The 89,774-nt window shown below is 60.4% G+C and carries 71 protein-coding genes, 1 tRNA gene and 3 pseudogenes; 28 read left to right on the top strand and 47 right to left on the bottom strand.

The features are described from left to right. Nucleotides 1-326 precede the first annotated feature (326 nt). The 3 genes and pseudogenes from ACLD1Y_RS28035 to ACLD1Y_RS28025 all read left to right on the top strand — a co-directional run. Nucleotides 327-1,385 (top strand): annotated as a pseudogene (locus ACLD1Y_RS28035) (methyl-accepting chemotaxis protein); the annotation flags it as partial. After that, the gene (locus ACLD1Y_RS28030; protein ID WP_429480935.1) at nucleotides 1,371-2,243 is read left to right on the top strand and encodes a methyl-accepting chemotaxis protein; all 873 of its coding nucleotides are present in this window, start codon (nucleotides 1,371-1,373) and stop codon (nucleotides 2,241-2,243) included. The pseudogene ACLD1Y_RS28035 and the gene ACLD1Y_RS28030, both read left to right, overlap by 15 nt. Nucleotides 2,244-2,349: 106 nt before the next feature. After that, a pseudogene (locus ACLD1Y_RS28025) lies at nucleotides 2,350-4,132 on the top strand (methyl-accepting chemotaxis protein); the annotation flags it as partial. 470 nt (nucleotides 4,133-4,602) lie between these two features. On the opposite strand, the gene ACLD1Y_RS28020 reads toward ACLD1Y_RS28025, so the two are convergent. The 21 genes and pseudogenes from ACLD1Y_RS28020 to hutC all read right to left on the bottom strand — a co-directional run bounded on the left by ACLD1Y_RS28020 (nucleotide 4,603) and on the right by hutC (nucleotide 29,790). Then, nucleotides 4,603-5,337 (bottom strand): amino acid ABC transporter ATP-binding protein, encoded by a 735-nt coding sequence (locus ACLD1Y_RS28020; protein ID WP_429480929.1) that lies wholly within the window; start codon nucleotides 5,335-5,337, stop codon nucleotides 4,603-4,605. Continuing rightward, complete coding sequence (locus ACLD1Y_RS28015) at nucleotides 5,330-6,289, bottom strand: amino acid ABC transporter permease (protein ID WP_429480928.1); 960 nt, start codon at nucleotides 6,287-6,289, stop codon at nucleotides 5,330-5,332. The genes ACLD1Y_RS28020 and ACLD1Y_RS28015 overlap by 8 nt, the downstream gene beginning before the upstream one ends. A gap of 142 nt (nucleotides 6,290-6,431) precedes the next feature. Further along, entirely contained in the window at nucleotides 6,432-7,229 is a 798-nt protein-coding gene (locus ACLD1Y_RS28010) for a transporter substrate-binding domain-containing protein (protein ID WP_122485613.1), read from the bottom strand. Nucleotides 7,230-7,448: 219 nt separating this feature from the next. Further along, nucleotides 7,449-8,249 (bottom strand): transporter substrate-binding domain-containing protein, encoded by an 801-nt coding sequence (locus ACLD1Y_RS28005; protein WP_429480927.1) that lies wholly within the window; start codon nucleotides 8,247-8,249, stop codon nucleotides 7,449-7,451. Between the two features lie 184 nt (nucleotides 8,250-8,433). Next, nucleotides 8,434-11,006: pseudogene (gene mdoH, locus ACLD1Y_RS28000) on the bottom strand (glucans biosynthesis glucosyltransferase MdoH); the annotation flags it as partial. After that, the gene (locus ACLD1Y_RS27995; RefSeq protein ID WP_429480934.1) at nucleotides 10,999-12,678 is read right to left on the bottom strand and encodes a glucan biosynthesis protein G; all 1,680 of its coding nucleotides are present in this window, start codon (nucleotides 12,676-12,678) and stop codon (nucleotides 10,999-11,001) included. The gene ACLD1Y_RS27995 and the pseudogene mdoH, both read right to left, overlap by 8 nt. A gap of 324 nt (nucleotides 12,679-13,002) precedes the next feature. Then, nucleotides 13,003-13,440 carry a D-aminoacyl-tRNA deacylase gene (dtd, locus tag ACLD1Y_RS27990; RefSeq protein WP_429480926.1) on the bottom strand — a complete coding sequence of 146 codons (438 nt, stop codon included), beginning with the start codon at nucleotides 13,438-13,440 and terminating at the stop codon, nucleotides 13,003-13,005. After that, nucleotides 13,437-14,408: a prolyl aminopeptidase gene (gene pip, locus ACLD1Y_RS27985; RefSeq protein WP_429480925.1), complete on the bottom strand. Its 972-nt coding sequence runs from the start codon at nucleotides 14,406-14,408 to the stop codon at nucleotides 13,437-13,439. The genes dtd and pip overlap by 4 nt, the downstream gene beginning before the upstream one ends. A gap of 103 nt (nucleotides 14,409-14,511) precedes the next feature. Further along, nucleotides 14,512-15,441, bottom strand: coding sequence for an alpha/beta hydrolase (locus tag ACLD1Y_RS27980; RefSeq protein ID WP_429480924.1), 930 nt, complete (start codon nucleotides 15,439-15,441; stop codon nucleotides 14,512-14,514). Between the two features lie 157 nt (nucleotides 15,442-15,598). Continuing rightward, on the bottom strand, nucleotides 15,599-16,534 hold the full coding sequence (locus ACLD1Y_RS27975) for a choline ABC transporter substrate-binding protein (RefSeq protein WP_429480923.1): 936 nt from the start codon (nucleotides 16,532-16,534) through the stop codon (nucleotides 15,599-15,601). Nucleotides 16,535-16,731: 197 nt separating this feature from the next. Then, complete coding sequence (gene hutG / locus ACLD1Y_RS27970) at nucleotides 16,732-17,532, bottom strand: N-formylglutamate deformylase (RefSeq protein WP_429480922.1); 801 nt, start codon at nucleotides 17,530-17,532, stop codon at nucleotides 16,732-16,734. Between the two features lie 11 nt (nucleotides 17,533-17,543). Next, nucleotides 17,544-18,749: an imidazolonepropionase gene (gene hutI / locus ACLD1Y_RS27965; RefSeq protein ID WP_429480921.1), complete on the bottom strand. Its 1,206-nt coding sequence runs from the start codon at nucleotides 18,747-18,749 to the stop codon at nucleotides 17,544-17,546. 132 nt (nucleotides 18,750-18,881) lie between these two features. Then, nucleotides 18,882-20,414, bottom strand: coding sequence for a histidine ammonia-lyase (hutH, locus tag ACLD1Y_RS27960; RefSeq protein WP_429480920.1), 1,533 nt, complete (start codon nucleotides 20,412-20,414; stop codon nucleotides 18,882-18,884). A gap of 24 nt (nucleotides 20,415-20,438) precedes the next feature. Then, nucleotides 20,439-21,947 (bottom strand): HAL/PAL/TAL family ammonia-lyase, encoded by a 1,509-nt coding sequence (locus ACLD1Y_RS27955; protein ID WP_429480919.1) that lies wholly within the window; start codon nucleotides 21,945-21,947, stop codon nucleotides 20,439-20,441. 136 nt (nucleotides 21,948-22,083) lie between these two features. Next, a complete protein-coding gene (locus ACLD1Y_RS27950) occupies nucleotides 22,084-22,908 on the bottom strand; it encodes a quaternary amine ABC transporter ATP-binding protein (protein ID WP_429480918.1) in 825 nt (274 codons plus the stop codon). Continuing rightward, entirely contained in the window at nucleotides 22,905-23,756 is an 852-nt protein-coding gene (locus ACLD1Y_RS27945) for an ABC transporter permease (protein ID WP_017738813.1), read from the bottom strand. The genes ACLD1Y_RS27950 and ACLD1Y_RS27945 overlap by 4 nt, the downstream gene beginning before the upstream one ends. A gap of 72 nt (nucleotides 23,757-23,828) precedes the next feature. After that, nucleotides 23,829-24,794 (bottom strand): ABC transporter substrate-binding protein, encoded by a 966-nt coding sequence (locus ACLD1Y_RS27940; RefSeq protein WP_429480917.1) that lies wholly within the window; start codon nucleotides 24,792-24,794, stop codon nucleotides 23,829-23,831. A gap of 69 nt (nucleotides 24,795-24,863) precedes the next feature. After that, a complete protein-coding gene (locus ACLD1Y_RS27935; protein ID WP_429480916.1) occupies nucleotides 24,864-26,309 on the bottom strand; it encodes a purine-cytosine permease family protein in 1,446 nt (481 codons plus the stop codon). A 135-nt stretch (nucleotides 26,310-26,444) separates the two neighbouring features. Continuing rightward, nucleotides 26,445-28,118, bottom strand: coding sequence for a urocanate hydratase (gene hutU, locus ACLD1Y_RS27930; RefSeq protein ID WP_429480915.1), 1,674 nt, complete (start codon nucleotides 28,116-28,118; stop codon nucleotides 26,445-26,447). 404 nt (nucleotides 28,119-28,522) lie between these two features. Further along, nucleotides 28,523-29,083, bottom strand: a complete 561-nt coding sequence (locus ACLD1Y_RS27925) for a HutD/Ves family protein (RefSeq protein WP_429480914.1) — start codon at nucleotides 29,081-29,083, stop codon at nucleotides 28,523-28,525. After that, nucleotides 29,080-29,790 carry a histidine utilization repressor gene (gene hutC, locus ACLD1Y_RS27920; protein WP_185705371.1) on the bottom strand — a complete coding sequence of 237 codons (711 nt, stop codon included), beginning with the start codon at nucleotides 29,788-29,790 and terminating at the stop codon, nucleotides 29,080-29,082. The genes ACLD1Y_RS27925 and hutC overlap by 4 nt, the downstream gene beginning before the upstream one ends. 147 nt (nucleotides 29,791-29,937) lie before the next feature. On the opposite strand from hutC, the gene ACLD1Y_RS27915 reads away from it, so the two are divergent. After that, nucleotides 29,938-31,302, top strand: a complete 1,365-nt coding sequence (locus tag ACLD1Y_RS27915; protein WP_429480913.1) for a formimidoylglutamate deiminase — start codon at nucleotides 29,938-29,940, stop codon at nucleotides 31,300-31,302. 116 nt (nucleotides 31,303-31,418) lie between these two features. Here the strand turns inward: ACLD1Y_RS27915 and ACLD1Y_RS27910 are convergent, their stop codons facing one another. The 6 genes from ACLD1Y_RS27910 to ACLD1Y_RS27885 form a co-directional block, all read right to left on the bottom strand. Beyond that, nucleotides 31,419-31,988 carry a lipocalin family protein gene (locus ACLD1Y_RS27910; RefSeq protein WP_429480912.1) on the bottom strand — a complete coding sequence of 190 codons (570 nt, stop codon included), beginning with the start codon at nucleotides 31,986-31,988 and terminating at the stop codon, nucleotides 31,419-31,421. A 30-nt stretch (nucleotides 31,989-32,018) separates the two neighbouring features. Continuing rightward, complete coding sequence (locus tag ACLD1Y_RS27905; RefSeq protein ID WP_122305425.1) at nucleotides 32,019-32,273, bottom strand: hypothetical protein; 255 nt, start codon at nucleotides 32,271-32,273, stop codon at nucleotides 32,019-32,021. A 259-nt stretch (nucleotides 32,274-32,532) separates the two neighbouring features. Beyond that, complete coding sequence (locus ACLD1Y_RS27900) at nucleotides 32,533-33,543, bottom strand: class 1 fructose-bisphosphatase (protein ID WP_429480911.1); 1,011 nt, start codon at nucleotides 33,541-33,543, stop codon at nucleotides 32,533-32,535. Between the two features lie 109 nt (nucleotides 33,544-33,652). Continuing rightward, a complete protein-coding gene (locus tag ACLD1Y_RS27895; RefSeq protein WP_429480910.1) occupies nucleotides 33,653-34,996 on the bottom strand; it encodes a DUF3999 domain-containing protein in 1,344 nt (447 codons plus the stop codon). Continuing rightward, nucleotides 34,996-38,034, bottom strand: coding sequence for a DUF2339 domain-containing protein (locus ACLD1Y_RS27890; protein ID WP_429480909.1), 3,039 nt, complete (start codon nucleotides 38,032-38,034; stop codon nucleotides 34,996-34,998). Before ACLD1Y_RS27890 ends, ACLD1Y_RS27895 begins: the two co-directional genes overlap by 1 nt. A gap of 195 nt (nucleotides 38,035-38,229) precedes the next feature. Further along, nucleotides 38,230-40,680, bottom strand: a complete 2,451-nt coding sequence (locus tag ACLD1Y_RS27885; RefSeq protein WP_429480908.1) for a glycogen/starch/alpha-glucan phosphorylase — start codon at nucleotides 40,678-40,680, stop codon at nucleotides 38,230-38,232. Between the two features lie 198 nt (nucleotides 40,681-40,878). Here ACLD1Y_RS27885 and ACLD1Y_RS27880 point away from each other — a divergent pair, with 198 nt between their 5' ends. Next, a complete protein-coding gene (locus tag ACLD1Y_RS27880) occupies nucleotides 40,879-41,355 on the top strand; it encodes a YkgJ family cysteine cluster protein (protein WP_429480933.1) in 477 nt (158 codons plus the stop codon). 203 nt (nucleotides 41,356-41,558) lie between these two features. Here the strand turns inward: ACLD1Y_RS27880 and typA are convergent, their stop codons facing one another. Both typA and thiI read right to left on the bottom strand, forming a co-directional pair. Further along, nucleotides 41,559-43,379 carry a translational GTPase TypA gene (typA, locus tag ACLD1Y_RS27875; protein WP_429480907.1) on the bottom strand — a complete coding sequence of 607 codons (1,821 nt, stop codon included), beginning with the start codon at nucleotides 43,377-43,379 and terminating at the stop codon, nucleotides 41,559-41,561. A gap of 139 nt (nucleotides 43,380-43,518) precedes the next feature. After that, the gene (gene thiI / locus ACLD1Y_RS27870; protein WP_429480906.1) at nucleotides 43,519-44,973 is read right to left on the bottom strand and encodes a tRNA uracil 4-sulfurtransferase ThiI; all 1,455 of its coding nucleotides are present in this window, start codon (nucleotides 44,971-44,973) and stop codon (nucleotides 43,519-43,521) included. A gap of 334 nt (nucleotides 44,974-45,307) precedes the next feature. Between thiI and glnA the strand changes: the two genes are divergently transcribed. From glnA to ntrC, 4 genes are all read left to right on the top strand, one after another. After that, nucleotides 45,308-46,714, top strand: a complete 1,407-nt coding sequence (gene glnA, locus ACLD1Y_RS27865) for a type I glutamate--ammonia ligase (RefSeq protein WP_064054085.1) — start codon at nucleotides 45,308-45,310, stop codon at nucleotides 46,712-46,714. 168 nt (nucleotides 46,715-46,882) lie between these two features. Beyond that, on the top strand, nucleotides 46,883-47,308 hold the full coding sequence (locus tag ACLD1Y_RS27860) for a cupin domain-containing protein (RefSeq protein ID WP_429480905.1): 426 nt from the start codon (nucleotides 46,883-46,885) through the stop codon (nucleotides 47,306-47,308). A 304-nt stretch (nucleotides 47,309-47,612) separates the two neighbouring features. Continuing rightward, nucleotides 47,613-48,698, top strand: a complete 1,086-nt coding sequence (gene glnL, locus ACLD1Y_RS27855; protein WP_016979130.1) for a nitrogen regulation protein NR(II) — start codon at nucleotides 47,613-47,615, stop codon at nucleotides 48,696-48,698. After that, nucleotides 48,695-50,131 carry a nitrogen regulation protein NR(I) gene (ntrC, locus tag ACLD1Y_RS27850; RefSeq protein WP_017734849.1) on the top strand — a complete coding sequence of 479 codons (1,437 nt, stop codon included), beginning with the start codon at nucleotides 48,695-48,697 and terminating at the stop codon, nucleotides 50,129-50,131. Before glnL ends, ntrC begins: the two co-directional genes overlap by 4 nt. Nucleotides 50,132-50,755: 624 nt before the next feature. On the opposite strand, the gene ACLD1Y_RS27845 is transcribed toward ntrC, so the two are convergent. Beyond that, nucleotides 50,756-51,196 carry a hypothetical protein gene (locus ACLD1Y_RS27845; RefSeq protein ID WP_429480904.1) on the bottom strand — a complete coding sequence of 147 codons (441 nt, stop codon included), beginning with the start codon at nucleotides 51,194-51,196 and terminating at the stop codon, nucleotides 50,756-50,758. On the opposite strand from ACLD1Y_RS27845, the gene ACLD1Y_RS27840 reads away from it, so the two are divergent. Next, complete coding sequence (locus ACLD1Y_RS27840) at nucleotides 51,195-51,650, top strand: tRNA (cytidine(34)-2'-O)-methyltransferase (protein WP_003171120.1); 456 nt, start codon at nucleotides 51,195-51,197, stop codon at nucleotides 51,648-51,650. The genes ACLD1Y_RS27845 and ACLD1Y_RS27840 overlap by 2 nt on opposite strands. A gap of 132 nt (nucleotides 51,651-51,782) precedes the next feature. Here ACLD1Y_RS27840 and secB read toward each other — a convergent pair whose 3' ends face one another. From secB to ACLD1Y_RS27825, 3 genes are read right to left on the bottom strand one after another with little or no spacing between them, the layout of a single operon-like run. Further along, on the bottom strand, nucleotides 51,783-52,262 hold the full coding sequence (gene secB / locus ACLD1Y_RS27835; RefSeq protein ID WP_003171119.1) for a protein-export chaperone SecB: 480 nt from the start codon (nucleotides 52,260-52,262) through the stop codon (nucleotides 51,783-51,785). 34 nt (nucleotides 52,263-52,296) lie between these two features. After that, nucleotides 52,297-52,548, bottom strand: a complete 252-nt coding sequence (gene grxC / locus ACLD1Y_RS27830) for a glutaredoxin 3 (protein ID WP_017734847.1) — start codon at nucleotides 52,546-52,548, stop codon at nucleotides 52,297-52,299. A 1-nt stretch (nucleotide 52,549) separates the two neighbouring features. Then, nucleotides 52,550-52,963, bottom strand: coding sequence for a rhodanese-like domain-containing protein (locus ACLD1Y_RS27825; protein ID WP_429480903.1), 414 nt, complete (start codon nucleotides 52,961-52,963; stop codon nucleotides 52,550-52,552). Between the two features lie 152 nt (nucleotides 52,964-53,115). On the opposite strand from ACLD1Y_RS27825, the gene gpmI reads away from it, so the two are divergent. From gpmI to ACLD1Y_RS27805, 4 genes are all read left to right on the top strand, one after another. Next, a complete protein-coding gene (gpmI, locus tag ACLD1Y_RS27820) occupies nucleotides 53,116-54,642 on the top strand; it encodes a 2,3-bisphosphoglycerate-independent phosphoglycerate mutase (protein WP_429480902.1) in 1,527 nt (508 codons plus the stop codon). A gap of 259 nt (nucleotides 54,643-54,901) precedes the next feature. Then, entirely contained in the window at nucleotides 54,902-56,197 is a 1,296-nt protein-coding gene (locus ACLD1Y_RS27815) for a murein hydrolase activator EnvC family protein (protein WP_429480901.1), read from the top strand. 30 nt (nucleotides 56,198-56,227) lie between these two features. Continuing rightward, entirely contained in the window at nucleotides 56,228-57,544 is a 1,317-nt protein-coding gene (locus tag ACLD1Y_RS27810; protein WP_429480900.1) for a S41 family peptidase, read from the top strand. A gap of 1 nt (nucleotide 57,545) precedes the next feature. Next, the gene (locus ACLD1Y_RS27805; protein WP_429480899.1) at nucleotides 57,546-58,325 is read left to right on the top strand and encodes a divergent polysaccharide deacetylase family protein; all 780 of its coding nucleotides are present in this window, start codon (nucleotides 57,546-57,548) and stop codon (nucleotides 58,323-58,325) included. On the opposite strand, the gene ACLD1Y_RS27800 is transcribed toward ACLD1Y_RS27805, so the two are convergent. From ACLD1Y_RS27800 to ACLD1Y_RS27770, 7 genes are all read right to left on the bottom strand, one after another. Further along, a complete protein-coding gene (locus tag ACLD1Y_RS27800; protein WP_429480898.1) occupies nucleotides 58,316-59,071 on the bottom strand; it encodes a substrate-binding periplasmic protein in 756 nt (251 codons plus the stop codon). The genes ACLD1Y_RS27805 and ACLD1Y_RS27800 overlap by 10 nt on opposite strands. A gap of 67 nt (nucleotides 59,072-59,138) precedes the next feature. Further along, nucleotides 59,139-59,909, bottom strand: a complete 771-nt coding sequence (gene hisF, locus ACLD1Y_RS27795; protein WP_429480897.1) for an imidazole glycerol phosphate synthase subunit HisF — start codon at nucleotides 59,907-59,909, stop codon at nucleotides 59,139-59,141. 9 nt (nucleotides 59,910-59,918) lie between these two features. Continuing rightward, the gene (hisA, locus tag ACLD1Y_RS27790) at nucleotides 59,919-60,656 is read right to left on the bottom strand and encodes a 1-(5-phosphoribosyl)-5-[(5-phosphoribosylamino)methylideneamino]imidazole-4-carboxamide isomerase (RefSeq protein ID WP_003187784.1); all 738 of its coding nucleotides are present in this window, start codon (nucleotides 60,654-60,656) and stop codon (nucleotides 59,919-59,921) included. A 39-nt stretch (nucleotides 60,657-60,695) separates the two neighbouring features. Next, nucleotides 60,696-60,953, bottom strand: a complete 258-nt coding sequence (locus tag ACLD1Y_RS27785) for a DUF2164 domain-containing protein (RefSeq protein ID WP_429480896.1) — start codon at nucleotides 60,951-60,953, stop codon at nucleotides 60,696-60,698. Further along, nucleotides 60,954-61,592, bottom strand: a complete 639-nt coding sequence (gene hisH, locus ACLD1Y_RS27780) for an imidazole glycerol phosphate synthase subunit HisH (RefSeq protein ID WP_159960341.1) — start codon at nucleotides 61,590-61,592, stop codon at nucleotides 60,954-60,956. Beyond that, entirely contained in the window at nucleotides 61,592-62,185 is a 594-nt protein-coding gene (gene hisB, locus ACLD1Y_RS27775; protein WP_003218037.1) for an imidazoleglycerol-phosphate dehydratase HisB, read from the bottom strand. The genes hisH and hisB overlap by 1 nt, the downstream gene beginning before the upstream one ends. Before the next feature lie 157 nt (nucleotides 62,186-62,342). Next, on the bottom strand, nucleotides 62,343-64,004 hold the full coding sequence (locus tag ACLD1Y_RS27770) for an OFA family MFS transporter (protein ID WP_429480895.1): 1,662 nt from the start codon (nucleotides 64,002-64,004) through the stop codon (nucleotides 62,343-62,345). 325 nt (nucleotides 64,005-64,329) lie between these two features. On the opposite strand from ACLD1Y_RS27770, the gene ACLD1Y_RS27765 reads away from it, so the two are divergent. The 5 genes from ACLD1Y_RS27765 to ACLD1Y_RS27745 all read left to right on the top strand — a co-directional run bounded on the left by ACLD1Y_RS27765 (nucleotide 64,330) and on the right by ACLD1Y_RS27745 (nucleotide 69,495). Continuing rightward, nucleotides 64,330-66,537 (top strand): AsmA family protein, encoded by a 2,208-nt coding sequence (locus ACLD1Y_RS27765; protein ID WP_429480894.1) that lies wholly within the window; start codon nucleotides 64,330-64,332, stop codon nucleotides 66,535-66,537. Next, nucleotides 66,534-67,601 carry an A/G-specific adenine glycosylase gene (mutY, locus tag ACLD1Y_RS27760; protein ID WP_429480893.1) on the top strand — a complete coding sequence of 356 codons (1,068 nt, stop codon included), beginning with the start codon at nucleotides 66,534-66,536 and terminating at the stop codon, nucleotides 67,599-67,601. The genes ACLD1Y_RS27765 and mutY overlap by 4 nt, the downstream gene beginning before the upstream one ends. Continuing rightward, nucleotides 67,598-67,870, top strand: a complete 273-nt coding sequence (locus ACLD1Y_RS27755) for an oxidative damage protection protein (RefSeq protein WP_429480892.1) — start codon at nucleotides 67,598-67,600, stop codon at nucleotides 67,868-67,870. Before mutY ends, ACLD1Y_RS27755 begins: the two co-directional genes overlap by 4 nt. A 103-nt stretch (nucleotides 67,871-67,973) precedes the next feature. Beyond that, nucleotides 67,974-68,049: transfer RNA gene (locus ACLD1Y_RS27750), tRNA-Phe, on the top strand. Between the two features lie 291 nt (nucleotides 68,050-68,340). Further along, nucleotides 68,341-69,495, top strand: coding sequence for a Fic family protein (locus ACLD1Y_RS27745; RefSeq protein WP_429480891.1), 1,155 nt, complete (start codon nucleotides 68,341-68,343; stop codon nucleotides 69,493-69,495). A gap of 11 nt (nucleotides 69,496-69,506) precedes the next feature. Here ACLD1Y_RS27745 and ACLD1Y_RS27740 read toward each other — a convergent pair whose 3' ends face one another. The 3 genes from ACLD1Y_RS27740 to relB all read right to left on the bottom strand — a co-directional run bounded on the left by ACLD1Y_RS27740 (nucleotide 69,507) and on the right by relB (nucleotide 72,409). Continuing rightward, nucleotides 69,507-71,099 (bottom strand): ArnT family glycosyltransferase, encoded by a 1,593-nt coding sequence (locus tag ACLD1Y_RS27740; RefSeq protein WP_429480890.1) that lies wholly within the window; start codon nucleotides 71,097-71,099, stop codon nucleotides 69,507-69,509. A gap of 77 nt (nucleotides 71,100-71,176) precedes the next feature. Next, nucleotides 71,177-72,142 (bottom strand): arsenic resistance protein, encoded by a 966-nt coding sequence (locus tag ACLD1Y_RS27735; RefSeq protein WP_429480889.1) that lies wholly within the window; start codon nucleotides 72,140-72,142, stop codon nucleotides 71,177-71,179. Between the two features lie 33 nt (nucleotides 72,143-72,175). Then, a complete protein-coding gene (relB, locus tag ACLD1Y_RS27730; protein WP_429480888.1) occupies nucleotides 72,176-72,409 on the bottom strand; it encodes a type II toxin-antitoxin system RelB family antitoxin in 234 nt (77 codons plus the stop codon). Between the two features lie 177 nt (nucleotides 72,410-72,586). On the opposite strand from relB, the gene ACLD1Y_RS27725 reads away from it, so the two are divergent. Both ACLD1Y_RS27725 and ACLD1Y_RS27720 read left to right on the top strand, forming a co-directional pair. Next, nucleotides 72,587-73,552 (top strand): alpha/beta hydrolase family protein, encoded by a 966-nt coding sequence (locus ACLD1Y_RS27725; RefSeq protein WP_429480887.1) that lies wholly within the window; start codon nucleotides 72,587-72,589, stop codon nucleotides 73,550-73,552. A 19-nt stretch (nucleotides 73,553-73,571) separates the two neighbouring features. Continuing rightward, on the top strand, nucleotides 73,572-73,985 hold the full coding sequence (locus ACLD1Y_RS27720; protein ID WP_429480886.1) for a hypothetical protein: 414 nt from the start codon (nucleotides 73,572-73,574) through the stop codon (nucleotides 73,983-73,985). A gap of 120 nt (nucleotides 73,986-74,105) precedes the next feature. Here the strand turns inward: ACLD1Y_RS27720 and gabP are convergent, their stop codons facing one another. Further along, entirely contained in the window at nucleotides 74,106-75,497 is a 1,392-nt protein-coding gene (gene gabP / locus ACLD1Y_RS27715) for a GABA permease (protein ID WP_429480885.1), read from the bottom strand. A gap of 554 nt (nucleotides 75,498-76,051) precedes the next feature. Here gabP and ACLD1Y_RS27710 point away from each other — a divergent pair. The 5 genes from ACLD1Y_RS27710 (at nucleotide 76,052) to ACLD1Y_RS27690 (ending at nucleotide 80,254) form a co-directional block, all read left to right on the top strand. Then, on the top strand, nucleotides 76,052-76,825 hold the full coding sequence (locus ACLD1Y_RS27710; protein ID WP_084380961.1) for an ABC transporter ATP-binding protein: 774 nt from the start codon (nucleotides 76,052-76,054) through the stop codon (nucleotides 76,823-76,825). A gap of 13 nt (nucleotides 76,826-76,838) precedes the next feature. Further along, the gene (locus ACLD1Y_RS27705; protein WP_429480884.1) at nucleotides 76,839-77,588 is read left to right on the top strand and encodes an ABC transporter substrate-binding protein; all 750 of its coding nucleotides are present in this window, start codon (nucleotides 76,839-76,841) and stop codon (nucleotides 77,586-77,588) included. A 74-nt stretch (nucleotides 77,589-77,662) separates the two neighbouring features. Then, nucleotides 77,663-78,358, top strand: a complete 696-nt coding sequence (locus tag ACLD1Y_RS27700) for an ABC transporter permease (protein ID WP_053253867.1) — start codon at nucleotides 77,663-77,665, stop codon at nucleotides 78,356-78,358. Nucleotides 78,359-78,396: 38 nt separating this feature from the next. Further along, a complete protein-coding gene (locus ACLD1Y_RS27695; RefSeq protein WP_429480932.1) occupies nucleotides 78,397-79,086 on the top strand; it encodes an ABC transporter permease in 690 nt (229 codons plus the stop codon). Then, nucleotides 79,067-80,254 (top strand): methyltransferase, encoded by a 1,188-nt coding sequence (locus ACLD1Y_RS27690; protein WP_429480931.1) that lies wholly within the window; start codon nucleotides 79,067-79,069, stop codon nucleotides 80,252-80,254. Before ACLD1Y_RS27695 ends, ACLD1Y_RS27690 begins: the two co-directional genes overlap by 20 nt. Before the next feature lie 228 nt (nucleotides 80,255-80,482). Here the strand turns inward: ACLD1Y_RS27690 and bcsQ are convergent, their stop codons facing one another. Next, nucleotides 80,483-81,457, bottom strand: a complete 975-nt coding sequence (gene bcsQ, locus ACLD1Y_RS27685; protein WP_429480883.1) for a cellulose biosynthesis protein BcsQ — start codon at nucleotides 81,455-81,457, stop codon at nucleotides 80,483-80,485. Nucleotides 81,458-81,724: 267 nt separating this feature from the next. On the opposite strand from bcsQ, the gene lapG reads away from it, so the two are divergent. Both lapG and lapD read left to right on the top strand, forming a co-directional pair. After that, nucleotides 81,725-82,441: a cysteine protease LapG gene (gene lapG / locus ACLD1Y_RS27680; RefSeq protein WP_429480930.1), complete on the top strand. Its 717-nt coding sequence runs from the start codon at nucleotides 81,725-81,727 to the stop codon at nucleotides 82,439-82,441. Nucleotides 82,442-82,452: 11 nt separating this feature from the next. Continuing rightward, on the top strand, nucleotides 82,453-84,399 hold the full coding sequence (lapD, locus tag ACLD1Y_RS27675) for a cyclic di-GMP receptor LapD (RefSeq protein WP_429480882.1): 1,947 nt from the start codon (nucleotides 82,453-82,455) through the stop codon (nucleotides 84,397-84,399). A gap of 45 nt (nucleotides 84,400-84,444) precedes the next feature. Here the strand turns inward: lapD and ACLD1Y_RS27670 are convergent, their stop codons facing one another. After that, nucleotides 84,445-84,783, bottom strand: coding sequence for a tryptophan synthase subunit beta (locus ACLD1Y_RS27670; RefSeq protein WP_429480881.1), 339 nt, complete (start codon nucleotides 84,781-84,783; stop codon nucleotides 84,445-84,447). 122 nt (nucleotides 84,784-84,905) lie between these two features. Then, on the bottom strand, nucleotides 84,906-89,774 hold a 4,869-nt coding region (locus ACLD1Y_RS27665), incomplete at its 5' end, for a beta strand repeat-containing protein (protein WP_429480880.1).

Below are 89,774 nucleotides of genomic sequence, written 5' to 3'. Positions count from 1 at the left end.
CGTCCTGCCGGGTTACCCACGGATTCAAGCCTGCGTTCGGCCAGCGTGGTTTAACGGGGCGCTTAGATCAAGATCAAAAGCCAAATCAAAAGCCAGAGCCAGAGCCAGAGCCAGAGCCAGAGCCAGAGCTTCGGGGTCGGTCAGGTTCAATCGTTGTGTAGATACCTATGGTCATCGCAGGCAAGCCAGCTCCAACATTTTGATCTGTGTCAGGTCGGGAAACTGAACACATCACACCCACATTTCACCCTCATTCCTACAGAAGACACCTACGCTGCCGATAAGCTCTGAATAAGTCCAAGCCTTGTTCCAGGGGAGTTCGCAGCATGTATCGTTGGTTAGCCGAAAAGCTGGGGAATGTCAGCGTCAAATCGAAGCTGGGCGTAGGTTTTGGCCTGGTACTGCTGCTCACACTGATGATCACCTTCACCGGCTGGACCGGCCTTAGCGGTGTGATCAGCCGGGGCGACAAGCTGGGTTTCATCTCCAGCGTCAACGAGCTGACCAAAGACTTGCGCCTGGCCCGCCTGGACTACGAAATGCGCCGTGGCGAACAAGGCCCGACGGCAGTCAATACCCTGCTGGTGCAATTGGAAAACGGCCTGAAAACCGCCGACGCCATGATCGACCAGCCCGACGATAACCGGCTGGTGGATGATCAACTGGTGGCCATCGACCAATACCGACGTGCATTCGAGGCCATGGTCCAGGCCGGTGCCAACCGTGAAAACGCGCGCAGCAAGCTGGGCGACACCGCTGACAACGCCGTAGTGAAGGTGGGTGAAGTCGAAAAATCCCTGCTGCAAGGTGACAGCGTTTCCCAGTTCAACAGCGTGGTCGACCTGAGCAAGCTGATCCAGCAAGCGCGCTTCCAGGTGCGCGGCTACACCTACAGCGGCAAGGTCGAGGCTGAACAGCCGGCCTTGGACGCCATCGATAACGCCCTGAAAAAAATCGCCGACCTCAACGGCCAATTGCCCGAGCAGTACGCCGCCAACCTGCAGCAGGCCAGCGTTTCGCTGCAAGCCTACCGCGCAGCCGTCAGCCAATACCGTGACTCCCAGTTGGCCAGCGCCGCCGCCATGAAGATCATGGCCGAGCAAGGCGACATTTTGCTCGACCGCAGTAAAAAATTGACCGCGTCTCAGACCGTGGTGCGTGACAATGACGCCGCCCAGGCCAAGCAACTGTTGCTGCTGGCCACCGTGCTAGCGCTGGTCTTCGGCCTGGTGGCCGCCTGGGCCATCACCCGCCAAATCATTATTCCGCTGAACCAGACGCTCCAGGTGGCCGAACGCGTCGCCTCCGGCGACCTGAGCCACAACCTCAACTCCACGCGCCAGGACGAGCTGGGCCAACTGCAACGCGCCATGCAAAGCATGAGCGTGGGCCTGCGCGAACTGATCGGCGGCATCAGCGACGGTGTCACCCAGATCGCCAGCGCTGCCGAGCAGTTGTCGGCGGTGACCGAGCAGACCAGCGCCGGTGTAAACAGCCAGAAAGTCGAGACCGACCAAGTGGCCACGGCCATGAACGAAATGGCCGCGACGGTACAGGAAGTGGCGCGCAATGCCGAGGAAGCTTCCGAAGCGGCCGTAGCCGCTGACCAGCAGGCCCGTGAAGGCGACAAGGTAGTAGGTGAAGCCATCGCGCAGATCGAGCGGCTGGCTACCGAAGTCGGCAACTCCACGGTGGCCATGGGCGACCTGAAGCGTGAAAGCGACAAAATCGGCAGCGTGCTCGACGTGATCAAATCCGTGGCCCAGCAAACCAACCTGCTGGCCCTCAACGCCGCCATCGAGGCGGCACGGGCGGGTGAAGCCGGGCGTGGCTTCGCGGTGGTGGCCGATGAAGTGCGCAGCCTGGCCCAGCGCACCCAGAAGTCCACCGAAGAGATCGAAGAACTGATCGTTGGCTTGCAAAACGGCACCCAGCAAGTGGCGACTATCATGGACAACAGCCGTGGCCTCACCGACAGCAGCGTCGAACTGACCCGCCGCGCCGGTGCCGCGCTGGGCAACATCACCCGCACGGTCTCGACGATCCAGGCCATGAACTCGCAGATCGCCACCGCCGCCGAGCAACAAAGCGCCGTGGCTGAGGAGATCAACCGCAGCGTGCTGAACGTGCGCGATGTGTCGGAACAGACCTCGTCGGCCAGTGAAGAGACCGCCGCGTCCAGTGCCGAGTTGGCGCGCCTGGGTATCTACCTGCAAACCTTGGTCGGACGTTTCCGCACCTGATCTGCAACTTGTGAAATTTCCTACGTAGTTATCAGCCCGGCATCACTCCAAATCGAATTAACGTTTCTTTTGTCACGAAACGCTTATTCAGATTTGGAGGTCAATCATGTCGCTTCGGCTGCCTCGCCTATTGGACAACGTCAGCGTGCGCCTCAAGCTCGCCCTGGGCTTTGGGCAAGTCCTGTTACTCAGCCTGGCCATCGCGGCCACAGGCTGGCAGGCCTTGAATGCCGCATTGTTTCGATCAAGCAACCTGACGGTGCTGGGGCAACTGGCGGTGACCGCCGAGGCCATGCGCGCCGACCGCATCGTGTATCGCACCCTGACAGACACTGTCAGCTTGGGCAAAGTCAGTCATCGGATCGAAAAAATCGAAGAAAACCTGACGTATCTTTCGACCCACCTCAGAGACCCGGCCGACCTGCAGCGTGTCGAGGACGGGAGGCGCCTGATCGAGGCGTTCAAGACGGCTATTGTGCAACTGCCGCCACTGATCGAGCAGCGGGAAAACAGCCGCAGGCCGATCAAAAAAGCCGTGCTCCAGAACAGCGACACCCTCGCCCAACTCGCCAGCGAACTGCCTGACCAGGACGATCAAAAAGCCCTGGATGCCATCGAGAACCTGCGCCATGCCATGGAACAAGCCAACGACCACACCCAGAGCCCTGCCTGGGCTGCGCAATCATTGGACGCCTACGGTGAGACGGTTAACAAGGCACTGGACGCCATGGCGCTGGCACAGGCGACCGTGAGCCAACTGCCGGTCGACTCCACCCTGCTCAAAACCGACCTTGCCAATTTCCGCGAACACCTGCTCAAACTCAAAGAAGCCCAACTGAACACGGAAACAGTACAAAACCGCTTTGAACAACAGCTCGACGAGTTACTGGAACACAGCGATATGCTTAGCCAAAGCCAGGCCGTCAAGCGCAGCAACGAGGCCAATCACACCCGCACGCTGCTGATTGGCGTCACCCTCGCGGCGCTGCTGCTGGGTACACTGGCGGCCTTTTGGATCGCCCGGCAGATCGCCGTCCCCCTGCGCGAAGCCCTGTCGGCCGCCAACCGTATCGCCAAGGGCGACTTGAGCCACGATATGCACGTAGAACGCCACGACGAACTGGGAAAATTACAGCAGAGCATCGGGCAAATGACCGGCAACCTGCGCAACCTGATCAGTGGTATCGGCGACAGCGCTCGGCAGATTGCCAGTGCGGCGACGCAGCTATCCAGCGTCACTGAACAGACCCGCGACGGGATCAATAGGCAAAAAGACGAAACCGATCAGGTGGCCACGGCCATGAACGAAATGCTCGCCACAGCCCAGGAAGTAGCGCGGCATGCCGAACAGGCTTCCGTGGCGGCCACCGAGGCGGACCGCCAGGCCGATGCCGGTGACAAGGTGGTCGGCCGGGCGATTGAGCAAATCGGCCAGTTGGCCAACGAGATGGCGCTTTCCAGCCAGGCCATGACGGCGCTGCAGCAAGAAAGCGAGCAGATCGGCAGCGTATTGGACGTGATCAAGTCGGTGTCCCAGCAAACCAACCTGCTGGCCTTGAACGCCGCCATCGAAGCGGCACGGGCCGGTAGCGCCGGCGAAGGCTTTGCCGTGGTGGCCGACGAGGTTCGCAGCCTGGCCCAACGTACCCAGGAGTCTGCCGAGGAAATCGAAGGCCTGATCCAGCGCCTGCACAACGGCACCCGGCAGGTGGCCGGCAGCTTGGACAGCAGTCGCAACCTGACCGACAACAGCGTCAGCCTAACCCGCGATGCCGGTGACGCACTGGCCGAGATCGCACGCACGGTGTCGATCATCCAGGAAATGAACCCACAGATCGCCGCCGCCGCCGAGGAGCAAAGCGCGGTGGCTGAGGAGATCAATCGCAGTGTGTTGAAGGTGCGCGATGTGTCCGAACAGACCGCCGCCGCCAGTGAGGAGACGGCGGCGGCGAGTGTTCAGTTGAACCGCCTGAGCCANCCACAGATCGCCGCCGCCGCCGAGGAGCAAAGCGCGGTGGCTGAGGAGATCAATCGCAGTGTGTTGAAGGTGCGCGATGTGTCCGAACAGACCGCCGCCGCCAGTGAGGAGACGGCGGCGGCGAGTGTTCAGTTGAACCGCCTGAGCCAGGACCTGCAAACCCTGGTGGGCAAATTCCGTCTGTGACGCTCACAAAGACTTTTTGGTGAGCCGGGCCGGCCCGTCAAGCGATCGGATAGCCTGTGGCGAGGGAGCTTGCTCCCGTTGGACTGCACAGCAGTCCCATTCTTTTATACAAAGAGCGGGGCCGCTTCGCGACCCAACGGGAGCAAGCTCCCTCGCCACAGGTACAGCCCCTGTCCTTAACTGACTCGCATGGCGTTACAGGACCTGCCGTAGGAAGGCCTGGGCACGGGGGTCTTTGGGCGAATCGAAGAACTCGGCCGGGGCCGCGTCTTCGAGTAGCTTGCCGTGATCGAAGAACAGCACCCGGTCGGCCACTTCGCGGGCAAAGCCCATTTCGTGGGTGACGCAAACCATGGTCATGCCTTCCAGGGCCAGGGTCTTCATCACGTCCAGCACTTCGCCGACCATTTCCGGGTCCAGCGCCGAGGTGGGCTCGTCGAACAGCATCACCTTGGGCTCCATCGCCAGGGCGCGGGCAATCGCCACCCGTTGCTGCTGGCCGCCGGAGAGGCGCGATGGAAACTCGTTGGCCTTTTGCGCAATGCCGACCTTTTCCAGCAGTGCCAGGGCCTTGGCTTCACGCTCCTTCTTACCGCGCTTGCGCACGACTTTTTGCGCCAGGCAGAGGTTTTCCAGCACGGTCATATGGGGAAACAGGTTGAAGTGCTGGAACACCATGCCGACTTCACGGCGGTAGGCGTTTACATCGGTTTTCGGGTCGGCCAGTTGCAGGCCGTCGATGCTCACAGAGCCCGAGTCAAACTCCTCCAGGCCGTTGAGGCAGCGCAGGAACGTGGACTTGCCCGAACCCGACGGGCCGATCACCACCAGGACCTCGCCCTTGGCCACCTGGGTGGTCACGTGGTCAACCGCGCGCACCACCTGGCCACGGGTATCGAAGACTTTTACCAGATCGCGGACTTCAATCACTTTGCGCGAGCCTCCGCTCAAGCCGGCTGGCCATTTTCGACAGCGGCAGGTTGATCAGCAGGTACAAGCCTGCCACACAGAACAGGATCTCGAACGGCGAGAACGAGGTGGTGATCACTTCGCGGCCGCTCTTGAGCAGCTCGGTGATTGCGATTACCGAGACCAGCGAAGTGTCTTTGACCAGGCTGATAAATTGCCCGGCCAACGGCGGCAGTACGCGTTTGAACGCCTGCGGCAGCACCACATGGCGCATCGATTGGCTGGCGCTCAGGCCCAGGGAGCGGGCGGCTTCGTTCTGGCCACGGGTGATCGACTGCACGCCAGCGCGCACGATCTCTGCCACGTAAGCGCCAGTGAACAGCGACAGCGCAGCGATCCCGGCAAACTCCCGGGACAGGTTGAGCACCGTGCCGATAAAGAAATAGAAAATGAAGATCTGTACCAACAGCGGCGTACCGCGCACCAGCTCGACGTAGATCGTCGACAGATCCCGCAGCGTCGGGTTGCTGGACAAGCGGCACAAGCCGGTCGCCAGCCCGATCACCAGGCCCAGGATGCCAGATACCACCGACAACCACAGCGTGGTCCACAAGCCCCACATCAACGGCCCCAGTGCCCATTGCCGAGTCACGCCTACCACATCGCCTTCAGCCACATCGTCGCCACGGGCCACTTGCAGGCTGTTGTCGGCCACGGTGAGCTTTTGCTCGACACCCGCATCGTTGCGCAGGGTCACTTCGGCCACATCGCCTTTGCGCACCAGCTCGACCACGGTGGAGATATCCGCCGCACGCTGGGACGTTTCAGCCTGATAGGCGAAGTACTGCGGCACACGGTTCCAGCGCCACTCGTAGGACATCAGCGAGGTGGCGTAGTACAAGGCGCCGGCCAGGCCAACCAGCACGACTACGGTCAGCAGGTGCCAGGGCCATTGGGCTTTTTTCTGTTTCATTTCAAATTCCGCGATTTGTGTTGCTTGTCAGGCCGTCTTCGCGAGCAAGCCCGCTCCCACACTTGAACGAGTTCCAACATGAAAATGCGGTCAAAATGTGGGAGCGGGCTTGCTCGCGAAGGGCGCGACTCGGTCTAAACCTTTATTCCATGTCCTTGAGCCACTCAGAGCTCTTGAACCACTTGTCATGGATGCGATCGTAGGTGCCGTCGTTACGAATCTGGTGCAGGAAGTTGTTGATGAAGTTGATGCTGTCGTAATCGCCTTTTTTCAGGCCAAACGCCAGGGGCTCGAAGGTGAAGGGTTCGTCGAGGAACACCAACTTGCCGTTGCCGACTTTCTTCTCGGCGACCACGTTGTACGGTGCGTCATACACGAAGGCATCGGCCTTGCCGTTGACCACGTCCAGCACGCCTTCCTGTTCGTTGTCGTAGCCGTGGTACTTGGCTTTGGAAATGAGTTTCTTGGCGACCATCTCACCGGTGGTGCCCAGCTTGGAGGTCAGGCGGTACTTCTCGTCGTTCAGGTCTTTGTAGGACTTGATGGTGCCTTCCAGGTCCTTGCGGATCAGCAAGGTCTGGCCGACCACAATGAAGGGTTCGCTGAAGTTCAGACGCAGGTTGCGTTCCTGGGTCAGGGTCATGCCGCTGCCGATCATGTCGAACTTGCCAGTGAGGAAGGCCGGGATGATGCCGTCGTAACCGGTGGACACCAGCTCCAGCTTGACGCCCATGGACTTGGCCATGGCCTTGAGGATGTCGACTTCAAAGCCGATGATTTCGCCGCGTTTGTCTGTCATTTCGAACGGCATGTAGGTCGGGTCCATGCCGACTTTGAGTGTGCCGCGCTTGACCGCATCATCGATGGCACCGGCCTGGGCCGCATTGGCCGCGACCAGCGCGGTGACGCCTAGCAGCAGCATCGAAAGATACTTTTTCATCATCAAGTCCCCTGAACGATTCTTATGAGGTCGGCGCGCAAAAGGGCTGCACCATTTCGGGGTGCGATCCTAACCCACTCGTCTCTTGTCACAAAGGTTTCACGGGTATTTGTTGTCGGCGTATGTCGGAAAAGCCCCACAGCGGTGCAGCAAAGCGCAGCAGTAGACACGTGCGCGGGCCAGGACGGCGATTGACGGATGTGTAAGCAGTTATGAATTTCAGTCCACCTCCGCCATCCAGGCGGTGTCCTTGAACCACTTGTCGTACAGCCGATCATAGGTGCCGTCCTGGGCGACCTGGTTGAGGAAGTGGTTGATCCAGTTAAGGCTGTCGTAATCACCTTTTTTCAGGCCGAACGCCAGGGGCTCAAAGGTGAAGGGCTGTTCGAGCGCCAGCAGCGCGCTATTTTCTGGGCGGCTTGCGGCAATCAGGTTGAAGGGCGCGTCATGGATAAACGCATCGACCTTGCCCGCAGCCACCTGGCGCAACCCCTCCTCCGGCGTGGCGAAACTGCTCAGCCGGGCGGCCCCTAGAAATCGCTTGGCTGCGGCCTGCCCAGTCGTGCCTTCGATGGTGGCAACCTTGTAACCTGCGTTGTCCAGATCTTCGATACTGGCGACCGTGCCGGCCAGGCGAGGGTGCAGCAGTGCAGTCTGGCCGACCACGATAAAGGAGTCGCTGAAATTCAGCTTGAGATTGCGCTCCTGTGTGACCGTCATGCCACTGCCGATCAAGTCGAACTTATCCGCCTTCAATCCCGACAGCAATTCGGTATAAGGCACGGCAACCAATTCCAGTTCGACACCCAGCGCGCGGCTCATGGCCCGTAGCAAATCGACCTCAAAACCGACGATGCGGCCCTGTTTATCCGTCATTTCAAACGGCACGTAAGTCGGCGTGGTACCCACTTTGAGCACCCCGCGCCGTACGGCATCGTCAACGGCGCCCGCGTAGGCCGACGCGCCCCACAGCCATGCCGCAGCGCCAAACAACAATGCCGACCAATACTTTTTGATCATGAGTGCCCCCGTGGCGAGTCAGATGTGGGGGGCGATGCTAACCCAGCCGCAGGCACGGAAAAACGTCTCGAACAAAGGTCTTTTGTTTCGAAATAACAATAAGTTAAGTCTGATGGGAAGGGGCAGAAAACGCTGTAGGACCAGCGTTCGAAACGCCCCCGAGGAGAACCCTCGGGGGCATCTGAATCAGGCCGGTTGGGCCTGGGACGACAACGGTTGCAGCGGCAGCAAAGGCGCGTGTGGATCGGACTTGATCGAGTCACGCCAAGCCGCGAGCCACTCGGCATGCCCTTCGCTCCAGACCTGCTCGTGCAGGCGGGCCAGGGCCACCGGGTCACTGAGCAAAGCCACGCGTTCGTTGTTGTTGAGACCGGCAGGGCCGACCTTCAAGGCATGGCGAACGCGTTCCACACGCAGGTACTCGATCGGCTCGGCCTCACGGTGACGCGAGGTCGCCAGTGCACAGGCCAGGGCGTTCTGCTGCGGGTCGACCACCGCCCGCACAAAGCCGTCGTTCAGTGCATGCCAACGGTTTTCGTGGGTGTACTTCTCGGTGGACAGCAATGCTTGCGGCGGATTGTATTCCTCAGGGATCAGGAACAGTTTCTCGTCACGGGACTTGAGGCCCAGCTTGACCCGGCTTGAGATCACCGAAACGGGGATCGACAACATCAGCGAACCGACGATCGGCACCAGCCACCACAGGAAGCTTGGGTTCAACCACACCACCAGCAGCGCCCACAGGAAGCCCAGCAGGGTTTGCGGGCCGTGGCGCTTGACCGCTTCGCTCCATGGGGTGGAGTCGTCGTCGCGCTGCGGCGAGTTCCAGGTCGCGGCCCAGCCGAGGAACGCGGCCAGTACGAAACGGGTGTGGAAGATCATCCGCACCGGCGCCAGCAGCATGGAGAACAGCATCTCCAGCAGCATCGACAAGGTCACCTTGAACTTGCCACCGAACTCTTTCGCGCCCTTGGCCCAGATCAGGATGATGCTCAGCAGCTTAGGCAGGAACAGCAACACGATGGTGGTGGAGAACAGCGCCACCGCCTTGTCCGGGTGCCATTGCGGCCACAGCGGGTACAACTGGCGCGGGGCCATGAAGTACTGCGGTTCCATCAGGGTATTCACCGCCAGCAAGGCCGTGGACAACACCAGGAACAGGAACCACAACGGCGCCGACAAGTAGGACATCACGCCGGTCAGGAACACCGCACGGTGCACCGGGTGCATGCCTTTTACCAGGAACAGGCGGAAGTTCATCAGGTTACCGTGGCACCAGCGACGGTCACGCTTGAGTTCGTCCAAAAGGTTCGGCGGCAGTTCTTCGTAGCTGCCCGGCAGGTCGTAGGCAATCCACACGCCCCAGCCGGCACGGCGCATCAGCGCGGCTTCAACGAAGTCGTGGGAGAGAATCGCACCGGCGAACGCGCCTTTGCCTGGCAATGGCGCCAGGGCGCAGTGCTCGATAAACGGCTTCATGCGGATGATTGCGTTGTGACCCCAGTAGTGGGATTCACCCAGCTGCCAGAAGTGCAGACCGGCAGTAAACAGCGGGCCGTACACACGAGTGGCGAACTGCTGCATGCGCGCATACAGGGTGTCCATGCCCGACGCACGCGGCGCGGTCTGGATAATCCCGGCATCCGGCGTGGCTTCCATCAGACGCACCAAGCTGGTTAGGCATTCGCCGCTCATCACGCTGTCGGCGTCGAGCACCACCATGTACTTGTAGTCACCGCCCCAGCGACGGCAGAAGTCGTCGAGGTTGCCGCTCTTACGCTTTACGCGACGGCGACGGCGGCGGTAGAAGATCTTGCCGAAACCGCCAGCTTCGCGGCACACGTCGAGCCAGGCTTGCTGTTCGGCGATGCAGATGTCGGCGTCATTACTGTCGCTGAGTACGAAGAAGTCGAAGCGGTCCAGGTCACCGGTGGCGGCCACCGATTCGAAGGTCGCGCGCAGGCCGGCGAATACCCGGGGCACGTCTTCGTTGCAGATCGGCATCACCAGCGCGGTGCGGGCGTCTTTGGGAATCGGCTCGTCACCGGCACTTTTACCGGAGATACGGTATTTATCGTGACCGGTCAGCAGTTCCAGGAAGCCCATCAACGCGGTCCAGAACCCCGCCGAAACCCAGCAGAACAAGATCCCGAACATGATCAGGATGCTGGTTTGCAGGGCGTAAGGCAGTACCTGGGTGGCGGTTTGCAGCAGGGTCTGGTTGCGGATCTCGTCGAAGTCCACCAGCGACCAGCCTTGGTACGGCATGATGCCTTTCATGTACCAGCCAGCGACGATGGTCTGGCCGAGCATCAGCACCAACAGGATGTAGCGGCGGATCGAACCCACGGTACGCCAGCGCGCAGCCGGCAGTACGCGTTCGTCTTTCGGCGGTTTTGGCGGATTGGTGCGACCGGTCATCCGGCGCCAGCCGCGCACCAGGATGTTGGTGCGCCAAGGCTCAGGCACCACCTTGGTACGGCGAATCGGTGGCGTGGCCTTGAGGCACACGCGACCGCTGGCGTCGAGCGCCAGCATTTCGGCGTCTTGCAGCTCTTCGGCGGTGCTCAGGCTCAAGCGGCGGCCAACCGACGCTTGGGCAGCGTCGGTGGGTGCGTCAAAGGTCTTGGACGACAGACGTTCGTGCAATTCGGTGAAAGATGTGCAGCCCGCCAGTTCGGCGCGCTGCTCAGCACTCATCGGTAGATGCGCCAGGTACTCGGACAGAGTTTCTGGCTGGACTTGAGAATTACTCATCGGCAGGCAACTGATAGCTCCAGGTTTCGGTCAGGACTTTTTCGGTCTTTTCCGGCTCCGGCGTGGCTGGGGCAGCTTCTGGCTGCTTGGCTTCCTTGTCTTTCGCGTCTTTCTTGGCCTGCTTCTCGTGTTGCTTGGCCAGTACTTTGTCGGCCTTGAGCACTTGGGTCGAAACCTTCTCAGGCTCTGCCTTCACGATGTCCTGGACCAGGGCCGCACGCATTTCGGTCGGCTTGCCTGCGTCCTTGATCTTCATGCGCAGGGTCAAGCGCCAGCCTTTGGTGTGCTCGTTGTAACGCACGCTGTTTTCAACCAGTTCGGCGTTTTCGCCGACACTGACTTGGCTGCGCACCGGGGCATCCGAAGGCAAGGCCTTGAGGGACGGGCCCTCGAAATCCACCAAGTAAGCCACGCTGCCGTCTGGCTGGCGGATCAGGTTGGACTGCTTCACGTCACCGGTAGAACGCAGGGTCTGCTTGACCCAGGCACTATCAGCCGGGTGCAGGGATTTTTCGTCCATGGTCCAGTGCAGACGATAGGCGACATCCAGTGGCTTGCCGACTTCCGGCAGCTCTGCGGGGCTCCAGAAGGCAACGATGTTGTCGTTGGTTTCGTCGGCGGTCGGGATCTCTACCAGGTTGACGGTGCCTTTGCCCCAGTCGCCCTCAGGCTCGATCCAGGCGCTTGGGCGCTTGTCGTAGTTGTCGTCCAGATCTTCGTAGTGGCTAAAGTCGCGGCCACGTTGCAGCAGGCCGAAACCACGCGGGTTTTCTACCGAGAAGTTGCTGACCGACAGGTGTTTAGGGTTGTTCAGCGGGCGCCAGATCCACTCGCCATTGCCGGCATGGATCGACAGGCCGCTGGAGTCGTGCAGCTCACGGCGATAGTTCAGCACTTTGGAAGGCTGGTTGGCGCCAAACAGGTACATGCTGGTCAGCGGGGCAACGCCCAGCTTGCTGACTTTGTCACGCAGGTACATCTGGGATTTGACGTCGACAATGGTGTCGGTGCCAGGGCGCAGGGTCAGGCGGTAGGCGCCGGTGGCGCGCGGCGAATCCAGCAGGGCAAAGATCACCAGTTGTTTCTCACCCGGCTTTGGACGCTCGATCCAGAACTCGGTGAAACGTGGGAACTCCTCGCCGGACGGCAATGCCGTGTCGATCGCCATGCCACGGGCGGACAGGCCATAGGACTGGCCTTTGCCGACGACGCGGAAATAGCTGGCGCCAAGCATGGTCATGATTTCGTCTTGCTTGTCGGCCTTGTTGATCGGGTACAGCACACGGAAACCGGCATAACCCAGCTGTTCGGTGGCTTTAGGATCAAATTTCACGTCGCCAAAATCAAAACGAGTCGGGTCGTACTTGATCTCGTTGACGCTGTTGGCGGTGACTTCGTTGATTTTCACCGGTGTATCGAAGTGCATACCCTGGTGATAGAAGGACAGCTTGAACGGCGTGTCCTGGTCAGCCCACTCGGCTTTTTCGGTGCGGAAACGAATCTTCTGGTAGTCACCAAACTTCATTTCGCGGAATTCGTTCGGCAGATTGCTGCGCGGAGCTTCGTATTTCTGCCCGGCCAGCTCTTTTGCCTTGGCCGACACATCATCCAGACTGAATGCCCACAGTTGACCCGCGCCGAACAGGCAAAACAGGGCGGAGCCCGTCACCAGTACGTTTCGTAACCGTTTGGCAGACAATTTTGGTGCATTACAGGGACTAACAATCACGAGCAACCCTCGCCGAAAACAGATCAAAAAACCAACGGCCAGCTATCTATATGCCAGGTTGGCGAGCATTGTTCCGACTCCTCCGGGTCAAAATGATTCCCCTGAGGCTATCGGACAAGTCTCTACCTAAGTCAAAAATGGACCAAACAACGCTGATCCCCGTAGCGCGCGATTATCTAGTAGCCCGCGAGACAACGCATCAGGGGCAGCGAAGTATTTGTAGCGAAATCCTGCGTTTTTAGGCATTAAAAGTCGTTTTTAATACATTCACGTCTGCAAGAGGAAGGTCACAGGGCCATCATTGACCAAATGCACCTGCATGTCAGCGCCAAAACGTCCGGACGCCACCTTGCCATGCAATTGTTGCGCTTGTAACAACAGATGGTCGAAAAGCGCCGCTCCCAAGGCCGGCGGGGCTGCAGTGGTAAAGCTTGGCCGCAGCCCGCTCTTGGTGTCCGCCGCCAAGGTGAACTGCGACACCAGCAACAAACCGCCCTCCACGTCTTTGAGGGACAGGTTCATCTTGCCCTCGTCGTCGCTGAACACCCGGTAGTTAAGCAGCTTGTGCAGCAGTTTGTCGGCGCTTTGTGGGGTGTCCGAAGGTTCGACGGCCACCAGCACCAGCAAACCCTGGTCAATCGCCCCGACAATTTCACCCTCTACCTCGACCCGGGCGCCTCGCACCCGTTGCAACAGGCCCTTCATGCTTCTTCGGGTGGCAAGTCGAGCAAGCGACGGGCCATTTGGCTGGTCGCACGCACCAAGGCATCGGTGATGCCGGGCTCGGACGCCGCATGGCCGGCTTCGCGAATCACCTGCAGTTCACTGTTGGGCCAGGCCTGGTGCAACTCCCAGGCGTTATCCAACGGGCAGATCATATCGTAGCGCCCGTGGATGATTACGCCAGGCAGGTGGGCGATCTTGTGCATGTCGCGAATCAGTTGGTTGGGTTCCAGGAACGAGTTGTTGGTGAAGTAGTGGCACTCGATCCGCGCAATCGACAGCGCGCGCTGTGGCTCGGAAAACCGCTCCACATGCTGCGGGCTCGGGCACAGGCCCAGCATGCGCCCTTCCCAGCCGGACCAGGCCTTGGCCGCGTGCATTTGGGCGATCTGGTCGTTACCGGTGAGGCGCTTGTGGTAGGCCGCGATCATGTCGTGGCGCTCATCAACGGGGATCGGCGCGAGGTAGTCCTGCCAGTAATCCGGGAACAGGCGGCTGGCGCCAGCTTGGTAGAACCATTCGATGTCCTGGGGACGCGCCAGGAAGATGCCGCGCACGATCAGGCCATGCACGCGCTCAGGGTGGGTTTGTGCGTAGGCCAAAGCCAGGGTGGACCCCCAGGAACCGCCGAACAGCACCCATTTGTCGATGCCCAGGTGCTCACGGATACGCTCAAGGTCGGCGACCAGATCCCAGGTGGTGTTGTTCTCAAGGCTGGCGCGGGGTGTGGAGCGGCCGCAACCACGCTGGTCGAAAGTAACAATGCGGTACAAGTTGGGGTCGAAATAGCAGCGGCTCTGGGCGTCGCAACCGGCGCCAGGGCCACCATGGATGAATACGACGGGCAAGCCTTCGGGGGAGCCACTTTCATCGACGTACAGGGTATGGGTGTCATCGACGGCCAGATCGTGCCGGGCGTAGGGTTTGATCTGCGGGTACCAAGTCTGCATTGCGCGCTCCGTAGGGGGTCGAGTTCATCCCTGGGGGGACGTCTATTATTTTGCCGTCTGGCACTATAAACCCGAATTGTGCAATGAGCATGTCCTTGAGCGCTTAGACCTGTGTCAGCCCTTCGCTCCTCAGGTAATTGAGCAGGTCGTCGTAGAGCCGGTCTACCTCCAGCACCTGGTGCCGCGCCCGCAGGCAGCCGTGGACCAGGCCCTTGCCTGAGCAGAGCTGCGTGGCCACACCTGCTGCTTGAAGGCGTTCGGCGTAGAGCCTGCCGTCATCGCGCAGCGGGTCGAACTGGGCCACGGCGATAAAGGCCTTGGGCAAGCCGCTGAAATCGCTGGCCAGCAGCGGCATGGCATAGGGCGATGGTTGTTCGGTGCCGTTCACATACAGCGCCAAGTAGTCGTCGATGTCGGCGCGGCTGAGCAGTGGCGCGTCACTGCAATCATGTCGTGACGGCAGGTCAGCAGGGCCACCCAGGCCTGGGTAAATTAGCACCTGGGCGTTGGGCAGCGGTTGCCCGCCATCACGCAAGCCCAGGCACAACGCCGCCGCCAGGTTGCCACCTGCGCTGTCGCCCATTACCACCAGACGATGCAGGTTGATGGGATGCGGCCCCTGCCCCGCCTGGATCGCCTGCCATACGCTGCGGCAATCGTCGTACGCCGCCGGGAACGGGTGTTCAGGCGCCAGGCGATAATCGATGGCGATCACCAGCACCTGTAACGCACTGGCTAATTCAAAGCAGATGAAGTCGTGGGAATCCAGCCCGCCAACGACCCAACCGCCGCCGTGCATATATAGAAGGCAGGGCCAGCCGTTGGAAGGGATTGGTGATTCTGGCAGGTAACTGCGTACGCCGATGCCGCCCAGGCAAAGGTCTTCGACGTGCAGCCCTGGTGGCGGTGGTGGGCCGAATGCCTGGCACATGCGGTCGTAGTTCTGGCGTAGGCCGGCCAGGGAGGTGTCGGTGCTGGTGAAGGATTCGGTTTTGGCGACGAAGACGGCTAGCTGTGCAGAAATCGGATACATACGCGAATATCCTGAACGCTGAAAATCCAAAAATGTGGGAGCGGGCTTGCTCGCGAATACGGTGTGTCAGTAAGCGCATCTTTGACTGACCCACCGCATTCGCGAGCAAGCCCGCTCCCACATTTGTCCGGTGTTGTTTGGGCTGGCGAGCAAGGGCTCAAGGTTTGAGGCTGGCCTGCACAGCCGCTACACCATCCTCGCCATCAAACGCCGTGACCCCGGCCAGCCAGCGCTGCAAATCCTCGGGATGATCGCGCAACCATTGCCTGGCCACTTCCTGGGGCGATTGGCGTTCCATGATCGGCACCATCAGTTGGCTTTCCTGGGCGGCGGTGAAGGTGAGGTTTGCCAGCAGACGATTGGCATTCGGACAACGCTCGGCGAAATCCGGCGCGGTGACGGTGGACACGGTGGCGCGGCCTTCGTTGGGGCCGAACACATCTTCGCTGCCAGTGAGGTAGGTCATTTTCATATTGATGTTCATCGGGTGCGGGGTCCAACCGACAAACACCACGAACTCCTTGCGGTTCACCGCACGCTGCACCGCCGCCAGCATGCCCGCCTCGCCGGAGGCCACGAGTTTGAAACCGCCGAGGCCGAAGTGGTTGGTGTCGATCATCTTTTGGATATCGGTATTGGCACCGCTACCGGGCTCGATGCCATAGAGCTTGCCGCCCAGCTTGTCTTTGAAGCGAGCAATATCAGCAAAGCGCTTCAAGCCTGCATCGGCCACGTATTGCGGCACGGCCAGCGTCGCCTGGGCATCGGCGAGGCTGGGCTTATCCAAGACCTTGACCTGCCCGGCCGCCAAGAACGGTGCGATGTTGGTGTCCATCGCCGGCTTCCAGTAGCCGAGGAAGATATCCAGGCGCTTGTCGCGGATGCCGGCAAAGATGATCTGCTGGACGGCGCTGGTCTGTTTGCTGTCGTAGCCCAAGCCGTTGAACAGCACATCGGCCATGCCGGAGGTGGCGATGACGTCAGTCCAACTGACCACGCCCATGCGGATGCTTTTGCAGGAGGCCGGTTCGGCGGCCATGGCTTGTGCACTGAGCAGTGCGACGCCGATGAGGGGCAACAACAGTTTTTTCATGGGTGTGGGCTCACTCGGCTGTTTTTATTTCACAACCTTACGCAGTGAGGTGGGGGGTGACACGAACTGTGGCGACGGGCAGTTGCACTGGGGCGACTGTGAGGGCCTCATCGCAGGCAAGCCAGCTCCCACAGTGACCGAGTTCCAGCATGAGAATGCGGTCGAACGTGGGAGCTGGCTTGCCTGCGATAGCGGTTTCAGCCGTAACGCTTTTGCCCCCAGGCTAAAAACGCTTCCAGCAGTTGCTTGAGCACCAACTGTGTCGGCCCTGCCAAATCCGGCCGATAGCGGAACGGCTCGACCTCTTCCATATAAGTGCTCTGGCACAACTCCAGCTGCACCGCATGAATGTCTTGGGCCGGGTTGCCGTAGTGCCGGGTGATATGCCCGCCTTTGAAGCGCCCGTTTAGCACATGGGTGTACTGCGGATGCTCGGCGCAGATGGCTTCCAGCTGGCGGGCCAGCTCAGGATCACACGCGGCGCCGTTGAAGGTGCCTAGGTTGAAGTCCGGCAGCTTGCCGTCAAACAGATGCGGGATGACCGAACGAATCGAATGCGCATCGAATAACAGCGCATAGCCAAACTCAGCCTTGAGCCGCGCCAGCTCTTCTTGCAGGGTCCGATGGTACGGGCCCCAGATTTTCTGCAGGTAACCGGCGCGTTCTGTCTCGCTCGGCGCCTGCCCCTCGATAAACAGCGGTACGCCGTCGAACAACGTTGCCGGGTACAGGCCGGTGGTAGCACCGGCGTACAACGGTTTGTCATCGGACGGGCGGTTCAGGTCGATCACAAAACGCGAATACTCCGCCGCCAGGGTGCTGGCCCCCAGCTCTTCGGCGAAGTCATACAGCGTGGGGATGTGCCAGTCGGTGTCCGGCAGGCTTTGGGCCTCGGGGATCAGCCCCGCCTGCACGGTGGGCGTCAGGCGCAGGCCGGCGTGGGGCATGCTGATCAGCAGCGGTACACGGCCTTGTTTGAACGTCAGAACCTTATCCACAGCAGTGCTCCTTATACACAGACGTCGACGCCATGGCGTACGACGCGTTTATCCAACTCACCCCCCAGCCAGTAGGCCAGGTCGGCGGGACGATCAATCTGCCAGGCGACAAAATCGGCGACCTTGCCCACTTCCAGCGAGCCATGGGTGTGGCCCATGCCCAGCGCGGTCGCCGCATGTTGGGTAGCGCCGGCCAGAGCTTCTTCCGGGGTCATGCGGAACAAGGTGCAGGCCATGTTCAACATCAGGCGCACCGACAACGCTGGCGAGGTACCGGGGTTTAGGTCGCTGGCGATGGCGATCTTCACGCTGTGCTTGCGCAGGGCGTCCATCGGCGGCAATTGGGTTTCACGCAAAAAGTAGAACGCCCCCGGCAGCAACACGGCGACCGTGCCCGAGGCGGCCATGGCGATGGCGTCTTCTTCGGTCATGAACTCCAGATGGTCCGCCGACAACGCCTGATACCGCGCCGCCAGGCTGGAGCCGTGCAGCGACGAGAGTTGTTCGGCGTGCAGCTTCACCGGCAACCCCAATTGCTGGGCGACCTTGAACACGCGCTCCACCTGCTCGGTAGAGAACGCCAGGTATTCGCAGAATGCATCCACCGCGTCCACCAGCCCTTCGGCCGCCAGGGCAGGCAGCATCTCGGTGCAGATATGCTCGATGTAGTCGTCAGCGCGGTCCTTGTACTCCGGCGGCAAGGCATGGGCCGCGAGGCAAGTGGCGCGCACGCTCACCGGCAGCGCTTCGCCGAGGCGACGGGCCACGCGCAGCATCTTGCGTTCGTTGGCCAGGTCCAGGCCGTAGCCGGACTTGATCTCTACGGTAGTCACGCCGTCGCGCAGCAAACTGCGCAGGCGTTTATGGGCGCTTGCGAACAGTTCATCTTCACTGGCGGCGCGGGTGGCGCGCACGGTGCTGGCAATACCGCCGCCCTGGGCGGCGATCTCGGCGTAGCTCACGCCTTGCAGGCGCTGCTCGAATTCGCCACTGCGATTGCCACCAAACACGGTGTGGGTGTGGCAGTCGATCAGGCCAGGGGTGACCCACGCGCCTTGCAGGTCATGCACCTGGGTGTAGTCCGCCGTAGGGGCTTGGCTGCGCGGGCCGATCCACTCGATGAGCGAACCTGCGGTAACCAAAGCGGCATCCTCGATGATCGAGTAGGTGCCACCCGCCATGGTTGCAACGTGGCAGTTTTGCCAAAGGGTCTTCATCAACGCCTCCGTTAGTGATGATTAGCCCCTGTAGGAGCGAGCTTGCTCGCGAAGAACGTCAACGATGACGCGGGGAGTCTGACGCCCCGTGGCGGTCTTGATATTTTCGCGAGCAAGCTCGCTCCTACAAGGTTATAGGCTAGGCAGCAGGTTGGCTGGCACCAGCTCATTCAGGCAGCGGCTGGCGAGCAGTTCGCTGGCGGCGATGATGTCCGGTGCGAAGAAACGGTCTTTGTCATAAAAGGCGACTTTGCTGCGCAGGATGCCGCGGGCTTGTTCCAGCTTGGGCGAGGTTTTCAGGCCTTCACGCAGGTCCAGGCCCTGGCACGCGGCCAGCCATTCCACGGCGAGGATGCCACGGGTGTTTTCGGCCATTTCCCACAAGCGTTTGCCGGCAGCCGGGGCCATGGACACGTGGTCTTCCTGGTTGGCGGAAGTCGGGATGCTGTCGACGCTATGGGGATGGGCCAGTGCCTTGTTTTCGCTGGCGAGGGCGGCGGCGGTCACCTGGGCGATCATGAAGCCGGAGTTGACCCCGCCATTGCCCACCAGAAACGGCGGCAGTTGGGACATGTGCTTGTCCATCATCAGCGAGATACGCCGCTCGCTCAGGGAGCCGATTTCGGCAATGGCCAGCGCCATGTTGTCGGCAGCCATGGCCACAGGTTCCGCGTGGAAGTTACCGCCGGAGATCACATCGCCTTCGGCAGCAAACACCAGCGGGTTATCCGACACGGCGTTGGCTTCTACCACGAGCACCTCGGCCGCCTGGCGCAACTGGGTCAGGCAGGCGCCCATGACCTGTGGCTGGCAGCGCAGGGAGTACGGGTCTTGCACCTTGTCGCAGTTCTGGTGTGACTGGGACACCTGGCTGCTCTCACCCAGCAAGTCGCGATAAGCGGCTGCCGAATCGATCTGCCCGCGCTGGCCGCGAGCGGCATGAATACGTGCGTCGAATGGCGAGCGCGAACCCAGCACCGCTTCCACGGTAAGGCCGCCGCAAGCCAGGGCGCCTGCAAACAGATCTTCGCCTTCGAACAGGCCACGCAGGGCGTAGGCGGTGGACACCTGGGTGCCGTTGAGCAGCGCCAGGCCTTCTTTGGCGGCGAGGGTCAGCGGCGCAAGGCCCGCGACTTTCAGCGCTTGGGTCGCTTCCAGCCATTCACCTTTGTAGCGCGCCTTGCCTTCGCCCAGCAGCACCAGGGACATGTGCGCCAACGGCGCCAAGTCACCGGAAGCGCCCACCGAACCTTTCAACGGAATATGCGGGTACACCTCTGCGTTGATCAGCGCGATCAACGCGTCGATCACCTGGCGACGAATACCCGAGAACCCACGGCTGAGGCTGTTGACCTTGAGCACCATGACCAGCCGCACCAACGCATCGCTGATGGGCTCACCGACACCGGCGGCATGGGACAGCACCAGGGAACGCTGGAGGTTTTCCAGGTCTTCGCTGGCAATGCGCGTGGAGGCCAGCAGGCCGAAGCCGGTATTGATGCCGTAGGCGGTGCGGTTCTCGGCGAGAATCTGCTCTACGCAGGCCACGCTGGCGTCAATCTGCGCCGTGGCGCTGTCATCCAGGCTGAGGGTCACGGGCTGCTGGTAGATGGCCCGCAGTTGGGCAAGGCTCAGTTGGCCTGGGGTCAGAGTTAGCGCAGTCACGTTCGTGCTCCTTGTGATTATTTTTTAGTGCAAATTCGGTAATGCGGTGTCTTTGAGTAGCTGAGCGGCGGCCGCAATATCCGGCGCCAGCCAACGGTCCTGCTCATAGGCCGAGACCACTTCACGCAGCAAACGCCAGGCGTGGCCGGTGCCAGCGCCAAAACGTTGGTCTTTCAAGAACTCGAATGCCTGGGCCGCCAGCAAGTACTCGATGGCGAGGATCTGCGTGACGTTAGCCAACACCTGGTGCAGCTTGAGCGCGGCGTTGGTGCCCATGCTCAGGTGGTCTTCCTGCAGGCCCGAGGTGACAAAGTTGTCGAGTACCGCCGGTTGCGCCAACTGGCGGTTTTGCCCACACAGGGACGCGGCGACGTATTGCACGATCATCATCCCGGAGTTGACCCCGGGGTTGCTGACCAGGAACGCCGGCAAGCCGCTGACGTGGGGGTTGATCAGGCGGTCCAGGCGGCGCTCGGCCACCGAGCCGATTTCGGCCATGGCAATGGCAAGCATGTCTGCCGCCAGTGCCACCGATTGCCCGTGAGGGTTGGCCTGGGACACCACGCGGTAATGGTCCGGGGTGCCCAGCAGCAGCGGGTTGTCGGTGGCGCTGTTGAGTTCGGTCTCGATCTGGCGGGTGGCATGTTCCACCTGGTCACGGGCGGCGCCGTGGATCTGCGGGATCGAGCGGATGCTCAAGGCGTCTTGGGTGCGAATGCCCTTGCTGCTGGCGATCACTTCGCTGCCATCGAGCAAGGCGCGCAGGTTGATGCCCACGTGTTGCATGCCGGGGTGCGGTTTGAGGGCGATGATTTCTTCGTCAAACGCGTCGATTTGCCCGCGCTGGGCTTCGAAGCTCATGGCGCCGATCACGTCGGCCCATTGCAGTAAATGATGGGCATCGGCCAGGGCCAGGCAGCTCAGGCCGGTCATACACGGCGTGCCGTTGACCAGGCACAGGCCGTCCTTGGCGCCCAGCACCACCGGCTGAAAACCTTCGGCGTTTAACGCCTGTTGCGCCGCAACGATCTGGCCCCGGTAACTCACATTGCCTACACCCAGCAGCGCCACGCCGACGTGGGCCATGTGGGTCAAATAACCCACCGAACCCTGGGACGGCACCTGCGGCGTGATGCCGTGGTTGAGCAGCGCCAGCAATGCATGCACCACCTGGGGATGCAGGCCGGATTTGCCCTGGCTGTAATTGATGATGGCGGCGCAGATGATTGCGCGAGTCTGCTCGTCGCTCAGTACCGGGCCGACGCCGCAGGCGTGGCTCAGCAGCGTGTTGCGCGACAGCTGGCTGAGTTGTTCGCCCTCAAGCGAGACATTGCACAACGCGCCCAGGCCGGTGTTGACGCCATAGGCGCGTTCGCCGCTGGTGACGATGCGCTGCACGATGGCCTGGGCATTGTCGATGCGGGCCCAGGCTTGGCCTGAGAGTTCCAGGGTGGCGCCATGGCGGGCGACGGCGACTACGTCCTGCCAACGTAATGGGGTGTTGGCGATGGTGATTGTTGTTGGCTGGGACATCTTCATACCTTCTTGAATTTTTGTGTGGCTTTGCCGGCCTCTTCGCGAGCAAGCCCGCTCCCACATTTGGAATGCATTCTCCTGTGGGAGCGGGCTTGCTCGCGAAAGGGCCAGCAGCCGCACCACACCTTTTGGCTCAAACCACCGCCGCCCGCCGCTGAACAAACCGGTCCACATACTCATCTGCCGGCGAATGCAGAATCTCGCGCGGCGTGCCGACCTGGATCAACTTGCCGTCTTTGAGAATCGCAATGCGGTTACCGATGCGCACGGCCTCGTCGAGGTCGTGGGTGATGAACACGATGGTCTTGTGCAGGGTCTTTTGCAGCTCCAGCAACTGGTCCTGCATTTCGGCGCGGATCAGCGGGTCGAGGGCGCTGAACGCTTCGTCCATCAGGATGATGTCGGTGTCGGCCGCCAACGCACGGGCCAGGCCGACGCGCTGGCGCATGCCGCCGGAGAGTTGGTGCGGGTATTTGTTTTCGTAGCCCTTGAGGCCCACGGTTTCGATCCAGTGCAGGGCGCGTTCGGCGCAGACCTGTTTGCTTTCGCCACGCACTTTCAGGCCGTAGGCAACGTTGTCGAGCACGCTCTTGTGGGGCAGCAGGCCGAAGCTCTGGAACACCATGCTGATCTTGTGCCGACGAAATTGACGCAGGGCTTCCATGTCCAGTTGCAAGATGTCTTCGCCGTCCACCAGGATCGCGCCACTGGTAGGATCGATCAGGCGGTTGAAGTGGCGCACCAGGGTGGACTTGCCGGAACCCGACAGGCCCATGATCACAAAGATCTCACCCGTGCCGATGCTCAACGACAGGTCGTTCACGCCGACCACGCAGCCGGTCTCGGCCAGCACCTGGTCCTTGGTCTTGCCCTGGCCAATCAGCGTCAGCGCGTCCTTGGAGCGGGCGCCGAAGATCTTGAAGACGTTTTTAACTTCGATTTTGCTGACGGTAGTCATTTGCTCGCCTCATGCCGTGGACGACCATAGGCCTGGGTTATGCGGTCGATGACCACTGCGAGAATCACGATCGCCAAGCCGGCTTCAAGGCCGCGCCCGACGTTGAGGGTCTGGATGCCGACAAGCACGTCCTCACCCAGGCCACGGGCGCCGATCATCGAGGCGATGACCACCATCGACAGGGCCATCATGGTCGTCTGGTTGATACCGGCCATGATGCTTGGCAGCGCCAGCGGCAATTGCACGCCGAACAGTTGCTGCCAGCGGTTGGCACCGAAGGCGTTGATGGCTTCCATGACTTCGCCGTCAACCTGGCGAATACCCAGGTCGGTGAGGCGAATCAGCGGCGGCGCGGCGTAGATCACCGTGGCGAAAATCGCCGGGACTTTGCCCAGGCCGAACAGCATCAAAACCGGGATCAGGTACACGAAGCTGGGCATGGTTTGCATGATGTCCAGCAGCGGCATCAGCACCGAACGTAGGCGGTTGCTGCGCGCCGAGAGGATGCCCAGCGGGATGCCGATCAGCACCGAGATCACCGTGGCGACCATCATCAGGGCCAGCGTTTGCATCAGCTTGTCCCACAGGCCAACCGCGCCCACCAGGAACAGCAAGCCGACGATCACCGCCGTGGTCAGCACCTTGCGTGTGGCGTGCCAGGCAACACCACCGACGATGGCCAGCATCAACCACCAGGGCGCCGCGCGCAGCAGCCCTTCCAGGTTGACGATGGCCCACAGCAGGGTGTCGGAGATGTGCCGGAACACATCGCCGTAGTTGGTGACCAGTGAGTCCACCCAACCGTTGACCCAGTCGGCGATGGAAAACGTAAAACTCTCAGGAAACATATCGTGCTCTCGATCCAATGGGTTGTGGCCAGGCGCCCGGCCGCCCCCTCAGGGTAGCCGGGCACGCTTGACCTACAAGGCCGCGTCGATTTTCTTGGCCGCGTCTTCACTCACCCAGGCGTGCCAGACCTCAGGATGTTCCTTGAGGAAAATTTTCGCCAGTTTCGGCGACTCAATGCGTTCCTTGGCCATGCGGCCCAGATTTTGGTTCAGCAGGTCGATCGGCAGGTTGACCTTTTCCAGCACGGCCACCAGTTCCGGGGCTTGCTCGTGGAAGGTCTTGGACAGGCCGACCTTGATACTCACGCTCTTATCCACGCCGGGTTTTTCTTCAAGTTTCACCAGGTCGACCTGGCCCATCAGCGGCGTTGGCGACCAGTAGTAGAACAGGATCGGCTCGCCGCGCTTGTAGCTCGACAGCACCGCCGCATCCAGCGCCGGGCCAGTGCCTGGGCGGAAGTTGGTGTAGGAATTTTCCAGGCCGTAACTTTTGAGCATTTCGCTGTTGTCCAGCTCGCAGGTCCAGCCGGCCGGGCAGTTGTAGAAGCGGCCCTTGGACGGTTCTTCCTGGTCCTTGAAGACCGAAGCGTACTTGGCCAGGTCGGCGATGTTTTTCAGGTCTGGCGCCTTGGCTTCCAGCTTGCGCTTGGCGTCACCTTCGATCACGTAGCGCGGCACGTACCAGCCTTCGATGGCACCGACAACCGGCGCGCCGACGCCAACGACTTTGCCGGCCTTCTCGGCCTTGTTCCAGACTTCGCTGCGGCCGACCCATTCTTCGGCAAACACCTGGATGTCGTTACTGCTCAGGGCGTTTTCCATGGTGATGGAGTTGCCCGGCAGGCTGTCGGTTTTGCAGTCGTAGCCTTTTTCCAGCACGGTTTGCAGGATGTCGGTGAGCAACATGCCGCTCTCCCAGTTCAGGCCCGCGAATTTCACCGGTTTGCCGGACTCGCACCAGCCGGCCGCCTGGGCGCCAGCCGAGGCCAGCACGCTCGCAGAGAACAAGGTGGCCAACAGGGTTTTATGCATTTTCATTGTTGTGACGCTCCCAATCTTGAAATGGATTACGGCAGTCAGTAGGCATCCAGCCCTGTCCACGTCCCATCAGGCTTGTGCCACCAGCCCGGTTGTTGTGGGTGCGGCGCCCTGCTCTGTTGGCAGGATCAATTGATCGGGCACGCTGGCGTGCCATTTTTTCGCACACAGGTAATACACGGCGGCGGGCAGCACCAAACCGATGATCCAGGAGATGTCCACATCACCCAGCGCAGCCACCAACGGGCCGGTGTAGAACTTGGTGGAGATGAACGGCAACTGCACCAGCACGCCAAAGACATACACGCTGATACCCAGCAGGTTCCAACGGCCATAGCGACCGTTCGGGTCGGCCAGCGCCGGCACGTCATAGCGCTCGCGGGTGATGCAGTAGTAGTCCACCAGGTTGATCGCGCTCCAGGGCGTGAAGAACGCCAGCAAGAACAAGATGAACGACTTGAATGCACTGAGGAACGAGTGCTGGCCGAGCAGCGCGATCAGCGTCGCCGTGCCGACAATCACCAGTACAAACACCAGGCGTTGCAAACGCGTGACCTCCAGCCGACCACGAAAGCCGCTGATGATGGTGGCGATGCACATGAAGCTGCCGTAGGAATTGAGCGTGGAAATGGTGACTTTTCCGAACGCGATGCTGAAATACAGCAGCGCCGCGGTGGCCCCCGTGCCGCTCAAGCCGACGATGTAGGCCACTTCATGACCGGCGAATTGCCCGTTGGACATGGCGGCGGCAAACACACCGAGGATCATCGCCACCTGGGCGCCAATCACCGAGCCCAAGCCTGCGGCGAAAAAGGTTTTCACCGACGATGTGCTGCTCGGCAGGTAACGTGAGTAGTCCGCCACATAAGGGCCGAAGGCGATCTGCCAGGAGGCCGCGAGCGACACCGCCAGCAGGAAACTGCTCCAGCTGAAGTGGCGGATTTGCAAGAGTGCGCCCACATCGGTCTGGCTCATCAAGCGGCTGAACAGGTAGACAAAGGCAACCACCCCAATGACGCTGGCAACACGCCCGATGAAGTGGATCACCCGGTAGCCCAGCACCGTGACCAGCACGATGACACTGGCGAAAATCAGGATGCCGACACTGTCACTGACCCCAAACAACTGCCCCAACGCCTGCCCGGACAGTACGGTGCCGGTGGCGGTGAACCCCAGGTACATCAAGCACACCAGCACGATCGGAATTGCCGCGCCATAGACACCAAACTGCACCCGGCTGGAGATCATCTGCGGCAGGCCCAACTTGGGGCCTTGCGCCGCATGCAACGCCATCACGCCGCCGCCGATCAGTTGGCCGACCAACAGGCCAATCAACGACCAGAACACATCACCGCCCAACACCACGGCCAGCGCCCCGGTGACAATCGCGGTGATCTGCAGGTTGGCACCCATCCACAGGGTGAACTGGCTGAACAGACGACCGTGTCTTTCCGCTTCCGGGATGTAGTCGATCGAACGTTTCTCGATCAACGGGTTGGTGTCATTTGCAGCCATGGCGGTTCAACCTCTGATGGATTGTTCGGGTTTATCTTTTCTGTAGGAGCGAGCTTGCTCGCGAAGGTATTTCAGGCGCACAGCTGCGTCGGATGTACCTTTTTCGCGAGCAAGCTCGCTCCTACAGTGGAGGTATCAGCCTGTGATCATCGGGAGATTGAGGCCCTGCTCTTTGGCGCAGTCGATGGCGATCTGGTAACCGGCATCGGCATGACGCATCACCCCAGTCGCCGGGTCGTTATGCAGTACACGCGCAATACGCTCGGCGGCTTCGTCGGTACCGTCGCAGACGATCACCATGCCCGAATGCTGGGAGAAGCCCATGCCCACGCCGCCACCGTGGTGCAGCGACACCCAGGTCGCGCCGCTGGCGGTGTTGAGCAAGGCGTTGAGCAGCGGCCAGTCGGACACGGCGTCGGAGCCATCCTGCATGGCTTCGGTTTCGCGGTTGGGGCTGGCTACCGAGCCGGAGTCGAGGTGGTCACGGCCGATGACGACCGGCGCCGACAGCTCGCCACTGCGCACCATTTCGTTGAACGCCAGGCCGAGCTTGGCGCGCTGGCCCAGACCCACCCAGCAGATACGTGCCGGCAGGCCCTGGAAGCTGATGCGCTCGCGGGCCATGTCCAGCCAGTTGTGCAGGTGGGCGTCGTCGGGGATAAGCGCTTTGACTTTGGCGTCGGTCTTGTAGATGTCCTGCGGGTCGCCGGACAGCGCCGCCCAGCGAAACGGGCCGATGCCACGGCAGAACAGCGGGCGGATGTAGGCCGGTACGAAACCCGGGAAATCGAAGGCGTTTTCCACGCCTTCTTCCTGGGCCATCTGGCGGATGTTGTTGCCGTAGTCGAAGGTGGGGATGCCTTGCTTCTGGAAGTCCAGCATGGCTTTGACGTGCAGGGCCATCGACTGCTTGGCGGCCTTGATCACCGCAGCCGGTTCGGTCTTGGCGCGGGCGCGGTATTCGTCCCAGGTCCAGCCGGCGGGCAGGTAGCCGTTGAGGGGGTCGTGGGCGCTGGTCTGGTCGGTGACCATGTCCGGGCGCACGCCGCGCTTGACCAGTTCCGGCAGGATCTCGGCAGCGTTGCCCAGCAGGGCGATGGAGATGGCCTTGCCTTCCTGGGTGTATTTGGCGATGCGCGCCAGGGCGTCGTCGAGGTCGGTGGCTTGCTCGTCGACATAGCGGCTGTTGAGGCGGAAATCGATGCTGACCTGCTGGCACTCGATGTTCAACGAGCAGGCGCCGGCCAGGGTGGCAGCCAACGGTTGCGCACCGCCCATGCCGCCGAGGCCTGCGGTGAGAACCCAGCGGCCGGTCAGGTCGCTGTTGTAGTGCTGGCGACCGGCTTCGACGAAGGTTTCGTAGGTGCCCTGCACGATGCCCTGGCTGCCGATGTAGATCCAGCTGCCGGCGGTCATCTGGCCGTACATGGCCAGGCCCTTGGCATCCAGTTCGTTGAAGTGCTCCCAACTGGCCCAGTGCGGTACCAGGTTGGAGTTGGCGATCAGTACGCGAGGGGCGTTGCTGTGGGTCTTGAACACGCCGACCGGCTTGCCGGATTGAACCAGCAGGGTTTCGTCGTCATTCAGGTGGGTGAGGCTCTCGACGATCTGGTCGTAGCACTCCCAGTTGCGCGCCGCACGGCCAATGCCGCCGTACACCACCAGTTCTTTCGGGTTCTCGGCCACTTGCGGGTCGAGGTTGTTCATCAGCATGCGCAGCGGCGCTTCCGTCAGCCAGCTTTTGGCAGTGAGCTTGTTACCGTGGGCGGCGCGAATTTCGACATCACGGTATTTAGTAGGCTTGGTCACAGCAAGAACTCCTCAGCGATCGATGCGCATGCTTGATTGGTGCGAAGGGACTCTTACGCACACATCTTTACTTGTACATACAAGCATATGCAATCTAGCGGCCAACTTTCTGAGGGCTATGTTGAGATTTTTTGGAAATAGGTGTGGGAGCCTTGGAAATTAAGCCTTCGAGGGTTGAGGAAATTTCTTACGGGAGAGGTTTGTCGCGGGGGATGTTTGTATCGCCAGCAGGGTTTTGCGCCACGCTGGGGCATTCGGTAACAAAGTGGTGCGGAGGTTAGAAACAGATCTTGTGAACACCACAAAACAAATGTGGGAGCGGGCTTGCTCGCGAATGCGGAGGGTCAGCCAGCTCATTTGGTACTGATACACCGCATTCGCGAGCAAGCCCGCTCCCACATTTTTTAACCGCGTTGGGTCAGTTCGATTACACAGCTGCGGCCAGCTACGGAGATATCCAGCAGGCCAGTGTTACCGTCAACTTGAAGGCAATCATGATGCCCAAGCTTCTCACCCAACACCTTCACTTCATCCGCCACGCTAAACACCAACACTGTCTGCGCCGTACTGAAAAAACGCTGCTCACCGTCGATCCACTGCAACCGCGCGTGATAGCGCGCTGGCGAATAGATCAGGTTGAAATCGCGAATCGGTCCGGTGATCAGGCGGCACTCGACTTGGCTATCACCCTTGAACGCAAACGCTTGCAGCGGTAACAGCCCGCGCTGCTCTTCGCCATCTACCGTCAACACCATGCCCGCACCCTGGATCACGGTGATCACGCGCTGGTAGCCGGGAAAGGTGGAGAAGCCGCCGGATTCGGCGATATCGGCAATCGACAGGCGCCAGCCAAAACCCTCCAGCCCAGTGCCCGCGTCACGGGTGATTTCTTCGGTGCTGCCGCCGCCGTTTTTCCACGGCATGCGTACGTAGTCAGCGGCGCGCCAGACGTTCACTGCACTCATTTACTGAAACGTCCTTCCAGGCTGTGACGGGAACCGGGGTGGATCAACCGCGCGGCGGTCACCGGTTGGCGACCTGACCAGGTGCGACGGCGAATCAACAGGCACGGCTCGGTGGGTTCGATCTGCAACAGTGCGCACTCGGAAGCATCGGCAAGGATCGCCTCGACTACGTGTTCGCCTTCGGTCAGCGGTGCCACCTGGTTCAAATAGGCGTAAGGGGTCTGTTGGGTGAAATCCTGTTGCAGGTATTCCGGCGCGACCAGGGCGTTGACGAAGCGGTCTTCGATTTGCACGGGGATGTCGTTTTCGAAATGCACGATCAACGAGTGGAACACCCGCCCGCCTTCGCGCATTTCCAGGGCGACGGCGCGCTCGGAACCGGCAGCCTCTTCGCCCAGGGTGATGACCTGGCACGTATGCCGATGACCGCGGGAGGCGATCTCATCGGCAATGTTGTGCACTTCGAACAGCGCCGACTGGCTTTTGGGCTCGGCAACGAACGTACCGACACCTTGCATGCGTACCAGCAACCCTTCGGCGGTGAGTTCACGCAGGGCGCGGTTGATGGTCATGCGGCTGAAACCCAGCTCGCTGACCAACTCGCTCTCGGAGGGCACACGGTAATGGGGTGGCCAGTTGCCGTTGAGGATCTGCTGGCTGATCATCTGTTTGACGCGGGCATACAAGGGCGCCGGACTTTCGTCCATGTGGGCAGCCAGCGAAGAGTTGGCGGGCGGAGTCGGCACGGGGAATCCTTGCAGAGGGAAAAGATGCATAGATTGCCGGAGTTTACCGAGCAGGCAAACGTCTGTATATGTATATACAAATAAACACACGACCGGGGTGCCTTGATCATGTCCGCCTTCTTTGCCGAACGCGCACTGCTGCCTAATGGATGGGCCAATAATGTACGTCTTGAAGTCAGCGCCCATGGCTTGCTGACACAGGTTGCGGCCAACGCCAGTGCAGAGGGTGCCGAACGGCTCAGAGGCCCGGTTTTAGCGGGCATGCCGAATCTGCACTCCCACGCATTCCAGCGCGCCATGGCCGGTTTGGCCGAAGTGGCCGGCAACCCCAATGACAGTTTCTGGACCTGGCGCGACCTGATGTACCGCATGGTCGGCAAGATCAACCCGGAGCAACTCCAGGTCATCGCCCGTCAGCTGTATATCGAGATGCTCAAGGCGGGCTATACCTCGGTGGCGGAATTTCACTACGTGCATCACGACGTCAGCGGTCAGCCCTATGGGGATCGCACCGAGTTGTCGCGGCAGATCAGCCAGGCAGCCGCCAGCAGCGGGATCGGCCTGACGTTGCTGCCAGTGCTCTATACCCATTCCGGGTTTGGCGGGCAGGCGCCGAATGACGGCCAGCGGCGGTTTATCAACAGCACGGACCACTACCTGGACCTGCAGACACAGTTGAAACCCATCCTCGCCGCACAGCCTGCGCAGCAGTTGGGCCTGTGCTTCCACTCCCTGCGTGCTGTCACACCCGAACAAATCAACGCCGTAATGGCCGGCAGCGACAAGGCGTGCCCGGTGCATATCCACATCGCCGAGCAGCAAAAAGAAGTCGAAGACTGCCTGGCCTGGAGCGGCAAGCGCCCGCTGCAATGGCTGTACGACAACGTTGACGTGGATGAGCGCTGGTGCCTGGTGCATGCCACCCACGCCGATGCGGATGAAGTCACGCGCATGGCCAAGAGCCGGGCGATTGCCGGTTTGTGCCTGACCACCGAGGCCAACCTGGGCGACGGAATTTTCCCGGCGGTGGATTTCCTCGCTCAAGGCGGACGCATGGGCATTGGCTCCGATAGCCATGTGTCACTGAGCGTGGTGGAAGAATTGCGTTGGCTGGAATATGGCCAGCGCCTGCGGGATCAGCGGCGTAATCGCTTGTATCGCAGTGATCAACCGATGGTCGGGCGCACCCTGTTTGATGCTGCGCTGGACGGCGGCACCCAGGCGCTGGGGCAGCCGATCGGGCGCTTGGAAGTGGGTAAACGTGCGGATTGGTTGGTGCTGGATGGTAGCGATCCGTACCTGGCAACGGCGACCGAGGATGGGATTCTGAATCGTTGGCTGTTCGCGGGCGGGGATCGGCAAGTGCGGGATGTGTTGGTGAACGGGAAGTGGGTGGTGCGGGATGGGCATCATGCCGGCGAGGAAGAAAGTAATCGCGCCTTCACCCAGGTCCTGAAGGACTTACTCGGTTAAAAACTGTGGGAGCGGGCTTGCTCGCGAATGCGGTGGATCAGCCAGCTCATCTGGTTCTGATACTCCGCTTTCGCGAGCAAGCCCGCTCCCACATTTTGATCTGCGTTGATTCAGGTTTATTGCGAAGTCTTCGCCATCTCTTTGTCCGACGTACGCCAGATCAATCGCGTGGTGTCATACCCCTGCTGCCGCGCCCTGCTCAGCAGGTCTTCGCGGGTGTCGGCACTCACGGTCGGCGTGCGTGACAAGATCCACATATAGCGGCGGCTCGGGCTGCCGACGATGGCGGTCTTGTAATCATCGCTGACATACAGCACCCAGTAATCGCCCTTGGCAACGCCAGGCAACAGCGACGTGAACCAGTTGTTGAATTCCACCCAAAGCTTGTCGGTCTTGCCCGGCACTTGCGGCGTGGCCGTGCCCTTGGCTTCTTCCCACTTCCATTCGGTTGTCAGGCAGCGGTTGAACACCGACATATCGCCGTCAGGCAACAGGGTGTAACGGGCTTCGGACTGGGCGCAGTTGCGTTGGAAGTACATCGGCAATCGAGCCAACTCATACCAGGTGCCCTGGTAACGCTTGAGGTTGACGTTGCTCGCAGTCTTGGGTTGCAGATCATCGCCAGAATGGCTGGCGCAGCCCGCCAAAAACAGGCTGGCGCAAAGGAACAAAACAAAACGCATCATTCTTCTTCTCCCGCAGGCTCGCGCCCCGGTTTACTTCAGGCCTTGCCCGGAAAACATCAGAACCTTGTCACCGGCATACTGCACGCTGATAAAGCTGGTTTTATCGCCCCAGGTGCAACTGGACATACCCAGCGCGCCGGAACAGTCGGTCGGCTTACCCAGCAACGACTCCACCTCGGCCTTGGCCATGCCAGCCGACAATTTTGCGTAGTTTTCTTGGTTGACCTTGCTGCAAGCGGCCAACAGCACGCAAAAAGCCAGCAAAGCGAGACGGCGTAACGACATGGAAAAACTCCTGGAGGGACGAAGCAGCATGGGTATCTGCCAGAAGCTTAGAAGGGAAAAAAGGTGTCTGGTTCCCGACGAGCAAAAACAAAAAAGCCCCGAAAACGCTGAAACGTTTCGGGGCTTCTTTTCATTCAAAACTTAAAGCCTTGAATGCTTCTGTGGTGAGGGAGCTCGCTCCCGCTGGAGTGCGCAGCGCTTCCAAGATTTTGGGGCCGCTACGCAGCCCTGCGGGAGCAAGCTCCCTCGCCACAAAGGATTAGTTCTTGTGATAGGCCGTCACACGCTCAACTTCTTCCTTCGAACCCAGGAACACCGCCACACGCTGGTGCAAGCCTTCAGGCTGGATGTCGAGGATGCGCTGGTGGCCGTCGGTGGACGCACCGCCGGCTTGCTCAACCAGGAAGGACATCGGGTTGGCTTCGTACATCAAGCGCAGCTTGCCTGGCTTGGAGGGCTCGCGGCTGTCACGTGGGTACATGAACAGGCCACCACGGGTCAGGATCCGATGTACATCGGCGACCATCGCAGCCACCCAACGCATGTTGAAGTTTTTCTTCAACGGGCCTTCTTCACCGGCCATCAACTCGCCGACGTAGCGGGTCACTGGCTCTTCCCAGTGGCGCTGGTTGGACATGTTGATCGCAAATTCCTGGGTGGACGCAGGAATGGTGATGTCTTCGTGAGTCAACACGAAGCTGCCCATTTCGCGGTCCAGGGTGAAGCCTTTGACGCCGTCGCCCAGGGTCAGTACCAACATGGTCTGTGGGCCGTAGATCGCATAACCGGCAGCAACCTGCTCGGTGCCTGGCTGCAAGAAGGCCTTTTCGTTCAGGGCTTCGTTCTGGCTCAGGTATTCGTTAGGGCAACGCAGTACCGAGAAGATGGTGCCGACTGGCGCGTTGATGTCGATGTTGGACGAGCCGTCCAGTGGGTCGAACACCAGCAGGTAGGCGCCTTTCGGGTATTTACCCGGGATCTGGTAGGCGTTGTCCATTTCTTCGGACGCCATGCCGGCCAGGTGGCCGCCCCATTCGTTGGCTTCGAGCAGGATCTCGTTGGAGATCACGTCGAGTTTCTTCTGCACTTCGCCCTGCACGTTTTCAGTGCCCATGCTGCCCAGGACACCACCCAATGCGCCTTTGGACACGGCGTGGCTGATTTCCTTGCAAGCACGCGCCACCACTTCGATAAGGAAGCGCAGATCAGCAGGCGTGTTGTTGCTGCGGGTCTGCTCGATCAAATAGCGACTCAAGGTAACGCGGGACATGTAAGGCTCCGGAGAATGGGGGGTTTAAAAACCCGCGCAGTTTAGCGCGAGTCGGGGCGTATTTCCTCCTATCAGAGGATTTAAACCCAATAGAGTTCATGGACTTTATTTAACGTGCCACCGGCGGCTTGCGCAGCAAACTGTAGGCCATGGCGCCCAAGGCTGCCACGCCGAGCAACAACACGGCCCAGAGCCCGAGTTTTTTCCAGTTCGGCCCGGCCTCCACAGGGGCCGCAGGTGAGGTGACCACGACTTCACCGTCCACCCTGGCCTGCCCTAATGCCTTTAGGCGCTCGGGGCTGTACTCAGGAATCAGGGTCGACAGCGGCAAGCTCGCCGCCTTGGCCGACGCATTGCCCACTGCCAGCGTAAACGGCGGCTCGCCCCGCGCCAGGAACACCAGTTGCGTGGCGCGCACGGCAAACCGCAGGGCCGGCGCCTCAACGCCCAAGCCACCACCGCGCTCGTCCACCTGCAACTTGAGCTCGCTGACAGCGCGGCCCGGTAGCTGCAATTGATCCTGCACCACGTCCTGGCCGTTCTGGCTCAGGCGGTACAGCAGGCCATTGGCCAACGGTTGCCAAGCCTGCTTGCTGTCCCGACGACCGGACAACGTCACCGGCGCCAACGTATTGGGCTGCTTCAACTCGATACGCAGGCGCTCGATACTCAACCCCGTGGGCAACTGCCAGCGGTATTCCCCCGCCGTGAGCCGCGCGCCCGTCAGCGGCTGCGACCACACCAGCGGCATCGGCAAAGCGGTACTGGTCGCACTCGCCAACTTGGCCGACGTCAACAGCGGCGCCGCCTGCCCCTGCCACACCAGGCGCAGATAGCGCGCCGATTGCCCCGGCAGGCTCACGTCATGCTGCTCGACTCGCTCGTCGGCAAACGACAGGCGCGCCACTTGCCCATCGCCCCAGGCCTCCCAATGCTGCAAGTCGTCGCTGGCTTCAATGCTGAAACGCTGGAAGCCGTCCTGCTCATGGCTCCAGTCCAGGGTCAGTTGCTGCAACGGCGCCTTGACTGCACTGGCATCCAGCACCCAACCGCGCAGCACCTGCTGGCTTTTGGCCGAGGACGGACGGATCTCCAGCAAGGTGCCTTCGGTGGTGGACTTCATCACCACCCCCGGCAAGGCTTCATGGATGTCAGCAGCGTACAGCGGGAACCACTTCACATCGGTGACATTACGGCTTTCGGTGCGCTGCGAAGGTTGACGCGACAGCGCATAGGCCTGGGGCTCACCCGCCGCGTTGAACACGCGCACATCACTGAGATCGGCCTGGCGAGCATTCAACTGCACCGCCAATGGCAGCTCCAGGCGATACCAAGGGCCATTACCACTCACGGCCAGCGGCACTTGGGTGGCAAAGTCAGCCGGGCCCTCTTGCGCAAACGCCGCTGAACACAGCATCCCTAACGCCAACCCACCCAGACTCAGCTTGCCCATCAAGACGCTGCTCCCTCAGTTTCAACACGTTTGGGCGGCAGCGGGGCAAAGTAGCCCACCACCAGTAACAACCCGCCCACGCCGATAAACGACACGATCCGCGCCAGCCCGCCACGGTTGCTCAATTCGACAAAAAACAGCTTGGCCACGACCACCGCAATCAGCGCGGCGCCGATCAGCCACACTTCGCGACGATGGCGCAGGTGGCCGCCGATCATCAGGCCCAGGGCAATCAAGGTCCATACGATCGACAGACCGGCTTGCACCAACATCGATTCGAGCAACGTATCCAGCTGGAACGGTACGCCGCCCCAATGGTGGGCGGTGCGCATGACCAAGGCCGTGAAGAACGCAAACAGCGAGAAGCCAGCCACACCTTGGGCAATCTGTTCGCGCTGGGGCGCGACGCTGCGTGACCACAGGTACACACCCAGCAGCGCGAACAATAATCCCAAGTCCAGCGGATTGAGCAGCGGCACATAGGGCAGCGGCTCGGCGACGCCATCACTGAGGGTATTGGCGAGCCAGAACCAGCCAAGCATCAGTGCAGCCAACGGCAAGGCGGCGAGTACGCGGTATTCCCTGGCATACGCCGACACGGGCCACGGCCAACTGCGCGGCGCAGCGGCCAGCACCAGGTACAGGCTTGGCAGGATCGCCCAACCCAACCAGCGCCAGGCGTTGTATTCGCTCGACAAAATGAGCAGGCCGTAACGCAGCTCCAACGCCAGCACACCGATCAGCATCCAGCAGCCCACTACGTGGGCAACGCTCAATACGGCTTGCGGCACCCACGCCGCCAACCGTCGCAGCGAGATGAAATGCACGCTGAAAACCACCAGCCAAGCCAGCCAACCGAACTGCGCGGCCGGGTGGTAGTACGCGCTCCACGCGCCCAACACCACCAAACCCGCGGCGGGCATCAGCAAGGTACTGGCAACGCCCAACGCCGCCCAGCGCAAACGTAACGCCAGCGCCGCCCAAATCATCGCGCTCAGCGCCGCCGCCAGCAGCAACAACGGCACGTGCAATGCCGCAGGGACTGAGCGCCACACTTCAATGATCACCGCCAGCGCCCACCACGCCACGCCCCACGCCAACAACCCTTCGGACAAGCGGCCACGAGGCAAGCGCCAGGCGCCGGTCATCGCTGCCAAGGCGATGATCAGCGGTGTCCACGCGTTATTCACAGGGTCGAGCGCAAACAGCGCGCCAGCCAGCACTTGCACGGCGATGCCGCAGCGCACCACGGCGGACGAACCGATGCGCTGGCCTGCCCACAGCGTCGCCAGGCCAGCCGTTGCCCAACTGATGAGAGTGCCTTGGGTCGAAAACAACAGCGGCGCCAGCAGGTAAACGCAACCCAGGCCGAGGGCGGCGAGCCATGGCGCACCCAGGCGTTCCCAGCGACCGGTGTATTCCGGCGCGGCGTTGTGAAGTTGATAAAAGCTGAACAGCAGGGCCGCGCCTAGCAACAAGGCGCCCAACGGCGAGCCTGCGAGCAAGGTGTCCTGACCACTGTGTAATTCGCTGAGGAAGGCGAGCAGTGAACCCAATTGAAGCAACAGGGCGAACGCCCGCGCGACTGTTCGCTGCTGGCGCATGCCCAGCCAGAAAATCCCCGCCCCTTCGACGGCCCAGGCCGCGGCAGTCCAGCGCGCATCCAGCCCCAGGGGAACCGCCAGACTGGCGAAAATCACACCCAGGGCCAGGCAGGTTTCCCCCAGCAAGGACGCGCGCCCACCGCTGAGCAGCCGCGCCAGGGCCATATAAACAATGCCAAGGCCCAGCGCACTGAACGCAGCGCCGAATTCCAGGTGCTGCACCAGCGCAAACTGCAAGCCAAAGCCCACCACCGGTGGGCCGAACAGCAGGGTTCCATCAACGTAATCGCCCTTGCGCAGTTGCGCCCCCAGGCTGTCGCCCTCACCCGCCTCCAGCAGTTTGCGGCGGGCGTACAACAGGCCGATGGCCAGGTACATCACGAAGAACAGAATCAGGAAAGGCTCAGTACTCCACAGCAGTTCCGGCGCGTAGGCACGCATGCCCCAGGCGAAACCAATACCAAACGTGCCGACAAAACCGATCACGTTCAACGGGCGCCAGGCCTTGAACCAGGCAATCGCAAGGATGCCGGCGTTGAGCAACGCGAAGTAGCTGAACAGCGCCACATGGCTGCCCGCGCCAGTGGACACCAGGATCGGCGCCGCAAAACCACCCAGCGCCGCCGCACAGGCCAGCCCCAATGAATCCTGGGTAACCGCCAGGATCGCGGAGAACAGCGTGACGGCCACCAGCAACCCCATGGCGGCGCCCGGATCAATCAGCGGATGCAAACGCATCGCCGCAAACACCGTGAGGTACAACACCGCAATGCCTGCGCCTTGCAGTATCAAGCCGTAGCTGCCGTTACGCTGCCGCAACCACCAGCCCAGGCCCAGCAGGCCAATGGCAGCCGCCGCCACTCCGGCATAACGCAATTCAATGGGCACCACCATGCCTTCGGTGGCGTAGCGCAGCAGGAACGCCAAGCCCAGGAACAACAGCACCACCCCCACACGCAGCACGGTATTGCCGCCCAGCAGCCAATTGCGCGCAGCGCCGACGGCGCGCTCGATCAGATTGGGGCCACGGGGGACAGGGGGTTCTTTAGGCGGTGGCGTTGGCGTCCAGACATTATCGGGCAGTGGCTGGCTCGGCTCGGCGACCATGGCCACGGGCGCCAAATCGGCAGGCAGCTCCCAGACGAGATCGGGTGACTTGGCGACAGGGGTTGGTTCGGGAATAGGGGATTGGGCAATGACACTGCTTGTGGGCGCCGGCACTTCCAACTGCCGCAAGCGATCACCCAAGGCAATCAACGCCTTCTGCGTGGTTTCCAACTGACGTGCTTGCTTGTCCGCCTGAGCCGACAGCTGCGCCAGGCGAATCGCCTGGCCGATGCCGAGCCCCAATAGCGCACCGATGCCCGCATCGCTGAACGACTCGTCGAGCGTCCAGCCGAGCGCGAGGCCAATCAGCATGAAAATCCATTGCATGGTCGATATTCCCTGGGCAAACCGGGGCCTAGTATATCGACGCAGGGCTAATGTGGGAGGGGGCTTTTGTGGCGAGGGAGCTTGCTCCCGCTGGGGTGCGAAGCGCCCCTAAAAGCCGGCGGCCGCTACGCAGCCGAACGGGAGCAAGCTCCCTCGCCACAGCAAGCCCCCCTTCCACATTGGGTATTGCGGTGCTCAGTCGAGGGCTTTCCAGATCTCCGTAGCGTATTCACGGATGGTCCGGTCCGAACTAAACCACCCCATCCGCGCCGTATTCAGCACCGCCGAACGCCACCACGCCTTGGAGTCATGCCAATGTTTCTCGACCGCCGCCTGGGCATCCCAGTAGGAATCGAAGTCGGCACACACCAGGAAGCGGTCGTAGTCGATCAGCCCGTCGATCAGCCCCACATAGCGGCCTGGATCATCCGGCGAGAACACCCCGCCACGGATCGCTTGCAACACATCATTGAGGCGATGGGAGGCGGCGATGTCAGGCCCGGCATTGAACTCCCCGGCATGCTTGCGCGCTTCCACCTGCTGGGCGCTGAGGCCGAAGATAAACATATGCTCGGCGCCCACGCGCTCATGCATTTCGACGTTGGCGCCGTCCATAGTCCCGATAGTCAGCGCGCCGTTGAGGCCGAACTTCATGTTGCTGGTGCCCGAGGCTTCGAAGCCAGCGGTGGAAATCTGCTCCGACAAGTCCGCCGCCGGGATGATGCTTTCCGCCAGACTCACGTTGTAGTTGGGCAGGAACACCACCTTAAGCAAACCGCGTACGGTCGGGTCGTTGTTGACGGTGCGGGCGATGTCGTTGGTCAGTTTGATGATCAACTTGGCCTGGTGATAGCTGGCCGCCGCCTTGCCCGAGAAGATCTTCACCCGCGGCACCCAATCAGTGCCCGGCTCGGCACGGATCGCCTGGTACAGCGCCACGGTGTGCAGCAGGTTGAGCAACTGGCGCTTGTACTCGTGGATACGCTTGACCTGCACGTCGAACATCGCCGCCGGGTTCACCGAAATGCCCAGGCGCTCATGGATGATTTCTGCCAGTGCACGCTTACTGTGCAGGCGTTGCTCGGAGAAGGCTTTGCGAAAGGCCTGCTTCTCGGCGAAGGGCTCCAGTTCCACCAAACGTTGCTCGGGCTTATCGAGGATGTCCGGCCCCAGGGCTTCCACCAGCATGTCGGTAAGCTTGGGGTTGGCCTGGTACAGCCAGCGGCGGAAGGTGATGCCGTTGGTTTTGTTGTTGATGCGCTCCGGGTAGAGCTTGTGCAGTTCGGAGAACACCGTGCTGCGCATCAATTGGGTATGCAAACCGGATACACCGTTGACGCTGTGGGAACCGAGGAACGCCAGGTTGCCCATGCGCACGCGGCGGCCGTTGTCTTCTTCGATCAGCGAGACGGCGCGCAGCACGTCGAAATCGTGGATGCCTTTGGCCCGCAGCGAGTCGATGTGCTGGGCGTTGATCAGGTAGATGATCTGCATGTGCCGGGGCAGCATGCGTTCCATCAGGCCTACGGGCCAGGTTTCCAATGCTTCAGGCAACAGGGTGTGGTTGGTGTAGGACAGGGTTTCAACGGTGACCTGCCAGGCCGCATCCCAGGCGATGTCATGCAAGTCCACTAACTGGCGCATCAACTCGGCCACGGCGATGGACGGGTGGGTGTCGTTGAGCTGGATTGCGGCGTGCTCGCCGAGGCTGAGCACCGAGCCGTGCATGTTTTTGTGGCGCCGTATCAGGTCTTGCAAGGACGCGGCGACAAAGAAATATTCCTGGCGCAGGCGCAGTTCCTGCCCTGCTTCGGTGCTATCGGCCGGGTAAAGCACCCGGGAGATGCTTTCGGCGCGGGCCACTTCGGCGACGGCGCCCAAGTGGTCACCGGCGTTGAAGCGTTCCAGGTGCAGGTCTTCCACGGCGCGGGCACGCCATAGGCGCAGGGTGTTGACGCTGGCACCGCGCCAGCCGACCACCGGGGTGTCGTAGGCAATGGCGCGCACGGTTTCGTTGGGGGTCCACACTTGGATCAGCTTGCCGGAGTCGTCGGGTTTGGTCTCGACGCTGCCGCCAAAGCCGATGGGGTACACCACCTCGGGCCGCTCGAACTCCCAAGGGTTGCCGAAATCCAGCCAGTGCTCGGTCTGCTCCTGTTGCCAGCCATCGACAATCGCCTGGCGGAACAAGCCGTGTTCATAGCGAATGCCATAACCGTGGCCGGCAATGCCCAAGGTCGACATGCTTTCCATAAAGCACGCCGCCAGGCGGCCCAGGCCACCGTTGCCCAGCGCCGCGTCGGGCTCCAGCAGGCGGATGCGTTCAAGGTCTACACCCAACTCTGCCAGGGCTTCGCGGGCGATTTCCAACACGCCGAGGTTGCTCAGGCTGTCGTAGAGCAAACGCCCGATCAAAAATTCCAGCGAAAGGTAATACACCCGCTTCTGGCCCTTGCGGTAAATGCGCCGCGTGTGGTCCATCCAGTGATCGACCATCTGGTCGCGGGCGGCCAGGGCAATGGCTTCGAACCAGTCGTGGTCGAAGGCGTGATCCGGGTCCTTGCCCACCGCGTAGGTGAGTTTGGTCAAGACGGCATCGCGAAATGCGGCTACCTCTGCTTCTCGTGCAAGTGGTTCCTGAGACATCAAATGCGACCTCGGGCGAGATAGAAGGAGTTGCTAGAGCCTAGACGGTCTGACAAACGGTGACCGCTCTGGTTCGGCACTTTTTTAACGCATTTACCTTTGCGGGGTTTTGATGCATTGGCCGTGCCTGCTTTTGGCCGCGAGGCGCCTTCTGGCCGAAAACCGCAAAATATTGTTCAAAAAATCACCAATCCCGGTATGATCGCGCGCCCGGATACAGCCCCACCTTTTGGAACCCAGATGAAGCCTCAATTGATCGCCGCCGCGGAACTCGACCGTCTAGAGACCTGGCAGAAATACTCTGCCCACATGTGCGGTGGCTGTGTGTCCAGCTGCTGCACGCTGCCGGTCGAAGTGAAGGTCAAGGACCTGATCCGCATTGGCCTGGTCGATGAATTCGAGCTGGGCGACCCGGCGAAGAACATCGCCAAGCGGTTGCAGAAAGAAGGCATCGTTGAGCGTTTCAATTCCAAGTCCGAGATCTTTACCCTTCAGCGCATGAGCAACAACGATTGCCTGTTCCTGGATCGTAAGACGCGCTTCTGCACTATTTATGACAAGCGTCCGGATACTTGCCGTAACCACCCGAAGATCGGGCCGCGGCCGGGGTATTGCGCGTATAAGCCCAAAGAAGTGGTGCGCGAGACCAAGTTCAAGACACTCGATAAGTTCTGATCCACGTTTTTTATTGCCTGGACTACCGCTTTCGCGAGCAAGCCCGCTCCCACAGTTGAACGCATTCCACAGTTGGAACTCGGTCGAATGTGGGAGCGGGCTTGCTCGCGAAGGGGCCGGCACTGTCACCACATATTTTGCAGGCACAAAAAAACGCCCCCGGCCTTTCGACCGGGGGCGTTTTTCATTCAGCCTGAGTTAACTCAGTTCTTGGCTTTCTTGGCAGCGCGGGTACGCTCGCCTTCGTCCAGGATCTTTTTACGCAGGCGGATCGACTTAGGCGTCACTTCGCACAGCTCGTCGTCCTGGATGAATTCCAGGGCTTGTTCCAGCGTGAACTTCACGGGTGGAACCAGAGCGATGGTTTCGTCTTTGCCCGAAGCACGCATGTTGTCGAGCTTCTTGCCTTTGGTTGGGTTGACGCCCATGTCGTTGTCACGGCTGTTCAGACCAACGATCTGACCGTTGTAGATCTCTTGGCCGTGTTCAACGAACAGCTTGCCACGCGCCTGGAGGGTTTCCAGGGAGTAGGTCAGTGCCTTGCCGGTTTCTACCGATACCAGAACACCGTTCTGACGGCCGGACATGTCGCCGGACTTCATGGTGTCGTAGCGATCGAAGATCGAGGTCAGGATGCCAGCACCGTTGGTCAGGGTCAGGAACTGGTTACGGAAACCAATCAGGCCACGAGCAGGGATGTTGTATTCCAGACGCACACGGCCTTTGCCATCCGGCACCATGTTGGTCAGGTCGCCTTTACGCAGACCCATTTCTTCCATCACCTTGCCCTGGGATTCTTCCGGGGTGTCGATGGTGACGTTTTCGAACGGTTCCTGCTTCACGCCGTCAACCTGACGGATGATCACTTCTGGACGACCAACGCCCATTTCGAAGCCTTCGCGACGCATGGTTTCGATCAGTACCGAGAGGTGCAGCTCACCACGGCCGGAAACCTTGAACTTGTCAGCCGAGTCGCCTTCTTCAACGCGCAGAGCAACGTTGTACAGCAGCTCTTTGTCCAGACGTTCCTTGATGTTACGGGAAGTCACGAACTTGCCTTCTTTACCGCAGAAAGGCGAGTCGTTTACCTGGAAGGTCATGGAAACGGTTGGCTCGTCAACGGTCAGAGGCTTCATCGCCTCGACGGTGTCCGGGTGGCACAGGGTGTCGGAGATGAACAGCGAGTCCATACCGCTGATGCACACGATGTCGCCAGCAGCCGCTTCTTCAACGTCGATGCGGTGCAGACCGTGGTGACCCATCAGCTTCAGGATACGACCGTTACGCTTCTTGCCGTCGGCGCCGATAGCGACAACCGGGGTGTTCGGCTTGACGCGACCACGAGCGATACGGCCAACGCCGATAACACCCAGGAAGCTGTTGTAGTCCAGTGCGGAGATTTGCATCTGGAACGCGCCGTCACGGTCAACAGCCGGTGCTGGTACGTTGTCGACGATCGACTGGTACAGCGGGGTCATGTCTTCAGCCATGTCGGTGTGGTCAAGACCAGCAATACCGTTCAGGGCCGAGGCGTAGACGACTTTGAAGTCCAGCTGTTCTTCGGTGGCACCCAGGTTGTCGAACAGGTCGAAGATCTGGTCCAGAACCCAGTCCGGACGCGCGCCTGGACGGTCAACCTTGTTGATGCACACGATCGGACGCAGGCCGGCTTCGAAAGCCTTCTTGGTCACGAAACGGGTTTGCGGCATAGGGCCGTCTTGGGCATCAACCAGCAGCAGAACGGAGTCAACCATCGACATTACGCGTTCTACTTCGCCGCCGAAGTCGGCGTGGCCCGGGGTGTCCACGATGTTGATGTGGTAGCCGTTCCAGTTGATAGCGGTGTTTTTTGCCAGGATGGTAATACCGCGCTCTTTTTCCTGGTCGTTGGAGTCCATCACGCGCTCGTCGTTGAGCTCGTTGCGCTCCAGGGTGCCGGATTGACGCAGGAGTTTGTCTACCAGGGTGGTTTTACCGTGGTCAACGTGAGCAATGATGGCGATGTTACGTAGATTTTCGATCACTTGTGTATCTCGATCAGAGGATTCGGTGTGCTGACAGGTCGTGGCAGCGATTAACAGTAGAGTCAGGCCTTGCCGTTACAGCTTGACGGCAGAGTCGGGGGGCCGGTGACGCAGGCCACAGGCAAACAGCCCCGGGCTCTTAGCTCGGTCGATAAACGCGCACATTGGCATGCCCCTCACTGAGCAAATGGTGGGCATGCAGGCGACTCATCACGCCTTTGTCGCAATACAGCAGGTACTGACGGCTGTTATCCAGTTCCTTGAAACGCGCGTTCAGTGCGTAGAACGGCAGCGTTTGCACGTCGATGCCAGCGATTTCCAGCGGCTCATCTTCAGCGGCATCCGGGTGACGGATGTCGATGACGATCTGGCCAGCCAGGGCTTCGCTGACTTCTTCGATCTTCACATCCTGGCCCAATTCGTCGATCACGCGATCGATTGGCACCAGTTTGGCGTTCTCGAGCGCACGCTCCAGAATCGCCATGTCGAACTGTTGTTCTTCATACTCCACGCGGTTGCGCTTGGCGTGGGTCTTGGGGTTCACCGAGATGACCCCGCAATATTCAGGCATGTGCTTGGCAAAATCCGCCGTGCCGATTTCTTCGGCCAGGTCGATGATGTCTTGCTTGTGGCTGGCGATCAGCGGGCGCAGTACCAACTTCTCGGTGACGCAATCGATCAGCGACAGGTTCGGCAGCGTTTGACTGGACACCTGGGAGATTGCTTCACCGGTCACCAGGGCGTCGATCTGCAACTGATCGGCGATCCGGGACGCAGCGCGCAACATCATACGCTTCAATACTACGCCCATATGACTGTTATCGACTTTGCCGAGAATTTCTCCCAGCACTTCTTCGAACGGCACGCTTACAAATAGCACGCGCTGGGAGCTGCCGTACTTCTTCCAGATAAAGTGCGCAACTTCCATCACGCCCAATTCGTGTGCACGCCCGCCCAGGTTAAAGAAGCAGAAATGGCTCATCAGGCCGCGACGCATGATCTGGTAGGCCGCCACCGTGGAATCGAAACCGCCAGACATCAGGACCAGGGTCTGTTCCAGGGCGCCCAGCGGGTAGCCGCCGATGCTGTTGTGCTGGCTGTGGATCACAAACAACCGTTGGTCGCGAATTTCCATGCGCACTTCAATTTGCGGCGCTTTCAGGGAAATTCCAGCGGCGCCGCACTCGCGACGCAGCTTGCTGCCGACGTATTTCTCTACATCCATGGAGCTGAACGTGTGCTTGCCGGCACGCTTGCAGCGCACCGAAAAGATCTTGCCTTCGAGTTCGCTGCCGTAGTGCTGTTTGCACTTTTCGGTGATGTCGTCGAAGTCGCCCAGCGGGTACTCGTCTACCTGCAGGAAATGCGCGATACCCGGCATGCAGCTCAGGCGCTCGGTCATGTCCTTCAAGGCTTTGGCGTCGGTAATGCGGGTTTCCAGCTCGAGGTTGTCCCACACGCCGTTCACCACCACAGCCGGGTCCAGGTCTCGGAGCACGGCACGGATGTTCTTGGCCAATTGACGGATGAAACGCGTCCGTACCGGTCGGCTCTTGATGGTGATCTCGGGGAAGACTTTAACGATTAATTTCATGGAAACAGCGCGCGCCGGGCCTGCTGAAAAAGGGGGGCGCGGATTATAGCGGAAATCGCTCAAGGTTTAACCAGTTAATATGCATCTGACCGCCATCGCACTAAACCGGTGCATTTGCGCACGACATCGCCACATTGCGGTGCGCTATTTTCGGGCTTTTGTCGCATTGCACCTTTATAGGGGCGTTTTTGGACCAAAAAACCCATGTTGGCGCACTGGCATGCAATTTGCTCTCTTGTGAGGCAGGTTGCCATGGCGGAGTATCCGCGCCGGCATCACCCACATTCTAAGGGCTAACTCCACTACCCCAGCCCGAAGCCACCCGGAGGACACTATGTCGAAGTCGGTTCAACTCATCAAAGATCATGACGTTAAATGGATTGATCTGCGCTTCACGGACACCAAAGGCACTCAGCACCACGTGACCATGCCGGCTCGCGACGCGCTGGATGATGCTTTCTTCGAAGAAGGCAAAATGTTCGACGGCTCCTCCATCGCTGGCTGGAAAGGCATTGAAGCCTCCGACATGATCCTGATGCCGGACGACAGCACTGCCGTACTGGACCCGTTCACCGAAGAGCCAACCCTGATCCTGGTTTGCGACGTGATCGAGCCTTCGACCATGCAAGGCTACGACCGCGACCCACGTGCGATCGCCAAGCGTGCCGAGGAATACCTCAAGTCCACCGGTATCGGTGACACCGTATTCGTAGGTCCAGAGCCTGAGTTCTTCATCTTTGACCAAGTGAAGTTCAAGTCCGATATCTCCGGTTCCATGTTCAAGATCTACTCCGAACAAGGTTCGTGGATGTCCGACCAGGACGTGGAAGGCGGCAACCATGGCCACCGTCCAGGCATCAAAGGTGGTTACTTCCCAGTTCCGCCGTTCGACCACGACCACGAAATCCGTACCTCCATGTGCAACGCCATGGAAGACATGGGCCTGGTCATCGAAGTGCACCACCACGAAGTGGCCACTGCCGGTCAGAACGAAATCGGTGTGAAATTCAACACCTTGGTTGCCAAGGCTGACGAAGTTCAAACCCTGAAGTACTGCGTACACAACACTGCCGTTGCCTACGGCCGTACCGCTACCTTCATGCCTAAGCCTCTGTACGGCGATAACGGTTCGGGTATGCACGTTCACCTGTCCATCGCTAAAGATGGCAAGAACACCTTCGCTGGCGAAGGTTATGCCGGCCTGTCCGACACTGCCCTGTACTTCATCGGCGGTATCATCAAGCACGGTAAGGCCCTGAACGGCTTCACCAACCCGTCGACCAACTCCTACAAGCGTCTGGTCCCAGGTTTCGAAGCTCCGGTAATGCTGGCCTACTCGGCTCGCAACCGTTCCGCCTCGATCCGTATTCCTTACGTGTCCAGCCCGCGCGCTCGCCGTATCGAAGCTCGCTTCCCGGATCCAGCAGCCAACCCGTACCTGGCCTTCGCTGCCTTGGTAATGGCTGGCCTGGACGGTATCCAGAACAAGATCCACCCAGGCGATGCCGCCGACAAAAACTTGTACGACCTGCCGCCTGAAGAGGCCAAAGAGATCCCACAAGTCTGCGGCAGCCTGAAAGAAGCCCTGGAAGAACTGGACAAGGGCCGTGCGTTCCTGACCAAAGGCGGCGTGTTCAGCGACGACTTCATCGACGCTTACATCGGCCTGAAAAGCGAAGAAGAAATCAAGGTTCGTACCTTCGTACACCCACTGGAATACGAGCTGTACTACAGCTGCTGATCCGGTAGCGCTGTTTAACGTGGCGTGATGAAAAAGACCTCCTTCGGGAGGTCTTTTTTTTGCCCAGCTTTTAAGCGTGCTTCCTACTTCTTTTTAGGCACCGCCCGACATCCCCACCCACTTCGGTACACATAGCCTTGCAGGCCACTCACCTAAGTGGACGGAACCATGAACACCCTCAAATACTTGATTGCAACAGCGGCCTGCCTGTCTGCACTCGGTTGCAGCAGCCAAATGAAAAACACTCCACAAATCGAACGGGAAATCCTGCTCCAAAGCCGCGAATCATGGGACGGTACGCCTTACAACGCGTACCCCGCAGGCGCACCGGAGCTCACGCTGCTCAAGCTCAAGATTCCAGCGAACACGCAGCTGCCTTGGCATAGCCATCCGATGCCGAATGCCGCGTACATCGTCTCGGGAGAGCTGACTGTTGAAACCCGCGAAGGCGGACTCAAGCGCACGCTGAAACAGGGACAAACCCTTGCCGAGATGGTAGGTACGGTGCACCGAGGCACGACGGGCGACGCTCCGGTTGAGCTGCTGGTGTTCTATGCAGGCGAGCCGGGCATGGCGCTGTCCCACCCGCACTGACCTACCCCCACCCACAAGAGGTTGATCGCTCACAAGCCAGCGCCAAAAAAGATCAACCTCAACACTTCCTGAACAAAGCTCGAAGAAACGCACTATATTGGTGCGACGGCCTGCACCCTTCCCACCTAGCCAACCCATTTTGGTTCGAAACTTCCCGAGCAAGCTGGCAGAACGCCACAGTTTTGCGCCTTAAACCCCCATTTCAGGGCTTTCGCGCTTCTTTTCGGAGCCTTGGTTTGGTTTTTGCATTTTCCTTGTATCAGCGTGTGCCCGAAGCCCGCGCCTTGCTCCAAAAGAGGTCCTGATGACCATCAGCGATGCACTGCACCGTTTGTTACTCGACAACCTGACCACCGCGACCATCCTGCTCAATGACGATTTGCGTCTTGAGTACATGAACCCGGCGGCGGAGATGCTCCTGGCCATCAGCGGCCAGCGCAGCCATGGGCAGTTCATCAGCGAATTGTTCACCGAGTCGGCCGAAGCCCTGAGCTCGTTGCGCCAGGCAGTGGAGCAAGCACATCCATTCACCAAGCGCGAAGCGATGCTCACCGCCCTCACCGGCCAGACGCTGACCGTCGATTACGCTGTGACCCCGATCCTGAGCAACGGCGCCACCCTGCTGCTGCTTGAAGTGCACCCCCGCGACCGCCTGCTGCGCATCACCAAAGAAGAAGCGCAGTTGTCCAAGCAGGAGACCAGCAAGATGTTGGTGCGCGGCCTGGCCCACGAGATCAAGAACCCCCTGGGCGGTATCCGTGGCGCGGCGCAACTGCTGGCCCGCGAGCTACCCGACGAGAACCTCAAGGACTACACCAACGTCATCATCGAAGAGGCCGATCGCCTGCGTAACCTGGTGGACCGTATGCTCGGCTCCAACAAGCTGCCATCGCTGGCGATGACCAACGTGCATGAGGTGCTGGAGCGCGTCTGCCAGCTGGTCGAGGCCGAAAGCCAAGGCTGCATCACCTTGGTGCGCGACTATGACCCAAGCATTCCCGACGTATTAATCGACCGCGAGCAGATGATCCAGGCGGTGCTCAATATTGTGCGCAACGCCATGCAGGCCATCAGCAGCCAAAACGAGCTGCGCCTAGGCCGCATCAGCCTGCGCACCCGTGCCCTGCGCCAGTTCACCATCGGCCACGTGCGCCATCGCCTGGTGACCAAGGTCGAGATCATCGACAACGGCCCCGGCATTCCTGCGGAACTCCAGGAAACCATTTTCTTTCCCATGGTCAGCGGCCGCCCGGACGGTACCGGGCTGGGCCTGGCCATTACCCAGAACATCATCAGCCAGCACCAGGGACTGATCGAATGTGAGAGCCATCCTGGCCACACCACGTTCTCGATCTTTCTGCCTCTGGAACAAGGAGCCCCATCGACATGAGCCGTAGTGAAACTGTCTGGATCGTCGATGACGACCGTTCTATCCGCTGGGTCCTCGAGAAAGCCTTGCAACAGGAAGGCATGACCACCCAGAGCTTCGACAGCGCCGACGGCGTGATGAGCCGCCTGGCTCGCCAGCAGCCGGACGTGATCATCTCCGACATCCGCATGCCCGGCGCCAGTGGCCTGGACCTGTTGGCACGCATCCGCGAGCAGCACCCGCGCCTGCCGGTGATCATCATGACTGCGCACTCGGACCTGGACAGCGCTGTCGCGTCCTACCAAGGTGGTGCGTTTGAATACCTGCCCAAGCCGTTCGATGTGGACGAGGCGGTAGCGCTGGTCAAACGTGCCAACCAGCACGCCCAGGAACAACAAAGCCAGGAAGCCCCACCGGCCCTGACCCGCACCCCGGAAATCATCGGCGAAGCGCCAGCGATGCAGGAAGTGTTTCGCGCCATCGGGCGCTTGAGCCACTCCAACATCACCGTGCTGATCAACGGCGAGTCGGGCACGGGTAAAGAGTTGGTAGCGCATGCGCTGCACCGTCACAGCCCACGGGCGGCCTCGCCGTTTATCGCGCTGAACATGGCGGCGATTCCGAAAGACCTGATGGAATCCGAACTGTTCGGCCATGAGAAAGGCGCATTCACCGGCGCCGCCAACCTGCGGCGCGGGCGTTTTGAACAGGCCGACGGCGGCACCTTGTTCCTCGATGAAATCGGCGATATGCCGGCCGACACCCAGACTCGCCTGTTGCGGGTGCTGGCAGACGGCGAGTTCTATCGCGTGGGCGGCCACACGCCGGTCAAGGTCGACGTGCGCATCATCGCGGCGACCCACCAGAACCTGGAAACTCTGGTGCACGCGGGCAAGTTCCGCGAAGACTTGTTCCACCGCCTCAACGTGATCCGCATCCACATCCCGCGTATGTCGGACCGTCGTGAAGACATCCCGACGCTGGCCCGACACTTCCTCAGCCGCGCCGCCCAAGAGCTGGCCGTCGAGCCCAAGCTGCTGAAAAGCGAGACCGAGGAATACCTGAAAAACCTGCCGTGGCCCGGCAACGTGCGCCAGTTGGAAAACACCTGCCGCTGGATCACCGTAATGGCGTCCGGTCGGGAAGTGCACATCAGCGACTTGCCGCCCGAGCTGTTGAGCCTGCCGCAAGACTCGGCACCGGTGACCAACTGGGAGCAGGCACTGCGCCAATGGGCCGACCAGGCCCTGGCACGCGGCCAGTCCAACCTGCTGGACAGCGCCGTGCCGGCGTTTGAGCGGATCATGATCGAGACTGCCCTGAAGCACACCGCCGGTCGCCGTCGCGATGCGGCAGTGCTGCTGGGTTGGGGGCGTAACACCTTGACTCGCAAGATCAAGGAACTGGGCATGAAGGTCGATGGTGGGGATGACGACGAGGGCGACGACGCCTGACACCGCTCTAACATCCACCGAAGATCCAATGTGGGAGCGGGCTTGCTCGCGAATGCGGTGTATCAGGCACAGATTTTTTGTCTGACCCACCGCTTTCGCGAGCAAGCCCGCTCCCACATTTGGATCTCCATTAGCTTCGGGATTGTGCACCGCTTCAATGCACCATGAACCGGCATCGAGCACAGGCCTAAACTTCGAAACAATCGCCCAATAAAAAAATCTTCATACAAACAAAACACCAAAGCCCCGTATTCCGGGGCTTTGCGCTTTATAAAGAATTTTTTCGGCACAACTTGGCCACTCTGGCACGCGCCCTGCAATAACCCTTGTACTACCCAGTTTCGGGGACCTTGGTACAGGCAGGCCGAGAATCCCCTCTTTACACCCGGGGTGCTTGATGCGAACCGCGTCGCGCTCCACACCGCTTTGGGGAACCTCGGTACAGGCAGGCCGGGGATTCCCTCTTTAACACCGAAGCCTTCAAAGGCTTCACCCCGTTTTGGGAGCCCTGGTACAGGCAGGCCGGGAACTCCCTTCTTTACACCCGGGGCTTATGTGGCGTTACGCCCAAAGCCCCAGCCCGTTTTGGGGACCTTGGTACAGGCAGGCCGGGGATTCCCTCTTTTATTGCTCTTGGAGATGGATCTCCAGCCGCCAGCGATCATCGACCTCTTCGCCTTTCCACTCCCCGCGCAACGGCCGAGCCGCCACCAGGTTCAGCAGCAAGCCCGCATCGGTCTTGCGCACGCGCCAATTCACATCCTTGTCATTGACCTTCAGTTTCCCGCTGGCAGCATTGCCCTGGGCGTCGAACAGCAGCGCCACGGTGCCGTCGATATGCTCGCCGTGCAGCTTTGGTTCGCTGTTGAACCACACCACCACGCCGTCTGCCGCCGTCTCGACCTGTTGCAGCTCGATGGGGTCCGGGGTGGTCAGGCGACCGATCATCAGCCCCACCATCATGCCGACAATCGCCAAAGAGCCCATGACCCTCGGCATTAGCTTCGGTCTTGGGTCCTCTTCGGGGGTAGAATGCAGCGCATCTTTACCTTCGGAGCCGTGCATGTTTCACGTCATCCTTTTTCAACCAGAAATTCCGCCGAATACCGGCAACGTTATCAGGCTGTGCGCCAACAGTGGCTGCCACCTGCATTTGATCGAGCCGCTGGGCTTCGACATGGACGACAAGCGCCTGCGCCGCGCCGGCCTGGACTACCACGAGTACGCCACGCTCAAGCGCCATGCAGACTTGGCCAGTTGCCTGGAAAGCCTGGGGCATCCACGGTTGTTTGCGTTTACCACCAAGGGTTCGCGTCCGTTTCATGATGCCAGCTTTGCCGAAGGGGATGCCTTCCTGTTCGGCCCTGAGAGTCGTGGCCTGCCTGCTGAGGTACTGGATGCGCTGCCCGATGGCCATCGCCTGCGTTTGCCGATGCGCGAAGGTTGCCGCAGCTTGAACCTGTCCAACACTGTGGCGGTTGCTGTCTATGAAGGCTGGCGCCAACTCGGCTTCAAGTAACACACATAACAAAATGTGGGAGCGGGCTTGCTCGCGAATGCGGTGTGTCAGTCACTGAAGTTATCGACTGAAATACCGCATTCGCGAGCAAGCCCGCTCCCACATTTGATCGGTGTCGCTGTTCAGAACCGATTACTGAACGGTCGACGAACCTTCCTGTTGCATGCGCTGCAGCTCTTGAGCGTACAGGGCATCAAAGTTCACCGGAGCCAGCATCAACGCCGGGAACGAGCCACGGGTAACCAGGCTGTCCAGGGTCTCACGGGCATAAGGGAACAGGATGTTCGGGCAGAACGCGCCCAGGGTGTGGCTCATGGACGCTTCGTCCAGGCCTTGGATCAGGAAGATACCGGCCTGTTGCACTTCAGCAATGAAGGCTACTTCTTCGCCGTTCTTGACGGTGACCGACAGGGTCAGCACGACTTCGTGGAAGTCGCCTTCCAGGGCTTTTTGGCGGGTGTTCAGGTCCAGGGCAACGCTTGGGGTCCATTCCTGGCGGAAGATGGCCGGGCTTTTCGGCGCTTCAAACGACAGGTCACGCACGTAGATGCGCTGCAGCGAGAACTGTGGGCCTTGGTCTTGCGCAGCTTCGGTGTTCTGTTGGTCAGTCATCGCAGATCCTTGTGATCTTGGGGTCTTTTAGGGGTTAGGCGAGCAGCGCATCAAGCTTACCGGCGCGCTCCAGGGCAAACAGGTCGTCGCAACCACCGATGTGCTTGGCGCCGATCCAGATTTGCGGCACGGACGTGCGCCCCGCCTTCTGGGCCATTTCGGCACGCACCTGGGGTTTGCCATCGACCTTGATCTCTTCGAAGGCAACGCCCTTCTTCTCCAGCAAGGCCTTGGCCCGCATGCAGTAAGGACACCAATCGCTGGAATACACGACAACCTGGCTCATATCACTTCACCAGCGGAAGGTTATCGGCCTTCCAGCTGCCGATACCGCCGGACAGTTTGGCGGCGGTGAAACCGGTCTTGAGCATTTCGCGGGCGTGGGTGCCGGCGTGCTGACCTTGGGCGTCGACCAGGATGATGGTCTTGGCCTTGTATTTTTCAAGCTCCGCCAGGCGCGCGATCAGCTTGTCCTGCGGAATATTGAGAGCGCCAACGATATGGCCGGCGGCGAATTCCTTGACCGGACGGATATCCACGACAACGGCTTCATCCTTGTTGACCAGCGCGGTCAGCTCCGCCGTGCTCAGGCTGCGGCCACCGCGGCTCAACTCGTGAGCGATCAGCAGCGCCAGCAGGATGACGAAGGCACCCACGAGCAGGTAGTGGGCAGTGGCAAATGCAATCAGGTGATCAACCATCAAGGAGGTTCCAGGGCGTTAAAATGGCGGTAAGTATACACAGCCGTCAGGGGGGGCCAACCCCCGTAAAGCGGTGACGTGGTCGGAACTTCGCTTTAAACTGCCACTCCCTTTTCAATCGCCTTCCTTTTATTACTGCCACGAGAGGATCTATGACTACTACGCCTAAACCTTTGGTCCTGATAATTCTCGATGGCTTCGGACACAGTGAAAGCCACCACGACAACGCGGTGTACGCGGCCAAGAAGCCGGTACTGGACCGATTGATGGCCACTGTTCCCAACGGCCTGATCTCCGGCTCCGGCATGGATGTAGGTCTGCCGGATGGCCAGATGGGTAACTCGGAAGTCGGCCACATGAATCTGGGCGCCGGACGGGTGGTCTATCAGGACTTCACCCGCGTGACCAAAGCGATCCGCGATGGCGAGTTCTTCGAAAACCCAACCATCTGCGCCGCAGTAGATAAAGCAGTGGCGGCTGGCAAGGCCGTGCACTTCATGGGCCTGTTGTCCGATGGCGGCGTACACAGCCACCAAGACCACCTGGTCGCCATGGCCGAGCTGGCGTTCAAGCGTGGCGCCGACAAGATCTACCTGCACGCCTTCCTCGACGGTCGCGACACCCCGCCCAAAAGCGCGCAATCGTCCATCGAACTGCTGGACGCCACGTTCGCCGCCCTGGGCAAGGGTCGCATCGCCAGCCTGGTGGGCCGTTATTTCGCCATGGACCGTGACAACCGCTGGGACCGCGTGTCCCAAGCCTACAATTTGATTGTCGACGGCCAGGCCGAATTCAACGCCGCTACCGCCCAGGAAGGCCTGGAAGCCGCCTACGCCCGTGGCGAGAGCGACGAATTCGTTAAAGCCACCACCATCGGCGAGCCAGTGAAAGTGGAAGACGGCGACGCCGTGATCTTCATGAACTTCCGCGCCGACCGCGCCCGCGAGCTGAGCCGCGTGTTTGTCGAAGACGGTTTCAAAGAGTTCGAACGCGCGCGCCAGCCCAAGGTGCACTACGTCGGCCTGACCCAATACGCCGCCAGCATCCCAGCGCCTGCCGCGTTCGCACCGGGCAGCCTGGAAAACGTGCTGGGCGACTACCTGGCCAAAAACGGCAAGACCCAGCTGCGCATTGCCGAAACTGAAAAATACGCCCACGTGACCTTTTTCTTCTCCGGCGGACGTGAAGAACCGTTCCCCGGCGAAGAGCGCATCCTGATCCCGTCGCCAAAAGTCGCCACCTACGACCTGCAGCCGGAAATGAGCGCGCCCGAGGTTACCGACAAGATCGTCGATGCCATCGAACACCAGCGTTATGACGTGATTGTGGTCAACTACGCCAACGGCGACATGGTCGGCCACAGTGGCAACCTGGCTGCCGCGACCAAGGCCGTGGAATGCCTGGACCTGTGCGTCGGGCGCATCGTTGATGCACTGGAAAAAGTCGGCGGCGAAGCGCTGATCACCGCCGACCACGGCAACTGTGAGCAAATGTCGGACGAATCCACTGGCCAAGCCCACACGGCGCACACGACTGAGCCGGTGCCGTTCATCTATGTCGGTAAGCGTGATTTGAAGGTGCGTGAAGGCGGCGTGCTGGCGGACGTGGCGCCGACCATGCTGAAGCTGATGGGGCTGGAGAAGCCGGCTGAAATGACCGGGACTTCGATTCTGGTGTGATCTAAAGCACATTGCAAAACCAGTGTGGGAGCGGGCTTGCTCGCGAAAGCGGTAGTTCAGTCGATATTTTCGGCGACTGACACACCGTATTCGCGAGCAAGCCCGCTCCCACATTGGTTTTGCGTCGTTTGGAGGATGTCTTTTTGCCATCCCGCTGCCACTCGACACCTATCTTGCCCCCCACCCCGAATTGGACGTTTTTTTTGCCGCTGTTGGCGGGCATACTAGGCCGTCCATTTCCCTGGTGTCGCCCGCCTCTATGCTTCGCGCCTTGATTACCCTTGCTCTTGTCTGCCTGCTCCAACCGGCGTTTGCCGATGAGCGCGCACAAACCCAACAACAGTTGGACGCTACGCGTCAGGACATTACCGAGCTGAAAAAACTGCTCGGCAAGCTCCAGGAAGAAAAATCCGGCGTGCAAAAAGACCTGCGCGGCACGGAAACCGAGATGGGCAAGCTGGAGAAGCAAGTCCAGGAGCTGCAAAAAGAATTAAAGAAGAGCGAGTCGGAACTGGAGCGACTCGACGCTGAGAAAAAAAAACTCCAGAGCGCACGGGTTGAACAGCAACGCCTGATCGCTATCCAGGCCCGCGCCGCCTACCAGAACGGCCGCCAGGAATACCTCAAGCTGCTGCTCAACCAGCAGAACCCCGAGAAATTCGCGCGCACCCTCACCTACTACGACTACCTGAGCAAGGCCCGCTTGGAGCAATTGAAAAGCTTCAACGAGACCCTGCGCCAGTTGGTCAACGTCGAGCAGGAAATCGCCAACCAGCAGTCCCAGCTCGAAGACCAGCAAAACGCTCTTACCGCCCAGCGCGACGAGCTGGAGAAGGTGCGCAAGGAGCGCCAGCTGGCTCTGGCCAAGCTCAACGACGATGTAAAGGCCCGCGACGCCAAGCTGCAAGCCCGCGAGCAAGACCAGGCCGACTTGGCCAAAGTCCTCAAGACCATCGAAGAAACCCTGGCCCGCCAGGCACGTGAGGCCGAAGAAGCGCGGCAGAAAGCGCTGATCGCCCAGCAGGAAGCCGAAAAAAAGCGCCAGCGTGAGGCCGAGCTGGCAGCCACCACCGACGCTCCAGCGCCGCGTAAACCGGCGCATGCAGCCCCTGGCCCACTGGTTTCCAGCGCCGGCGAGAACTTCGGAGGACCTTTCGCTTCGGCACGCGGCAAACTTCCATGGCCAGTTGATGGTCGATTACTGGCACGCTTTGGGGAAACCCGTGGCGATGACACCCGCGCCAAGTGGGATGGGGTGATGATCAGCGCCTCTGCCGGCAGCCAGGTGCACGCCGTTCACGGTGGGCGCGTGGTGTTTGCCGATTGGCTGCGGGGCGCCGGTTTGTTGGTGATTCTTGACCACGGTAATGGCTATTTGAGCCTTTACGGCCACAATCAGACTTTACTCAAGTCGGCAGGTGATGTTGTAAAAGCCGGTGAATCCATTTCCACTGTGGGTAACAGTGGTGGCCAGGACACCCCGGCGCTGTACTTCGCTATTCGTCAGCAGGGTCGCCCGAGCGACCCTGCACAATGGTGCCGTTCCCAAGGATAGGGTCGCATCTACATTAGGAGTTCGTTCGACATGCTGCATTTGTCCCGCCTTACATCGCTGGCTCTGACGATCGCCCTGGTGATCGGCGCGCCTCTGGCTTTCGCCGACCAGGCAGCACCTGCTGCACCTGCTGCCACGGCCGCGACCACCAAGGCACCATTGCCGCTGGACGAGTTGCGCACCTTTGCCGAGGTCATGGACCGCATCAAAGCCGCGTATGTCGAACCCGTAGACGACAAGACCCTGCTGGAAAATGCCATCAAGGGCATGCTCAGCAACCTCGACCCGCACTCCGCCTACCTGGGCCCGGAAGACTTTGCCGAGCTGCAGGAAAGCACCAGCGGTGAGTTCGGCGGCCTGGGCATTGAAGTCGGCTCCGAAGACGGCAACGTCAAAGTCGTGTCGCCGATCGACGACACCCCGGCGTCGAAAGCGGGCATCCAAGCCGGTGACTTTATCGTCAAGATCAACGGCCAGCCGACCCGCGGCCAGACCATGACCGAAGCCGTCGACAAGATGCGCGGCAAGATCGGCCAGAAGATCACCCTGACCCTGGTGCGCGACGGCGGCACGCCGTTTGACGTGACGCTGACCCGCGCCACCATCACGGTCAAGAGCGTGAAGAGCCAACTGCTGGAATCGGGCTACGGTTACATCCGCATCACCCAGTTCCAGGTCAAGACCGGCGACGAAGTGGCCAAGGCCCTGGCCAAGCTGCGCAAGGACAACGGCAAGAAGCTCAACGGCATCGTGCTCGACCTGCGTAACAACCCAGGTGGCGTGCTGCAGGCAGCGGTAGAAGTGGTTGACCACTTCATCACCAAAGGCCTGATCGTGTACACCAAGGGCCGTATCGCCAACTCCGAGCTGCGCTTCTCGGCCACCGGCAACGACCTGAGCGAAGGCGTGCCACTGGCCGTGCTGATCAACGGCGGCAGCGCCTCGGCCTCGGAAATCGTCGCTGGCGCCCTGCAAGACCAAAAACGCGGCGTGCTGATGGGCACCACCAGCTTCGGCAAAGGCTCGGTGCAAACCGTGTTGCCGCTGAACAACGAGCGCGCAGTGAAGATCACCACTGCGCTGTACTACACGCCAAATGGCCGCTCGATCCAGGCCCAGGGCATCGTGCCGGACATCGAAGTGCGCAAGGCCAAGATCACCAGCGAGGCCGACAGCGAGTACTACAAGGAAGCAGACCTGCAAGGCCACCTGGGCAATGGCAACGGCGGTGCCGACCAGCCAACCGGCAGCGCCGCCAAAGCCAAGCCGATGCCTCAGGACGATGACTACCAACTGGCCCAGGCGCTGAGCCTGCTCAAGGGCTTGAGCATCACCCGCAGCCGTTGATATGCGCTTTACCCTGATCATCGCTGTGCTGTGCAGCCTGGCCGGAGTCGCTCACGCGGCCCCGGCCAGCGAGCCGCACAAAGCCTACCTGACCCTCATCATCGACGACCTTGGGCAAAACCTGCCCAGGGATCGTCGCGTGCTGGCCCTGCCGGGGCCGGTGACCACGGCGATCATGCCCGACACACCCCACGCTGCCGAATTCGCCCGTGAGGCCCACAAGGCCGGCAAGATAGTGATCCTGCACATGCCCATGGACCCGGCCACCGGCCCCTTCGCCTGGCACCCCGAGTTGCCCATCGAGGAACTCGGCAAGCGCCTGGACGCCGCGTTCAAGGCGGTTCCCTATACCGCAGGGATCAACAACCACATGGGCAGTCGTATGACCGCGCAACCGGAGGCGATGGCTTGGTTGATGGCCGAGCTGCAACGGCGCAACAAGTTCTTTGTCGACAGTCGCACCAGTGCGCAAACCGTGGCGGCCGCCGAGGCCCAGAAGATCGGCCTGGCCAGCGTCTCGCGGGATGTGTTCCTGGACGATGAGCGCACTGAAGCGGCCATCACCACGCAGTTGCAAACCGCGATCAAACTGGCCCATAAACAAGGTTCGGCGGTGATGATCGGTCACCCGTATCCGCAAACCCTAGCGGTGCTGGAGCGCGAACTGCCCAAGCTCAAGGCCCAGGGCGTGGACTGGATCGATATCAAGCTGATGATCAGCGTGCGCAGCAATCAAGCCATGGCAGGGCACGGCAAGAACGGTACTTATCGCTACAAATAACGCGCCATGATCTGGTCCACAAGGCCATCCTTGCGCAACTGGTCCAGCGCAGCCTGCAACTTGACCACCACCTCATCCGGCACGTCTTTGTTCAGCGCCAGGTACAGCTGGGCACTGTTGAAGCGCAGCACGGTCTTGAGCCCGGTTACACCGACTTGGCGCGCGAGGTAGCGCCCTGCGGGATCACCGGTGGCCCACAAGTCGATCTGGCCATCCAGCAGCTTTTGCGCGTTATCCTGGTCGCGCAGCACCACTATCGGATCGAGGCCCTGCTTTTCCAAGGTCTGTGCAATGGCATCGCCCTTGTACGCGCCGATCTTATAGCGGCGCGCCTGTTCAAGGTCGGCCAGTTGGATCTTGCTGTCGGCCTTGGCCAGCAGCACCCAATCGTCCGGGCCGATGGGGCCGACCCATTTGAATAAAGCTTCGCGATCCGGCAGGCGGGCCATCACGAACACGCCGTAGCCGGGTTTTTCCAAGGCAAGTTTGTAGATTCGCTCCCAAGGAAACCGCAGGGTGAGGTTGTAGGAAATGCCGGCACGCTTGAAGGTCTCGCGCACGATGTCCACGGCGATGCCTTCGATGTTGTCTTCCTTGGCAAAGTTCTTGCCGTTTTTCGCCATGTTGTACGGCGGGAAGTTTTCCGTCAGCAACACCAGGGCGGGGTCGGACGGCTCTTCGGCGTGAGCCGAACCTGCCAGAAAGATGGAGGTACTGGCGAGGGCGAGCAGCAGGTGTTTGAACATGAAGGGCTACCGGAATCCATGGCAAGCGCAGAGAGTGCCGCGCACTTGCCATGGTGTCCAGCAGCGTTTAGCGAACGACGATGCCGCGCGCCGCCATGTAGGCTTTTGCCTCGGGAACGGTGTATTCGCCAAAGTGGAAAATACTCGCCGCCAGCACGGCACTGGCGTGGCCTTTGATCACGCCGTCGGCCAAATGCTGCAGGTTGCCAACGCCGCCGGAAGCGATCACCGGAATGCCCAGCGCGTCGCTGATGGCACGGGTTACGCCGAGGTCGAAGCCGTTTTTCATGCCGTCCTGGTCCATGCTGGTCAGCAGGATTTCACCGGCGCCCAGGCCCTCCATCTTCATCGCCCACTCCACCGCATCCAGGCCGGTGGGTTTACGTCCGCCGTGGGTGAAGATCTCCCAGCGCGGGGTTTCACCCGGGCCGGAAACCTTCTTGGCGTCGATGGCCACGACGATGCACTGCGAGCCAAAGTGCTGCGCCGCTTCGCCGACGAACTCCGGGTTGAACACGGCGGCGGTGTTGATCGAGACCTTGTCCGCGCCGGCGTTGAGCAGGTTGCGGATGTCTTGCACGGTGCGCACGCCACCGCCCACGGTCAGCGGGATGAAGACCTGGCTGGCCATGCGTTCGACGGTATGCAGCGTGGTGTCACGGCCATCGACGCTGGCGGTGATGTCGAGAAAGGTAATCTCGTCGGCACCTTGCTCATCGTAGCGACGAGCAATTTCCACCGGGTCACCGGCGTCGCGGATGTTCTCGAACTTGACGCCCTTGACCACGCGACCGTTGTCGACGTCCAGGCAAGGGATGATGCGTTTGGCCAGCGCCATGGTCAGTCCTCAGCCGTTGTAGGCATCGCAGTAAGCCTGGGCTTCGGCGACGTCCAGGGTGCCTTCGTAGATCGCACGGCCGGTGATGGCGCCAATGATGCCAGGGGCCTTGGCGTCCAGCAGCGACTTGATGTCGCCCAGGTTATGGATGCCGCCGGAAGCGATCACCGGGATCTTGGTCGCAGCGGCCAGCGCGGCGGTGAACGGTACGTTGCAGCCCTGCATCATGCCGTCTTTGGCGATGTCGGTATAAACGATGGCGGACACGCCGTCGGCTTCGAACTGCTTGGCCAGGTCGATCACTTGCACGGTGCTGATTTCAGCCCAGCCGTCGGTGGCGACGAAACCGTCCTTGGCGTCCAGGCCAACGATGACCTTGCCCGGGAACGCGCGGCAGGCTTCGGCGACGAAGGCTGGGTCTTTGACCGCCTTGGTGCCGATGATCACGTAGCTGACGCCAGCCTTGACGTAGTGCTCGATGGTTTCCAGGGAGCGGATACCGCCGCCGATCTGGATCGGCAGGTTCGGGTAGCGCTTGGCGATGGCGGTCACCACTTCACCATTGACCGGCTGGCCTTCGAAGGCACCGTTCAAGTCCACCAGATGCAGGCGGCGGCAGCCTCCTTCTACCCATTTGGCAGCCATGCTCACCGGGTCATCGGAGAACACGGTGGAGTCTTCCATGCGGCCTTGGCGCAGACGTACGCAGGCGCCGTCCTTGAGATCGATAGCGGGGATAATCAGCATCTGGCAAACCTTATTCGATATTCAGCAATGCTTGGGAAATCAGGGTTTCTCAAGCGACCACAAGTCGCTTTCGATGCTTTCGAACCTTTCTTTAAGGAGCGTCTGCGTATCGAAAATCGCCTTGTTGTAATAGTGCGGAGCCACTTCGGTGGTAAACAGTTCGAGGATCTCAGCAACCTCGAACGAACCCAGCTTGAGCTCGAAGCGATCTTCCATGAACCGCTTGATCTTGAGGGTAGCCTCACTCTCCTGCTCGGGCGTGAGGTTCAAGAGCGGCAACCTCGGCTTCTTGGCCATTTACCAGCGCCCATCCCAGGCGGCGAAGTTCTGCAGCAATTGCAGGCCATGGGTATGGCTCTTCTCTGGGTGGAACTGCACGGCAAAACGCGAGCCTTCGGCCAACGCGGCGGCGAAATCGACGCCGTAGTGCCCACCACCCACCACCTGGCGCGGGTTACCGGCGGCGATGTAGTAGCTGTGCACAAAGTAGAAGCGCGCCAGGTCTGGAATGTCGTGCCACAGCGGGTGATCCACAGTCTGGCTGACTTCGTTCCAGCCCATGTGCGGGACTTTCAGGTGGGCGCCGTCTTCGTGCAAGTCCTTGCCGAAGAACTTCACCTGGCCTGGGAACAGGCCGATGCAGTCCACGCCGTCGTTCTCTTCACTGCGGTCAAGCAAGGCTTGCATGCCCACGCAGATGCCGAGGAACGGGCGGTCCTGGCTGACTTCACGCACCAGGCTGTCAAAGCCCAGGCGGCGAATCTCGGCCATGCAATCGCGAATCGCGCCAACGCCGGGAAACACCACCCGGTCGGCTTCGCGAATCACCTTGGCATCGCTGGTGATCAGCACCTTGCCGGCACCTACGTGTTCGAGGGCCTTGGCCACCGAGTGCAGGTTACCCATGCCGTAATCGATAACCGCGACCGTCTGCATTACAGGACGCCCTTGGTCGAAGGCATTTGCCCGGCCATGCGGTCATCGAGTTCCACGGCCATGCGCAGGGCGCGGCCGAAAGCCTTGAACACGGTTTCGATCTGGTGGTGGGTGTTGGTGCCGCGCAGGTTGTCGATGTGCAGGCTGACCAGTGCGTGGTTGACGAAACCCTGGAAGAATTCCTGGAACAGGTCAACGTCAAAGCCGCCGACGGTGGCGCGGGTGTAGGGCACGTGCATCTGCAGGCCTGGACGGCCAGAGAAGTCGATGACTACGCGCGACAGCGCTTCGTCCAGCGGGACATAGGCGTGGCCGTAACGGCGGATGCCTTTTTTGTCGCCGATGGCCTTGGCAAACGCCTGGCCAAGGGTGATACCGACGTCTTCCACCGTGTGGTGGTCGTCGATATGCAGGTCGCCCTTGCTGACGATATCCAGGTCGATCAGCCCGTGACGGGCGATCTGGTCCAGCATGTGCTCAAGAAAAGGTACACCGATATCAAATCGGGCCTTTCCGGTGCCATCCAGGTTAATCGAGGCTTTGATCTGGGTTTCCAGAGTGTCGCGCTCGACGGACGCCTTACGTTCGGCCATCACCAGCTCCGCAAAATCATTGGGCGAAAAAGGCAGCCATTATAGGGGCGCGGGCGCCAAACAGAAACATCGGAGGGGATAAGACTGATGGAGTGTCGGGGATAGACATGTGCATACAAGCAGGTGCTCCAGGATGGTGCACCTGCCTGTATTCAACTTAGTGGAACAGTACCGCCGTCTTCTGCAGGGTCACCCACACACCCCACGCCAACGGAATACCCACCACCAGCCAGGCCGCGATGGCCAATGGCACGGTGCCGGACGCAGCTTTCCACTCCAGGGAAGTCGTGGCGTCTGCACCCTTGTCATGACCCAGCGCCTGTTCGGCAGCCAGCTCGGCGTCGGTCATGAAGTACTTGTCGGCCACCGGACGTACAAGCATGTTGCAGATGAAACCGAGCACCAAGAGGCCCGCGAGGATATACAACGTGATGTCGTAAGCCGCAGCGCGTTCCACGCCGATGCTCAGTTGATATTCACGCAGGTAGTTCACCAGCACCGGACCCAGCACACCCGCCGCCGCCCAGGCGGTCAGCAGGCGACCGTGGATCGCGCCCACCATCTGTGTACCGAACAGGTCGGCCAGGTAAGCAGGCACCGTCGCAAAACCACCGCCGTACATCGACAGGATGATGCAGAACGCCGCCACGAACAGCGCCACGTTGCCCAGATGACCCAGGTTCGGGATCAGCGCATACAGGGCAAAGCCCAGGGCGAAAAACACGAAGTAGGTGTTTTTACGGCCCAGGTAGTCAGAGAACGACGCCCAGAAGAACCGGCCGCCGATGTTGAACAGGCTCAACAAACCGGTGAAGCCCGCCGCGATGGCCGCGATAGAGGCCAGTTGACCCGCATCCAGCTGACCAAACGGCACATCCACGCCCAACAGCTTGCCGCCGAACACTTCCTGCAACAGTGGCGAAGCCATGCCGAGGATGCCGATACCGGCGGATACGTTCAGGCACAGCACCAGCCATACCAGGCGGAACTGCGGGGTTTTCCAGGCCACATTCACGTGCACGTGACGGTGGGTGATCATCGCGTTGCTGGCTTTTTTCGCCGGCGCGGTCCAGCCCTCAGGCTTCCAGCCGGTTGGCGGAACGCGATAGGACAAGGCGCCGCCGATCATGAACACGAAGTAAATCGCAGCCATCACCAGGAAGCTCTGCCAAACGCCGACGCTGGTTGGCGAGGCGAAGTGGCCCATCAATGCAGCGGCCAGCGGGGCGCCAACCATTGCGCCGCCGCCGAAGCCCATGATCGCCATGCCGGTAGCCATGCCGCGCTTATCCGGGAACCACTTGATCAGGGTCGACACAGGCGAGATATAACCCAGGCCCAGGCCGATACCACCAATGACCCCGGAGCCGATCCACATCAGCCAGATCTGGTGGGTATAGATACCCAGCGCCGAGATCAACAGACCGCCACACCAGCACAGCGCCGATACAACGCCGGCCTTACGTGGCCCGGCATGTTCCAGCCAGCCGCCCCAGATGGCTGCCGAGCAGCCCAGGAAGATGAAGAACAGGGTGTAGATCCAGCCCAGCATGGAGATGGGCCAGTCGCATTGGGACGAGAAGACTTGGGCGATAAAGCTCATGTCCGGCGCACAGGCCACCGGCTTGGTAATCCCCAGTGCCTTGGACAGCGGCAACCAGAACACCGAGAAGCCGTAGGCCATGCCGATGCACAGGTGGATAGCCAGGGCGGCCGGCGGAACCAGCCAGCGGTTGAAGCCGGGCTTGGCGATGATGCGTTCCTTGGACAGGAACGCAGGCTGTGCGGCAGTTGAAGCTGCCGCAGTGCTAGTGCTCATTGGTGTTTCCCCCAGTTGTTAGTATGTGTCCGTCAGGCGCTCTCTCCCTCGGCCTTGCACGCAGAGCGTTGGCCGTTGTCTTGAGTAAAGCTCCATTTAAGCGCGACGCTATGTCGCAGAAGGCAGACGAACCGGCGCAGATTAGCACCTGCGCATGACAGAAAAACCAAAATGACATCACCTTTTTCGGAATATCCGTTTTATCTGACGTCAAAATCCCGTTTTGCTGGGCCGGGATACAATGTAACGATCTGCGAACTGACGTACGGTTACCGGCGTTATACTCTGCGGCTAAATTTTGAAATCGACATACAAGGACTCGCCCATGAAAGCGTTCGGCAAAATCCTGGGTCTGGTACTTCTCGGGCTGTTGCTGATCATTGTGGCTCTGGGCTTTGCCCTGACCCATCTCTTCGATCCCAACGACTATAAAGACGAGATTCGCCAGATTGCCCGCGACAAGGCCCACATCGAGCTGACGCTCAATGGCGACATCGGCTGGAGCCTATTCCCCTGGCTCGGTCTGGAGCTGCACGAAGCCAGCGTGGCGACCCTGACCAACCCGACTCAACCGTTTGCCGACCTGCAGATGCTCGGCCTGTCGGTACGCGTGCTGCCGCTGCTGCGCCGCGAAGTGCAGATGAGCGACGTACGCGTCGAAGGCCTGAACCTGCGCCTGAACCGCGACAAGCAAGGCCACGGCAACTGGGAAGACATCGGCAAGAACGTCGCCCAGACCACTGCCGGCGCCCCTGCCCCAGCGGAAGCTCCCGCCGATGAGCCGGAAAAACCGTCCAAACCTATCCGCCTGGACATCGACAGCCTGACCATCAACAACGCCCGCGTTGAATACAACGATGAGCAGACCGGCAAGCAATTCAGCGCAGAAAGCATCCAGTTGAGCGCCGGTGCCGTGCACGAAGGCGCCAGCATTCCGGTGAAGCTCACTGCGTTCTTCGGCAGTAACCAGCCGGTGATGCGCGTCAAGACCGAGCTCAACGGCAACCTGCGCATCCAACGCGCCCTCAAGCGCTACCAGTTCGAAGACATGAAGATCACCGGCGAAGCAACCGGCGAGCCGCTGCAAGGCAAGACCGTGACCTTCTCCACCCAAGGCCAGTTGCTGCTGGACCAGGCGGCGAACATCGCCGAATGGACCAACCTGAAACTCTCGGCCAACCAACTGCGCGCCTTGGGCGAACTGAAGGTCAACAGCCTGGACAGCACTCCACAGCTGAGTGGCGCCCTGTCCATCGCCCAATTTGACCTGGCCAAGTTCCTCGACAGCGTCGGCCACCCGCTGCCGCCAATGGCCGAGGGCAGCCTGAGCAAAGTCGAACTGGTCAGCCGTCTCATCGGCACGCCAACCAGCCTGGCCCTGGAAGACCTGAACCTGAAACTCGACGGCAGCACCTTCACCGGTCGCCTTGCCGTGGATGATTTCGCCAAGCAGTCCCTGCGGGTCCAGCTCAAGGGCGACACTTTCAACGCCGACAACTACCTGCCGGCCAAATCCGAATCCGCCAAGGGCGCAACCGCTGCACGCCAGGCTGAAGTGCAGAACAGCGAAGCAGGAGCGATGGCTGCCGGTGGCACCACCCCGCTGCCGGACGCCCCGACCAAAGGCGCCTGGAGCACCGACAAGCTGCTGCCAGTGGCGCGCCTGCGCACGCTGGACGTGAACGCCGACCTGTCCTTCGGCCAACTGACCCTGAGCAAACTGCCAATCCAGGACGCTACGCTGAAAGCCACCGGCCTCGACGGCCAGCTCAAGCTCGACACCCTCAGCGGCGGTCTCTACAACGGCAACTTCCAGGCCAACGGCAACCTTGATGTGCGCCAGGATATTCCAGTGCTGGCACTGCAAACCCATATCAAGCAAGTACCGGTCGAACGTATCCTGCAAGCCCAGGGGCAAACGCCGCCAGTGAAAGGCCAGGTCACCCTCGACAGCAACCTCAGCGGCCGTGGCAACAGCCAAAAAGCCCTGATCGACAGCCTCAACGGTAACGCCAGCTTTGTGATCAACAACGGCGCGCTGCTCAACGCCAACCTTGAACAGCAACTGTGCACCGGCATCGCCTTGCTCAATCGCAAGACCCTGAGCACCACGCCCCAAGGCAAAGACACCCCGTTCCAGGAATTGAAAGGCAACTTGAATTTCCGTAACGGCGTAGCCAGCAACCCCGACCTGAAAGTACGTATCCCAGGCCTGACAGTGAACGGCAACGGTGACGTCGATTTGCGCGTACTGGGCATGGATTACCGCGTCGGCATCATCGTCGAAGGCGACCAGCGCGACGTGCCGGACCCGGCCTGCCAGGTGGGCGCCAACTTCCAGAACATCGAAGTCCCGCTGCGCTGCCGTGGCCCGCTGGAACTGGGCGCCAAGGCTTGCCGCCTGGACAAGGACGGCTTGAGCCAAGTGGCGATCAAGGCTGCTGGCAACAAGCTCAGCGAGAAGCTGGAAGAGAAACTCGACAAGGTTAACCCACAGCTCAAAGACGCTTTGAAAGGCCTGTTCAAACGATGAGAAACGAGCAGTTTTCAACGGCGGTGCTGGACTGGTACGACCGCCACGGTCGCCATGACCTGCCCTGGCAACAGGGCATCACGCCTTATCGGGTGTGGGTCTCGGAGATCATGCTGCAACAGACCCAGGTGAGCACCGTGCTCAATTACTTCGACCGCTTCATGGCCTCGCTGCCGACGGTCGAAGCCCTGGCCGCCGCACCAGAAGATGAAGTGCTGCACTTGTGGACCGGCCTGGGTTACTACACCCGGGCGCGCAACCTGCAAAAGACCGCGAAGATTGTCGTGGCCGAGTACGGCGGCGAGTTTCCCAAGGATGTGGAAAAACTCACCGAACTGCCGGGCATCGGTCTGTCCACCGCCGGCGCCATCGCCAGCCTGAGCATGGGCCTGCGCGCGCCGATCCTCGATGGCAACGTCAAGCGCGTGCTGGCGCGCTTTACTGCGCAAGAGGGCTATCCAGGCGAACCCAAGGTGGCCAAACAGCTGTGGGCCACTGCAGAGCGCTTCACGCCCCATGATCGGGTCAACGCCTACACCCAGGCAATGATGGACATGGGCGCCACCCTCTGCACCCGTAGCAAGCCCAGCTGCCTGCTGTGCCCGCTGGAAAAAGGCTGCGAAGCCCACATGCTCGGCCTGGAAACGCGCTACCCGATCCCCAAGCCGCGCAAGACCATCCCGCAGAAGCGCACGCTGATGCCGATGCTGGCGAATGCCGAGGGCGCTATCCTGCTTTACCGCCGCCCATCGACAGGGCTATGGGGTGGACTGTGGAGCTTGCCGGAGCTGGACGACCTGCAAGACCTGGAACACCTCGCCCACCAGCACGCGCTGGAACTGGGCAAGCAACAGGCGCTGCCGGGGTTGATCCACACCTTCAGCCACTTCCAACTGGCCATCGAACCCTGGCTGGTCCAAGTCGAGGAATCCGCCCATCACGTGGCCGAGGCCGACTGGCTCTGGTATAACCTCGCCACCCCGCCGCGCCTGGGCCTTGCCGCCCCGGTGAAAAAACTGCTGAAGCGCGCGGCCGATGTTTTGAATGCAGGAGTGTCGTCATGACCCGCACCGTAATGTGCCGCAAGTACAAAGAAGAATTGCCAGGCCTGGAACGCCCTCCGTATCCGGGCGCCAAGGGCCAGGACATTTTCGAACACGTGTCTGCCAACGCCTGGGCCGACTGGCTGAAACACCAGACCCTGCTGATCAACGAAAAACGCCTGAACATGATGAACGCCGAAGACCGTAAATACCTGGCGGGCGAAATGGACAAGTTCTTTTCCGGCGAGGATTACGCCAAGGCCGACGGCTACGTGCCGCCTGCTCAATAATTGATCAAAAACCGGGGTCTGCTCGTAAGCGACGGTAATAATTAAATATTTTTTGAAAACTTGCTTGACGACCCCCTGAAAAACCCGTTTAATGCGCCCCGTTGCCCAGATAGCTCAGTCGGTAGAGCAGGGGATTGAAAATCCCCGTGTCGGCGGTTCGATTCCGTCTCTGGGCACCACTAATTAGTTTTAGGTGGTGCCAGCACCCTCTGAAACACACAAAAAACCCGCCTAGTGCGGGTTTTTTGTTGTCTGGGATTTTATCCTCCCAACCCCACCCCATACGCCTGCTTCCCGATCTGGAAGAATGGTCGTCCAAAATGCAGTTCAATTTCAGATGTTTTTCACTTATCTGAAATTCAATTTTGAGATAGTGTTGGACCTAATAAGGCCCTCAACGCCCATTTTATGAGCGCTTTAGCGCACTACTTTTGAGATAACCAAAAACCAATCTTGAGATATTTCCCAATATGGCCGAGTTTCTTCACCACGATCTTGAGCTTTTGAACCCCTCGTTCGACTCAGGCCTGGTTGACGTACTGGGCGAACTGGAACATCTGAGGCGCCTGCAATTGGGTGGCGACACACCGCCCGCCGTCTTCTTCCAACTCAAAGACCTGTTCCACACTTTAGAAAGCCTGGGTTCTGCCCGCATTGAAGGCAACCACACCACGCTGGCCGATTACATCGAAAGCAAGGTTGACGGGACAGCCGAGGGTTCCGATCAGCTACGAGAGATCGCGAACATCGAAAAGGCCATGGACTACGTTGAAAGCATTATCCAGCCAGGCTCAGACCTTACCGAATTTGCCATTCGCGAAATTCACTCAATAACCGTTCAAGGACTTCAGCGCGAAGGTGATCGGACGCCCGGCGCCTATCGAGAAGCAGGCGTGCGCATAGCTCAGTCAGACCACCTCCCCCCGGATGCTGTGATGGTGCCGGGATACATGCAAGAGCTGGTCACCTTCGTCAATAAGCCGGATGCCCCCAAATACGACTTGATGAAAGTGGCCCTGGCTCATCACCGATTTGGCTGGATCCACCCTTTTGGCAACGGTAACGGACGTGTCGTACGCCTTCTTACGTACGCACTGTTGATGAAATACGGCTTCAATGTCAGTACAGGCGGCCGAGTACTCAACCCCACCGCTGTGTTCTGTATTGATCGAGAAAAATATTACGAGATGCTGTCCACCGCAGACACGGGCACCAAAGAAGGCCTTGAGGCCTGGTGCACCTATGTCCTCGCAGGCATCAGGGATGAACTGGAGAAGGTCAGCAGACTGACCGATTACGGGTATCTGACCAAACACATCCTTGCCCCAACGGTCGCACTGGCAAAAGATCGCGAATGGATAACGCCGCTGGAGGAAAAAATCCTTATCACGGCCATTCAACTGAAAGTCGTCAAAGCTGGCGATATCGCCGATGCACTTCCAATGCTGTCCGCACCACAAAGAACCTACCAGATAAAAAAACTGGTGGATCAAGGCATGTTGCTCCCTATCAACCCAGGCGCACGGCAGTACACCATTGGCTTCTCAAACAACTACTTGATCAGAGGCGTAATCAAATCTCTGCGAGACGAGGGCTTCATACCAGAGCAATTGGATCAACCCTAGACTGCGGTTTTTCATCTGAACAAAAACACCATCAACGGATTGTCATTCAACCGCCCCTCAAAATCCGGCACCTGACTCTCCAGCGGCGTTCCACGCAACAGCGCCGCCTCCTTACGCGCCACAATCACCCATGCCGGCCGTGGCAGCGTGCCCAATCGCCCAAGCTGGTCACTGCCAACAAACACTGGCTGCTCGTCGTGATCCAGGTTCATCATGTAGCGCACCGCCCAGGTGTCCCGCCCCAGATCGATAAACACCAATGGCCCTGGCTGCGTGGCACGCAGCGTCTCGACCTGAGCGACAAAGGCTCGGGTATCGAACTGCAAATCCTTGGCCGGCTCCACCACTGTGACCAGCAACAACCACTGCGCTATCAACGCGATCAGGCTAAGCCACACCAACCGCCCCGCACGCCGCCACGCAACCAACGCCGCCCCTTGCAGCACCACCAACACGCCAAGCAATAACGGCAGCGAAACACCCGGCCAGTAACCGTGCTTCTGCCAGCCATGCCGACACACAAACACTACAACCACGCACAACGTCGGTAGCGCCACGACAAGCCCTTCGTAGCATCGGCGCACGCCAGTGAGCCATCCTTGCGCCTGGAGCAGCCCATAGGCGGCGACAGCGGCAAACATCGGCACCATCGGCAGGATGTAATAAGCGCGTTTGAAGTGCGGTATCGACAACCCGAGCAAAATCATCAGGCCGCACGCGCCCAGTCGCACCACCAATTGCATATCGCCCGCGAATCGCTCCGACCACCGATGACGCAGCGCGATCATCGCCGCCAATGCCAACGGCACCACCGGGAAATAGCGGTACAGGCTTAGTTGAAAATAGAAATAAAACGGCTCGCCGGTTTCATCCAGGCGCCCACCGACTTGCATCTTGAACACTTCGTCAGCGAATGCGTCACCACCGCTGATGCGCGCCAGCTTCACCAACAACCACCAACAAGCCGCCAGCACTACCAAACCAACGATGCCGTGGATCAATACCTGCCTGACCCGCTCCCCAGGCCTGCCCAGCGCCCAATACACGCACACCACGCCACACACCTCGATCAACCCCAGCGGCCCACGTATCGCAAAGCCCAGGATGAACAGCGCGAACACCGCCAACCGCCTCCAGCGCCCGCCGCTGTGCAGTAGGTAGAAACTGCCTACACAGAGCAGCGCTACCATCTGATCCAGGCACACCGAGCGGGATTTTTCGAGTAACTGGGTGGTGAGCAGGGTCAACAACACCGTGAGCAGCGCCCATTGGCGACTGGACGGCGCCAGCAAGCGATAGACCAGCGCAACCACGCCGGCGGACGCGAGCGCGGTGGGCAACACATTCGCCAAATGATTGGGCGCACCAAACAGCCGGGCAAATACATAGCTTAAGAACGTGGCGGTGCCAGGGTAGTCCGCGTAGGGCTGTCCGTAAGTCGTAGGAAAAAGACTCGCGCCATGGCGAAACATTTCCTGCAGGAACAACGCCCAGCGGCCGTCAAAGCCTTGTGGTTGCTGATCCCAGATTCCCAGGGTGAACAGCAACAAGGCGAACAGGAAAATCCCAAGGGACTCCAGGCGAAAGCGGTTGCAGTGATCCATCGGTTGACCTGTCAGGTGAGGGGCGCCGACTTATGGTGCCGACCACCCTGCTGAATAGCGCCTGAACAGACACACAGTTACCGACGCGCGGGCCACACCAACGCTGGGATCAGGCGGATGTAGATCAACTCCCCGACCAATTCGACCAAGGTTTGCAGGATCACCACCGTGGCGGCCAACCCGCGCACATCCTCGGGCAAGGCCAGCGCCAAGGGCAGCACCACCAGCGAGTTGCGCGTCGATGCACTGAACGTCACCGCCCGCGCCGTCACCGCAGGCAACGCGAACAACCGCGAAGCCAGCATCCCCAGCAACGGCGCCAGCACCAGAAAGCCCACATACACCGGGATCACCGGCAACAGCAGGCCGATATCACGCACCACCGATGTGATCTGCGAAGCGATCACCACCCACAACACCAGCGCCATGGCCGGTACCGGCAGCCAGGCCCAGGCGTCGTTCCAGGCCCGGACTACACCTGAGCGCTTCGCCAGTGCAGTGGTCAGAACCGCCAACACCATCGGCAGCACGATCAGCAGCAAGAACGCCTCGACAAACGGCCCCGCCTGCACCACCACCTCAGACTGCGCCCCCAGCATCAACCCCAGGTACACCGGCAACAGCGCCAACTGCAGCAGCAACAGCACCGGCGTCGCCGCCAGCATCAATCGCGAATCGCCCTTGCCGATATGGGTAAACACCACCACGTAGTCGATACACGGCGTGAGCAATACCAACAGTGCCCCCACCAGCAACGCCGGGCGCTCCACCAGGCCGCGGGTCAACGCCCACACCAGCAAGGGCACCAGAATGAAGTTGGCCAGCAGCAGTGCTGACAAGAAGCGCTTGTTAGCCAGGCTACTGCGCAACTCGAGAAACGGGATTTGCAGGAACATCGCGTACATCAGCACGGCGATGGCGGGGGTGATCAGCGCGCCCAGGCCGTTGGCCGATGAGGGTGCGAGCAAGCCAAATGCGGCTGCCAGGAAAACAGCGACGAAGTAGAGGGAGATCTGATTGTGTTCAAGGGTGTCGCGGGTCATCGAGATGCTCTAGCTGGTCGCAAAGCAGCAAGCCTATGCATCTACCGTCGCAAGGTCGAGACTTACAGCAATTAAGCGTGCAGCACGGCGAGCCTTGCGCCTCTCTTCCAGTATCCTCTCGACTTCAGCCATGGCTTCATCGTGTGGAATGCTCGGACGAGGATCATCAATAGACGCCTGGACCTTGGCACGGAACCAACGGTCATAGCTGGCCGCCTGCTCCTCTGTTTCAAACTCTGAAACGATAGGCGAAAGTGGGATGCTCATGGAGACCTCCAAAATGGATGCCTGCCAGTCTAATCGGTCCATGGTTTGCTGTCGTTCCTCTCGGATGTATGGCTTTATCAGTGAGCGCAGAAGATTAGTGAACCTACAAAATCGCGATCAAGTGCTGGCAAACTGATCAACTGTTACCAAAAATAAAAATTAGAAGGCATGCAAAGAATGAACTTGGATCACACCTCTTTGCGTGTGCCTAGAAGCCTGCCAGATCAAAGCAAAAGTGCCCCCTTCAAGGAACACGCGGCCGACGGTCACCTCATCGGCGGCTTCACCTGGCGTCACCCGCGTACCGACCTCGAACGCCCCGTCGTCATCATCAATGCCGCCACCTCCCTGCGCTGCCGTTATTACTCGCGGTTCGCCGACTACCTGTTTGCCAACGGCCTGGACGTGATCACCTACGACTATCGCGGCATCGGCGAGTCCCGCAGCGGCTCGCTAAAAGGATTCAAAGCCTCATGGTCAGATTGGGGCGTGCTGGACTTCGAGGCGGTATTGCAGCGCGCCCAACGGGAGTTCCCGGGGCAGCCCATTGATGTGGTCGGCCATAGCTTCGGCGGCTGCGCAGCGGGCCTCGGGGCGTCGGGAGGGGTGATTCGACGGATGGTGACTGTGGGAGCGCAGTTTGCGTACTGGCGAGACTACGCGGCGAATGGACGTTGGCGCATGCTTGCCAAGTGGCATGTGCTGATGCCGCTGCTAACGGCACTGTGCGGATACTTTCCCGGCAAGCGCCTGGGCTGGCTGGAAGATACGCCGGCAGGCGTAGTGCGGGATTGGAGCACGCCGACACCCAGATATGAAACGCGACCTAGCGGCCGCGATTTGGGCGAGCTGCCATTCAGTCGCGTAACTGCGCAGTTGCTGGCCATCAGCATCACTGACGACCCCTTCGGAACGGTGGCCGCCATCGAACGGTTACTGGGTTATTTCGACAACAGTGAGTGCACCCATATACGAATCGCACCCGAAGACATCGGTGAAAAACAGGTCGGACACTTCGCATTCTTTCGTAGCGAGTACCGGGATCGGCTGTGGCCAATTGCATTGGCTTGGCTGCAAAACGGCCAATTAACGGTGGACACCCTTGGGATTTCCCCCAACCTGCGCTTCAATAGCCCACTCTGAACCCTAGGACGTCACACCCATGGCCTCGCCAAACAAGCAGCAAAAACGCGCCCAACGGGCCAAGACCAAGGCCAAGCAGAACCGCACCCAACGCGCCGTTGCCACCAAGCCGGATGCATTTGCGGGCGATGACAGCCGCATCGACCTTGAGTCGGTGGATTTGATCGACCTGTTTATCGAAATGCGTGCCGCCGGCGAGACCAGCCAGCAGGCGTTGTGTGCAGTATTCCTGGCGCACCCGTTGCTGGCATTGGTGCTGGAACAGGAAGGTGAAGAGGAGGCCACTGACTTTATCTTTGCGGTGTTGATCGAGTACCACCAGTGGGCCACCGACACCGATGATGAAGCGAGCGCGCTGGCGTGGATTGAATCGGCGCAGTTCCAGGCTGATTACGTAGCGGCCTCCCAAGCGCTGGCCAACCAAGAAGACTGACCCAAAACCAAATGTGGGAGCGGGCTTGCTCGCGAATGCGGTGTATCAGCCAACTGATTCAGTGACTGACACTCCGCATTCGCGAGCAAGCCCGCTCCCACATTTTTTAATCGCGCTGTGTCAGTTAAGTACTGCGGCACCCACTTTCTGCGCCTTGCGACGACTCGACACCAACAGCCCCGCCGCCACCACCAGCAAGCTCAGCACGCCAGTCGCGATGATCTCCACGCGGTGTGCTTCCTGGAACAGCATGATGGTCAGCGTACCGACGATAAACACCATCACCGCGTACGTCAGGCCCGGGAACAGCCACATTTTGAAGACAATCTTCTCACCCGCCGCCGTACGCTTCTGGCGCATGCGCAGTTGCGACACTGCGATCACCAGGTACACCAACAGCGCGATAGCGCCGGAGCTGGCCAGCAGGAACTCAAACACGGCAGCCGGAGCCACATAGTTGGCGAATACCGCGAGGAACGCCGCGCCGGTGGACAACATTACCGCCCAATAAGGCGTGCCGCTCTTGTTGGTGCGCTTGGCCACGGCCGGTGCGTCACCACGACGACCCAGGGAGAACAGCATGCGCGAGGCGGTGTACAGCGCCGAGTTAAGGCAGCTGGTCACGGCAACCAAGACCACGATGTCAACGATCAGCTTGGCATTCGGGATGCCCATGCGTTCCAGCACGGTCTGATAGGAACCTACCGCCGCCAGGACTGGATCGTTCCATGGCACCAGGGATACCACGATGAAGATCGACAGCAGGTAGAACAAGCCAATCCGCCAGATCACCGAGTTGGTGGCCTTGGTGATTTGCTGGCCCGGGTTCTTCGATTCGGCGGCAGCAATGGTAACGATCTCGGTGCCCATGAAGGAGAACATGGTGGTCAGGATCGCTGCCAATACCGCGCCCATGCCGTTAGGCATAAAACCTTGGGTGTCGAACAGGTGGGACACACCGCTGACCTGGCTGGTGGGCAAGAAGCCGAAAATCGCGGCCAGGCCCAGGATAACGAAGCCCACAATGGCCACGACCTTGATCAGCGCGAACCAGAACTCAAACTCACCATAGTTCTTCACGCTGAACAGGTTGGTCGCGGTCAGCAGCAGGGTGATGACCAGGGTAAAGGCCCAAATCGCAATATCCGGGAACCAGGCATGCAGGATGGTAGCTGCGGCGTTGGCTTCCAAAGGAATCACCAAGACCCAGAACCACCAGTACAACCAACCGATGGTGAAACCGGCCCAATGACCGATCGCACGGTCGGCGTAGGTGGAAAACGAACCCGTATCCGGCGACGCCACGGCCATTTCGGCCAGCATGCGCATCACCAGTACCACCAGCGTGCCCGCAGCGGCATACGCCAGCAGTACGGCCGGCCCGGCGGCAGCAATCGCGTGGCCGGAGCCAACAAACAAACCGGCACCAATAACGCCGGCAATCGACAGCATGGTGACGTGACGCGGTTTGAGCCCCTGTTCGAGGTCATTGGAGCTTTGCGTACTACTCATTGACACACCTTTACGAGGAATTGCGAAAACGGTCCACCCGGCCCGGGATCTTTCTCGTGAAAAGAAACCAACAGGGCGTTCTTTATTTTTTACGCAAGATTTGCGCCAAAATGTTACAAACCCGCAATTGACGCGGGCTGTAGGACAATTCAATAGCCATCGCAACTCATTGAGAACACTCAGATTCCGCTATAGCGTTACCGTGCGACTCACTTTCAAACGAAAAAGCGCACCAAAAACACACACAAAAAGTACGTGACGCTCCATAAGAGGGCTGATATGCACCGTTTGCCCGATTGACCCTTCCAACACCCGACCAAAGCTGGCACCATCGCGCCCTTTTTTACGCGAAGCCTGCGGTTTTTCGGGTTCAAACGGATGTTCGGTTGTTGATGGCGCGACACGCTGCTGTGCCGATGCGACACCCTGCCGCACACCGCCCGCTTACCGTCCGCCGCGCTGTTGGCTGCCCTATAAACGCTATGCTAGCTTGGCGCCTCGCCAGGAAGGCGGCCCAACAGCGTCGAACGCAACGAACACAATGAGGACCCCCCATGGCCGAGGCCACGCCCGCGCTAGAAATCCGCAACTTGCATAAACGCTATGGTGAGCTGGAGGTACTCAAAGGCATCTCGCTGACCGCTCGCGACGGCGACGTGATCTCGATCCTGGGTTCCTCCGGTTCCGGCAAGTCCACCTTCCTGCGTTGCATCAACCTGCTGGAAAACCCGCATCAGGGCCAGATTTTGGTGGCTGGCGAAGAACTCAAGCTCAAGGCCGCCAAAAACGGCGAGCTGATGGCCGCCGACGGCAAACAGATCAACCGCCTGCGCAGCGAAATCGGTTTTGTGTTTCAAAACTTTAACCTGTGGCCGCACATGAGCATCCTCGACAACATCATCGAGGCCCCTCGCCGCGTGCTTGGCCAGAGCAAAGCTGAAGCGATAGAAGTGGCCGAAGCCCTGCTGGCCAAGGTCGGTATCAGCGATAAGCGCCACGCCTACCCTGCGCAATTGTCCGGCGGCCAGCAACAACGCGCCGCCATTGCGCGCACCCTGGCGATGCAGCCCAAGGTCATCCTGTTCGACGAGCCCACTTCCGCCCTTGACCCGGAAATGGTTCAGGAAGTACTTAATGTGATCCGCGCACTGGCCGAAGAAGGCCGCACCATGCTGCTGGTCACCCACGAGATGGGCTTTGCCCGCCAAGTGTCCAGTGAAGTGGTGTTCCTCCACCAAGGCCTGGTCGAAGAGCAAGGATCGCCACAGCAGGTGTTTGATAACCCGCTTTCGGCGCGCTGCAAACAATTCATGTCCAGCAACCGCTAACGGAGCAACATGCATGCAGAACTATAAAAAATTCCTTCTGGCCGCGGCCGTCTCGATGGCGTTCAGCGCCACGGCCATGGCAGAAACCTTGAAAATGGGGATCGAAGCGGCCTACCCGCCGTTCAACAATAAAGACGCCAGCGGCCAAGTCGTCGGCTTCGACAAAGACATCGGCGACGCCCTCTGCGCCAAGATGAAAGTCGAATGCGGCGTCGTTACCTCCGACTGGGACGGCATCATCCCAGCCCTGAACGCCAAGAAGTTCGACTTCCTGGTGTCCTCGCTGTCCATCACCGATGAACGCAAGCAGGCCGTGGACTTCACCGACCCGTACTACTCCAACAAGCTGCAGTTCATCGCACCTAAAGCCACCGCCGACTTCAAGACCGACGCGGCCTACCTCAAAGGCAAAGTAATCGGTGCCCAGCGAGCAACGCTGGCCGGTACTTACCTGGAAGACAAGCTGCCTGAAACCGAAGCCAAGCTGTATGACACCCAGGAAAACGCCTACCTCGACCTGACCTCCGGGCGTCTGGACGGCATCCTCGCCGACAAGTACGTGCAGTACGAATGGCTCAAGAGCAAAGACGGTTCGGCCTACGAGTTCAAGGGCGACCCGGTGGTAGAGAGCGACAAGATCGGTATCGCCGTACGCAAGGGCGACCCACTGCGCGAGCGCCTGAACAAAGCCCTGGCTGAGATCAAGGCAGACGGCACCTACAAGAAGATCAACGACAAGTACTTCCCTTTCAGCATCGAATGATCTGAACGGTATGCCCGGCGCGCTCATTTGAGCGCGCCGGCTTTTTGCAATGCCTGCCGCGATATGAAAACACCATGAATTTCGATCTCTACGGATTCGGCCCCGCGCTTGCCGCCGGCGCGCTGATGACCGTCAAACTGGCGCTCACGGCTTTATGCCTGGGGCTGGTGCTCGGCTTGGCCGGCGCCCTGGCCAAAACATCCCCGTACAAGCCGTTGCAATGGCTTGGCGGCGCTTACTCGACCATCGTTCGTGGCATTCCCGAATTGCTCTGGGTGCTGTTGATCTACTTCGGCACGGTCAACCTGATGCGTGCCCTCGGGGAGTTCTTTGGTAACCCCGACCTGTCCCTCAGCGCCTTTGCCGCCGGGGTCATCGCCCTGGGCCTGTGCTTTGGTGCCTACGCCACGGAAGTGTTCCGCGGCGCGATCCTCGCCATTCCCAAGGGCCACCGTGAAGCCGGTGTAGCACTGGGGCTGTCGAAGTTCAGGATTTTCACCCGGTTGATCATGCCGCAGATGTGGCGCATCGCCCTGCCGGGGCTGGGGAACCTGTTCATGATTTTGATGAAGGACACCGCACTGGTATCGGTGATCGGCCTGGAAGAAATCATGCGCCACGCACAAATCGGCGTGACAGTGACCAAGCAGCCGTTCACCTTCTTCATGGTCGCGGCCTTCATGTACCTGGGCCTCACCGTATTGGCGATGACTGGCATGCACTTCCTGGAAAAACGCGCCGCCCGCGGCTTTGCAAGGAGCACCCAATGAGCGGCGACTACAGCTGGCTGGCGCATTTCGACCTGGGCCTGAACTGGGCCGTGATCATCAAGTGGCTGCCCAAGTTGGCCCAGGGCGCGACCCTGACGCTTGAGCTGGTGGCCATCGCCGTGATAGCCGGCTTGCTGCTGGCAATCCCGTTGGGCATCGCCCGCTCCTCGCGCCGCTGGTACGTGAGCGCCCTGCCCTACGCCTACATTTTCTTCTTCCGTGGCACGCCGTTGCTGGTGCAACTGTTTCTGGTCTACTACGGCCTGGCGCAGTTCGATGCCATCCGTACCAGTTTCATGTGGCCGTACCTGCGCGATCCGTTCTGGTGCGCCACGGCCACCATGACCCTGCATACCGCCGCGTACATTGCCGAGATCCTGCGTGGCGCGATCCAGGCCATCCCGCCCGGTGAGATCGAAGCCGCGCGCGCACTGGGCATGTCCAAGCCCAAGACGCTGTTCTACATCGTCCTGCCGCGCGCCTCGCGCATCGGCCTGCCGGCCTACAGCAACGAAGTGATCCTGATGCTCAAGGCCAGCGCCCTGGCCAGTACCGTTACCCTGCTGGAACTGACCGGCATGGCGCGCACCATCATTGCCCGCACTTACTTGCCAGTGGAGATCTTCTTCGCCGCCGGCCTGTTCTACCTGTTGATGGCCTACATCCTGGTACGCGGCTTCAAACTGCTGGAACGCTGGCTGCGTGTCGATGCTTGCCAGGGACGTTGAGGCACGCTTCCAGGCACTGGATGCCTTTCTGATTGAGCACCAAGGGCTGTGGAAACCACGGCCCTTTACCCATCTGCATCTGCCCTGGGAAGCCCAACACCCTGAGTTGGCCCAGTGGCTACGCCAACGCTCGTTGGCCGATGCCGACAGCATCCACAACCACCCACACCACCTGCCCGCTCCCGCGCCGTTTCCACAACTCGCCGTGCAGGCCTGCCAACTCAGCGCTGTGGATAAGTTGCCAACCCAGCCCCTGGCGGCTGCACGCCATCGCCTGAACGTCGATGTACCCGGCCGCAAGTGGCAACAGATCGAAGCCTTTGGCGCCGCCCTGCAGTTTGCGCACAGGCCCAAGCACTGGCTGGACTGGTGCGCCGGCAAAGGCCACTTGGGCCGACGCCTGCTGCAAACCGGGCAACGGCTTACCTGCCTGGAATACGACCCGGCGCTGATTGCCGCCGGCCAGCGCCTGAGCGATCACCACGGCCTACCCGTGACCCATCGCCTGCAAAACGTGATGGACGATGGGCCACTGAGCGCCGAACACACTCCCGTTGCCCTGCACGCCTGCGGCGACCTGCATGTGCGCCTGCTGCAACTGGCCAACAGCGTCGGCTGCAAACAACTGGCAGTCGCGCCCTGCTGCTACAACCGCATCAGCGCCGACACCTATCAGCCACTGTCCATCGCAGGCCGTGCCTCGCTGCTGCGCTTGTCGGTGGATGACCTGGGCCTGCCGTTGAGCGAAACCGTCACCGCCGGCAATCGTGTGCGCCTGCAACGGGATACGTCCATGGCGCGGCGCCTGGGTTTCGACCACCTGCAACGCCAACTGCGCGGCTGTGACGAGTACCTGCCCACGCCGTCCTTGCCCGCCGCATGGCTGGACAAACCCTTCGCCGACTACTGCCTGGCGCTGGCAAACCTCAAAGGGTTATCCACAGGCGAACAGGATTGGGTGGCGCTGGAGGCATACGGCTGGCGACGCTTGGCCGAGGTCAGGAACCTGGAGTTGGTGCGTGGTCTGTTTCGGCGCCCGCTGGAGTTGTGGCTGGTCCTGGATCGGGCATTATTCCTGGCCGAAAACGGCTACAGGGTCGAGGTGGGCAGCTTTTGCGAAGCGGCATTGACGCCGCGCAACTTGATGGTGCTCGCCGAGCGCGATTAAAGGGCAAAATTGTCGCAGCTCCGCCTGTGGATAACTCTGTTGATGGAATCGTTACAGAGCCTTAAGCCATCTGTATTACAGCCCAAAAGCCACACTGATCATTTTTTGCCCGCCTATTAAAAGCGCACGAAAAACAGGCAGTTGCGAGGTGTTGAGAACCGCTCCACAAAATGGCTGTTACGTGACAGGTGCATCCAACCGATTGTGCATAAGCATCTGGCACTAAGCCTATAAGGCCGCCGTTGCACGTGCGTTTCGGGAGGCGCGCAGCAGCTGGCAAAGCTCATGGATATCTTCGCTGGCCGAGCTTCTGGCCAGGTTGTCCAATGGGTCTGTGCTAAAGGCCAGCGCTTCGCTGATGGACGGGTCGCGGTGCACGATCTCCAGCAGGTTCTCATCCAGGCGCTGCTTGAACGCATCGACCATGTCCAGGTTGAACGCAGAATGCTCATCCAACTGGTTGATCACGAAATGACAGCGTGGCGCGCACTCGCGCCCAAGGTAGGGCGCCAGCAGTGCATCCATCTGGTCCAGGGTGCCGAGGCAAGCGGCGTCCGGCCCGAGCACCACCACCACGTGGTCGGCTACGTTCAGTGCCTGATGCAGATACACGTTATTACCGGCAGGCGTATCGATGATCACGGTGTCGCGTTCGCTCAGGCCGAGGGCCGATACGTGCTGCGCAAGCCAATTGGGTTCACGGGCCATCCAACGCTGCAGGTTTTCCTGTTGCCGCATATCGATATCGCCAAACGGCACCACCTGGCATCCGGCGAACCCGGTTTGCAGGAGGGTCTGCCAGTTAACGTTGACCAGGCTGCTACGGCCGATCCCAGGTAGCTCATGATCCACCCCGAAGTGCTGGCGCAAGGCATTCTGAGGGTCAAGGTCCAGCGCGACCACCGATTCACCGAGGCGCTGCAAGCCACTACTCAGGGCCGTCACCAAGGTGCTTCGGCCGACACCGCCGTTGACGGACACCAATGCCACCACGGCAGGCCGCGGTACGCTCGCATCGAAAGGCTGGAGGTGTTCATGGGCGTAAGGGGCATTGGCGCTAAAGCGCGAGCTATCCTTCTTATTTACGCGGGTGCCATCATCGAACGGGATGGTCCCGAAGAAGTGCAACCGCGCATTTCGCCCTTCAGGGTCGCGGGAAACGCCCTTACCAAAGAGGGCGAACAGATCATCAGTGCGGCTCATGGCCGAAGCTCCTTCACGGCGCATTTAAAGACGTGGGAGGTCGGCAAGAAAACAGGATTCACCGAAGTCTTTTTGTAAGCGCTTTCGTTGGGCCATTTTGTGTCAGAGCCAGGCACGTGTCATTATTTTGGTGATATTTTGATCATATTTTCAGACGAGCGGAAATAAGCCAATTTACTGACGGACCCATACCACAAAAAGCGTCAAAGTGATTTCACCGTGCCATTGTTTTTTACCCTCTATCACCGCACCATTGCCGCACCTTCAATGCTGCAAGCTCTGGTATTCGCAGTGGCGATACGCTTTAAACTCCCTCGGATTCTCTACGGTGTTGCCATCACGCTGGTGCTGGGTGGCGGGCTGTTGGGCAATTTGCTCGCCGATTGGGATTTCAGCCAGATCAGCCGCCGCGCAGAATCGCTTTACGGGCCATTGGGCGCCGGCCGCCAACGCATTGATGCCTGGCAACAACTGCTGTCGACGCAGCGCCAGATCAGCGAGCTTGAGCAACTCAAGGTGGTCAATCTGTTCTTTAACCGGCAGATGAAATACGAAGAAGACATCGACCTGTGGCATGAGGTCGATTATTGGGCGACTCCCATTCAGTCCCTGTGGAAAGGCGCCGGCGACTGTGAAGACTACGCGATCGCCAAATATTTCAGCCTGCGTCACCTCGGCATCCCGGCGGACAAGCTGCGCATCACCTATGTAAAGGCCCTGCGCCAGAACCGCGCGCACATGGTGCTGACCTACTATGCCAGCCCCGAAGCCATGCCGCTGGTACTCGACAGCCTGATGGACCCGATTTTACCCGCCAGCCAGCGTACCGACCTGTTGCCGGTGTATGCCTTCAACGGTGAAGGCCTGTGGCTGACTGGCGCGGCAGGCAATAAGAAAGTCGGTGATACCAAACGCCTGTCACGCTGGCAGGATGTGTTGAAAAAAATGACCGCCGAAGGGTTTCCGGCCAGTTCGGATAATTAACAGGAGCAACGATGTCTCTGTTCAAACAATTGCTGATCGCTATCTGTGTGTTCCTGGTGGTCGCCTTCAGCGGTAGCTTCGTGGTCAGCCTGGAAAGCTCACGCACCCAGTACGTCAACCAGTTGCGCTCCCACGCCCAGGACGCGGCCACCGCGCTGGCGCTGTCGCTGACCCCGAACATTGATGACCCGGCGATGACCGAGCTGATGGTCAGCTCGATCTTCGACAGCGGCTACTACGCCAGCATCCGTGTGATCGACCTGAGCAATGACCAGGTGCTGGTGGAGCGTGCCGCCGAGCCTGACGCCAGTGGCGTACCGGCCTGGTTTGTGAAGATGATCGGCCTCGCCCCAGCCGGAGGTGACGCCATCGTCAGCCGTGGCTGGCAGCAAGCAGCACGGGTCGAGGTGGTCAGCCACCCGATGTTTGCCATCGCCAAGCTGTGGCAGAGCGCGCTGGGTAGCCTGGGCTGGCTGCTGCTGTGCGGTGCGGCGAGCGCGGTACTCGGCGCCCTGCTTTTGCGCCGTCAGCTCAAGCCACTGGACTACATGGTCGAGCAATCCCACGCCATCGCTCGTCGCGAATTCCTGAGCCTGCCCGACCTGCCCCGCACCCCGGAGCTGCGCCGCGTCGTGCAGGCCATGAACCAGATGGTGGAGAAGCTCAAGGCGTTGTTCCACGAGCAGACCGAGCGTAGCGAAAAACTGCGCGTGGAGTCCTACCAGGACAGCCTGACCGGCCTGGCCAACCGTCGTTATTTCGAGATGCAACTCAGCTCCCGGGTGAGCAACCTGGAAGAGGCCAGCGCCGGCTACCTGCTGATGCTACGGGTCAACGACCTGGCCGGCCTGAACCAGCGTCTTGGCGGGCAGCGCACCGACCAACTGCTGCAAGCCGTCAGCCAGCAACTGGTGCGCACCTGCGCCAAATACCCGGAAACCCACAACCTGATCACCCGCAGCCGTGGCGGTGAATTCGCCGTGCTCGCACCGGGCCTGGTGCGTGACGAAGCCCTGCAACTGGCCCAGGAACTGGAAGCCACCCTGCAGAGCCTTTACGAAACCGGTGCCACCGACATGCCTACCGTCGCCTACATCGGCCTGGCCCCCTACAACCCCGGCGATGCCTCCGCAGACCTGCTGAAGCTGGCCGACCAGGCCCTGGCTCAAGCGGAGGCCAGCAGTGGCCAGAGCTGGGTCTGCCTGGAGCAGCATACCCACGCCAGCGTCAGCGATGACCCGCACAGCTGGCATACTTTGCTCGATACGGCCCTGAACGAGGGACGCTTCCGGCTGTTCTTCCAGCCGGTGGTCAGTAGCACCGATACCCAGCAGGTGCTGCATTACAAAGTGCTGTCGCGCTTGCTCGACAAACAGGACCAGACCATCGCCGCCGGCCACTTCCTGCCATGGCTGGAACGCTTCGGCTGGACCGCGCGCCTGGACCAACTGATGCTCGACCTGGTGATCAAGCAGTTGGCCCAGCACAACCAGTCGGTGGCCCTGAACCTCTCTGCCGCCACCTTGAACGACCCGCAGGCGCTGGAGCGGATCTTTGATCGCCTGGCCCAGCACCCGGCGCTAGGCCCGCGCCTGATCCTGGAAATCGGCGAAGAACAAGTGCCCGAACAATCCCAGCTTGAGCTGATGATCCGGCGCATGCGCAACCTCGGCTACAGCCTGGGCCTACAACGCTTCGGCGGGCGTTTCAGCATGATCGGCAACCTGGCGCACCTGGGCCTGGCTTACTTGAAGATCGACGGCAGCTATATCCGCGCCATCGACCAGGAAAGCCACAAACGTATCTTTATCGAAGCGATCCAGCGGGCCGCCCACAGCATCGACCTGCCGCTGATTGCAGAGCGTGTGGAAACCGAGGGGGAGTTGCGGGTGATCCGCGAGATGGGTGTTGAAGGGGTACAAGGCCAACTGGTCGGTGAACCGGCGCCCTGGAAGTAAAACGCGCCTCCTTGACGCTGATGCCGTGAAGGAGGTGAACCCGGTTCAGATCAAACCGGTCTCGTCATCATTGATCAGCTCGCTCAACCCACCCAGTGCCGCCCGGGCCTGGGTACGTTCCAGGAACTTGGCCTGTGCCGCTGGTGGCAAGTCGGTGATGCGAATCACGCCCTTGGACGTCAGCACCTGGATCAAGTCGTCCAGTACGCGGATCATCTCAAGGTCACTGCTCTTGAGCTGCTTGAGGCTATTTTCGATCTCGTCCCCGCCAAACCAGGCCTGGACCTCATGGTGGTCGGCCGGTAGCGTCTCGGTGGCTTCCGCAAAGGCCTGCGCCTCGACGCGCACCAAAGCGTTGTTGTGATCGCGTTGCACGTAGAACATCAGCGTTCTCCCAATAAAAAATCCCTGCAGGCGCCGCGCACGACGCCCACAGAGATTACACACATTTTCCCGAAGCCGATGCCAATGGGGCGCCAATCCTGAAAGATTGACGCCCCAGTGGATCAGTCGTGGTGCTTGACGGTCAGGTCGCCACCGGCGATCAGGTTATTGATCGCGGTGCTGCCACTGCCCCAGTTGGCGCCATCGACCTTGATGGTGACATCGGCCGTACCACCACTGGTGGTGAACGAACCGGTGCTGCTCACGCTCAGTGTCGAGTTGCCCGACGAGTCGGTGGTCAGCTTCAGGTACTTGTCCAGGTTGGCGTCGGTATTGCCTTGCAGCAAGTCGGACAGGTCCAGCTTGTCGCCTTCGCTGTGCTTGAAGTCTGTGATCTGATCAAAGCCACCGTTGGTGTTGGTATCGCCTTTGAGCCACACGAAGGTATCGGCACCCGAGCCGCCGGTAAGGATGTCGTTGCCCTTGCCGCCCACCAGGATGTCGTTGCCCGCGCCGCCATTGAGGGTGTCGTTGCCGCCCTGGCCGAACAGAATGTCGTTGCCCGCATTGCCGATCAGGGTGTCGCCGCCATCGCTGGTGCCGTAGATGTTCGACGCGTTGGCCAAGGCACCTACGTCCTGTACGTGCTCGGTGACGTACTGGTGCAAGGTGCGGTCATCGACCAAATCAACCGTGGTACCCAGTTTATCGGCCGCGAACGCCTTGAGTGCCGCAGCGCCTTCCTGACCGTTGTAGCTGATCAGGTCACCGAACAGGATGTCGTTACCCGAACCGCCAGTGATGCTGTCCGCACCGGTATCGGCCGTGTGGCCGGTGATGGTGTCGGCCAACTTGGTGGTGTCGATGGTGGACACTTTGCCGTCGCTGTCGAACTGCGCGAGCACGCTGGACTTGATGTCGCTGCCCAGGCCGATGGCTTCCACCACGACTGCGTTCGAGCCCGATACCGCAGCAAGCAGCGCCTTATAGGCCGCCGTGGCATTGGCGGTTGCGGTGTCGCTGCCGCTCAAAGCCCCGTTGATATCAAAACCACCACGACCGTCGGATACCACATAACCTTCAAAGGTCTTGTTGCCGGACGAATCCCACGAGTAGACCTTGCCCTGACCGTCAACAATCACGCGCGTCTGGCCATAGATCGTGGCGGTCAGCGCAGTGGTCTGCCCCAAGGTGTAAGTGAGGGCATTGACCTTACTGTCAAAGTTGACCGAGCTGCCAAACCAACCGGAAGAGGTGTACCCCAGGGACGTGTTGTTAATCACCGAGTTGTACACGTTCGGTGCGCCATCGGTAATGAAATACGTCAGGTTTTTTGCATCGACGTTGCTGGTGGCTTCACTGCTCTTGAACCAAGCGGTGGCTGCGTTGAAGGCATCCTGGTAGTTGGTCATGTCTGACGAGTTAGACGTCATGCTCGTCAGCACGGCCTGCAAGGCAGCTTTGGCCGCAGCCTGGTCGGCCAGGTTCACCGACACTTGGGATTCAACCTTGGTGTCGAAGTCCACCAGCAGCACTTTCACTACACCCGAGCCCGTCAATTTGGCGTTGGCGATCAGGGTGTCGAAGATGCTGGACAGTTGGGTCTTGATCGACGTCATCGCATTCGTCCCGATACTGCCCGAGGTGTCGACGATAAACGCGATGTTGTAGTTGGTACCCGGCGTGGTGATACCGCCTTTGTCACCGATCACAATGTTGTTGGACGAGCTTGAACTCAGGTCGATGACATCGACAGCACCGCCACCCTCCTTGACCGGGGTGTACGTCTGGGCTTGAACCGTGATGGTGCTGGTGGCCACCGACGAACTCAGGCTGTCGGAACCGGCATTGTCTTTCACCGAGATATCGATGAGACGGTCACCGGTCGCCGGGTACTTGCTGGTGCTGGAGTATTGGAACGACTCGAGCAACGTCTTGTAGGTAGCCGAATCCGCCACGCCCGAGAGCGTCAGCGTGATCTTGCCGCTGGTGTCAGTACCCACGCTGGTTACGGTGATGCCTTTGTACGTACCGCCCACCGTCACCAGGCTGGAGGTGAGCTGATCACCCGTACTGGCGTTTTTCAGGGTGATGGTCGCACTTTGCATCTGCGTGCTGTCGACGTCGGCAATGCCCACGCTGCCAGTGATCGCCACACCGGCGTCGGCACGCTCGGTGTACGAGGTGTTGTAACCGGTGGCGAGAGCGCCGTCTGCGGTGCTGAGGTCCAGCACTGGTGCGTCGTTGACCGGGGTGATCACGATGCTCACCTTGCCGCTCGACGTCACCGCTTCACCGGTGCTCACCTCGGTGGAGGTTGCCTTCACGGTCAGGTCGAACGTACCGGTGGAATCCTTGACCGGCGTGACCGTCAGGGTTTTCAGGTTCCAGGTGCTGACATCGTAAAGCGTGCCCGAACCAGTCGAGGTGTAGGTATGGCCGGTGGTGCCGTCGGTGATCACGGTGCCTTTCGGCAGGCCGCTGATTTCCACCTTGTGCGATTCCGAACCGTCGTTATCGGCAAACGTGGCGGTAATCGGGCTGACCTTGATGACCGTGTCTTCCAGGCCGCTGTTGTAGACGTAACCGGTGTAATAGCCCTCGCCATTGACCACATGGCTGTCGCCCAGCACCGCACCGGCAGCTTTCAGCGCCTCGATGCTGGTGTAGGTCTGGATGCCACTGCTGCCCAACGACACCGACGGGGCGTTGTTGATCGACACATTGACGTTGTAGTTACCCGCGCCAGCCTGGTTGTAGTGGTAGATGTCGAGGGTGTAATAGCCCGACTCGCTTGGCGTGTAGGCCGTCCCGCTAATCGAGCTGCCGCTGCTCCAGGTTTCGGTCGCCACCAGCTTGCCGCCCACGGTGATTGCCAGGCTGTCGTCGGCCGTACCGGTGAAGGTGTAGGTCTTGCCCGCTTCCAGGTAGATCAGGCCCGAGACCTTGGTCGCAGTGGTTGCCACCACATTGTCGTTGCTCACGGTGTGAACCACGCCCGTGGAGGCGGCGCTGGCGGCGGTTTTGGCGTCGATGACGCTGATCAGATCACTGGATTTGACGACGCCGTTACCGTTGGTGCCCAACGCGGTAGGCAGGTTGCCACCGGTCCAGGTTTGGATAACCAGGCCCTGCGCCGCAGCGCCGGCCTGAGTCACAGTCACAACCCCCGCATCCGCCAGCGGATGGATATCCACGGTGATGGTTTTGGTCTCGCTGTTGGTGTTGCCGTCGGTGGCCTGGAACTTCAGCTCGGTGTAATGACCTTGCTTGTTGCCCACACCGGTGCCGCCGAAACTGCTGTCGCCGGATTCGTTCTCCGCCGGGCTGTAGCGCACGTTGTGGTTATCGAAGTCCGCCTGGCTGAAGGCCTTTCCGGCCGAAGTGGCGGTTGCCAGATCTGCCGTGGTGAGTTTGACCCACACGCCGTTGACGTTGTACTCGATGGAACCGGCAGGCAGCGCGGTGAACACCACTTTAGGGTTCGCCGAGTCCTCATCCTTGACGCCGAAGGTGGCCCAGGTCAGTTCGACCGGGGTGTCTTCGTTGCTCTGGATGGTGCCGTTAGTGGCGGTTGGGGTGTCGTCGACCAAGGTCACGGTCGGCTGGCCGGTGCTATGGGAACTGGCGCCGTCGGTGTCGGTAACGGTCAGGTCGATCTTCGGCAGCTGGTTGCCCTTGTTGACGAAGTCAGCACCTTTCTGGGTCAGCACCACGTTGTTGCCGGACAGGCTGTAGTAGCCATCCGCGTTGGTGCCAGGGGTGAAGGTGATCTTCAGTTGAGCAACCGGTGTTTCTTCGTCGCTCGCGGTGAAAGTACCGGCCACGGTGCCGACTTTGGCGGTGTCTTCAACGATGGTGGTCGCCGTGATGGCGATCACTGGCACGTCGTTATGCAGGTTGACCACTGGCTGGTCGGAACCTTTGGAGTTCAGGCCTTCTGGGTCGGTAACCGTCAGGTCGATCTTCGGCAGCTGGTTGCCAGCGTTGACGAAGTCCGCGCCTGCTTTGGTCAGCACGACGTTGTTACCGGAGATGCTGTAGTAGCCAGCGGCGTTGCTGTTGCCGGTGAAAGTGATCGTCAGGCCAGCGCGTGGAGTCTCTTCGTCGGTCGCGGTGAAGGTACCGGCGACGGTGCCCACGGCGGCAGAGTTTTCTTCCAGAGTGTTGGCGACAACGGTGATCACCGGCACGTCGTTATGCAGGTTAACCACTGGCTGAGCGTTGTTGCTGGAGTTCAGGCCTTCTGGGTCGGTGACGGTCAGGTCGATTTTTGGCAGCTGATTGCCGGCGTTGACGAAGTCCGCGCCTGCTTTGGTCAGCACGACGTTGTTACCGGAGATGCTGTAGTAGCCAGCGGCGTTGCTGTTGCCGGTGAAGGTGATCGTCAGGCCAGCGCGTGGAGTTTCTTCGTCGGTTGCGGTGAAGGTACCGGCGACGGTGCCCACGGCGGCAGAGTTTTCTTCCAGGGTGTTGGCGACAACGGTGATCACCGGCACGTCGTTATGCAGGTTGACCACTGGCTGAGCGTTGTTGCTGGAGTTCAGGCCTTCTGGGTCGGTAACCGTCAGGTCGATTTTTGGCAGCTGGTTGCCCGCGTTGACGAAGTCAGCGCCTGCCTTGGTCAGCACAACGTTGTTGCCGGAGATGCTGTAGTAGCCCGCCGCGTTGCTGTTGCCTGTGAAGGTGATCGTCAGGCCAGCACGTGGAGTTTCTTCGTCGGTCGCAGTGAAGGTACCGGCGACGGTGCCCACTGCGGCAGAGTTTTCTTCCAGGGTGTTGGCGACAACGGTAATCACCGGCACGTCGTTATGCAGGTTAACCACTGGCTGAGCGTTGTTGCTGGAGTTCAGGCCTTCTGGGTCGGTGACGGTCAGGTCGATTTTTGGCAGCTGATTGCCGGCGTTGACGAAGTCCGCGCCTGCTTTGGTCAGCACGACGTTGTTACCGGAGATGCTGTAGTAGCCAGCGGCGTTGCTGTTGCCGGTGAA

This window comes from Pseudomonas sp. 18175 (genome assembly GCF_050432925.1).
Taxonomy (GTDB): domain Bacteria; phylum Pseudomonadota; class Gammaproteobacteria; order Pseudomonadales; family Pseudomonadaceae; genus Aquipseudomonas.
This window is presented reverse-complemented; position numbering and strand designations above follow the sequence as displayed.

What these genes read in the sequence shown, in the direction of transcription:
- ACLD1Y_RS27735 (WP_429480889.1), bottom strand. Translation starts at nt 72,142, where the DNA reads ATGACCCGCGACACCCTTGAACACAATCAGATCTCCCTCTACTTCGTC.
- ACLD1Y_RS27740 (WP_429480890.1), bottom strand. Translation starts at nt 71,099, where the DNA reads ATGGATCACTGCAACCGCTTTCGCCTGGAGTCCCTTGGGATTTTCCTG.
- hutC (WP_185705371.1), bottom strand. Translation starts at nt 29,790, where the DNA reads ATGGACGAAAGTCCGGCGCCCTTGTATGCCCGCGTCAAACAGATGATC.
- ACLD1Y_RS27690 (WP_429480931.1), top strand. Translation starts at nt 79,067, where the DNA reads ATGCTTGCCAGGGACGTTGAGGCACGCTTCCAGGCACTGGATGCCTTT.
- mutY (WP_429480893.1), top strand. Translation starts at nt 66,534, where the DNA reads ATGAGAAACGAGCAGTTTTCAACGGCGGTGCTGGACTGGTACGACCGC.
- ACLD1Y_RS27720 (WP_429480886.1), top strand. Translation starts at nt 73,572, where the DNA reads ATGGCCTCGCCAAACAAGCAGCAAAAACGCGCCCAACGGGCCAAGACC.
- hisA (WP_003187784.1), bottom strand. Translation starts at nt 60,656, where the DNA reads ATGCTGATTATCCCCGCTATCGATCTCAAGGACGGCGCCTGCGTACGT.
- dtd (WP_429480926.1), bottom strand. Translation starts at nt 13,440, where the DNA reads ATGAAGGGCCTGTTGCAACGGGTGCGAGGCGCCCGGGTCGAGGTAGAG.
- gabP (WP_429480885.1), bottom strand. Translation starts at nt 75,497, where the DNA reads ATGAGTAGTACGCAAAGCTCCAATGACCTCGAACAGGGGCTCAAACCG.
- ACLD1Y_RS27975 (WP_429480923.1), bottom strand. Translation starts at nt 16,534, where the DNA reads ATGAAAAAACTGTTGTTGCCCCTCATCGGCGTCGCACTGCTCAGTGCA.
- ACLD1Y_RS27890 (WP_429480909.1), bottom strand. Translation starts at nt 38,034, where the DNA reads ATGCAATGGATTTTCATGCTGATTGGCCTCGCGCTCGGCTGGACGCTC.
- ACLD1Y_RS27710 (WP_084380961.1), top strand. Translation starts at nt 76,052, where the DNA reads ATGGCCGAGGCCACGCCCGCGCTAGAAATCCGCAACTTGCATAAACGC.
- grxC (WP_017734847.1), bottom strand. Translation starts at nt 52,548, where the DNA reads ATGAGCCAGGTTGTCGTGTATTCCAGCGATTGGTGTCCTTACTGCATG.
- ACLD1Y_RS27860 (WP_429480905.1), top strand. Translation starts at nt 46,883, where the DNA reads ATGAACACCCTCAAATACTTGATTGCAACAGCGGCCTGCCTGTCTGCA.
- hisB (WP_003218037.1), bottom strand. Translation starts at nt 62,185, where the DNA reads ATGGCCGAACGTAAGGCGTCCGTCGAGCGCGACACTCTGGAAACCCAG.
- hutI (WP_429480921.1), bottom strand. Translation starts at nt 18,749, where the DNA reads ATGAAGACCCTTTGGCAAAACTGCCACGTTGCAACCATGGCGGGTGGC.
- ACLD1Y_RS27700 (WP_053253867.1), top strand. Translation starts at nt 77,663, where the DNA reads ATGAATTTCGATCTCTACGGATTCGGCCCCGCGCTTGCCGCCGGCGCG.
- pip (WP_429480925.1), bottom strand. Translation starts at nt 14,408, where the DNA reads ATGCAGACTTGGTACCCGCAGATCAAACCCTACGCCCGGCACGATCTG.
- ACLD1Y_RS27800 (WP_429480898.1), bottom strand. Translation starts at nt 59,071, where the DNA reads ATGTTCAAACACCTGCTGCTCGCCCTCGCCAGTACCTCCATCTTTCTG.
- ACLD1Y_RS27810 (WP_429480900.1), top strand. Translation starts at nt 56,228, where the DNA reads ATGCTGCATTTGTCCCGCCTTACATCGCTGGCTCTGACGATCGCCCTG.
- ACLD1Y_RS28030 (WP_429480935.1), top strand. Translation starts at nt 1,371, where the DNA reads ATGCAAAGCATGAGCGTGGGCCTGCGCGAACTGATCGGCGGCATCAGC.
- ACLD1Y_RS27895 (WP_429480910.1), bottom strand. Translation starts at nt 34,996, where the DNA reads ATGGGCAAGCTGAGTCTGGGTGGGTTGGCGTTAGGGATGCTGTGTTCA.
- ACLD1Y_RS27935 (WP_429480916.1), bottom strand. Translation starts at nt 26,309, where the DNA reads ATGGCTGCAAATGACACCAACCCGTTGATCGAGAAACGTTCGATCGAC.
- secB (WP_003171119.1), bottom strand. Translation starts at nt 52,262, where the DNA reads ATGACTGACCAACAGAACACCGAAGCTGCGCAAGACCAAGGCCCACAG.
- ACLD1Y_RS27945 (WP_017738813.1), bottom strand. Translation starts at nt 23,756, where the DNA reads ATGTTTCCTGAGAGTTTTACGTTTTCCATCGCCGACTGGGTCAACGGT.
- ACLD1Y_RS27980 (WP_429480924.1), bottom strand. Translation starts at nt 15,441, where the DNA reads ATGTATCCGATTTCTGCACAGCTAGCCGTCTTCGTCGCCAAAACCGAA.
- ACLD1Y_RS27915 (WP_429480913.1), top strand. Translation starts at nt 29,938, where the DNA reads ATGTCCGCCTTCTTTGCCGAACGCGCACTGCTGCCTAATGGATGGGCC.
- ACLD1Y_RS27825 (WP_429480903.1), bottom strand. Translation starts at nt 52,963, where the DNA reads ATGGTTGATCACCTGATTGCATTTGCCACTGCCCACTACCTGCTCGTG.
- ACLD1Y_RS27910 (WP_429480912.1), bottom strand. Translation starts at nt 31,988, where the DNA reads ATGATGCGTTTTGTTTTGTTCCTTTGCGCCAGCCTGTTTTTGGCGGGC.
- relB (WP_429480888.1), bottom strand. Translation starts at nt 72,409, where the DNA reads ATGAGCATCCCACTTTCGCCTATCGTTTCAGAGTTTGAAACAGAGGAG.
- ACLD1Y_RS27905 (WP_122305425.1), bottom strand. Translation starts at nt 32,273, where the DNA reads ATGTCGTTACGCCGTCTCGCTTTGCTGGCTTTTTGCGTGCTGTTGGCC.
- hisH (WP_159960341.1), bottom strand. Translation starts at nt 61,592, where the DNA reads ATGCAGACGGTCGCGGTTATCGATTACGGCATGGGTAACCTGCACTCG.
- lapD (WP_429480882.1), top strand. Translation starts at nt 82,453, where the DNA reads ATGTCTCTGTTCAAACAATTGCTGATCGCTATCTGTGTGTTCCTGGTG.
- ACLD1Y_RS27670 (WP_429480881.1), bottom strand. Translation starts at nt 84,783, where the DNA reads ATGTTCTACGTGCAACGCGATCACAACAACGCTTTGGTGCGCGTCGAG.
- ACLD1Y_RS28015 (WP_429480928.1), bottom strand. Translation starts at nt 6,289, where the DNA reads ATGAAACAGAAAAAAGCCCAATGGCCCTGGCACCTGCTGACCGTAGTC.
- ACLD1Y_RS27955 (WP_429480919.1), bottom strand. Translation starts at nt 21,947, where the DNA reads ATGTCCCAGCCAACAACAATCACCATCGCCAACACCCCATTACGTTGG.
- ACLD1Y_RS27900 (WP_429480911.1), bottom strand. Translation starts at nt 33,543, where the DNA reads ATGTCCCGCGTTACCTTGAGTCGCTATTTGATCGAGCAGACCCGCAGC.
- gpmI (WP_429480902.1), top strand. Translation starts at nt 53,116, where the DNA reads ATGACTACTACGCCTAAACCTTTGGTCCTGATAATTCTCGATGGCTTC.
- ACLD1Y_RS27745 (WP_429480891.1), top strand. Translation starts at nt 68,341, where the DNA reads ATGGCCGAGTTTCTTCACCACGATCTTGAGCTTTTGAACCCCTCGTTC.
- ACLD1Y_RS27785 (WP_429480896.1), bottom strand. Translation starts at nt 60,953, where the DNA reads ATGGCCAAGAAGCCGAGGTTGCCGCTCTTGAACCTCACGCCCGAGCAG.
- ACLD1Y_RS27705 (WP_429480884.1), top strand. Translation starts at nt 76,839, where the DNA reads ATGCAGAACTATAAAAAATTCCTTCTGGCCGCGGCCGTCTCGATGGCG.
- bcsQ (WP_429480883.1), bottom strand. Translation starts at nt 81,457, where the DNA reads ATGAGCCGCACTGATGATCTGTTCGCCCTCTTTGGTAAGGGCGTTTCC.
- glnA (WP_064054085.1), top strand. Translation starts at nt 45,308, where the DNA reads ATGTCGAAGTCGGTTCAACTCATCAAAGATCATGACGTTAAATGGATT.
- ACLD1Y_RS27805 (WP_429480899.1), top strand. Translation starts at nt 57,546, where the DNA reads ATGCGCTTTACCCTGATCATCGCTGTGCTGTGCAGCCTGGCCGGAGTC.
- ACLD1Y_RS27925 (WP_429480914.1), bottom strand. Translation starts at nt 29,083, where the DNA reads ATGAGTGCAGTGAACGTCTGGCGCGCCGCTGACTACGTACGCATGCCG.
- ACLD1Y_RS27950 (WP_429480918.1), bottom strand. Translation starts at nt 22,908, where the DNA reads ATGACTACCGTCAGCAAAATCGAAGTTAAAAACGTCTTCAAGATCTTC.
- ACLD1Y_RS27840 (WP_003171120.1), top strand. Translation starts at nt 51,195, where the DNA reads ATGTTTCACGTCATCCTTTTTCAACCAGAAATTCCGCCGAATACCGGC.
- ACLD1Y_RS27815 (WP_429480901.1), top strand. Translation starts at nt 54,902, where the DNA reads ATGCTTCGCGCCTTGATTACCCTTGCTCTTGTCTGCCTGCTCCAACCG.
- ACLD1Y_RS28005 (WP_429480927.1), bottom strand. Translation starts at nt 8,249, where the DNA reads ATGATCAAAAAGTATTGGTCGGCATTGTTGTTTGGCGCTGCGGCATGG.
- glnL (WP_016979130.1), top strand. Translation starts at nt 47,613, where the DNA reads ATGACCATCAGCGATGCACTGCACCGTTTGTTACTCGACAACCTGACC.
- ntrC (WP_017734849.1), top strand. Translation starts at nt 48,695, where the DNA reads ATGAGCCGTAGTGAAACTGTCTGGATCGTCGATGACGACCGTTCTATC.
- ACLD1Y_RS27940 (WP_429480917.1), bottom strand. Translation starts at nt 24,794, where the DNA reads ATGAAAATGCATAAAACCCTGTTGGCCACCTTGTTCTCTGCGAGCGTG.
- ACLD1Y_RS28010 (WP_122485613.1), bottom strand. Translation starts at nt 7,229, where the DNA reads ATGAAAAAGTATCTTTCGATGCTGCTGCTAGGCGTCACCGCGCTGGTC.
- hisF (WP_429480897.1), bottom strand. Translation starts at nt 59,909, where the DNA reads ATGGCGCTGGCCAAACGCATCATCCCTTGCCTGGACGTCGACAACGGT.
- thiI (WP_429480906.1), bottom strand. Translation starts at nt 44,973, where the DNA reads ATGAAATTAATCGTTAAAGTCTTCCCCGAGATCACCATCAAGAGCCGA.
- ACLD1Y_RS27765 (WP_429480894.1), top strand. Translation starts at nt 64,330, where the DNA reads ATGAAAGCGTTCGGCAAAATCCTGGGTCTGGTACTTCTCGGGCTGTTG.
- ACLD1Y_RS27770 (WP_429480895.1), bottom strand. Translation starts at nt 64,004, where the DNA reads ATGAGCACTAGCACTGCGGCAGCTTCAACTGCCGCACAGCCTGCGTTC.
- ACLD1Y_RS27725 (WP_429480887.1), top strand. Translation starts at nt 72,587, where the DNA reads ATGAACTTGGATCACACCTCTTTGCGTGTGCCTAGAAGCCTGCCAGAT.
- lapG (WP_429480930.1), top strand. Translation starts at nt 81,725, where the DNA reads ATGCTGCAAGCTCTGGTATTCGCAGTGGCGATACGCTTTAAACTCCCT.
- ACLD1Y_RS27880 (WP_429480933.1), top strand. Translation starts at nt 40,879, where the DNA reads ATGATCGCGCGCCCGGATACAGCCCCACCTTTTGGAACCCAGATGAAG.
- ACLD1Y_RS27885 (WP_429480908.1), bottom strand. Translation starts at nt 40,680, where the DNA reads ATGTCTCAGGAACCACTTGCACGAGAAGCAGAGGTAGCCGCATTTCGC.
- ACLD1Y_RS27755 (WP_429480892.1), top strand. Translation starts at nt 67,598, where the DNA reads ATGACCCGCACCGTAATGTGCCGCAAGTACAAAGAAGAATTGCCAGGC.
- ACLD1Y_RS27845 (WP_429480904.1), bottom strand. Translation starts at nt 51,196, where the DNA reads ATGCACGGCTCCGAAGGTAAAGATGCGCTGCATTCTACCCCCGAAGAG.